A 114967-nucleotide genomic window follows, 5' to 3' on the forward strand; every position below is an offset into this window, starting at 1 on the left:
CTCTTGCTTCGTAAGCTATTTCTTCTTCATAAAGAGCATATCTATCGTGATATTTTCCGGAATTATAAGGCAGTATTGCTCTGCCTTTAAGATTAAAAAGTTTAAAATTAGATTTTGAAATGGGTGAACCTTTTACTATAATTTTAGCGTAATTATTCAAAACAACTTGCTCCTTTGCATGCTATTTATCTATAATTGATTATATCATATATTTTTGTGTATAATAAAGTTTAGTTAAATTCATAAGATGAAAGGAAATAGATTATGAAGAATATAAAAATACTTGCTATAGAAAGCAGTTGTGATGAAACTGCTGCAGCTGTGGTTGTAAATGGAAGAGAAGTATTGTCTAATGTTATAGCTTCGCAAATAGATATTCATACTAAATTTGGAGGTGTAGTACCAGAGGTAGCTTCTAGAAAGCATATAGAAGTTATAAGTGCTGTTGTAAAGGAGGCAATGGATAAGGCTAATATAACTCTTCAGGACATTGATGCGGTAGGGGTTACTTATGGACCAGGACTTGTAGGTGCGCTGCTTGTAGGCATGCAGTATGCAAAGTCTTTAGCCTATGCTTTAGGAAAGCCTCTTATAGGAGTAAATCATATAGAAGGACATATATGTGCAAATTTTATTGAACATAAGGATTTAATGCCTCCCTTTATTTGTCTTGTAGTTTCAGGAGGACACAGTTTTATAGTATATATGAAGGACTTTGGCGATTTTGAAGTAATAGGGCAAACAAGAGATGATGCAGCAGGAGAGGCCTATGATAAGGTTGCAAGAGCTATAGGTCTTGGATATCCAGGTGGACCTAAAATAGATAAATTATCTAAAGAAGGAAATGCTGAAGCAATTAAATTTCCAAGGGCTAATTTTCATGAGGAATCTTTAGATTTTTCCTTTAGCGGTTTAAAGTCGGCAGTGTTAAACTATTTAAACAAAATGGAGATGACAGGGCAGGAGATTAATAGAGCAGATGTAGCAGCTTCCTTTCAGAAGGCGTTAGTGGATGTACTTGTAGATAACGTAATTAAAACTTGTAAAATTAAGGGAGTAGACAAAATAGCCATTGCAGGAGGAGTAGCTTCTAATTCTACTTTAAGAGAAGCTATGATAAAAGAGGGGGAAAAAAGAGGTATCAAGGTATTGTTTCCATCTCCAGTTCTTTGCACTGATAATGCTGCCATGATAGGCAGTGCAGCATATTTTGAATATATAAATGGCAGAACTGCGGATTTAACTTTAAATGCTGTACCTAACCTTAAATTAGGAGAAAGGTAATTTCAAATTTATTAGTACTATTAGAGCAGGATATGCTGGAAGTGTTTAGTTTAAGTTTTGAATAAAAAGTGCTTAATAATACGTTTAATATTGTTTAGGTTGTTAGATAGTAAAAAGGAAGGCATAAGCCTTCCTTTATTATTTTACGCTGAATGTAACAATAATATTCCTAAATCATATAATGGAATTGTGTGATTAATCAACAAGGAGGAAAATTAAATGGCGTATATTCGAAAGCCTGAAAACGAAATATACGATGTAAACTGTATGCCCATGATGAATTGTATACCACAGGAGATGGTTATTAGAAATGTAAGATTAGCTGCTGCATATGTTCCTTATCAAAATATGTGCGAGTTATTTAAACCAATAGAGGCTTTAAGTAAAGGAACTGCTTTTCCTGAGCTTTATAGCCCTTTTGAGCCAAGGGATAAAAAACATAAAGCATACAAATTAGATGAGTGCGATTAAGGAGGTACTGTTATGAAAGATGATATAAATAAAATGGAATTAACAAAGCAAATAGCAGCAGTTCATATGATGCTGGAAGATCTCCAATTATATCTTAATACTCATCCAACTGATAGAGATGCTTTATCAAAACGTAACTCCTATGCTAAACAGTATAAGATGCTTAAAGAGGAATATGAAAAGTATTTCGGTATGATTTCTCAAGATGATGCACTAAGCCCATATCCATGGCAATGGATAAATGAACCATGGCCTTGGGAATATGATGCTAACTATAAGCTTTAAGAAAGGGAGAGTTAATATATGTGGACCTATGAAAAGATTCTTGAATATCCAGTTAAAATAAAAAATCCTAATCCGAAAATGGCAACACTTATAATTTCTCAATATGGTGGACCAGATGGGGAGTTAGGTGCTTCTATAAGATATTTAAGCCAGAGATTTGCTATGATTACTCCTCAAGCTATAGCTACTTTGAATGATATAGGTACTGAAGAATTAGCACATCTTGAAATTATTGGAGCAATGGTTCGTCAATTGATGAAAGGTGCAAGTATAGAAGAAATTGAAAAGTCTGGTGCTGGTGCTTATTATGTGGATCATGATAGAGGAGTTTATCCTGTAAGTGCTGCAGGAGTTCCCTTTACAGCTGCTTATTTACAATCAAAGGGAAATCCAATTGTTGATTTAACTGAGGATTTGGCAGCAGAACAAAAGGCAAGAGCAACCTATGAATACTTGATTAGTATGGCTGATGATCCAGATGTAATTGAGCCGTTAAAGTTTTTAAGAGAAAGAGAAGTAGTTCATTTCCAAAGATTTGGAGAAGCACTTCGAATAGTTCAGGATTATTTGCAAGAACCTCATTTGTTTATAATGCCTAAGCCTGATTTTATGAAGTAAATTGAATAAGGAAAACATTACAGTGAATAAAAAAGAGCCTGAGGATTTAAAGTTCCATAGGCTCTTTTGAAAATTACCTGGGAAATTCGGGAGTTTCATATTGTACTCCTTTAATTACAAGACCTAGTTCGCTCATCAAATCAACTTGTGTATTTTTTTTGGAACCATCGGCAGTTCTAACTATTCTAATCTTTGGTCTTAGAGGGAAGTTTGGATGATTTTCTTCAACTACAGCTAAATCCCCATTAGTGAGTTTTACTAAAGTCCCTTCAGGATAGGGAACTACAGACTTGGAAAAGGCTAATACCATATCATAATCAAATAAAGTACCTCCGCTAGCCATAATAAATTCAAGAGCTTCATTTGGACTTAGTGCTCTTCTTTGTGGTCTATCAGAGGTAAGAGCGTCATAAACATCGGCGATACCAACTATTTTAGCTAGTTTATTTATATCATTGCCTTTTCTACCATCAGGATAACCTTGGCCATTAATTCTTTCATGATGCTGTAGAGCTATAATTCTAGCTGGGGCAGAAATATCAGGACTGCCTTTTAAATAGTCATAGCCTTTTTTTGCATGTTCCATAGCAATACTATATTCTTTTTCTGTAAGCTTGTCATACTTTTGAATAATTTCTTTTGGAATAAGGGCTTTTCCTATATCGTGAATTAACCCGCCTAAACATAAGGAATAAAGTTCATATTTATTTAATTGAAGCTGCAGGCCTAATACTAATGATAGTACTGCAACATTAACGCTATGCTGATAAGTATAATTATCTAAGCTCTTAATATCAACAACGTTTATAAGTACATTTCTTTGAGATAGTATTTCATCCATTATGCTAGATGCTATATCACCTATAGATTGAAAGTATTTTTGTTTTTCTTTTATAAATTCTTTTTCTTTTATAGGACTATTAGCTTTAGAGGAGTATAAGTTATATTTATCAAAGCTTACAAAGGTATCTTTTATAGTTTTTATAGCCTTTTGTCTAAGCTCTGGTTTTATTATATCTTCAATTATATTATCGCTGTATTCATCGTTTATATAAAGAGAGGAGATTTTTATAAGTTTAATTCTTCTAAGTAATATTTTGCTTAGCATAACTCCTTCTCTTAATAATACTCTTCCCTCATTATCATAGATTGTTTTCGCCAGATAACTTCCCTCTCTTACACATTCAATTGGTACAATTCTCATATTCAGCCTCCAAATTTGACTTTAGGAATTTCTATGGTTTAGAGTATAACTATATATCTATTCTATAAAAAACGATAAAATCCTTCTTTATATAAATAACAACTTTATAATTGAATATCTAAGTATTTTACTATATAGTTATAATATGTAAATAACTTATAAACTTAAATAGGGTTGTACAGGAGATGATTTAAATTTATGGATGAGAAACAAATCCTAGCAAAAAAAGAAAAACAGATGAAGAGTTTTATGTGGTTTTTTATTGCTTTAATTGGAATGACAGTCTATCTATCTTTTATTATAGCACAAGATAAAAGAACAGAGTTTTACTTAGGCTTTGTCTTGGTTATACCTTTTGGAATTTTATCATTTTATTTTAGAAGTAAAATGATGAAATATAGAGCACTTTATTATATAAAAGATAGCTGGGGAAAGGTAAATACCAGAAAGAGAAATTTGAATGATATAAAAAAGCTTTATGAGTTTCTAAAGTCTGAGAATAAAGAAGTTTTTTATATAGATAATCAAACTTTTGAAGACTTTACTATGGATAAGGTGTTTGAAAAACTAGATAGAACCCTTTCTGGACCTGGTGAGCAGGTGCTTTATAATATGCTGAGAACTCCGCAGTTTAATGAAGAAGAATTAAGCAGAAGAAAGAAGTTTATTAATCTTTTTCAGAAGGATAAAAATTTAAGAGAAAGAGTTCAAATGGAACTTTATTGGTTAAGCAGACAGAATCATAATTCTATAACGGATTTTTTATGGGGTATACTTCCTAAGAAAAGTAAAAAGAGTATTTTGTTCAATACAATGGCATTACTCCCTGTTATAATCTTAGTTTTAATGCCTTTTTATGGGTTAGGTATAGGTATATACATAATATTTGTTTTTATAATAAACATGTTTATTCATTATAAATTTAAAAAAGAAATAAGCATGCATATAGATTCTATAACATATTTAAGCTCTGTGATAAATACTGCTAGGAGGCTTGGAGAAATTGATAATGAGCTGCTGGCAGACTATAAAACTATTTTAAAAGACAATGTAAAAGATATAAAAGCTGCAAAAGCAGCTGCAGTAATTGGAAGTGTCGAAGGGTCGGATCCTATGGGAGCAGGCGCTATTTTAGACTATATAAATATATTATTTTTAACTAAAGAGAGAAAGTTTTTTTCGGTGCTTGACGAAGTTAGTAAATATAGAGATGCTTTAAGAAAGCTTTATATAGCACTAGGGGAGATTGATTCCTTTATATCTATTGCATCCTATAGAGAAGGGCTTGATTATTATACAGAACCTGAACTGGATAATGAAGGAAAACATATAGAAGTCAAAGACTTGGTACATCCTTTAATTGATGAACCCGTTCCTAATTCTATAAATATTAAAAATAAAGGAATAATCTTAACTGGTTCAAATATGTCAGGTAAATCTACGTTTCTTAGAACTATAGGAGTAAATGCTTTGTTTGCACAAACAATATGTACATGCCTTGCAAAGGAATATAAAAGCAGCTGCTTTAAAATACTATCATCTATAAGTCCAAGTGATAATCTGCTTACTGGAAAGAGTTATTATTTAGGAGAGGCAGAAGCAGTACTTCGAATAATAAAAAGCTGTGAAGAGGCTATACCTTCACTTTGTATTATTGATGAAATATTTAGAGGGACAAATCCTATAGAAAGAATAAGTGCATCAGCTGAAATTTTAGATTTTTTAATAAGCCACAATTCACTGCCTATTGTGGCAACCCATGATTTGGAGCTTACTGAAATAGTAGATAAATCTTATGAGTGTTATTACTTTACTGAAAATGTAGGAGAAGAAGGATTAAATTTTGACTACCTTATAAGAAAGGGAGTATCACCTACAAGAAATGCAATAAAGCTTTTAAAATACTTAGGTTATCCAGAAGAAATAATATATAAAACTTACAAGAGAGTTGATAATTTGTTTGTAAAATAAGTAAGCCAGAGATATGCAGCCATATCTTTGGCTATTTTACTAAAATATTGTTATTCTGCTGAAAGGATAAACTCTAATTATGGCATGACCTTTTATATCTTTAATATTTATAGGACCTAATATACGACTGTCTATGCTGTCCTCTCTGTTATCGCCAAGTACAAATACATGATCTTTTTCTACTTTGTATATAGCATTATTTTTCATAAAAGGTCCAGGTGTTGTAATGGTATTTGAATCCAAATAACTTTCATTAAGTTCACTTCCATTTAAAAATACCTTTCCATCTTTAATTTCTATTTCATCACCTGCAACAGCAATTACTCTTTTAACATAGATATCATCGGCAGAATTATGAGAATTAAAAATTATTATTTGTCCTCGTTTTATGCTGTGGGTAAGCAAGCTTAATTTTTCTACAAAAATAACATCTTTATCATGCAGAGTTGACATCATAGATTCACCATCTACATCAGCTCTTGCAAATACATATGTTCTAAAAGCTAAAGCTATGATAACTGCTAATAAAATTGAGATAACATAATCTCTAGCAGTATTTTTTTTATTTGATTTTGAAGGTGAGTTTTTATTATCCATAGAATCCTCCTCAATTAAGCATTTACTATGTATTAAATTTAAGATAATTCTATTTTATGTAAATTTTTGTTATTTAGACAGGGGGAATTCTTATAAAAACCTTTACAATACATTTTATGAATTTCAGCATAAAAAGATAATAAAAAGCATTTTAATTTGGAGCTTTTTAAAAATTTATTTTCAAAAAAGGTTGCAAATAATATTTAATACTAATTAAAATAAATAGGAAAGATATGCTTATTTTATAGTAAGATTATTAATATTGAGGTATAATAAGTAATGAATTTATATAAAATAACAGGTTTTGTTTAAATATAATTTTATGGAGGGGAGTGCATTAATTTGGGAAAGCCGAGCATTTTCAGCAGAGAATATGAAAGACGAATGAAAAAGCGTAAATTAAAAATGATTTTGTTTGTGAGTTTTTTAGTTATTGTTGGTATATTTTATTTTACAGGAAGCAGTTTTAAAAATATTGTTAAAAGTAAGATTAATTCATATAAAAGTTTCAAGTTTTTTAATTCAAACAATGAAGCTGAAAAAAATATCAATTCAGAAAACGAAACAACAACTAATGACGAAAGCAATAAACCTGCCCCTCAAGAAAAAATTGAAGAAAAATTTTATGATGTAACTTTAAATAATGAAATTAAGATAAAGGCTGTATACGAACATATAGATGGAATGAATAAATTTAAGTATATAAATACTGATAATCAAGCTATTACTTTTAATATAAATCCATCAGGTACAGGAATGGTTCTCTATGACAGCAAATCTCAAAGTATTTGGTTTTTAGATATAAATGGAAAGCTAGAAGATGTTTCAGCTTTAAGTTATACATCTTCTAATAGTAAAACATATAAAAGAGAAACTATACTTGCTAAGAGAGCAGATTATATCTGGTGTACTTCTCCTAAGTTTATAGATGATGAAAATATTGCTTACTTTTCTCAATTGCCATATATAAGAAAAACAAACAAAAAATACCTATGGTTTGTGAATGTAAAAAATAAAGATAGAGACAGAAATATAAATGTAGGTGGAGAGAATATTAAGTTTGGTAACAACACTGATAAAGGTTTAGAAGTAATAATGGATGACGGCAGTATCAGGTTCATAAGTATACAAAATGGTTCAATAGCTGTTTCAAAATAACCTTTGGAATTAATATAATTATAGGAGGATATATGGAAATAGGGTTATCATCTGCTAGCTTTTATCCAGAAGTAAATACTGAAGACAGTATAAAACTTATGGCTAGCTTAGGTTTTACAGGGGGAGAGATTTTTCTAAATACTCCTAGTGAGTATGAGGAAGGTTTTATTGATAAATTAGTTGAAGAAACATTAAAATACAATTTCAATGTTCATTCCATACACTGCTGTTCTTCACAATATGAACCTTTTCTTTTTGACAAGTATAAAAGAAGAAGAGAAGATATGTTTGTATATTACAGAAAGCTTTGCAGGGCTGCCAAAAGATTAGGAGCTGCCTGTTATACCTTTCATGGCATGAGGCTTTCTAATTTTAATGAACTGGATAAAAAATTCATAGCAGATATTTATAATGAGCTTTCTTATATAAGTATGGAAGAAGGTATAAAATTAGCTCAAGAAAATGTATCCTGGTGTATGTCAGCAAATTTGGAATTTTTAAAATTTCTTAATGAAAGCTGTAGTTATCCAATTTACTTTACCCTTGATATAAAGCAGGCTTTTAAAGCTTATATTGACCCGCAGAAGTATATAGAGGTTTTTGGTAAAAATATAGTAAACTTTCATATAAATGATAGAGATGAAAAGCATATTTGTCTTCTTCCTGGAAGAGGAAATGTAAACTATGAACAGATTATTTCTAAACTAAAAGATATGGGATACGATAAAATGGCTATAATAGAAGTGTATAGAGAAAATTATGGAAAATATACCGAATTAAAAGAAACTAAAACACTATTGGAAAAAATAATTTAAATCAAATAATTCTTGTAATTACTGCAATATTTGGTATATAATAATTAATAAAAGAAAATTATATAATAATGTTTGTAATATTTCTAAAATATATGTTATAATGTTATGGTTAAAAACCATTTACTGTAGGAGGAATAGTATAATGAACGTTAAAGTGGAAAAAATAGAAAATAATGTAGTTAAACTTGAAATATCCGTTGACAATGAAAAGTTTAGTGAAGCATTAAAAAAATCTTATGCTAAAAATGCAAAGAAATTTAATATACCTGGCTTTAGAAAAGGAAAAGCTCCAGTTAGCATAATAAAGAAATATTATGGTGAAGGAGTATTTTATGAAGATGCTATTAACTTTTGCTGTGATGATACATATCCTTTAGCTATAAAGGAAAACAATATAAGACCAGTTGACTATCCACAAATAGACATAGTACAGCTTGGAGAAGGCAAAGACTTTATATATACTGCACAAGTTACTGTATATCCAGAAATTGAACTTGGTGAATATAAGAACTTAGAAGTGAAAAAAGTAGAATATAATGTTACAGATGAAGAAATTGACGCTCAATTAAAATCTATGCAGGAAAAAAATAGCAGAGTTGAAACTAAAACTGAAGGAACCTTAGAAAAAGGAAACATAGCAGTTATTGATTTTAAAGGCTTTATTGACGGGGTAGCCTTTGAAGGAGGAGAAGGAAAAGATTATTCCTTAGAAATTGGTTCAGGAACATTTATTGATAATTTTGAAGATCAATTAATAGGAATGGCTGTTGGAGAAACTAAAAATGTAAATGTTACTTTCCCAGAGCAATATGGAAGAGAAGAGTTAAACGGAAAGCCTGCAGTGTTTGAAGTTACTCTTAAGGAGATTAAAGTTAAAGAACTTCCAGCTTTAGATGATGAGTTTGCAAAGGAAGTATCAGAGTTTGATACATTAGAAGAATTAAAAGCTGATATAAGAAAGAAATTACAAGATGCTAACGATTTAAGAGCTAAGAGAGAATATGAAGAAGCTGTTATAGATGCGGCAGTTGCAAATGTTAAAGTAGATATTCCTGAAGTTATGATAAATAAAGAAATTGATAATATGTTAAGAGATCTTGAAATGAGATTAAGGTATCAAGGACTTGATCTTAAGACATATTATGAATATACAAATAATACTGAAGCTAGTGTAAGAGAGTACATGAAGGAAAGTGCTGAGAAGAGAGTTAAGACTGATTTAGTACTTGACAAGATTGCTAAGACAGAAAATATTGAGGCAACTGAAGAAGAACTTCAAAGCAAAGCAGCAGAGCTTGCTAAACAATATGGTGAAAAAGATGTTGAGAAAACTACAAAGCTAATTCTTGATGCTCAAAAGGATTATCTAAAATTAGATGTAGTTAATGAAAAAGTAATAAAATTATTAGTGGATAGCAGCAAAGCTATTGCATAAAATAAAAGGGGAGTTAGTTGCCAGATATTATTCTGGCAGCTAATTTTATAAATAAGGATATAATAGGAGGGAATTTTATGAGTTTAGTACCGGTAGTTGTTGAACAAACTAATAGAGGAGAACGATCTTACGATATTTATTCTAGACTTTTAAAGGACAGAATAATATTACTTAGTGAAGAAGTTAATGATGTTACAGCAAGCTTAGTTGTTGCACAGCTTTTATTTCTTGAAGGTGAGGATCCAGATAAGGATATTTATCTTTACATAAACAGCCCAGGAGGTTCTATAACCGCTGGAATGGCAATATATGATACTATGCAGTATATAAAGCCGGATGTTTCTACTATTTGTGTAGGAATGGCTGCTTCTATGGGGGCTTTTCTTTTAGCAGCAGGTGCTAAAGGCAAAAGATTTGCACTGCCAAATAGTGAAATCATGATTCATCAGCCGCTTGGAGGATATCAAGGGCAGGCTACAGATATAGGAATACATGCAGAGAGAATTCTTAAGATAAAGAAGAATTTAAATAAAATTCTTTCAGAGAGAACTGGTAAACCTATTGAACAAATAGAAAGAGATACTGAAAGAGACAATTTTATGACTGCAGAAGAAGCAATGAAATATGGATTAATTGACGAGGTTATAACTAAAAAGAAATAGCCTGGTGAGGTGAAATGATGGCAAAAAATGATGATAAAAAACAATTAAAATGTTCCTTTTGCGGCAAAAATCAGGATCAAGTAAGAAGACTCATAGCTGGACCTGGAGTATATATATGTGATGAATGTATTGAACTTTGTTCAGAGATAATAACTGATGAGTTTGATGAAAATATTCAAATTGAAACTGGTTCGTTGCCAAAACCACAAGAAATAAAAAACTATCTTGACGGTTATGTAGTAGGTCAGGATGAGGCAAAAAAGGCACTAGCAGTAGCAGTGTATAATCACTATAAGAGAATAAACTCAAAAATAGATTATGATGATATAGAATTACAAAAGAGTAATATACTTTTGCTTGGTCCTACAGGTTCAGGTAAAACTTTACTTGCACAGACATTAGCTAAGTTTTTAAATGTACCATTTGCTATTGCAGATGCGACTACATTAACAGAAGCTGGATATGTAGGAGAAGATGTTGAAAATATATTGTTAAAGCTCATTCAGAATGCAGATTATGACATAGAAAGAGCTGAAAAAGGTATCATATATATAGATGAAATTGACAAGATTGCAAGAAAATCTGAAAATCCTTCTATAACTAGAGATGTATCTGGTGAAGGAGTTCAGCAGGCACTTTTGAAAATATTAGAAGGAACTGTAGCTTCTGTACCTCCTCAAGGAGGAAGAAAACATCCTCATCAAGAGTTTATACAAATTAACACAACTAACATATTATTTATATGTGGCGGTGCGTTTGATGGTGTCGATAAGATAATAGAAAAAAGAACAAGACAAAGTGCCATGGGTTTTGGTGCAGAAGTGAAATCTAAAAAGGAAAAAGATATAGGTAAGCTTTTAAAGGAAATAATGCCAGGAGATTTATTGAAGTTTGGGCTTATACCTGAATTTGTTGGAAGATTACCTATAGTTGTAACCCTAGAATCACTAGATAGAAATGCGCTTATAAGCATTTTAACTGAGCCTAAAAATGCTCTTGTTAAGCAATATAAAAAGTTATTTGAAATGGATAATGTAGAACTTGATTTTTCGAAAGAAGCTCTGTTAGCTATTGCTGATGAAGCAATAAAAAGAAACACCGGAGCAAGAGGGTTAAGAGCTATAATTGAAGATATAATGAGAGATGTTATGTTTGAAGTTCCATCAAATGAAGGAATTGCTAAGGTTATAGTAAATGAAGAAACTATTAGTACAAAAAAGCCGCAGTTAATAATGGCTGAGGGTGATAAAAGAACTCCTTTAAAAATTACTAAAAAGGGCAGAGGTAAAAAAGGTATAGAGTCAGCTTAAGAGCAGTATATCTGCTCTTTTTTGCTGTTATTAAAACCTTCAACATTTGCATAAAGCTTTTTATAAATTGTGGAATATATTACCTTGAAAATGTGCATAATACAAAAAGGTAAATTTACTAGGAAGCTTATAAATGAAGGGAGGTTTCCAGTTGAGTAATACTATATTTTAGTATATGTAACTGGAGAATAATATGACAAATTTTTTAATTTTCATTCAGTTTTTTGCTACTATAGTTATGGGGCTATATTTCTTTAATGCCTTAAAAGGTCAGCAGTCGAGCAAGATTGTTATTGATAAAGAAAATAAAAAGGAAATGGATAAATTAAAGAATATGAGAAGCATAAGCCTAACAGAGCCTTTAACTGAGAAGAGTAGACCCGCAACCTTTGATGATATTATAGGCCAGGAAAGAGGAATAAAAGCACTGCAGGCTGCGCTATGTGGACCCAATCCACAACATGTCATAATATATGGTCCTCCTGGAGTAGGAAAAACAGCAGCTGCCAGATTAGTTTTGGAAGATGCTAAAAAAAGAGCACATTCACCTTTTAAAACTAATGCTAAATTTGTAGAAATAGATGCAACAACTGTTAGATTTGATGATAGAGGAATTGCTGATCCTCTTATAGGGTCAGTACATGACCCTATATATCAGGGAGCAGGACCTTTAGGTATTGCTGGAGTACCACAGCCAAAACCAGGAGCTGTTACTAAAGCACATGGTGGAGTGCTTTTTATAGATGAAATTGGAGAGCTTCATCCTATTGAAATGAATAAGCTTTTAAAAGTGTTAGAAGATAGGAAGGTATTTTTAGATAGTGCTTATTATAATTCTGAAGATGCGAATATGCCATTATATATTAAAGACATATTTGATAATGGACTTCCTGCTGATTTTAGGCTTATAGGTGCAACAACTCGAAGTCCAGAGGAAATAGTACCTGCTTTAAGATCAAGATGTGTTGAAATATTTTTTAGGGCGCTTTTACCAGAAGAAATAGAAAAGATAGCTCAAAATTCTGTAGACAAAATTGGGTTACAAATTGAAGAGAAAGCGCGAATAATGGTGGGAAAATATGCTTCTAATGGAAGAGATGCTTTAAATTTAGTACAGCTAGCTTGTGGAATTGCTATTAATGATAACAGAACTCTTATTACTGTTGATGATATAGAGTGGGTAATTGAAAATGGTCAATACTCCCCAAGACCAGATAATAAAGTTAACGACAAACCTCAAATCGGTTTTGTAAACGGTCTTGCTGTGTATGGAGCAAATATGGGAGCTGTAATGGAAATAGAAGCTACTGCACAAAGAAGCAAGTTTAGAAAAGGTCAGCTGAAAATTACAGGAATAGTTGAGGAAGAAGAAATAAGCAGCTTCAACAGAAAAATTGTAAGAAAAAGTATGGCTAGATGTTCAGTGGAAAATGTGATAACTGTTCTGGAAAATGTATTTAACTTAAGTTGTGATAAATATGATATACATGTTAATTTTCCAGGTGGTTCACCAGTTGACGGGCCGTCAGCAGGTATTAGCATAACAACTGCAATATATAGTGCAATTAAGGGTATACCAGTAGATAATGAAGTAGCCATGACTGGAGAAATATCGTTATACGGTAATGTAAAACCTATTGGGGGCGTAAACGCAAAAATTTCTGCAGCAATTAAAGCAGGAGCTAAAAAAATAATTATTCCAAAAGAAAATTGGCAGGACAGTTTTGCTACTATTAATGAAGGTAAAGTCATAGCTGTAAGCCATATTAATGAAGTATTATATATAGCTCTAATAAAAGAGGAGGGTACTAATAACCCGGTTACAATTGATGGTAATAATGCTGTATTATCAGCTCAATCCCTTCATTCATAAAAAATTAAATACTATTGACTGCATAAAGTATAATACTGATTGAAAAATAATAATTTTATGGGTATAATATATTAAGTCTAGCCAAGTGTTATTTGTTTCCATTTTAATGGAAACTTTTGATGCTTGGCTGTAAAATATAATTTGAAGTGAGGGGATAATAATGGAAAAGGAATTGAGAAATCTTCCTCTAATTCCCTTAAGAGGTATTACAATATTTCCTTATATGGTAATGCATTTTGATGTAGGAAGGGAAAAATCTATTCTTGCATTAGAAGATGCTATGTTAAAAAATCAAGAAATTTTCTTGGTTTCTCAAAAAGACCCAAAGGTTGAGGAGCCAGATGAAAAGGATATATATGAAGTAGGTACAGTTTGTACTATAAAGCAGATTCTTAAACTTCCTGGTGATACAGTACGTGTTCTTATTGAAGGTATTAATAGGGCAAAAATAATCAACTTTACAGAGAAGGAATCATTTTTCAAGGTTGATGTGGAGATTTTAGAAGAATTAGAATGTATTACTGATAAGAAATGCGAGGCGTTGGTAAGAACTGTTAGAAATTCTTTTGATGAATATATAAGATTATCTGGTAATATGCAGACAGAATTTTTAGTATCTCTAGATGATTTAGAGAGCCCAGGAAGGCTTGCAGATGTTATTAGTTCTTATCTGATGTTAAAGGGAGATAAAAAACAGGAACTTTTGGAATCTTTTGATGTCAGCGAAAGACTTGAGAAACTTCTAATATTAATAAACAATGAGGTTGACGTTTTAAAGCTTGAAAGAAAGATAGGAGCTAAAGTTAAAAATAAAATTGATAAAGTTCAGAAAGAATATTATCTCAGAGAGCAATTAAAAGCTATACAGGAAGAATTAGGGGAAGATGATGAAGATAAAAAGGAAATTAGCAGGTATAAGAACAAAATAAATAAAGCTAAACTTCCTAAGTCTGTAAAAGAAAAGGCACTATATGAGCTTGACAGATTGAAAAATAGCGGTTCTTATTCTGCTGAAGGCGGCGTTATAAGAACATATCTTGATTGGATATTAGATTTGCCTTGGAATAATGAAACAGAGGATAATCTAGATATTAAAAGAGCGAGAGAAATACTTGAAAAAGAACATTATGGACTTGAAGATGTGAAGGATAGAATAATAGAGTATCTTGCTGTCAGAAAGATAAGCAATACTTTAAAGGGTCCAATAGTTTGTCTTGTAGGTCCTCCAGGAGTAGGTAAAACTTCTATAGCACGTTCTATTGCTCATGCACTAAATAGAAACTTTGTAAGAATGTCATTAGGTGGAGTGCGAGATGAAGCGGAAATACGAGGGCATAGAAAAACTTATGTAGGGGCGATACCTGGAAGAATTATATATGGCATGAAGCAAGCCAAGTCTAAAAATCCACTGTTTCTTTTAGACGAAATAGATAAAATGAGCAATGATTTTAGAGGAGATCCTGCAGATGCTCTTTTAGAAGTTTTGGATGCTGAACAAAACAGTACCTTTAGAGATCATTATTTAGAATTAGATTTCGATTTATCAAAAGTACTTTTTATTACAACTGCTAACAGTTTAGACCCAATACCAAGGCCATTGTTAGACAGAATGGAAGTAATAGAAGTATCGGGGTACACTTATGAGGAAAAATTTCATATTTCAAAAGAGCATTTAATACCTAAGCAGTTAAAAGAGCATAATATTGAAGAAGGAAAAATTACCTTTGCTGAAAGTGCTATATATAATGTGATTGAAAATTATACTAGAGAGTCTGGAGTAAGAAATTTAGAAAGAAAGCTGGCTACTGTCATTAGAAAAAGTATAGCTGAAATGGTAGAAAAGAATAAACAAAGCATAAATATAACAATAAATCACATTAAAAAGTACCTTGGTCCTGCTATTTTCAGTTATGATAAAGCTGATAAAATAGACAAGATTGGTGTTGTTATGGGTATGGCTTGGACAGGTTACGGCGGCGATACTTTACCTGTAGAAGTAACGGTTATGCCAGGAAATGGAAAATTAGAGCTAACTGGACAATTAGGAGATGTTATGAAAGAATCTGCAAGGGCTGGATACAGTTATGTTAGAGCAAATGCGGAAAAATATGGTATATCACCAGAATTTCATAAGGATAAAGATATACACATACATGTACCAGAAGGAGCTGTTCCTAAGGATGGACCATCAGCTGGTGTAACTATGATTACAGGAATGATATCTGCACTAAGTTCTAAAAAGGTAAAACATAATGTAGCTATGACTGGAGAAATTACTTTAACAGGAAGAGTTCTTCCTATAGGAGGATTAAAAGAAAAGTGCCTTGCTGCTTTTAGAGCAGGAATAAATACAGTAATAATTCCTAAAGATAATGAAAAAGATATGTTAAAGATTCCTAAGAGTATTAAAAATAAGCTTAATTTTATATTAGCAGATAAAATTGATGATGTGCTTTCAAATGCATTAATTAGTGAGGAATAAAATGGAAATAAAAAGATCTGAATTTATAACTTCTGCAGTTAAACCAAATCAATATCCTGTTGATGATAGATTAGAAATAGCTTTTGTTGGACGATCTAATGTTGGGAAATCATCTATTATTAACAGTATTACTAATAGAAGAAGTCTGGCTAAAGTAAGCAGTACTCCTGGAAAAACAAGACTTATAAATTTTTTTCTTATAAACAATACTTTTTATTTAGTAGATTTACCTGGATATGGGTATGCAAAAGTATCTAAAGCCGAAAAAGAAAGCTGGGGAAAGATAATTGAAAATTACCTCTTAAACAGGCCGCAGCTTAAAAAGGTAGTATTATTAGTTGACAGTCGTCATAAACCAACTAATGATGATATACTTATGTATAAATGGATTAAACATTATGGTCATAATACTTTAATCGTAGCTACTAAAAAAGATAAACTCAAAAAAAGTGAAATTTCAAAAAGTGAAAAGCTAATAAGAGAGACATTGGAATTAACTAAAGAAGAAAAAATTATGTTTTTTTCTTCACTTAATAAAGAGGGAAGAGAAGAACTTTTAGAAGTTATGTTTAGGGAACTTATTGAAGAAAACTAAATTTTTTATAGAAATAAGCTGAGTTTAAATTTATTTAAGCTCGGCTTATTTTTTTGTGTCAAAAACGTATTGATAGAATAGTATATAGTAGAAAACAAAAGAAGGAAGAATCTTCTGGAAGGGAGGAAATGGTTCAATGAACAGTGCAGCTAAAGAACTAGCCGTTACCAGACAGATAGATACCGTTGGCGGAGCATGTGGAAGAAGAAACGATAATCTAATATTATGGGTGTTGATAATTATTGTTATCTTCTGCTTCTGTGGTAATGACGGTGGAATCTTTGGTAATTGGGGAAGCGGATATGATTGTCGCAGAAAACATCATCACCATAAACAGCGTAATAGCGGCTTCTTTGGCGAAAATGGATGGTTCATATTAATCATATTCGCAATACTATTCTTATTTAATGACGGCATAGGGGGAGCAAATACTAATATTATTAATGTAGACACAGAGGATGGACAGTTATAGTGTTTTGCAAAAGATGGAAAATAAAAAGCCTGGGCTTATAGAAAGCCCTTAATGAAAAGGAGGATATATTTTATGAGTAGAAAGCATTGCAAGAAAGACTATGATTGCTTCGAAAAGCATACATTATTGGGTGGTTTAGGAAACTGTTGCTGTGATTTTCCAACCTTAATAATATTGATATTGATAATACTTCAATTCAATAGAAAAGGTGGATACTATGCTGGAGCTCAAGTTGCAGTATCAGATGATGGCTGTGGATCAGCACCAGTTGTGGCTCCTAGCTTATTAGGTGGAACTAACCTTATAGACAACAGCATCCTGTTCATAATTGCACTGTATTTTCTTTCCTGCTGCACCCCTTGCAGAAAGTAGACTAAATTTGGAGGGCTCTTTTAGCCCTCCTTAACATATAACTGAAAGTTGATTTTAGATATCCAGTAATAAAATGAAACAGAATAATGATTTTACTAGACGGTCTTAATAAATTTTCAAGCCGGATATCTAGTGTTTTCGGTTTTAATAAAGAAGTTGCAGGAGGTGATTTAATGAGCAGACACAGAAGAACACATAATAATGAGTCAAATGATAGAATGAACAATTTTGATTTAAGTAACTTTGACATGAATCAAATGGGTAACTTGCTGAATAATATAGATATGAATCAACTTTCTTCTATAATTCATGGATTTACAGGCAGCAGCAATAGTTCATCAGCTGGAAAAGCACCTTCAGCAATAAGTGATAGAAGAGTACAATTATTAAATGCTATTAAGCCTTTAGTGGATGCTGAAAAATCTAAGTTAATAGATTCTATTTTGCAAATTTATACTATAACCAGTCTTATGAAAAAATAAGTTTAATAGTACAGAGCAGCATAGAGTTTTTCAGTAGATTATATTCATTAAAAATTATTTTTATGATTAACTTAAAATAAAATATAAAAAATTAATAAATATGCAGCACTAAATTTTAATTTTAAGAATAGTATATAGTATAAACAAAAGAATTGTAAGGCCAGAAGAAACAGCAGACATCCATATATCCCAATGTACATGAGAATTAAAGCTGTTTCATAAACTTAGTAATATTAAAGAGCTAAAGATAAAGAATAGATTACGTTAAACCATTGCCCAAGAAAGGGGGGTTTCATATGAGTAGAAAGCACAGACATGAATGCTGTTATGATGAAAAAGAATATCGTAAAGGTTATGACAAATGCTGCTGCGATTTCCCAACTCTAATTATACTAATTCTTATACTTTTACAGTTCAACAGAGGTGGATACGGATTATTCGGAGCAAAACCTGTTGAAGGAGTTGGAAACTACGGCGGAGCATTAGGACTAGTTGATAACAGTATATTATTCATCATAGCAATATTCTACCTTGCCTGCTGTAATCCATGCAAAAGATAGAATGTTAAAAGAAAGCTAGGAGAGCTTAAGAGGCCCTCCTGGCTATTTTTATTCTGAAACTTCTTCAGATTTTACAGGAATGACCATAGTACATTTGCCATCAAAAGCGCCGCCCTCTTTAATAATCAAGTTTTTTACAGTTATATCTCCTAATATTTTTCCATAGTTTTCTAAAGTGAGGGTATCTTCACAAACAACGTTTCCTTCAACTTTACCATTAATAAAAGCACTTTTGCAGTTTATATTGCTTTTACAATAGGATGAGACACCTATTATAACATCGTCTTGCCAAAATATATCCCCTTCAATCGTTCCATCAATTTTTATCAAACCATCACCTTGAAGTGAACCTACTATATTGCATTTCTCTCCAATAAGAGTTTCTATTTTATTAGTATTTTTTTCTTTATCATTAAACATTTATGCTACCTCCATTTTAATAGTTTTGCAATTATACAATAAATATAAAAATAATAAAAATTAAAAAATTATTTTTATGTGTATAAAACTTCAAGTATTGGTCAATATTAATAATGTAAGTTGGAGAGTAAATCTCCACGGCATAGAATGAAAGCAAATTACTTTCATTTAATGCTAGAACCCCCCATCCCCCTTGGGACCGTTAATAGCGGTCCCTTTTGTTTTTCTTGAGGAAAAATTATTGTGCTAGAGATATAGAATAAATTTTAAATAAATTATTTTCTTCAGGTTTACCTGAAGGTTTTAGTATTAGGTTTAAAGTATAGTTTTTAGTTTTTTCTTTATTTAAATTTGAAACAGCTTTAAAGTTAAGTGTCCACTGCACTTCTGTAATGTTTCCGTTAACATCTGATTTATTATCTTTAAATATACAATTTAGGAAAGTATAAGTATTATTTTCTCCTGATAGTTTTCCTATTACAGCCATATCTTGCCCGTTTAAACCTGGATAAAATATGTTTGCTGGTTTGTTTGACTCATTTTCTGGGAGGCTTTCTATGTATTTTATAAACGCAAAGACGCTGTCTCTTCCCATATAATTATCCTTATAGTTAAAAGTAAATTTTTCAAGATTTTTTTTGTCGGGCATAAATATGTAATTTGAAAGTTCAATTTTATTATTTGTAATATTGCCTGTTAAAAACTTTGGAGTTCTATTATTGCTTAAGTCAGCAAAACCTGCTATATTGTTTGAACCGAAAAATATGTCTTTAAATTTTCCATCGCTCCATAAAAATACATGCTGAATTGGAGTTTCTTTTTCTGAAGCTTGAACAAAAATTTCTGGAATTTTATCTCTTGTAATATCCATAAAAGTAATCTTTAATGGATTATTAACATCAAATAATCCTATAGTAGGGAGTTTTTTATTAGGCTCTAAATAATAGCTTTTTTGACCATCGTTCACTTCCATATAATATTTGTCTTTTTCTGTCTTAATATATAATAGGTCTTTTTTTCCATCGCCAGTTAAATCCGTTTGAAAAATTTTACTATTATCAACTAAGGTGTTGAAGGTAGCAGTAGATTTCTTAGTTGAAAGCAGAATTATTAAAAGTGCTATAATAATTATTCCTAAGACAGAATAGTAAATATATTTTTTCTTTAGAAATATTACCCTGAATTTCATATAAATCACCTCCATTTAATTATATGAAGTTAGTTTATATTTAATTAATTTACATAAAATAAAATTAAGAAATTTTTATATTAGAAAGAGGGGAATGTGTATGAATAATGATGAAATATATTTAACTAAAATGTTAAGAGGGGAAAATATGGGCATTAATTTATATAATAAATATTTAAAAAAAATTCCTGAAGGAAAATATAAAATAGAAATTGAAAAGTTTAAAAATGAACATATAAGACATAGAACTAGACTTCAAAATATAATGCAGTCTAGAGATATAGAAGTAAGCAGTGAAGTAGGTATTCAGGGAAAGATGACAGAACTTATGACTTCAGTAAAACTTATGTTTAAAAATGAACCTAAATTAATTATGAAAGAGTTATATAAAGGAGAAATGACGGGAGTAAAATACAGTGAAAAATATCTTTCAGAATTTAGTGAATCCATAAGGCCGGATATAGAAAAGATAATAAAAGAGGACAAAGAAAGAATTTCAAAACTTGACAAGATTTTAAAAACACTCTAAATTAAAATATATTTCTTGTTCTCTAAGTTGAGAGGAAGGTGTAAAACTTGAGGCAAAAGAAAGTTATTGCCATAGTAATTAGTTTCCTTCTATGTATAAATTTAGTGTCCTGTAAGAAAAAAAGTGCAGAAGAAAATGAAGATAAGAAAAAAACTTTAAATATTTATGTAGATATTAAAGACAAGAATACTTTAAACATAATTAAGTTTTTAACTGAAGAATATAAAAAAGCAAATCCAAAATCTGAACTTAAAATTAATGATGTATTAGGTGGTGGGACTAACATTATTGAAGATATTAGCAAAGGCACGGAGGCGGATTTAGTACTTACCTCTAGAAATACAATGATAGAATTAGCACAAAAAGGTCTTCTAAGTGATATGAGTCAGCAATTTGAAAAAAACAAGATAAGTGAAAAATACTATAATATTGTGGCAGCTTATGGAAGAATAGGAGAAAAATATTATGGCATAGGTGTTATACCTTATACAGTAGAATTTTTTTATAATACAGATGCTATAAATAAATTAGGAATTAATCCTCCAGGTAATATTCAGGATGCGTTAGCTTTGATGAAAAAGTTAAACAGCAGCAATATAAAAGTTCCTATAGTAGTTACTGAGGACTTAGATATTAACTGTGCTTTATCTTCCATAATTGCAAGCAATAAAGTAAAGGCTTCTGCTTTAGATACTGCCTATGACAATAATGAGGTCTATAAAAACATAAAAGAAATGCAGGGAATTTTTGATGATATAAATACAGCTGTTAAGGAAACAGGAATAAATAAAAGTTTCTTTGAATTAGGAAATGAAAATACTTTGGCTTATTTAACAAATGGAAGTATTCCATTTGTTATCAGCACATCTTATTACTATAATAATTTAAAAGAAAGCAATATAAAGCTTATAGAAGAGTTTCAGTTAGGTAATGGCATGAAAGGTAATATGCCAGTTATAATAAATGCTTTACTATGTATGCCTACTAATAGCAAAAATTCAGAGGATGCAGGAAAGTTTATCAAATTTTTATTAAGTGATGAAACACAGGAAAATATAGTGAAAAAAGGATATATATCTGGCAGTAAAAAAGCAAATGCAGAGCTTTTAGGTTTAGGTGAAAGCATTGTTAAACATTTATCTAATGCAAATGATAACAGTATTGTATATATTTATAATCTTCCTAAAAAATTTCAAAAACATATAAGTGGAAAAGTTGATAGTATTTTAGCAGGCAAGTATACTAAAAATGAGTGGCAAGAAATATTAAATGAAGTTTATTAATAAAAAAAAAGGATATGTAAGAGGTATAGAATTATATTATACTTCTTACATATCCTTTTTTTATGTTAATTATCAAATTAATCTTCTTTATTTCTTTTTATTTTTGCAGTCTTTACATAATCCATAGAAATAAACTTGATTTGTTAGAACTTCATAATCAGTATACTGTTTTATTGATGTATTTAAGTCAGTGAAACAGAAACCTTCAATGTCATCTACTCTTCCACAGCTTAAACATTGAATGTGTGGATGATTACATATATTACCATCATATCTGAAGTTACCTTCTCCTACATTTAATTCCTGAACTAAACCAACTTCTACAAGAGTTTTTAATGCCTTATAAACTGTAGCAAGGCTCATTGTAGGATACTCTGGTTGAAGAGCTTTATATATAGTTTCTGCAGATGGATGTTCTTTTGATGATTTTAAATACTTGTATACTGCAATACGCTGAGGAGTAAGCTTGAGTTTCTTTTCTTTAAAAATCTCGGTTAAATTATTCATGGTCACCATCCTAATTAAATAATTAATTATATTATATAATAAAAATTATTTGTTGTCAAAAAGCTTTAAGGCTAAATTTAATAATAAATTAATATTTAGAATAAATTAATACAATCTATACTTTTAATCATATTATAGTAATAATAAACATTTTTCTCAATAGCAAATATTAATGAGCAGTGGGTATAATTAAAGGTTAGGTATCCATAAGCTTGAAAAAAGGAGGATAATAGCTTGAAGAGGACATATGTGTTAGATACTAATGTTATCCTGTACATGCCAAATGCCATATTTTCCTTTGGAGACAATGATGTGGTTATACCAGAGGTAGTGCTTGAGGAACTAGATGCTTTTAAAAAAGATAAAAGTGATTTAGGCTCAAATGCAAGATATGCAGCAAGAATTATAGACAAATTACGAAAACAAGGTAAGCTTAATAAGGGAATACAGCTGCCTGGAGGTGGAAGACTTAGAGTTGAGATGAATCATTATGATGCGGAAATACCGCCTCTTTGGAGCAGGCAAAAACCTGATAATAGAATAATTCAGGTATGCAAAGGCTTAAAAGAGCAAGGAGAGGATGTATGTTTAGTTACTAAAGATATTTTTGAAAGGATAAAAGCTGATACAGTAGACATAGATGCTGAAGATTTTTATGAAAAGATGGTTCCTGAATATGAAAGCCAATATACTGGAAGACTTGATGTGTTTGTATCATCAGAAAAAATTGATGAATTTTATGCTCAGAAATATTTAGAGCCTAAAGAGCTTTTATATTATTCCAATGAATTAAATGAATACTCTATTCCAGAACTTTATGTAAATCAGTTTTTAATTATACATGCTATTGAAAATACGAGAAAAACAGCACTGGGCCGCTTTGATGGAAAGCTTATTGTACCTCTTTTATTTAAGGATATGGTACCTTTAGGTATTACACCTAGAAATGTAGGACAGAAGTTTATGCTTGAAGCTCTTTATATGGATGCAGACAAGATACCTCTTGTTATAATAAAAGGGCCGGCAGGTACTGCTAAAACATTATTTTCTCTTGCAGTAGGTCTTCAAAAGGTAATGGAGGAAAATGCTCAGCAATATAGGAGAATTTTAGTTTGCAGACCAAATGTTACTATGGATGAAGAAATAGGTTTTCTTCCAGGCACAGAGCAAGAAAAAATATCACCTTTTATGCGACCAATTTTTGATAATCTTCAAATATTAGTAGATTCAGATGAAAAAGAAAGATATAAAAATGAAAAGGAATTAGATGATAAAGTAAGAGAATTATTTGATAGAAAGATTATAACTACAGAAGCAGTGGCATATTTAAGAGGACGTTCCATTGTTAAGAACTGGGTTATTATAGACGAAGCTCAGAACTTGTCGCCAAAGCAGATTAAGGCTATAATAACTAGAGTAGGAGAAGGAACAAAACTTATACTAATAGGAGATCCTGAGCAAATAGATCATGCGTTTTTAGATTCCAGGTCTAACGGTTTATGCTATGCAGCAGAAAAAATGAAAGGCAGCGAGCTTTGCTGCCAGGTAACATTGAAGTATGATGAGTGTGAAAGATCACCGCTAGCTTATGAGTCTTCTAGAAGATTATAATTGTTTAAAAAGAGTAAGGCTTTTATGCTTTACTCTTTATATTTAAAAAATAATGCATCAGAAGCAACTTATTGATATAATATAGATAAAATATCATGAAACATTAAAGACATAAGGATTGATAATCCTTATGTGCTACAAAGAAATACAGGAGGGATTTTTTTGAACAACATGTTATTTACTATACTTCTTATTCCAGGAATTTTAGCAGGAATTACTTTTCATGAATATGCTCATGCATTAACAGCTGATAGATTAGGAGATAAAACTCCAAGGCTTCAAGGAAGGCTTACTTTAAATCCGTTAACTCACATTGATCCTATAGGGTTTATTGCACTTCTTGTATTTAAATTTGGCTGGGCTAAGCCTGTTCAAATTAATTCAAGTGCATTTAAAAGCTATTATAAAGACGATTTAAAAGTTTCTATTGCTGGGCCATTAGCTAATCTTGCAGTAGCTTTTGTATCTGCTGTTATACTAGCTTTATTTTCTAAATTTGCAATGAATGATTCAACCTTGGCAGAAATAATATATAATATTTTGTTTTTATCACTGCTTGTAAATTGCAATTTATTTGTTTTAAATTTACTTCCATTGCCTGGCTTTGATGGGTTTAATATTTTGAGAGATTTATTTCCAAAATTATTTTATAATTTTGCAGAATCAATATATAGATATCAGTTTATAATAATTATTATTTTTTTAATGAGTCCTCTTTCGAGTATTTTAGTTGGTGTACCAGCGAGATTTGTAAGAAATATAATAATTAATATTGTAAATTTAATATAACAGGAGGAAACATAGTAATGAGACTAAGGAAAAAATGGTGGGCAAGACCTGAGCTTGAAAGCAGCTCATTTTTTATAACACGCCCTTTAGAATACTGTGGAAAGTGGAAAGAGGAGTTCAGGAATGATAATGAAATACATTTAGAACTTGGCTGTGGCAGAGGAAAATTTATAAGTGAAAAGGCAAAAGCAAATCCTAATATAAATTATGTAGCAATAGATTTGAAGGATGAAGTGCTTGTTTATGCTCTTAGAAAAGTTATAGAAGCAGAAGTTTCTAATGTAAGAATAGTTCCGCTGAACATACAGTTAATTGAAGGGGTTTTTGTTAAAGACGAAATATCAAAAATATATATAAACTTCTGTAATCCTTGGCCTAAGGACAGACATAAGAAAAGAAGGCTAACTCACACAAGATTTTTATCTGAGTATAAAAAATTTCTTAAAATAGGAGGAGAAGTCTGGTTTAAGACTGATGATACAGGCCTTTTCGAAGAGTCTATAGAATATTTTAAGTCTAGTGGGTTTAACATAGAATATATTACTTATGACCTTCATAACTGCGATTTTAAAGAAAATATAACTACAGAGTATGAAAGCAAATTTGCGTCTCAAGGCATGAAAATTATGTTTTTGATTGCAAAGCTAATGCCTTATAAAGAATAATAAAAAAACACAATTATAAGAGTCAGCACCTTATAATTGTGTTTTTTATCATAAGAGAAATAATACACAATTAACTCTTATTTTTTAGTATTAACAGTTATTAAACTACGTTCAGCTCAATTTCTTCATCAGCATCCAGACTAAATTTACTGTGAAGGCTTTGAAGTGCTTCATTAGCTTTTTCTTGGTCTATTATGCAGGAAATTTTAAGCTCAGAGGTACTTATCATCTGAACATTGATTCCTAATTCATAAAGGCACTCAAAAAAGCCAGATACTATATCAGGGTCTCCTAAAATACTTGAACCCACTACAGATAGCTTAACCACAGAACTATCGTATACAACCTTATCTGCACCAATTTCAGTCATAACATTTCCCAATACTTGAATAGCGTGATTTAAATCATCTTTTGCTACAGTAAAGGATATATCATTAACTTCATTGGTATTTACGTTTTGTATAATCATATCAACACCTATATTATTCGATGCCAAATGTGAAAATAGCTTAAATGCTATACCTGGTTTATCTGGAACTTTAAGAACAGAAACCTTTGCAATATTATCATCTAGTGTTATTCCTCTTACAACTGCTTTTTCCATAGCTTCAACCCCCATAATTTTTGTTCCTGGTTTATCATTAAAACTTGATCTTACTACAAGAGGAACCTTATACCTTCTTGCTATTTCAACTGACCTAGGATGAAGCACTTTTGCACCAAGCCTGGCGAGCTCAAGCATTTCATCATAGGCAACCTTATCCATAAGCTTTGCTTTAGGCACTACCCTTGGATCTGTAGTATAAACACCATCTACATCTGTATAAATTTCACATAATTCTGCTTCAACTGCTGCAGCTAGTGCCACTGCAGAGGTATCAGAACCGCCTCTGCCAAGTGTTGTTACATCACCGTTATCACTTATGCCCTGAAAACCAGCCACCACCACAATATTACCTTCTTCTAATTCTTTTTCAATCCTTGTTTTATCAATTTTTTCAATTCTGGCTGATTTGTAATTGCCATTAGTAAATACACCGCATTGAGAGCCTGTAAGAGAAATAGCTTTATGACCTTGAGCTTGAATTGCCATAGCTAAAAGAGATATAGAAACTTGTTCACCAGTAGATAAAAGCATGTCAAGTTCCCTAGGCGAAGGATTTGGTGTAATCTGTTTTGTTTTTTCTATTAAATCGTCAGTTGTATCTCCCATGGCAGAGACAACAGCAATCACTTTCTTTCCATTATTTTTAGCAGCAATAATTCGTTTGGCTACATTATTTATGCGTTCTATGGAGCCTACAGAGGTGCCTCCATATTTTTGAACGATTATACCTTTCATTATTGTTCACCCCCTAAGTTTTTACGTTTTATACAAAGTTACATCATGAAAAATATGTACTTGTATAAAATACACTTGTATTTATATGAAAAACATTATATCATATAAATGAAAAAAACAACATACTTTTATAAATTTTTTATTTTATAATTTCAAAATTAAAAAAGAACAAGTAAAATATAGATATGTGTTTAAAACAATTATGTGGTGAAATTATATAGAGGGGATACTATGAGAGATAAATACTTAGTTATAGATAAGCAAATACTGCCTGATATTTTTCAGAAAGTTATCGATGCTAAGGAGCTTCTTAGGACAGGAAAAGTGAAAGAAGTTACGGAGGCAGTAAAAAGTGTCGGTATAAGCAGAAGTGCTTTTTATAAATACAAAGATTATGTATTTACTTTATCGGAGGAGAGAAAGGGAAAAAAAGTAACTTTATTCTTTTTATTAAATCATGAAGCTGGAGTATTATCTAATATACTAAATTTAATATCTAGTTATAAAGGCAACATACTTACTATAAATCAGGATATTCCTATTAATAATGTTGCAAATGTCAGTATAACCTTTGATATTTCAGATATAGAAATTAGCGTTGAGGATATATTCAGCAGACTGAAAGAAATAAAAGGAGTAGATAAAGTTGAACTTATAGGAATGGAATAATTTAGAATAATTAAAAGTAAAAACTTATGAATGCAGAATTTATAATAATTTGTATTCATAAGTTTTGTATTTAAATATAAACCTATTGTTAAATTTTACAAAACAGCATATTTATGTTCCAGCTTAAAAGGCTGATAAGAAAGCTTCGCCTTTCTTAAGCCTTCTATACCTAAATCCTGCTCGCGATTTATATAAGGAACATCTTTAAAGCAGGTTTCAACAAAAGTTTTATTAATAAAGGTATATAGTCCATTTATATTTGTATCAGCTTTTTCAATGTGAATTATTGCCATATTAGCATTCATCTTTTCACCAATAGTAAAAGCAGAAAGAATATTATTAACATATATGGCAATGCCAACAAAATCAAGTTTTTCTCTGTTGATTAAAAGTTCCTGTATGGATTTTAATTCATGTTTGACATATCCCTTGCAGCCTATTCTATTACACCATTCACAAGCGGCCTTCATACATTCGTTAATATTTTCTTCATTGATAGGTACAACATTATAAATATTATTTTTTACAAAATGATTATAATGATTTTTCTTAGAATGAAGTTTTTTTCCAGATAAGGATATTAGTTTTGAACTTTCATAAATATAATCGAAATTATCTCTATCTTCTTCATAGCTTAAGTTCTCTCCATAAATAGATTTTAATTCTTCTATAAAAGGAGTTTCACAGTCTTTAAAGAGATATTTAAGTCCAAATTCCTTTCTATAGTTTATTAAAATGTCCAAGATTTGTGTCAAAAATTCCCTGTTGTAACCTATAGGCTGCATAAAATGATAATTATCACTAAAATCTTTCTTTTTGATTATTAGGGCGTCTTTATATACAGTATATTGTATGTCTAAGGCTTTTCTCCAAATAAATAAGTTTGTGAAAGAATATTCACTTGTTAAAAATTTATAGGGCTTTAAATATGTATCAAATAATTTTTTATCATCAAGAGTCAATGGTTTAAAATCGAGCACAATAACACTCCTAACTTTATAATTACTATTTAATAATATATTATTTAATAGTAATTATAAAATAAATTGTTAGAGGTTACAAATTTTAAATTTTAAATTTAGCCTAAAATTAGATAATTATTACATAAATATTCTGTACAATTATAAAAAAGCTTATATATAAAGTATGGTTATTGCTTTTTAAAAATGGAAATAACATATTTGCGAAAATTATGTTTTAAATTAAAAAAAGAAAACGTTTGTCTAAATCAAATTAATAATAAAATTCAGATTAGCTTATTTAAATTTAATTAGTTAAAAAAGAAAAATGAAATTACGAACAATAATCATTGATTTTATAAAAAATTCATGGTATTATTTTAAAATATAAAGTATTATTATAAAGTGGATTATGATAAAAGGGGGCTTCTAAAATGAAGAAAAAAGTATTGCTATGCGTTTTAGCAGTAGCTGTTGCAGCGACTACTATGGTTGGCTGTAAGAAGAATGGTACTACTGGTAGTGCTGAGGGAGATGTAATTAAAATTGGTATGTTTGGGCCATTATCAGGTCCTGTAGCTACATACGGACTATCTGTTAAAGAGGCTGTTCAATTAGCTGAAAAAGAAGTAAATGCAAAGGGTGGAATCAATGGTAAGAAGGTTCAGGTTATTTTTGAAGATGACCAAGCTAACCCTAACCAAGCAGTTAATGCTTTTAATAAGTTAGTTGATAGTGAAAAGGTTAGTGCAATTATAGGTGGAGTTACATCTGGGGCCACTGCAGCTGTTGCACAAAAAGCAACTCAAAGAAAAATACCAATGCTTACACCAACTGCTACAGAACCATCAATAACAAAGGTTGGTGGAGAATATGTATTTAGAAGCTGTTATTTAGATTCCTTCCAAGGAATATCAATGGCTAAGTATGCAGCTAATGATCTTGGAAAGAAAACAGCAGCAGTTCTTTATAATGTTGGAGATGACTATTCAAAAGGTATAGCTGAATCCTTTAAAAAGGAATTTGAAGCTCAAGGTGGTAAAGTAGTTGAATATATGAGCTATAACAAGGATGATAAGGACTTTAACGCTCAGCTTACAAAGATAAAAGGTTCAAATCCAGAAGTGTTAATGCTTCCAGATTATTACAATGTTGTTGGTGTTATAGCTAAACAAGCTAAGTCATTAGGAATTACTTCACAACTTATCGGGGTTGACGGCTGGGATTCTTCTGACTTATATAAAATCGGTGGAGACAGTGTAAAAGGTGGACAGTTTATAAACCACTATTTCCAAGGAGATACTGCAGAACAAGTTAAGAGTTTTGTTGATGCATATAGCAAGGAATATAATAAAAAGCCAGATGCTTTAGCAGCTTTAGGTTATGACGCTGCAAAATTGATGTTTAAAGCATTAGAAGATGCTAAAACTACTGACGGAGCAAAGGTAAGAGATGCTCTTGCTAAGCTGACTCTTGATGGAGCAACTGGTAAAATAAGCTTTGACAGTGATAGAAATGCAGTAAAAGGAGCATCAATTCTTAAGGTAGAAGGAGAGAATTACTCCCTAGTTAAGAAGATTAATCCTTAATATATAACTATATCAGGGGAGGATTACTATGGAATTTCTTCAGCAAATAATAAATGGATTATCTTTGGGCAGCATGTATGCTTTAATTGCTCTTGGGTATACAATGGTATATGGAATAATTAAGCTAATCAATTTTGCCCATGGAGATATATATATGATAGGGGCATTTACAGGATTTTATGTTACAGTTTATCTAAATCTGCCATTTTTGCCTACATTGCTTTTATCTATGTTAGGTTCGGTTATAGTAGGTATTATTGTAGAAAAGGTTGCATATAAGCCTCTTAGAAAATCTCCAAGAATAACTTTGCTTATAACAGCAATTGGAGTTTCTCTGCTTCTTGAAAATTTAATGAGATATTTTGTTGGACCTAATCCTAAGACCTTCCCAAGTTTAATAAAGGATAAAACTTATGCATTTGGAGGACTTCAAATCAGCAATATTCAAATGCTTACAATAGTTGTATCAGTTGTGCTTATGATACTGCTTCAATTTATAGTTTTTAAAACAAAAACAGGAAAGGCTATGAGAGCAGCTTCTTATGATATAGAAGCTGCTGCCTTAATGGGTATAAACGTAGATAATACTATTTCTTTTACATTTGCTATAGGCTCTGCACTAGCAGGAGCTGCTGGAGTATTAGTTGCGTTAGCATGGACAACTATTGATCCTTATATGGGTATAATGCCTGGGTTAAAGGCCTTTGTTGCAGCAGTTTTAGGTGGTATTGGTGTTATTCCCGGGGCTCTTCTTGGAGGAGTAGTTATGGGAATGATAGAAACCTTATCAAAGGCGTCTAATGTTACTTCAAGATTGTCGGATGTAATTGCCTTTTCAATACTAATAATAATCCTTCTAATAAAGCCAGCAGGTTTATTAGGAAAAGTCACTAGGGAGAAGGTATAGCCTATGAAAATATCAGTGAAATCTATAATTTATACAATTTTAGTTTTGGCATTATTCTTTTTGCTTAACATCTTAATGGATTCAGGAATAATAGACGGTTATTATAGTGGTATCATAATGATTGTTTGTGTTAATGTAATATTGGCAGTTTCATTAAATCTTATAACTGGTTTTACAGGTCAATTATGTTTAGGACATGCAGGTTTTATGGCTGTAGGTGCATACAGTTCTGCAATAATAACTGCCAAATTTGAGCTGCCTTTTATTGTTGCAATATTTGTATCTGGAGTTGCAGCTTCATTAATTGCTTTAGTTGTAGGAATCCCAACATTAAAACTTAAGGGGGATTATTTTGCAATTACTACTCTTGGAGTAGGAGAAGTTATAAGAGGTGCTTTAGTTAATATTGATTATGTAGGGGGACCTAGAGGGTTTAGAGTTCCTATGAACACAACCTTTACCTGGAGCTTTTTCCTAATGGTAATAACAATTTTAGTTATATATAATATCATACATTCTGTTCAAGGAAGAAATATGATAGCTATTAGAGAAAATGAAATTGCTGCAGAGGCTATGGGAGTAAATACAGCAAAGTATAAAGTAATGGCATTTATAACAGCTGCATTTTTTGCTGGAATTGCTGGTGCACTTTATGCTCATTATAACGGATTTATTGATCCTCCAACTTTTAATTTCCTAAAATCTGTTGAAATACTGACATTTGTTGTATTAGGCGGTATGGGTTCACTTACAGGATCCATAATTGCAGCAGTTATACTTACATTCCTGCCGGAAGTATTTAGAGAGTTCCAAGATTTCAGAATGATAGTTTATTCATTATCATTAATACTTCTTATGCTTTTCAGGCCAAAGGGGTTAATGGGAACAAAGGAATTGAGCTTTAAATTTTTAGATAACATTTTAAAAAAAGATAAAGTTTAGAAAGGAGGAAGATGAATGCTTAAAGTTAATGAGCTTTCTATTCAATTTGGAGGATTAAAAGCCGTAGATAACTTTGATTTATTCATAGGTGAGAAGGAAGTAGTTGGACTTATAGGTCCTAATGGAGCAGGTAAGACTACTGTTTTTAATATGCTTACCGGAGTTTATGCTCCAACGAATGGAAGCATAAATTATAAGGGTGATGATATTCATGGTTTAAAGCCTTATGTAATCACTCAAAAGAAAATAGCAAGAACTTTTCAGAATATAAGATTATTTTCAAACTTGACTATTTTAGATAATATAAAAATATCCTATGGATTTAAAGCACAATATAATATATTTTCAGCCATATTCAGAACACCTAAATTCAGAAAAGAAGAACAGAAAATTGAAAAGGAAGCTATGGAGCTTTTAAAGCTTTTTAATCTTGACTCCAAAGCAGATGAATTGGCGAGCAATCTATCTTATGGTGAGCAAAGAAGGTTAGAAATAGCAAGAGCCTTAGCAACAAAACCAGACTTGCTGCTTCTAGATGAGCCTGCTGCAGGAATGAATCCTCAGGAAACTATGGAGCTTATGAATCATATCAGATGGATAAGAGATAAGTTCAATTTATCTGTACTTCTTATAGAGCATGATATGAAACTTGTAATGGGTGTATGTGAAAGAATTGCAGTACTTGATTACGGCAAGAAGATTGCAGAGGGTACACCAGAACAAATAAAGAAAGACAAGAGGGTTATAGCTGCTTATCTTGGTGGTAGCAACGGAGGTGAACTGCTGAATGCTTAGCATAAAGGATTTGAACTTATATTATGGGAGCATTCATGCGCTTAAGGATATTAATATAGAGGTTAAACAAGGTGAAATAGTTACTTTAATAGGTGCTAATGGTGCAGGTAAGACATCAACACTGAGGGCTATCTCTGGATTGACTCCTTTTAAAAGCGGGGATATCCTTTATAATGGTTCTTCAATCAAAGGTATTCCTATACACAAGCTAGTAGGTGCAGGTATAGGGCATGTACCTGAAGGAAGAAAAATATTTGCTAATTTAACAGTTAAGGAAAACTTAGAAATGGGAGCTTATCTTAGAAAGGATAAGCACGAAATAAAAAAAGACTTTGAATTGATATTTGATAAGTTTCCAAGACTTAAGGAAAGAATAACACAGGTAGCAGGAACATTATCTGGCGGAGAGCAGCAGATGCTGGCCATCGGAAGAGCTATGATGAACAGGCCTAAGCTTTTAATTCTTGATGAGCCTTCTATGGGATTAGCTCCCATAGTAGTAAGAGAGATTTTTAATACTATTGTGGAAATAAATAAAGCTGGAACAACTATACTTCTAGTAGAACAAAACGCTAATTTAGCGCTAGAGATAGCTGACAGAGCTTATGTTCTTGAAACAGGAAAAGTTGTACTGAGCGGTAGTGCACAAGATTTATTAAATGATGAGAGCGTAAAAAATGCATATTTAGGAGAATAAAAAAGTATCCATAATGAGGAGTAGTCATTATGGATACTTTTTCTATTATAACTATTAATAAAATGATAAAAAATTCTTTTACAATGTTGTCACAAGTAATTTTTTGAAAAAATTTCGACTGTTCTGATGAAAAAATGATAAAAAATAATAAATGCTTTATATATTAATGATAAAGTTCTGCAGTTAATGTATAATTACAAAACTAGATACACTAAATACTTTAATTTTTTTGCAGAATTATATTGAAAATATGGGGGGATTAGAATGAACTTTTCATACTTTATAAATAGTAATTTAAAGGACAAATCAGAAAAGATATTTGAAGGTATCGCCAGAGGAAGAAAAAAGGCATTGGATAATTGGTTTAAAGATACGTGGCTTGCTTTAGAACTTATAAGAGATTCTCTTTTAGCTTATTTTGATGAAAATGAGATTAATTATAAGGAATTAATAAAATTACTGGAAGAAAAAAGAGGACAATTCCAAGATTTTTCTGAACTGTTTATTATTAATCAGGACGGAATAGTAAATGTTTCTACTTCTGAATTAAATATTAATAAAAACATGAGTCATTTACCAAATTACGTTAAAGGTATGGAGCTTAAACCTTTAATGTATGGACCATATTGTGATCCAGATACAGAGAGGATTGGAAATTTTAATTCTAAATTTTCAGATGAAGTTACATTAATGTTTTCATTACCCTATTTTAACAAGAAAACTGGGAGAAAAGCTGTTTTATGTGGAAGAATTCCTAACGATGTTATGAGTGATGTTATACAGGATGAAGATACTCATGTATATAAGGATTCTGGAGATAATTATCTTTTTATGATTAAATCCAATAGAGGAATAGCTCCTGGTACAGCTATTTCAAGAAGTCGTTTTGAAGATGATACTTTTACTTTGGGAGATAATTTAAAACAGGGAGTGAAGACTAAAAGTTTCGGAGTTATAAAAATTACAAAGCATACTGAATTTGAAATTGTATTTACTGACCCTGCTACCGGTTATCTTCATATAGGTGTAAATAATACAATAAAAAATGGTGAAAATTTGGATACATGGCCGGGATATCCTGATTATAGGCACATACTTGTAGGCGGAAAAGGCGTTGTAATTCAGCCGCCGTATTGCGAAGAAACCTGGGGTATGATGTGTGAAGGCGACATTGATGAAATATATAATTTCAGAAGTTTAAGTTTAAAAATGACTATGATTTTAGGTTTAACTAATGCAGCTTTAATGTTTTCAAGCTTTTTGTTTTCAAAATTTAGTAATTCTTTTGAGCTTTTAAGATTATTTTTAACGTGGCTTATGATTACTAGTGCGGCTGTATATATAATTAAAAGACTTATAATAAATCCATTAAATAGTACGATTTCAATACTTCAAGAATTAGCAGAAGGAGAAGGAGATCTTACACTTCGTGTAAAAAAGAGTTCTAATGATGAGATTGGAGAGCTGGCAAGATGGTTTAACAAGTTTATAAGTAATCAAATGAACATGATTAAACGTATTGGAAGAGCTTCAGAGGATTCTAAAAGTTCGGCTCACTCTTTATCTGGTCTTGCAGAAAGCGTACAAAGCAGCTCAGGAACAATAGAAAGTTCTATTACAGAATTTGTATCCGCAGCACAAACACAGAATAAAATTTTTCAGCAAACGCAGCAAAAATTAAGTTTTATATCATCTGCAATTAATGATATGGAGAATTTGATTACAAATGTTAGCAACAATATAAAAAATACAAATGAATTTGCTTCTTTTAATTCTGAAGTTTCTAAAGAGGTTTTAAGAAAGATGAGTGAACTAGAAGAAGAAATGAAAAATACATTAGATAGTATAACAGTATTGCAGAAGTATTCAAAGGAGATTAGTTCAGTTACAAATGTAATAAGCAATATAAGTAAGCAGACACATTTGTTATCTTTAAATGCTTCCATTGAATCTGCTCGTGCTGGGGAAGCAGGCAAAGGGTTTGCTGTGGTTGCACAGGAAATAGCAAAGCTTGCGATAGGTTCAACAGAAGCAGCAGTTTCTATAGCAAAGCTAATTTCTTCAGTACAAACTGAAACTGAAAATACAATAGCAAAGGTGCGTAATATAGGAACAAAAATAGATAGTGAAAGTAAAATATTAACAGAATCAATAAATACATTTAACAAAATCCAAAAAGATGTTAATTATGTGGCTGAGGATATTCAATCTATTACAAATTTGATTCAGCTTCAATCTAAGGAAATTGAACAGATTACATCAAGTATAAGAGAAGCAGCAGTAGAAATTGATAAAGATACACTAAAAAATGCTAATAAAAGTGAAACTGTTCTTGAAATGGTGGGTCTTATTTTAAAACAAACTGCTCAGTTTGAACAAGCCTCTAAGATTCTTTCTCATTCTTCAGAGAATCTGAGTGATGTTGTAAGAGCATTCAAGTTAATGTAATTATAATAAGTGAATTTAAGTATTGTGAAAAAATATATAAGGAGAAAAAATATTATTAATACAATACTTAGCAGATTAGTTCATAGTGAATAATCTGCTTTTATTTGTTATAATGGTAAAAAAGTACGTAAGGGGTGAATTGTATGAACTTAAGAGGAAAGGCTGCACTTGTTACCGGATCTTCAGGAGGAATAGGAAAGAGCATAGCTTTGGAGCTTGCTAAAGCTGGTGCAGCAGTAGCTGTAAATTACAATAAAAATGAGCAGGGAGCTTTGGAAACTTTGAGACTTATTAAAGATAACGGAGGATATGGAATTATTATAAAGGGTGATGTAAGCAGGTATAACGAAGCGAGAGATATTATTTGTGAAATTGTAAAAAGATTTGGAAGTATAGATATATTAGTTAATAATGCAGGAATATCAAAAGTAGGGCTATTTATGGATATGAGTGAAGAAGAATGGAGTAGTCTGATAGATACAAATTTAAAGGGAGTTATAAACTGCTCACATTGTGCTGTTAAATATATGATTGCTAAAAAGCACGGCAGTATAATAAATATTTCTTCAATCTGGGGAAATGCTGGGGCTTCCTGCGAAGTAATTTACTCAGCAACAAAAGGAGCCGTTAACAGCTTTACAAAAGCACTGGCAAAGGAACTGGCTGCTTCTAATGTCAGAGTAAATGCTATAGCTCCGGGAGTTATAGATACTGAGATGAATAACCATCTTTCAAATGAAGAGAAGGAAAGTCTGAAATTAGAAATACCTATGATGAAGTTCGGCTCTGGTGAGGATATAGGGAGGCTTGCTGTTTTTTTAGCAAGCGATGCGTCTAAATATATAACGGGGCAGGTTATTACTGTAGACGGCGGGATGATATAATTATACACATAATATATTGACTTAAAGTGCACTTAAAGGTGTAATATTTAATTATCACATAGTTAATACAAGAAAATTTATTTAAATTGAATTTATATACAAAAATATTATACTGACAACTTAATTTTCATAATGTTTACAAGTAGGAGGAATAATTTTGGAAGAATTTATTACAATTAAAGAAGCAGCTAGCATAGTAAATCTGCCTACACATACGGTTCGTTATTATGAACAAGAAGGATTATTGCATCCTATAAAGAGAGATGGAAATGGAAACAGATTATTTACTGCAGATGATATTGAATGGCTGAAGTTTATATGCTGTTTACGGGAAACAGGTATGTCTATATCTGAAATGAAAAAATTTGTCGCTTTTTACTCAAGTGGTGATCCTTCAATGGAGAAACGTATGAAAATATTATGTGATCATAAAGAAGCACTACTGAAAAAAATAAAGGAAATGAATAGTCTTCTTGATAAAATTAACAATAAAATACAATGGTATGATATGCAAAGAAAAAAATATTTAAATAAATAATCATTTTTATTTTTGGGGGTAAGAGAGATGTTATACAGGAAATTTGGAAAAACTAATGAAATGGTTTCAATTTTAGGATTTGGATGTATGAGACTTCCGATTATTGAAGGAGATGTATCTAAAATTGATGAAGAAAAAGCTAAAAATTTAATAAGAAAGGCTATTGATGAAGGAGTTAATTACATAGATACTGCATTCCCTTATCATGGAACAGGAATGGAGCGAGGTGGTGAAAGTGAACCTTTTATTGGACGAGTTCTAAAAGATGGTTATAGAGAAAAGGTTAAGCTTGCTACAAAACTTCCTAGCTGGTTAATTAATACAAGAGAAGATATGGATAAATATTTAAATTTACAACTTGAAAGATTAGATACAGATCATATTGACTTTTATTTAGTTCATGCATTAGAAAAGAAAACTTGGGACAAACTTAAAAAATTAGGTATAGATGATTTTTTAGATTGTGCAATAAAAGATGGAAGAATAAAATATGCAGGATTTTCTTTTCATGACAAATTAGAGGTTTTTAAAGAAATCGTTGATTATTATGATTGGTCATTTTGTCTGATTCAATATAATTATTTAGATGAATATAATCAGGCAGGTATTGAAGGTTTACGATATGCTGCAGGAAAAGGTCTTGGGGTTGTAGTAATGGAACCGCTTAGAGGTGGAAGACTAGTAAATTCAATTCCTGATGAAGCACAAAAAATATTTAAAAAAGCAAATCCTGATAGAACTTTTGTTGAATGGGCATTGAAATGGATCTACAATCATCCGGAAGTTTCTGTAGTTTTAAGTGGTATGAATGATCCTCTTCAAGTAGAAGAAAATATAAAAATAGCTTCAACTTCTGAGCCTAATTCTTTATCAGAAGAAGAACTTGATGTTATGAATAAAGTGAAAGAAATATTTAAATCAAAAATCAAAGTAAATTGTACAGCGTGTGAATATTGTATGCCATGTCCAGTTGGTATAAATATTCCAAGGAATTTTACTTATTATAATGAATATCATATGTTTGTAAATAAAGAAAACGAACAACAGCTTAAGGCAAGATATTTTTCTTTAAAAGAAGAGCAAAGATCAAATAAATGTGTAAAATGCGGCAAATGTGAAACACATTGTCCTCAAGGAATCGCAATCAGGGAAGAATTAGAAAAGGTTACAGCAACTTTTCTATAAAAATTTATTAAATTTTAATAGGAAAAAGTACAAATTAATTATACACAAACATAAAATGATATATAAAACTTAATTATTTTTTGGAGGAGTTTTATGCATATACCAGATAATTATTTAAGTCCATCAACTTGTGCTGTTTTTGGAGCCGTTATGCTTCCAATATGGAAAAGAGCAAGTCTAAAAATAAAAAAAGAAATAACAAGACAAAAAATGCCTCTTCTTGGGGTTATAGCGGCTTTTTCTTTTTTAATAATGATGTTTAATATTCCTCTTCCAGGTGGAACTACAGGACATGCAGTTGGAGGAGCTTTAGCTGCTATTTTGCTTGGACCTTATGCAGCTGTTTTTGCAGTTACAATTGCTCTTTTAATTCAGGCATTGTTTTTTGGAGATGGGGGAATTTTAGCATTAGGAGTTAATTGTTTTAATATGGCTTTTGTAATGCCATTCACTGCATTTTATTTTTTTAAACTTACAAAAAAAATTATAAATAGTGGAAAATCAGATTATATTGGAGCTTTCCTAGGTGGTTATTTTGCTGTTAATATGGCTGCTTTATTTACTGCAATTGAGTTTGGAGTTCAGCCATTGCTTTTTAAAGACGCTTCAGGATTTCCGCTATATAGTCCGTATGACCTGACTGTATCTATTCCAGCTATGATGATACCTCACTTATTAGTAGTAGGATTATTAGAAGGAATAATTACTTTAGGAGCCTATAGTTACATTAAAAAAGCATTGCCAGATGTGATTTATAAAGGAGAGGCAGAAAAGTTAAAAGCTCTATATGTTATTATAGGAATTATTATTGCAGTTACCCCTTTAGGACTTTTAGCAAGCGGCACTGCTTGGGGTGAATGGGGTATTGATGAAATCAAAGAACTTTTGGGATTTGTTCCTAAGGGAATGGAAAATGGAGTTCAGTTTAATTCTCCATTACCTGATTATAGTTTTGGATATTTAAATGAATACTTGGGCTATATTTTATCAGCACTTATTGGAGCAGCATTAATCCTGATTATTTTTAAGTTTTTAGGAAAAATAAATTTAAAGAAATTTATAAAAGGAGATTAGATGATTCCACAATGGCTTTTTGAAAAAGATAATTACATTCCAAAGAAAGAAAAAAATACATATATTGAAAAAAGTATTTTTTCTTTAATTAAAATAATATCCATAATCAGACAAAATAAAAGTTCAGATAAATTAATTTATTTAATAAATCCAACGTTAAAGGTTATAAGTGTTTTAGTTATGATAATTTGTATATCTATTTCAAGAAGTTTTATTTATTTATTAATAATAGATATATATGTGTTGATTAATCTTTTATTGATGGAAAAGAAAATAAGAAAAATTATATTAATAAAAAGTTTTATATTTCCATTAATAACTTTAATAGCTTTAATACCATCTATATTTCATGGGAATATTTATAACAGTCTGCTACTTTTTCAAAAAATATTTATTACTATATTACTTGTGAATTTGTTATCTCATAATACCAAATGGAACGAAATTAATAAATCATTAAAGTTATTATTTGTACCAGATATGTTTATTTGGATTATGGACATAACCATAAGATATATTGTTTTATTAGGTGAATATTCTATAAATCTTTTTCATGCATTAAAACTCAGATCAATCGGAATAACTTCTAATAAATATAATTCTCTCACAGGGATTATGGGAAAGTTATTTATTAAATCTTATATAATGAGTGAAGAGATGTTTTATGCTATGGAATGCAGGTGTTTTTCAGGAGAATATTCTGCAAAGGTAAATTTAAAATTCAAAAAAGCAGATTTTGGATACTTATTTATTAATATATTTTTGTTAAGTTTATTTATATATTTTAATATTTAATAAAGATAATTTTTTTAATTGAATTTATTAGAATATAAAAAAGTGTAAATATAAGCATTAATAGCCATATATTTCTTAAAAAACAGGAGAATTCTTCATGATAAAATTAGAAAATATTACATTTACATACAAGAATAAAATAGCTCTTGATAATATTAATATATATATAGAAGAAGGAGAATCTGTAGCTATTATAGGACCAAATGGAAGTGGAAAATCAACTTTATTAAAATTATTGAATGGAATTATATTTTCTAAAAGTGGAAAATATATTTTTGATAATAACGAAATAACTGAACATAAATTAAGAGATAATAAGTTTTTGAAATTATTTCATAAAAGGTTAGGATTTGTATTTCAAAATTCTGATGCTCAGTTATTTTGTTCTACTGTATTTGAAGAAGTAGCATTTGGACTTATGCAGATGGGATTACCAGAAAATGAAATAAACAAAAGAGTAAGCGATTGTCTTAAACTTCTTAATATTGAGAAGTTAAAGGAGGAACATCCTTATAATTTAAGTGGAGGAGAAAAAAAAAGAGTTGCAATTGCCAGTGTTTTAGCTATGAATCCAGAAGTAATAACTTTAGACGAACCAATGAACGGAATAGATCCAAAAGGAAAGAAATTTTTAAAAAATTTACTGGTAGCACTTAACAAGAGCGGAAAGACTATAATTTGTGCAACCCATGATTTTGAATATATAGAAGGTGTTTTTAATAGAGCTATTGTTTTTTCAGAAGAACACAAAATCATTAAGGATGATAAGTATGAAAATATCATAAATGATTGCGAGTTTTTAAAAAAATATAACATTATATAATTTTTTATTATTTTAAAGTATTAATATAAGAGGGGATAATTCGTGATAACTAATGAAAAATATAATGAATTAATAAATTACTTAAAAAATTTAGGGAAAGTAGTAGTTGCTTTTTCAGGGGGAGTAGACAGTACTTTTTTGCTTAGAGCTGCAAAAGAAGCTCTTGGCGATAATGTAAAAGCAGTAACAATTTTATCCCCATATATTCCTAAATGGGAAGTAGAAGAAGCTGAAAAATTAGTTAAAGAATTGGGAGTGAATCATGAAATTATAAAATCTCCAATTATTGATTCAATTAGATATAATCCTGAAGATAGATGCTATCTTTGTAAGACTGCTGTATTTAAAATGATTTTAGAGACAGCTGAAAAACAAGGATATAATTATGTTGTTGATGGAACAAATTTTGATGACATAGGAGATTATAGACCAGGTCTAAAAGCTTTAAAAGAACTAAAAGTAAAAAGTCCGCTTTTAGAATGCAAATTAACTAAAGCAGAAATAAGAGCTTTTTCAAAACAGTTAGGCTTAAACACTTGGGACAAACCTCCATATGCTTGTCTTTTAACAAGAATACCTTATGGAAATGAACTTAAAGTTGAAGATTTTGAGAAGATAGAAAAGGCAGAAAAATACATGATGAGTGTAGGATTTAGGGCTGTCAGAGTAAGATGTCATGGAGATTTAGCAAGAGTTGAAGTAGACAGACAAGACAGAAAAAGATTATTTGATGAACAGCTTTTAGACAATATTTATCAAAAAATTAAAGAGTTTGGATTTAAATATGTAACACTTGATATGCAAGGTTATAGAGTAGGAAGTTTTAATGAAAGTATAATAAAAAATGGTTGACAAATGTATATAAAGCATAATTTTTAATTATGCTTTATATACATTTATAATTTTTTAAACATAGTGATATAATGAGTTAGAAGGATTCTATTGAAGTTATAGAGATTTTGGATTTGGTGAAAAATAGTGAAAAAAGCCCTTAATATAATATTATAAACTTTAATTTAATATATTTATTCTGGAGGTAAAGAATGCTTACTATTGGTTATATTGGAAACGGAAAGAGTGTTAATAGATACCATCTGCCATTTGTTCTTCAAAGAAAAAATATTAAGGTAAAAACCATTTATCAAAGACATCCTGAAAATGAAAGTTGGGATAGGATTGCAGGTGTAAATTATACTTCTGATTTGGCTGAACTATTAAATGACAGGGAAATTCAATTAATTGCAGTTTGTACAAGACATGACAGTCACTATGAATATGCTAAAATGGTATTAAATCATAATAAGCATTGTTTAGTTGAAAAACCATTTGTGGAGACATCTAAACAGGCAAGGGAATTATTTGAAATTGCAAAAGAAAGAGGATTGATTATTCAACCATATCAAAACAGGCGTTTTGATAGTGATTTTTTAACAGTACAGAAAGTTATTGAAGAAGGAAAACTGGGAGATTTAATAGAAGTAGAAATGCATTATGATTATTATCGTCCAGAAATACCAGAATCAATTACTAAATTTGAACCAGCGATGTCTTTTTTATATGGTCATGGCTGTCACACCCTTGACCAAGTTATCAGTTATTTTGGCAAACCAGATTATATTCATTATGATGTAAGACAATTATTGGGGTCAGGCAGAATGAATGATTATTTTGATTTAGATTTATACTACGGAATTTTAAAGGTATCTGTAAAATCCAGTTACTTTAGATTAAAAGAAAGACCAAGCTTTGCAGTTTACGGTAAAAAAGGATGTTTTATTAAGAAAACTAAGGATCGGCAGGAAGAACATTTAAAATTGTTCTACATGCCAGGAAATGATGGATTTGGAATTGATACTCTTAAACATTATGGTGTATTGACTTATATTGATGATGAAGGCGTAATTCATGAAGAAAAAGTGAAATCAGTTAAAGGTGATTATGGAAGAGTGTATGATGATTTATATGAAGTAATTTTAAAGGGTAAAGATAAGACAATTACTGATGAGCAGATATTATTACAGATGGAAATATTAGAAAAAGGGATAAAAGATTTAAAATAATAAGTAAATTCAAGTAACTAAAACTGCCTATATCTTATTTTTAAAAAAGATATAGGCAGTTTTGAGCAGCAAAATTAAAATTTTTCTTTTTTCACTTCAATAGGTGAAATTATGTGAATTGTTATAGTTGTCATAATTATTTATAATAAAAGTGTAATAAATATTTGAAAATTTATCAGAGCAGTTTGAAAATTATGAGAAGGATTTGTGAACAAGGAGGAACAAACATGAAGTTAGGTATTATTGGTGCAGGAATGATTGTAAAGGATTTTTTAACAATTACTCCATATTTAAAAGATTTACAATTAGCAGGAATTTGCGGAACTGAAAAAAGTAAAGCTTCAATGATTGAATTTAAGAATAAATATCAAATTAAAAATATTTATTATAATTATGATGAATTATTAAATAGTGAAGTAGATACAATTTATATAGCAGTACCTAACAACTTGCATTTTGAATTTGCAAAAAAGGCTTTAGAAGCAAATAAAAATGTTATTATTGAAAAACCAATTACATCAACATATAAAGAAGCTGTTATTTTAAGTGATTTAGCTAAAGAAAAACAATTATTTATATTTGAAGCAATCACAAATCAATATCTGCCTAATTATAAAAAAATTAAAGAATTACTTCCTTCTTTAGGAAATATAAAAATTGTTCAATGTAATTATTCACAATATTCCAGCAGATATGATAGTTTTAAAGCTGGCAATATTTTACCTGCTTTTGATCCTAAATTTTCAGGTGGTGCATTAATGGATTTAAATATTTATAATATCCATTATGTTGTGGGACTCTTTGGTAAACCTAAAAATGTAGAGTATTATCCCAATATTGAAAAAGGAATAGATACTTCAGGGATTTTATTATTAGACTATGGAACATTTAAATCTATTTGTATTGGTGCAAAAGATTGTAAAGCACCTATAGCAAATAATATACAAGGAGATAAGGGGTGCATTTATCAAAATACTCCAACTAATGTATGTTCAAATTTTGAACTAATAATGAATGATGGTACAAGTTTTAATATAAATGAAAATAATTATGAACACCGTATGATTAATGAGTTTATTGAATTTAATGATATGATAAAAAATAATAATTTAAATAAATGTTATGAAATGTTAGAGCATAGTTTAATAGTTAGTGAAGTTCAAACAATTGCAAGATATAAAGGTGGAATTAAATTTCCAGCAGATGTTGACATAGAATTATAATTTTAAATTATGGTTTTTATGTCTAAAATAAAATATATTATAATATTTAAAAAGATAAATCCTACACAAATTTAAAATTATTTATAATGGTAGTATGCTATTTTAGAGGGTACTTTTATATTAATATTTTTTTCTAACAGGGAAATTATGTAGAAAAGTTACATCTTATTCCACTCTTGAATAATATAAATATTAAGGAAAGATATATTTTTATATATAGATATTTATATTATACAAATTAAGAAGAAGGAGTTGTATGAGAGTGGGACATAGACGAAAGCCAGCATTAATAACAGATGTCAAAGTTGAAAATCCAGGGCTTAACCTCACTTATCCTAAAGTAAGCGGCCTAAAGCATAAAAGTGCAGAATCAGGTATAAATAGATACATTAAAAAAGAAGTTCATCGACTGCTTAAGGAAGAAGGATATGGAACAGAAAAAGAGAAAAAATTTAATGGAGGATATACTGTTAAGCTTAATAAAAGAGGCACATTAAGTATAATTATTGAAATTTTTTCCTATGTTAAGGGTGGAGAAAAAGGAACAACTATAAGAAAAACTATTAATGTTAGTTTAAAGGATGCAAGGGTTTATTATCTTCATGATTTATTTAGCAGAAGAATAAGAAAATCTAAATATATAGGTGTACTTAATGAAATTATAAAATCCCAAATAAAATCAAGAGAAATAAAAACTACTGAAGAATTTAATACTATTTCTATAAATCAAGATTATTATCTTACAGAACACTCTCTTGTTATTTATTTTCAAATGTTTGAATTTACTCCTTTTGAGTATGGTTTTCCGGAGTTTGAAATAGATTTTCAAGATATTGCGGATATAATTAATAGTAAAGGTCCTATAGGAAGACTTTTAAAGGATAAAGAAAACAGTAATGAAACAGCAGACGAATAAAGGTCTGCTGTTTCATTTTACAGTTTTGAATCATCTATACTATGAAGATATCTTTTAATATGTTCTATTACAGATTGGATACATTCATCTTCAAAAGGAGAGATAAGATTTGCTAATTTAACAAGGTTTAAAAATGAGAGGCTTCCTCCTGCTTTACAAAGTCTTAAATAATCAGACCAAGCTGCTTCTCTGTTTTCATTTGCTTTTTTCCAAAATTGGAATGCACAAATCTGAGCTAAAGTATAATCTATATAGTAAAAAGGGTTTCCAAAAATATGACTTTGCTGATGCCAAAAGCCGCCATTTTCTAAGTAAGTATTTTCTTCATAATCTCTATGAGGAAGATACTTTTTTTCTATTTTTCTCCAAGCCTTTTTTCTTTCTTCAATAGTTGCTTCAGGGTTTTCATAAACAAAATGCTGAAATTCGTCAACTGTTACTCCGTAAGGAATAAACAATAAAGCTTCGCTTAAATGAGAAAATGTATATTTAGGAGTATCTTCCTTAAAAAATAAATCCATCCAAGGATAAGTGAAAAATTCCATGCTCATAGAATGAATTTCACAAGCTTCATAGGTTGGGAAGTTATACTCAGGAATTTCATAGTTTCGGCTGCTGTATACCTGAAAAGCATGACCTGCTTCGTGAGTAAGCACATCTACATCATCTGAAGTTCCATTAAAGTTAGAGAATATAAATGGGGCCTTGTATTTACTGATAAAGGTGCAGTAGCCTCCTCCAGCCTTTCCTTTTTTGCTTACTAAGTCCATCAGTTCATTTTCTGTCATAAAGTTAAAGAATTCCTTTGTTTCAGGAGACAGCTCATTATACATTTTCTTTCCACAGTTTAATATGAATTGTGGATCTCCCTTAGGTTTAGCATTTCCGCTTTTAAAACTAAATTTTTCATCGTAATATTTTAATCTGTCTAAGCCTAAACGTACTCTTTGTCTTTCTCTAAGTTCAGTAGCTATAGGAACTATATATTGATGAACTTGTTTTCTAAAATTAGAAACCATATCTGCATTGTAGTCTGCCCTAAGCATACGGGCATAACCTAATTCTACAAAGTTTTTATAACCAAGCTTTTTAGCAATCTTAGTTCTAACTTTAACTAAACTATCATAAATTTTATCAAATTCAGCTTCATGCTCACTCATAAAAGCAGTCTTAGCTTCATTTGCCTTTTTCCTCACAGTTCTATCTACAGATTGAGTAAAAGGTGTAAGTTGGGAAAGGGTTCTTTCTTCACCCTCAAACATTATTTTAGCTGAAGCAATAAGTTTTGTATATTCGCTAGACAGCTTGTTTTCAATCTGTAAATCCTCAATTATTTCTTCTTTAAATGTCTTTAAGGTTAATTTTGCAATATTAAATAACTGTTTACCGCATTTTTTTTCAAGTTCTGCTTTGTATTTTGAATTTATAAGTGAAGTATAATACTTTGAAATTAATCCCTGATAAATAGGCATCGTTTCATCAAAAAAATTTTGTTCTTCTTCATAATATTTATCAGTAGTATCAATTGTATGTCTAATTTCTACAATCTGAGCCATTGACTCAAATTCGCTTCTTAACTTATTTATTTCACCCAAAACTTTGTTTTGGTATTCAAAGCTTACAGCAGAGTCAAATTTGTTTAAAAGCTCATTGAATTCTGCTTCAATTTTCTTTATATCAGGCCTTAAATACTTAAACTCACTAAACTTCATTTTTATACCTTCCTTTTTATAATATTAAAAATATATTACAATTATATGTTTATGAGGATAATTTTACAAGGTATGCTTTATAATTAGCATATTTTTATATACTGAATCTTATATTATAAATATATATAGAAAAAATCGAGGAGGGAAAATCTATGCCTGATTTATTTACAGTAGATAATAAAAAAAATATCTTTGCATTTATAATAAATATTATTATTACAGAGGGGTGTGGAGTTTTAAGCTGGTATCTTGGAATGTCTAATCCAGAAACTTATGCTGGTTTAATTAAGCCAAGCCTTATGCCGCATTCTTTGGTGTTTTATATAGTATGGCCGATTCTTTATTTTCTAATTGCTATTGCAGCTTATAGAATCTGGCTTAAAGGAAAAGGAAAGGTAAAAATATGCAAGGCAAAAATACTTTATATAGTTCAGCTTATATTAAATTTTTTATGGACAATAATATTTTTTAGATTCAGGCTTATAGGGCTTGCTTTTATTGAGCTTATGTTGATGCTAATATTTATATTGCTTACTACTTTTGAGTTTTTTAGATTAGATAAAACTTCTGGAATTTTAATGATACCTTATATACTTTGGGTATCCTTTGCGGGAGTATTAAACTTTACCTATTGGATGCTGAATAATATGTAAACTTTAGAAATAATTTTGTAATATTATGGAATTTATAAGTAAAACCCTACGATTTTAACATCATAGGGTTTTAATAATTACTTTAATTCGTTCATCATAGTATTAGCATCATCTTTAACTTTTTGAACATCAGCATCGGCGGCATCTTTAGTTGTATACCAGCCCTTTTGTCTCATAGCATCAAAAACCTTATATTGAGTATCTTGAGCATTTTTAAAGTTTGTAACTAATGTATTTCTTAAATTAGGGCAGGATGTTTCTGTTATACCAACGCTGTAAGCAGATATAACCTGTTTTTCTGTAGCAAGCAAATCATGCATTAAATCTTTTTCAGATAATTTAGTAATCATAATGTATCCCTCCGAAAATTTATTGATGAGAATCTAAATAAGTTTTTAAGCTGTCAAAATTCTGTTTATGAGTCTGGCTAGCTTGAGTGCATAAATTTTTTAAATTCTGATCAGTACACATTCCAGCATATTCATTATACTTTTTAGTAAGTAACGCTTCATAATTTATTTGATCTTGTATAACTTTTAGGTTATTACTTTCTAATTGTGGTTTTTGAGTAGCTTGTGTATTAGCCATGATTGTTTCCCTCCTCGAAATCTTTTACAAGATTATTATTTACAAATATGATTTTAATATAAGTGGTAATTATTAAGTTTAAAGTTTTATATCGTTAGCATTGGAATGTTAAGTATCTATATTGATTATTAACTTTGTTGGAAAATATTTTAATAATAAAAATGAATTTATTGTATTAATTTCAAGAAAATTATTGTATTATTTTATTAATACTACAATAAAAAGTTAATAGTTTTATGAAACTATTTGTTTTTTTAATAAGTGCATACAAAAGTAAGGGTGGTAAGAAGGTAAATGAAAAAATATTTTTTTGTAGTTACTTTAATTATAATTATTGTATTTTCATATATTAAAGTGATACCATTAGTAAGAGATAAATTTTCAGTATACAAAGATGAGGTTTCCTATGTGTCAATGGTAGACAATAAATATTTTTATTTTTACCAGTTTGGTGAGTGGAAAAAGGAATTTATAAAAGGAGTAAATATAGGAGCAGGTAAGCCAGGCTCTTTTCCAGGAGAGCTTTCTATAACTAAAGAGGAATATTTAAGGTGGCTTAAGTACATTGGAAAAATGAATGCCAATACTATAAGGGTTTATACTATCTTAAAACCCGCCTTTTATGAAGCTCTCTATGAATACAACAGAAATAATGCAGAGCCTATTTATGTAATGCATGGAGTGTGGGTAAACGAGGAAGATATTTCAAGCCTTGAGGATGCTTATAATTCGAAAATAACAGAAAGATTTAAGCAAGATATTAAAAGTATTATAGATATTATTCATGGAAATGCTGTAATTTCAGAAGAAAAAGGTCATGCAAGCGGTATTTATACAAAAGATGTATCTCAATACGTATCAGCATGGATATTAGGTATTGAGTGGGATCCTGATTTTGTACTTGAAACAAATAAAAAAAATGCCGATAAAACTAATTTTAATGGTCAATATCTTTTTACAAAAGAGGCTTCTCCTTTTGAAGCCTGGCTTGCTATGATAGGAGATTATGCAATTAGTTACGAAACAGAAAAATATAAAATGCAAAGACCTTTAAGCTTTACCAATTGGGTTACTACAGATATGTTAAGTCATCCAAACGAACCTTTAAAAGATGAGGACAAGGCAGTAGTAAATACAGAACATATTAAAAGGAATGAAAGTTTTAAACCAGGATTATTTGCTTCTTATCATATTTATCCATATTATCCTGATTTTATGAATTATGATAAAAAATATATCAATTTTAAAGACGAAGATGGAAGGATAAATACATACAGAGCCTATCTTAAGGATTTAATAAAGGAACACAGCGTACCTGTATTGGTTGCTGAATTTGGTGTTCCAGCTTCAAGGGGAAAGGCACATGAAAATATTCATATGGGTTTTAACCAAGGAAATATAGATGAGAAGTCTCAAGGTGAAATGAATGTTTTTATGCTGAATAATATTTTTCAAGAAGGCTATGCAGGAGGTTTAGTATTTACCTGGCAGGATGAATGGTTTAAAAGAACATGGAATACTATGGACTTTGATATTGCAGACAGGAGACCATATTGGTCTAATCCTCAGACAAATGAGCAGGAATTTGGTATATTAGCTTTTGATCCTGGTGAAAATGAGAGCATATGCTATGTAGACGGAGATATAGAGGATTGGAAGAAGGATACTCCTTTAGTGGTTGCAGAAAACAGCAGTTTATATGTAAAGTGTGATGAAAAATATGTGTATTTTATGATAAATTTAAAGGGTTATGATTTTAATAAAGACAAAATAATTATACCTATAGATTTATTAAATAATCAAGGAAACATGGAAGCAAAAGATTTAAAATTAAATTTTAATAGAGCAGTAGATTTTTTAATAACTTTAGATGGAAAAGATAATTCCAGAATACTTGTAGACAGTTATTACGATTCTTTTTATTATACATATTCAAGATTAAAAATGCTGCCTGTTAATAGTGATTACGAAAAGAAAAATAGCGGATTTTTTAATTCAATGTATTTGTGTTTAAACAGGGAGCTGTATCTTCCGGAAGATAAAATAACTCTGCCTTTATCAAAATACGAAACAGGTAAGTTAGTATTTGGTGATGGTAATCCTTCACACAAGGAGTATAACTCTTTAACAGATTATAGTGTAAAAGGAGAAAATATTGAGATAAGAATTCCTTGGCAGCTGTTAAATATCATGGATCCTTCAACGAAAATGGCTATGGACGATTTATATAAAGATGGTATAATGCCTATTAAAATTGATGGGATATACTCAGGAGTTATTGTTCAAAGGGATGGAAAAAACATTATTGAAAGTACTATGAATTTTTATTCCTGGAAAGAATGGGAGCAGCCAAAGTACCATGAGAGATTAAAACCTTCATATTATATTTTGAAAGAAGCATTTAAAAAATTGAGGTGAATATGCATGAATGAGGAAAATAAAAAAGTATGTAAAAGAAGCTTAGTGATATATTCAAGACACCTTGAGGATATAAGAGAAGTACTTCAGGAATTAGAGAGAGAAAATATAGATATTACTGTAGAAAGTTGTGAAAGGGGCATAATAGATTTAGATAAATGTATTTTAGATACCTTAATAGAAAATAAACCTAGTATAGTGCTTATTGATAATGACAAAACCAATAACGGTCTTTTACTTTATAGAATGATTAAAGACAAACAAAATCTTAAAAACATACCTGTAATATTTGTGGGATTGGATGATAAAGAGTCAAAACTATATGCTTTAAAGCTTGGAGCTTTAGATTACATTGCAAAACCAATTATAAAGGAAGAGGCAGTTATAAAGATAAAAAACTTTATTGAATTAGGTAACAAATATATAAATCATCATAATAACCGCAGCTGTAAATTTTGTAATACTGAAGATTCTGCAAAAATTAATACAGAAACCTGTATTTTAATAATAAATGAAGATAATATTATATTGGAAATATTGAGTATGAGATATAGAAATAAAGGGTTTAAGGTATTTACGGCTGAAGATGCAGAAACTGCTGAGAAAATTATAAAAGAGAATAGTATAGATTTATTAATAACAGATTATGTAATCTCAGGTGCAACAGGTATAGAATTTATAAAAAAGGTGAAAAGACTTAATGAAAAATTAAAAATAATGGTTTTATCTTCTCAAAAAAATGAACAGATTATTGAACGTGCACTTAATTCTGGAGCAGACGACTATGTTATAAAACCTTTTTCTCCTGTAGAGTTGGATTCTAGAATTAAAAGATTATTAGAATAGCGGTGATATTATGGAGGGTTATGTTTACTATTCAATAGTACTTTTTTCATTTTTTATTTTTTTGCTGTATGTTTATTTATTTTATGAAAAAATATTGGATTTATATTCTTTAAGAAAGAAACACTTTTATGAAAAAGAGGTTATACCATTTATAGATAATTTATTTTTAACTCTTGAAACTAGATATGTAAATAAAAAACAGATGCAAAAGCTCAGAAAAATGGTGAAAAATAAAACTAAGAGAAATATTATAATTGAAAGAATTATACATTATAACGAAATTTATTCTGGAACTATTAGAGAAAGGTTAACAATGCTTTGCGAAAATTCTGGATTGGTATATTACGAAACAAAAAAGCTAAAAAGCAGGGATCACTTTAAAACTGCCTTAGCTTGCAAGAATCTAGGAGAATTCAGGAGCGAAAGAGCAATTCCAAGCTTATTAAAAGTGTTTAAAAGGTCTTCTTTAGATATTAAGTATCATAGTTTGATGGCACTTGCTAAAATAGGGAATTTAGAGGCTTTTACACAAGCATTTAATTTACTGGATAATAAATATTTTTTTAGCGAAAGAAGTCTTACAGAAATTATAGACAGTTATGAAGGAGACAAGCTAAAATTATACAAAGCTATGATTCAGTCTGAAAATATATTTGTTTCTACAGTATTTATAAACTCGGCAGGTAATTATATGGATATAGAATTGAATAATATTATTTTAAAATATATAGATGATAATGATAAAGAGAGAAGAATAGCTGCTATAAAAGCCATAGGTAAAAACGGAGATATTAGGTATATTGATGAAATTATTAAAATGCTTTACGACAAGGAATGGGAAGTTAGAGCTGCTGCTGCAAAGAGTCTGGGCAGATTTGAGGATGAAAGGGCATTATATCCTTTGATTAAAGTTCTTTCAGATTCGGTTTGGTGGGTCAGGTATAATGCTGCTAATTCATTAATAAAAATAAAGAATGGTATTGATGAGCTTGAAATTATTTTGTCTGGAGAAGATAGATTTGCAAAGGATATTATTATTTCGGCTTTAGAAGATAGCGGAGTTATACAGGATATATATCTATACGAACAATCAAAAGATGAAAGCAGAAAAAGGCTTTCTGAGTTAATAAAAAAATATATTGAAAGTAAAGAAACTTATAGGTGATATTATGGATTGGCTTCTGATTAAGAGAATTATACTTTACTTTAACAATTTTGTATTATATTATGTACTTTGTATAAATTTTATTTATTTTCTTCAGCTGATACTATCAGCTTTCAGTTTATCTGATTATATAAGGAAAATACTTTATTCCGATTTCAAGAAATATGTTGCTTCGGATAATATGATACTTATTTCTGTTTTAGTGCCTGCTTTTAATGAAGAGGAGACTATCGTAGAAAATATCAAGTCGTTACTTTCACTTAATTATCCTACTTTTGAAATAGTAGTGGTAAATGATGGTTCTAAGGATGAAACTTTAAATAAGGTTTTGAAATCATTTAATTTAAAGCTTGTAAATCAGCCTATTAGAAGTATTATTAAAACAAAAAAGGTACGAGGTATTTACAAAAGTTTAGATATTCCTAATTTAGTTGTGATTGACAAAGAGAATGGGGGCAAAGCGGATGCTTTAAATGTAGGAATAAATGTATCCAGGTATCCTATATTTGCAGCTATAGATGCAGACTCAATATTAGAAAATGATTCCCTTGTTAGGGTAATTATGCCTTTTATTGAGAATAGGAAAACTATAGCAGTAGGTGGAATAGTAAGAATAGCTAATGGAAGTAGTGTTAAAGGCGGGATGATTAAAAATGTAGGACTTCCTAAAAACAATGTAGCTATGTTTCAAATAGTAGAATATTTAAGAGCATTTTTAACAGGTAGAATGGGATGGGATTCTATGGGTTCATTACTTATAATATCTGGAGCTTTTGGTGCATTTAAAAAATCTAATGTTATAGAAGTTGGAGGATATACTGCTAATACTATAGGGGAGGATATGGAACTGGTAGTAAAGCTACATGAGTATATGAGAAAGAATAAAAGGGAATATAATATAAAGTTTATTCCAGACCCTGTCTGCTGGACTCAGGCTCCAGAAAGGCTTAAGGATTTAAGAAGCCAAAGAAGAAGATGGCAGATTGGTTTAATGGACAGTCTTTTAAGACATAAAAAAATACTGTTTAATCCTAAATATGGTTCTATAGGACTTATAGCTGCACCTTATTTTTGGTTATTTGAAATGTTTGGGCCAGTTATTGAAATACTAGGATATATTTTAATACCATTATCTTATATTGTAGGTATTTTGAATGTAAGATTTTTTATCTTATTTTTAGCTGCTTCAATATTATACGGGGTTATTTTATCTATTGGTGCAATACTTCTTGAAGAATATACTTTTAATAAATATCCAACTTTACGTCAGCTATTTAAGCTTACTTTTTACGGAATAATTGAAAACTTTGGATATAGACAGCTTACTGTATTGTATAGGATAGAGGGAATCATCAGGTTTCAAAGACTTAAGCATAGCTGGGGAAAATTTAAAAGGCAGAACTTTAATAAAAAGATTAGTAAATAGTAAAAATATTTTTAAATATTTGTTGACACTAATATCCTTTTGCTGTATCATAATATTGTAAGCTATAAAAAGCTAATAACCGGTGTTGTATTTTAAAATTGAATTTGAACGTGCTAAACCAAGAGCCCATCTGGAAACAGATGGGCTTTTAGTATTAACTTAATATTTAAAGGCAAAAGTTTAATTTATACCATAAAAATACTGCGTCTAACGTTATTTAGCATTAGACACAGTATTTTTATTATCATTAAAACAAATCTGTAATAGCTTTAGTAGGACATTTAGATACACATACTTTACATTGTGTACACTTGCTAAAGTCTATTACTGGCAAATTATCTACCATGGTTATAGCATTTTCAGGACAGTTTTTAGCACAGATTGTGCAGCCGATACAGCCTGCTGAGCAGCTGTCTTTTACAGTTTTTCCTTTTTCTTTTGAGTTACATGCTATACGAACACTCTTTGAAGCAGGAACGAGTTCTATAACATTTTTTGGACAAATCTGTACGCAAGCATTGCAGCCAGTACAAGTATTTTGGTTAACAACAGCTATTCCATCTTTAATCTGAATACTGTCAAACTTACAAGCAGTAACGCAGCTGCCAAGACCAAGACAGCCAAAATCGCAGGCTTTAGAACCTCCTCCTGGAGCAACAACTGCCTGACGACAGTCCAAAACACCATAGTATTTATACTTTTCTTTTGCATTACTGCAGGTACCTTTACATTTCACAAAAGCAACCATTGGGTCAGCTGCATCTACAGATATACCTAAAACTGAACCAATCTTTTCAGCAGCTGCGGCACCACCAGGTGTACATAAATTAGCTGGAGCAGCACCATCAACTACAGCTTGAGCATAAGAATCGCAGCCTGCATAGCCGCAGCCTCCGCAGTTTGCACCAGGCAAGCATTCTCTTACCTTAGAAACTCTTTCATCTACTTGAACAGCAAATTTCTTTGAAGCATATCCGAGAAGAGCTCCAAAGGTGAGACCTAAGCCACCGAGACTTATAACAGGAAAAAGTATTTCATTTACTGCCATTTGGGCACCCCCTTAACGTATTAGGCCTTGGAAGCCTAGAAATGCTATTGACATAAGTCCAGCTGTAATAAGTGTTATTGGAAGTCCTTGCAGTGCAAGAGGCATTTTATCATTAGCTTCCATTCTTTCTCTAATACCGGCAAGAAGAACGATAGCAAGGAAATAACCTAAAGCTGCACTAATTCCATTTACCATGGATTCTAATAAATTATAGTTGGAAGTCATATTTAAAACTGCAACTGCCAGCACAGCACAGTTTGTTGTAATTAGAGGCAGGTATATACCTAAAGCTTTATAAAGCCCTGGAAAATTCTTTTTTATAACCATTTCAACAAATTGAACTAAAGCAGCAATAACAAGTATGAAGGCTATAGTATACAAATACTCAATATGAAGAGGAACTAATATTAATTTGTATACAATGAATGACATAAAAGAAGCCAGAGCCATAACAAAAGTTACTGCAAATCCCATTCCGGTAGCGGTCTCAACCTTTTTAGAAACTCCAAGGAAAGAGCATATACCGAGGAATCTGGACATTACAAAGTTGTTTATAAGTAAACCGCCCAGGAAAATAGCAAAAATTTTCATAGCTTATCCACCTTTCTTTTATAATATACTATTTGTCCATCTTAAAAGCTTGGCCGCAGGTTGCAGCATGAGCACAGTGGCTGCAGTCATAGTTTGCTAGTCTTGTATTTGCCTGTTTTGTTTTTGATATTTGCACTGCATTCATTATTGCCATTATTATTCCAAGAGCGAAGAAGGCGCCTGGAGCAAGTATCATGATTAATGCCGGCTTATAGGAGGCAGGAAGTACATGAAATCCAAATAGTGTTCCAGCACCAAGAACTTCTCTCACAGTTCCAAGAACCACTAAAGCCAAGGTAAAGCCAAGACCCATGCCTAATCCATCAAAAAGGGAAGCAAATACGTTATTTTTAGAAGCATACGCTTCAGCTCTTCCAAGTATTACGCAGTTAACAACTATAAGAGGGATAAATAGACCTAGTGCCTGATAAAGTGCTGGTACATAGCCTTTCATTAAGAACTCAAGAAGCGTAACAAAGCTTGCTATTACAACTATGAAAGCTGGGATACGGATTTTATCAGGAATAACCTTTCTAAGAGCTGATATAACTACATTAGCTCCAACAAGAACTGCAGTAGTTGCTAGACCCATACCTATGCCATTAGTAGCACTAGTTGTAACAGCTAGAGTAGGGCACATAGCTATAACCTGTACAAATATGGCATTTTCTTTAAATAGACCATTTTTTAATCTTTCTAAAATAACACCCATTATTTTGCAGCTCCTTTCAATTTAGTATTGTAGAAATTAACTGCTTCGTTAACTCCACTTGTAACAGCCTTTGAGGTTATTGTTGCTCCAGTGATAGCTTCTATTTGATTATCAGAAGAAGGGGTTTGTTTAACAACCTGAAGCACTTTATCTATAGGTTTATTTTTAAATTGATTAGAGAATTTTGGCTGTGGAGCATTAGCACCAAGTCCTGGAGTTTCAGAGTGAGAAAGAATTTTTATCCCTTTAATCTTTCCATCAGTTGAAATTCCAACCATCAATTGAATTGCTCCACCATAACCTTTTGGAGCTACTTTTATAGCATAGCCAGCTGTTTTTCCAGAAGCTATTCCTTCGTTAACTTCTTGAACTATTCCTTCTAAAGCTATGTCTTTAACTTTAAATTCTTCAGCTTCTGGAAGGATTTCCTTCATAGCTAAATTTTTTGTCATTTGCTCCTGCTTTGCAATAGGTTCCTTTGTTATTGAGTGAGCAGCACCTAAAAGAAGTCCTGCTATGGCTGTAATAATTAAAAGAATTCCACCTAGTTTTAAGTTTTCTTTCATTACTTAGCACCTCCAAACACGCGAGGAGTTGTAAATTTGTCTATTAGTGGTACAAATAAGTTCATAAATATTATTGAGTATGAAACACCTTCTGGGTAACCTCCATAAATTCTTATAACAGAAGTTAAAATACCGCAGCCTAAAGCAAAAATAATTTGTCCTTTTTTAGTCATTGGTGAAGTTGTATAGTCTGTTGCCATAAAGAAAGCTCCAAGCATAAGACCTCCGACGAAAAGCTCGTAAAAGGCGTTTCCAGACATAAAGCCATTTCTTCCTAATACTAAGGTTAATATGAAAACAGTTCCTATATAAACACCAGGAATATGCCAGCTTATAATTTTTTTATAAAGTAAGTAAGCCCCACCTAGAAGTAAAGCTAGTGCAGAAGTTTCACCTATACATCCTCCTATATTTCCTATAAATACGTTCCATAATGAAGGCAAAGCTCCATTTCCTTCTTTTAAAATACCTAGTGGAGTAGCAGAAGATACTCCGTCAACTGTCCAAGTAGTCATTTGTACTGGCCAAGAGGCAAGTAAGAAAGCTCTTGCCGCAAGAGCAGGGTTCATGATATTTTGTCCAATTCCACCAAAAAATTGTTTAACAATAATTACAGCAAAAACTCCACCAACTACTGGAAGCCACAGCGGGACAGCAACAGGTAAGTTAAATGCTAATAAAAGCCCAGTTACTGCAGCACTTAAATCTGAAATAGTTATTTTTTGATGAGTAAGTTTCTGCCATAGAGCCTCAGCCCCTACACAGGAACCAACAGACAAAATTATTATTAAAAGAGCTCGTACTTTAAAAAAGTATATACCTGCTAGAGTAGCTGGTAATAAAGCAATTAATACATCTCTCATCATAGTTTGTACAGTTGTATTTGAACGAATATGAGGAGAGGAAGACACTGTATACATTGTTTCAGCCATAGTTAAAACCTCCCTTTAATTAGCCTTTTTTCTATTTGCAAGTACAGTTCTTTTACCTTCTCGACAGGATTGTGTTAAATGGCGTTTTGCAGGACAAACTAATGTACAGCAGCCACATTCGATACAATCCATACCATTGTTTTTTTCGAAGGTATCGTATTCTCTTCTCTTGACTAAGGAGTCAAGTATGGATGGAATTAAGTTCATTGGACATGCCTCCACACATCTTCCGCATCTTATACAGCTTGACTCTTGTGGAAGCACAGCTTGTTTCTTTGTTAGAGCCAGTATTCCTGAAGTTCCTTTCATTACAGGCAAATCAAGTGTTTGAACGGTAGTTCCCATAAGAGGACCGCCGGATATAACCTTAACTGGATCTTCTTTAAAACCTCCACAAGCTTCAATTAATTCTTTAAAGGAAGTTCCAAACTTAACTCTTAAGTTTTTAGGCTCCTTTACAGCTTCACCAGTAACTGTAACTATTCTTTCCATGAGAGGTCTTCCTTTTACTACTGCATTATAAATTTCAAATATAGTACCTACATTTTGAACGATGCATCCAGCATCAGCAGGCAGTTTTCCTGAAGGTACCTCGCGGCCTGTTACTGCATATATAAGTTGTTTTTCAGCTCCTTGAGGATACTTTGTCTTTAAAACAACAACTTCAATATTTGAAACACCTTTAACAGCTTCTTTCATTACTTTAACTGCATTCATTTTATTGTTTTCAATTCCTATATAACCTTTTACACCTGGGAACATTTTAAGAACTATTTTTAAGCCTTCAACTATTTCCTTTGTATTTTCAAGCATAAGACGATGGTCGCAGGTTAAATAAGGTTCACACTCTGCTCCATTTACTATAATGGCATCAATTTTTTTATCTGGAGGTGGTGCAAGTTTAACATGGGTTGGGAAACAAGCTCCTCCCATACCAACAATACCCGCTTCTGCAATAATTTTTAAAAGTTCATCTTTAGAAAGTTTGCTGTAGTCTTCTCTTGGCACTAAGCCTTCAATTTCTTCATAAAGTCCATCATTTTCAATTATTACTGACATTACTTTAGAGCCGTTTGCATGAGGCATTAATGCTACATTTTTTACTGTTCCTGAAACACTGCTGTAAATTGGAGAAGAAACAAAGCCTTTAGCAGCACCTATCTTTTGTCCAACTAGTACTCTATCCCCCTTTTTAACTAAAGGTTCACAAGGAGCACCTATGTGTTGAGACATAGGGAAAATCAAATCTCCTTTTGGAAGCAAGTCTTCAATTTTTTTGTCTTCAGTAAAGTGTTTACCGTGTGGCGGATAAGCACCTTTCTTAAATGTCAAAAGTTTCATACTATCCCTCCTGTATTTAAATTCACTATAATGGTCTAAATTCGTAAGGTCACTGTTACATATCGTTATTAGGCTCTGTTTAAGACTCTTGGAAATGATTTCATTGATTTATTTAAATAGTTATAACAAAGTCTAATAATAATAAAATAATACACAAGAAAAATTCTGTTTCACATTAATTATTATACATCACTAACTGTAGATATTCAATTTTGCTTTTTTTTTAACAGGAATGATATATATTTAACAAATAAAGGAATAAATTATAAATTAATATTTGTTAACCTGTTTTATCATTTTTTGAAATTTGTTATGTATATCTGATAATTAGATAAAACAAGTTGATGCGAACAAAAGTTCGGTGTATAATATTTATTGAAAGAAGGTGGGGAATATGGTAAATCATATTTTAAAAGCATCTTATGAAAGAAATTTAATTATTACCATAATGTATCAAAAGGGCAATGACATTACTATGAGGAATATAAGGGTACTAGAGATTAAAGAGGATAGAATAATGGCTTATTGTTATTTAAGAAGAGAAAACAGGGTGTTTAAAAAGGAAAACATTTTATCAGCAGCGTTTTTAAATATAAATAGGCTTAAAGCAAATGTTATGAGGGATGTGTAGTATTAATTATAGGTATAGGCAGCAGTAGTCAGCTATAAAAAATTTACAATTTCGCTGATTGCAGCTTACTTATTAGTTTAAACATAAAACTTCCAAAAAATATTAAAATCCGTAATATATGTTACGGATTTAATCCGACTATTTTGATAATATATAAGTCGAAAGTTATGTAAAACGCAGAGACGTAAAACGAAAGACTTAAATATATTGTATAAAATAGGAGGGTTTATAATGAGTATGTTTTGTTACCAATGTCAAGAAACAGCAGGTGGAAAGGCTTGTACAGTAAGAGGGGTTTGTGGAAAGACTTCAGATCTTGCAAATTTACAGGACCTACTAATGTATGTATTAAAGGGAGTAGCAGTTGCTAATGTAAAAGCTAGAGAGCTTGGAGTTAACAAAGCTGCAACTGATAAATTTATATTCAACGGATTATTTATGACTATTACAAATGCTAACTGGGATAAAGCTAGATTTTTAAACGAAGTTAAAGCAGGGCTTAAGCTAAGAGATGAAATTAAAGCTGCAGTAGCTGAAGTTGGAGGAAATATAGAAAGCAGCTATGAAGGTTTAACTTGGACAGTAGAAACTGATGCTGAACTTGAAGCTAAGACTGAATCAGGAGATGTAAGCATTCTTCAAACTAAGGACGAAGATATAAGATCCTTAAGAGAATTATTGACTTATGGATTAAAGGGTATGGCTGCTTATGCTGAACATGCATTTAACTTAGGTTTTGAAGATCAGAGCATTTATGAATTTATGCAAAAAGGACTTGCAGCAACAACTGATGACAATCTAGGAGTTAATGATTATGTAGGTATAGTATTAGAGTGTGGTAAGTATGGTGTTGATGTTATGGCATTACTAGACAAGGCTAATACTGAGAGATTCGGAAATCCAGAAATAACTAAGGTTAATATCGGTGTTAGAAACAATCCTGGAATACTCATAAGCGGACACGATTTAAGAGATTTGGAGATGTTATTACAACAAACAGAAGGAACTGGAGTAGACGTATATACTCACTCAGAAATGCTTCCAGCTCACTACTATCCAGCATTCAAAAAATACCCGCACTTTGCAGGAAACTATGGAAATGCTTGGTGGTTACAAGATAAGGAATTTGAAAGTTTTAATGGTGTTATTTTAATGACAACTAATTGTATAGTACCACCAAAGGCTTCTTACAAAGATAGAATGTTCACAACAGGTGCAACAGGTGTTGAAGGTGTAAAGCATATAGAATTAAAGGAAGACGGAACAAAGGATTTTTCAGAGTTAATAGCTCTTGCTAAGACTTTACCTGCTCCAACAGAAATTGAAAAGGGAGAAATCGTTGGTGGATTTGCTCATGCTCAGGTATTAGCTCTTGCTGATGCTGTTGTAGATGCAGTTAAGACTGGTGCTATTAAAAGATTCTTTGTAATGGCTGGATGCGACGGAAGAATGAAGAGCAGAAACTATTACACAGAATTTGCTCAAAAGCTTCCTAAGGATACAGTAATCCTTACAGCAGGATGTGCTAAATATAAATACAACAAACTAGATCTTGGAGATATCAATGGAATTCCAAGAGTACTTGATGCAGGACAATGTAATGACTCTTACTCTTTAGCTGTAATAGCTCTTAAACTTAAGGAAGTATTTGGTTTAGACAATATAAATGAACTTCCAATCTCTTACAATATTGCGTGGTATGAGCAAAAAGCTGTTATCGTATTACTTGCTTTACTACACCTAGGAGTGAAGAATATTCACTTAGGACCAACATTACCAGGCTTTTTATCACCAAATGTAGCTAAGGTACTTGTTGAAAACTTCGGAATCGGTGGAATAACAAATGTAGAAGACGATATGAAGATGTTTATGGGTGCATAATTCAATTCTATGCAAAATCGACTTTGATTGGTGGTTCCGGCTCCGGAGCAACCATATAGAGGAAACACGGTTAATGGTCAAGAGGTTCAGGGCTTTAATTTTGCAGTACCTGTAGATACAGTAAAAGAGTTTGTAGCTCAGGCAGGAGCTAAAAATGAAGCTGGGGATATAGACATTATGTATAAAGAAGCACTTGAACTTTACTGGGGAGGTTACTATAAGGATGCCTTGGTAAAATTTGAAGATGTGCAAAGACTATATCCAGCACATTCGGAAATCAAAAAATATATAACTGAAAGTCAGCAAAATATTGTAAAAAGTAAAATATTATGGTCTAAATATAAAAATATGTTTATTGTTTATGATGTTGCTGCCGGAGTTTCAATAATTGTATTATTAGTATTTGCTTTTATTGTAAAGCCTAAAAAGAACAATAATGGTTAAAATGTAAATATTGATTCAAGTAAATCAGAAAATAATTAAAAATAGTATAATATTTATTTAAAAGGTTATATTAATTATTGTGGGACTAAAAGTTGTATATTTAATACTCCTTTTAAAAAGGCATAGGTTTTTGTTTAGGCCTATGCTTTTTTAATTTTAGAAAAATTTTCTATGGATAAAGCTTCACACATTAACTCTATTTTCATAGGATATAGATGTTTTTTTTGAGCAAACTTATAATACAAAGCAACACCAAATAAAAAATTACAGATTAAAAGGAGGAATTTAATATGTCAAGAAATAAAATTTTAGTTCCACAAGCTAAAGCAGGATTAGATAGATTCAAGATGGAATCAGCAAAAGAAGTAGGAGTTAATCTTAAAGAAGGTTATAATGGAGATTTAACTTCAAGAGAAGCTGGCTCAATAGGTGGACAGATGGTTAAGAAAATGGTTGAAGCTTATGAAAGAAATCTATAAATAATATTTAGGCAATATTAAGGCCGGGCATTTGCCTGGCTTTGTTATTTTTAATTGGAAAAAATTTAGTAAAATATAACTAACGCTTCTGTGCATAATAAAAAGGCATTGATAATTTTTATTGGGAGGACGGCTCATGTGTAAAGAAGCAAAAATTTTACTGATAATAAGTGCTTTATTTACGTTTGCAGTAGGTTTATCGGGAATATTTGTAAATGTGTTCTTTTGGAAACAAACTAGCAGTTTTATAACTATAGTACTTTTCAATCTAGTACAATATATAGCAACTCCTTTTACTTTTTTATTAGGAGGAATAATAGCAAAAAGGAAAAATGGAATATGGTCTCTTCGATTAGGTTTAATGATGTATGTTATAGCATATGCATTCATATTATTTTCAGGAAATAGAGGAAGATTGTACATTAATATTGTGGGGCTGCTTTTAGGATTTGCAGCAGGTTTTTATTGGCTGGCTTTTAACACACTTTGCTTTGATTTTACCTGTTTAGATAATAGAGATACATTTTATGGCTTCAATGGAAGCTGTGCAGGTATAGCTGCCGCAGTAGCACCAATTACTTCTGCTTTTTTAATTAGCAAATTTAATGGATCAAGAGGATATCATGTTGTATTTTTTGCTGCCTTATCTTTGTTTGTGGTTTTAATATTAATAAGCTTAATGTTAAAATGTAAAAATTATAGCGGTAAACTAGAGTTTAAAAAAATTTTTTCGAAAAACTGTGAAGAATGGAGTACTATAAGAAAAGCAACATTTCTTTGGGGATTTAGAGATGTAATAATTGGATTTATCGTCAATATACTAATAATCGAGACAACAAAAAGTGAACTTTCTTTAGGAAAGCTTACACTTATAGCTTCTCTATTAACATCTTCATCCTATATACTCGTTCAAAAGATAATAAAGCCAAAAAGGAGAAGAATGGCTATATTTATTGGTACAATGGCATCTTTTGCTGCTGTCTGGGGTATAGCTTATAAAGTAACTTATACTACTCTTTTTATATATGTTGTTTTGGATGCTATCTTCCTTCCATTTTTTCTAATACAGATGTCTTCCTCTACTTTTAATGTAATAAACAGGGCACATGATGAGGACAAGAGAATAGAGTATCTGATTAATAAGGATATAGCAATTAACAGCGGAAGAAGTATAAGTGCAGTTATATTGATAGCATTGTTATCTATTTTTAAAAACATTTCAATATTAAAAGTATATTTAATATTCATAGGTTTGGCACCTGTAATAGCGGGATATTTTTTATCTAGGTTAAAACATGTGCTAGATGGTACTTGTGAGTGTAAGTGCAAAGGAAAATAAGCTTTCTACAAAGCTTATTTTAAGTTTTAGCTGTTTAATTTGTAAAAGGTAAAATATATTATTAAAAATATGCTTTGATTTTCATTGTAAATAATTTTTAAATAAAAATTAAGAAAATTTAGCTTGTCGAATTTAGTAGAATTATGTATTATATAATTAATAAAAAATTAATAAATATTTAATATTTAAATTTTAAATTTTGTATCTAAAAATAAGGAGAGTATGCAAATATGAAAATCAAAAGCATAAGCACAAAAATCTTTCTTTCATTACTTCCGATTGTTATTTTATCTATGATTTTATTAACTGTTTCAAGTTATTATGGAAGCAGAAAAATTATTAATAATGAAATTGATCATAATATGAGTAACTTGCTTAATTACAATGTTAAAGAAATTGAAAAAGCTTTAGAAAAACATTCCAAAGTAGCTGTTGATATATCAAAAAGTGTTCAAGCCTCCTATTTATCTTTAAATAAAGAAGATTATTTTTATTTTCTTAAAGAAATGATTAATAGTAATAAAGATACTTTAGGAGCTGGTATTTGGTTTGAACCAAATAAATATAGAGATAATATAAAATATTTTGGTCCTTATGCTTATAAAAATAATGGAGGTGTTGTTCTTACTGATGAATACAGCACTGAAGAGTATGATTATTTTAAATATGATTGGTATAAAATAGGAGTAAATACACAAAATCCTGTTGAATGGTCAAAGGCGTATCTCGATGAGGTTTCTAAAATTGTAATGGTTACTGCAACTGCTCCTTTTTATGATAAAAATAAAAACTTTCTTGGTGTTTCAACAGCAGATGTAGATTTAACTTCTATTCAGGAAACAGTTGAAAGTATTAGCATAGGTAAAGAAGGAAGAGCTTTTCTTATTGATAGTAGTGGAATGTATCTTGCAGGTTCACATATTGATAAAAGTAAAATATTAAAAAATAAGATATCAGAAGATGAAAATGATTCATTAAAGGCTTTTGGTACTAAAATGCTTTCTATGCAGGAAGGAAAATCTGATTTTAATTTAGCTTCCGGTAAAAATATAGCTTTTTTCTCTGCAATTCCTCAAACTAATTGGAAACTGGCAATTTATATACCTGAAAAAGAATTATATTCTCCTGTAAAAGATTTAGTTGTTAAAATGATTATAATTACAGCTATTACTATATTGATTGTAATTTTATCAATAATTATGTTTGTAAGATACTTAAAAAATAATATAAAGAAGGTAAATAATTTAGCTTTAAGTATAGGAAATGGTAATTTAACCGAAGTTATAGAAATTAAATCTTCAGATGAATTTGGGGAAATGTCTAAAAATTTAAATTCTATGGTTAGCAATGTAAAAGAAGTTATTCAGACGATTTTAGATTATTCAAGTGATTTAAGTGCTTCTAGTGAGGAACTGTCTGCAACAGTTGAAGAAATGAGTTCGCAGTTTGATTTAATTGACAGTTCAGTAAAAGATATTAATGAAGTAATACAGGATAACAGTGCAACATCAGAAGAAATGTCTGCATCTATACAAGAAATAAATGCAAATATAATTACTCTTTCAAATAAAGCTGGTGAAGGAAGCAATAATGCTATTGCTATTAAAGAAAGGGCATCAAAAATTCAAGAAAACAGCCAAAAAGCATTAGCAGATATGGAAAAAATTTATCGAGAAAAACAAGAAAAAATATTATGTTCTATTGAAGAAGGTAAAATTGTAAATGAAATAAAAGCTATGGCTGATATTATTGCCAGAGTATCAGAACAAACCAATCTTCTTGCTTTAAATGCTGCTATAGAAGCAGCCAGAGCAGGTGAACATGGTAAAGGCTTTGCTGTTGTTGCAGAAGAGGTTAGAAAACTTGCTGAACAATCTTCTAGTGCAGTAGAAAATATAAAAAATGTAATAATAAAAGTACAGGAATCTTTTACTAATTTATCAAGTAACAGTAGTGATTTACTTACATTTATGAATGAAAATATAAATTATCAGTTTAAAAATTTTTCAAAAATAGGAAGTCAATATGAAACTGATGCTAATTTTGTAAGTTCAATGTCTGAAGAATTAGCAAAAATGACAGAACAAATTACAGTAACTATTAATGAAATTAGTAAAGTTATAGATAATTTAACGACTATGACTCAAAAATCCTCAGAAAATTCCGATGGAATAAAGCAAAGTGTTAGTGAATCAGCTCAGGCAATAATTCAAGTAGCTGAAACTGCTCAAAGCCAGGCAGAACTTGCACAAAAATTAAATGATATAGTTAATAAATTTAAGATTTAACTTTAAAAGTATTATTTTTAAGCCCCCTAATCACTATAGATAGTTTATCTAAAGTGATTAGGGGGCTTGCCAATACCCAAAAGAAAATATAGATGAATAAAAAGCTTTAATTACTAAAGGATGTGAGAAAGTTAGTGAATATTAGTGTAATTATACAATTTTTACAGGAGTACCAATAGGTACAATATTATAAAGTTCAATTATATTACTGTTATAGGTTCGTATACATCCATTTGATACAGCCTTTCCGATAGAAGAAGGATTATTTGTTCCATGAATGCCATAGCCTTTTTTATTTAATCCAAGCCATCTGGCACCAAAAGGACCTCCAGGGTTAAAAACTTTATTTATTATCCTAAAATTTCCTTTTGGAGTTGGGGTAGAAGGTTTACCTACAGCTATTGGATAAGTTTTGAATAATTTACCATCTTTAAATAAAGTAAGTTTTTTAGCAGCGGTATTAATATTTATACTGTACCTTAGAGTGCGATAAAGGTCTTGTTCGTAGAAATAACGGATAAACATATTACCTCCATAACAGAGTGGTCTTTTTTATAATATGTTTGTTACGTGGATTATGATACAGCGATGCTTAACATTTGACTGAAAAAATCAGTTCCATATCAATAGCCTTAATTTACAAGCAATTGAAAACATAATATTAATTGTTTCAAAAAATTATTCATATTTGTTAAATAGCAATAATTGAGAACGATTAAGCAATTAGTGGCAAGAAAATAATTTTCTAATTTAATACAATTAATTATGTAAGACAAGTTTATTAGATGTCAATAAAGACATCATAGTTAAATTTTATTAATATTGAGAAAGGAAGTGAAGAACTGACTTAAGATTATATTTTTTGTAATCAAGCAAGTCAGTAATAATTGTGATAAACGTATGTAATGAAAGAAAATTGAAGGTTGCAATTATAGGTTGCGGAGGTATTGCAAATGGAAAACACATGCCTGCAATTAAAAAAAATGGGAATATAGAAATCGAAGCCTTCTGTGATTTAATAGAAGAAAGAGCTGTAGAGGCAAAAGCTAAATACGGCAGGGAAGATTCTAGAATTTATACTGATTACAAAGTGCTGTTAGCAAAAGAAAAGAGTATTGAGGCTGTTTATGTTTTAACTCCAAATAAATCCCATAGTTTTATAGCTATTGATGCAATGAAGGCTGGCAAACATGTAATGTGTGAAAAACCAATGGCTAAAACTTATTCAGAAGCTAAAGCTATGGTTGAAGTAGCAAAAGAAACAGGCAAGATATTGACTATAGGTTATCAAAATAGATATAGATCAGATTCTACATATTTAAAGGCTGCCTGTGAAAATGGTGATTTAGGAGAAATTTACTATGCAAAAGGTCATGCTATAAGACGCAGAGCTGTTCCAACCTGGGGCGTATTTTTAAATGAAGAAGAACAAGGGGGAGGGCCATTAATTGATATAGGTACTCATGCTCTTGATTTGACACTGTGGATGATGGATAATTATGAACCAGAATGTGTATTAGGTTCTGTTTATCATAAATTAGGGGATCAAACAAACACAGGTAATACCTGGGGTGATTGGGATAGAGAAAAATTCACAGTAGAAGATTCTGCCTTTGGTTTTATTAAAATGAAAAATGGTGCCACAATAAATTTAGAAGCAAGCTGGGCATTAAACAGTCTTGATGTAGATGAAGCTAAAACTACTTTATGCGGTACTAAGGCTGGTGCCGATATGAAGGATGGTTTAAGAATTAATTATGTTAAGTACAATAAACAATGTATAGAAAAACCTGCCTTAGACGCAGCTGGAGTTGCATTCTATGATGGAGATACAGAAGATGCTGCTGATATTGAGCAGAGAGTATTTTATAATGCAATCGTTAATGGTGGTGAATTAGTAGTAAAGCCAGAACAAGCTTTAGTAGTTACACAAATATTAGAAGCAATATATGAGTCTGCAAAAACGGGTAAAGCTGTTTACTTTAACAGATAAGATTTGCTGTGATGAGAAGAAACAATTAATATGAAAAGAAATATTAAAATTACAGTATGGAATGAGTATAGACAAGAAAAACAAAGTTAGGAGGATGATTATGAAATTAGGTGTTTTTGCAGTTTTATTAGGAAACAAAAGCCTTGATGAAGCTTTAGATTATTTAACAAAATCAGGAATTCAAGCGGTTGAACTTGGTACAGGCGGGTATCCAGGAAAAGCTCATGTTAATCCTGAAGAATTATTAAAAGATGAAGAGAAATTAAATGAATTTATTAAAACCATAGAAAAATATAAAGTTACTGTCAGCTGCTTAAGTGTGCATGGTAATCCAGTACATCCTCAAAAGGAAATTGCAGAAAAATTTCACAAAGATTTTGAAAACACTGTACTTTTGGCTGAAAAGTTAGGCATTAAACTTGTAACTACTTTTTCAGGCTGTCCTGGAGATTTTGAAGGTGCAAAATACCCAAACTGGGTAACTTGCTCATGGCCTGAAGATTTTTCAGAAATACTAAAGTATCAATGGAATGATGTGTTGATACCTTATTGGAAAGAAACAGTTAAATTTGCAAATGAACATGGAGTTGAAAAGATTGCACTTGAGATGCACCCTGGTTTTTGTGTTTATAACCCGGAAACTTTATTAAAACTAAGAGAAGCTGTTGGTCCAACTATTGGTGCTAATTTTGATCCAAGCCATCTTTTCTGGCAGGGAATAGACCCTGTAGCAGCAATAAGAAAACTTGGTTCTGCAATTTATCATTTTCATGCAAAAGATACAAAAATAGATTTTATAAATTGCAGCGTAAATGGAGTTCTTGATACAAAGCACTATGGTGATGAAATAAATCGTTCATGGATATTCCGTTCTGTAGGCTATGGTCATGATTATGCTGTTTGGAAAGATATTGTAAGTGCATTAAGAATGGTAGGCTATGATTATGTTATGAGCATAGAGCATGAGGACAGCTTGATGACTCCAAATGAAGGACTTCAAAAAGCGATTTCTTTCTTAAAGGAAGTTATGGTATTTGAAGAAAAAGGCGAAATGTGGTGGGCATAAAATGAGCGATAAAAAATGCAAAATAGCAATTATTGGTTATGGTGGTATGGGTACCTGGCATGCAAGGCAATTAATGACTATGGATGAAGTGAAGTTATGTGGTATCTATGATATTTCTTCTAAAAGATTAGAAGCTGCTAAAAAAGAGGGTATACATGCATATGAATCCTTTGAGGAACTTTTAGCGGATAAAGATATTGAATTAGTTACTATAGCAACGCCTAATGATTTACATAAGGAACTTGCAATAAAAGCTATGCAGGAAAAAAAGAATGTTATTTGTGAAAAGCCTGTTGCATTAAGCAGCGTGGAACTTTTACAAATGATAGAAGCCTCAAAAGAATATAATGTAATTTTCACAGTACATCAAAATAGACGTTGGGATGAAGATTATCTTGTAATTAAAAAATTGTATGAAGAGGGGACACTTGGTAAGATATTTAACATCGAGTCTCGTGTTCATGGCTCTCGTGGAATTCCTGGTGACTGGAGAAATACTAAGGAACATGGCGGCGGTATGGTACTAGATTGGGGAGTTCATCTATTTGATCAGATTTTAATGTTAATAGAAAAAAAGGTTGTTTCAACTTATGCCAATCTTACAAATGTTACAAATGAGGCAGTAGATGATGGATTTAAAATAATCTTGCATTTTGAAGACGGGTTAACCTGTCATGTGGAAGTTGGAACAAGTAATTTTATTAACCTTCCAAGATGGTATATGCAAGGAGAAAATGGGACAGCAATTATTAATGATTGGAATCTAAATGGTAAAATTATTCAGGTTTCTAATTGGGAGAAACGAGATGCAGTACCTGTTGTAACTGCAGCAGGACTTACAAAAACAATGGCACCGAGAACAAGTGAAACAATAAAAGAATATCCTCTTCCAAGAGTTCAGTCTGATGTTCGAGATTTTTATAGAAATGTGATAAGAGCAATAAATGGACAAGAAGAAATTATTGTAAAGCATAGTGAACTTATGAGAGTGATGAAGCTTATGGAAACTGTTTTTCATTCAGCGGAAATTGGTCAAGTAATACATGATATTATTTAGGTATTCTAAAAAAATAACAAAAGCATCTATTAATTATATAAAATAATAGGTAAAATAAAGCTGTACAGCTAAATAAAAAGGAATACGAGATGAAATCAACTTGTATATCTTTTTATTTAGCTGATTTGTATATTTTAGTGGAGGATGTTATGCAAGGCAGCTTTGAAAAAACCGTATTGGAACCAGATTTTCCTTTTAGACTGTTTTTCAACGATGGATATGCAAATGTACCCCATCACTGGCATGAAGATATTGAAATTATTTATTTGGTAGAAGGTACTCTTAGAGTTGGGACAAATAAAAATATTTGGAAATTAATGCAAGGAGATATACTTATAATTGGTTCAGGAGAAATACATTATTTTTTTCAGGAAAAAGATTTTAGTAATAGAGCAGTTATACAATTTAGAACTTCTATATATGATAGTTTTCTTTCATGTACAAAAGATACAAAAGTAATAAAACCAATGTTATCTCATTCTATATGTTTAACTAAAGGAAATGAAATTCATACTTTGATGGAAAAACATATAAAAGATATTATTAAGGAGCATAGTGAGGCAAAGGAAGGATATAAACTAATATTAAAGGCCAGGCTGTATGATTTAGCAGGTATTTTGCTTAGACATATTCCTAAGCAGGAATATTCATCTCAAGAGTTAAGTCATGAGCAGGAAAGGCTTAAAAAAATAGAGAGTGTTTTTCAATTTGTAGAAGCTAACTATCAAAATTCTATTGATCTAGATGATATTTCAAAGGCTGCTGGTTTCAGCAAGTATTATTTTACAAGGTTTTTTAAGGAAAATACAGGTATGACTTTTTTGGAATACTTAAATAATTTTAGAGTAACAAAAGCTCAGTGGCTTATAATGGAAGAGGAAAGCTCTATAGCAGAAATTGCTTATAAATCTGGGTTTAACAGTATTAAGACATTTAATAGAGTATTTAAAAATATAACAGGTCGTACTCCTATGGAGTATAAAAGGACTAACAAGAGTTAAAAGTAAAAAAACTTTTTTAAAATAGAGGGTATCTCCTAATGTACAAAAGTAATTCATTAAATAACTATAAGGTGTTAGGAAATACCCTAAATTCAGTTAATTATATTGATAAAAATGCATAATAAATATTTCTAATTTAACTTCATCTGATTGAACGTACTGAAGCACGTTCAATCAGATGAACATCAAGAACAATACTTTCTGATGGAAGACTGAGATCATTCATATGTCTGAATAGAATATCACTTGCAAGTTTTGCTTTAAGGTTTATATCTTGTGCAATAGTTGTAAGTTTTGGTGTAACGTAATAACTCAAAGGAAGATTATCAAATCCAATTATGGAATAATCTTTTGGAACTTGTAAACCCATACTTGTTATTTTATCAATTAAATCAATAGCTATCATATCAGAGGTTGCAAATATTGCAGTTATGGGTTCATTGGAATGAAGAATTTTCTCTATTACGTTGATATCTTCGTCTACTGAAAGTATATGTTCAGATTTAAGAGTTAGACCAGCATTTGTAATGGTATCTTTAAACCCTTGCAGACGATGCTGAACAACACCGCTAAAGTTAATGCCAAGGGAAGGTCCCACAAACGCAAAATTACGATGACCCCGTTCTATGAAATGCTTTGCTGCAAGAACCCCACCTTTGTAATCATCAATTCCAACATTTGTAATCTGTCTAACAGGGCTATAGCTATCTGTAAATACTAGTGGAATTTGATTATCCTCTTTAATCTTTAGGATATCATTATCAAAGATTCCAAGGAAAATAGCACCATCAGCGTTCCATGTGTGAAGAAGCCTTGTAATATCATGATAATCATTCACATAATTTACCATGGTATGGTAACCATGAGACTGAACGTGTTGTGTGATACCACTAAACATGGTAGAAAAATAAGCATCTGTAAGATAATTTCCATATCCTCCAAATATAACAGAAACTATACGTGAATTTTTAGATGATAGACTACGTGCAGAAGAATTTGGAACGTAGTTATATTTTTTTATGATCTCCATAATTTTTCTAGCAGTTTCTTCAGATACTTTAGATTTATTTCCATTAATAACTCGAGAAACCGTCATAATGCTTACACCGGCTTCTTTTGCAATATCTTTTAATGTAGTCATGATGTACTCCTTTTTAACGTGAAATAAGAATTAACAAAAAATAGATTTTATTTGATATATTCTACAATAATTATAATAGATATAATTTATACTTGCAACAATAAATAAGGTTATCGATAACATAAAACATCTAAGTTATAAGTTTAATGAATAGTATATGGTAGCGTAAAGTTATAATTATTTAATAATTATCGAATAAAAATATAAAAACATGTTGACGTTTTCTTATAAAAATGATAATATAAATATAGGGTTAGCGTTAACCTGATTATAAACATTAAAATAACAATAGTATCTTCAAAACTTTAATAAAAATGGTAATATAACAAAAGAAAAAGAAACTGTTTATTATGATAATAGGGGGAATTTTTGTGATTAAATCAAGTCAAATGATTGAATCGTGTTTAAAGATAAGTACAAGCAAATCTAATTTTAATAAGATTAAACAAAATATAGGCTTATATTTATTACTAATGCCGGCTGTAGTGTTATTGATCTTATTTACATATAAACCTATGTACGGAGTTATTATTGCATTTAAGGAATATCAACCGGTTAACGGTATCCTAGAAAGTCCGTGGGCTAATCCTTGGTACAAGTACTTTACAAAGTTCTTTAATTCATATCAATTTGGAAATACCATTAAAAATACCTTAGTTATCAATATATATAGTATGATTGTTTCATTTCCATTTCCAATTATACTAGCTTTAGTGATAAATCAAATGAGAGCTAAACGATTTAAAAAAACATTTCAGACTATAACGTACATGCCTCACTTTATTTCAACTGTAGTAATGGTTGGATTAATTATGATAATTTTATCACCTGATTCTGGAATACTAAATCATTTAAGTAAATTGTTTGGTGTACAAGCTCCTAATTTAATGGGGAGTGCAAAGGCTTTTAGTCACATTTATGTTTGGTCAGATGTTTGGCAGCATACTGGTTGGGATAGCATAATATATTTAGCGGCACTTTCCGCTGTTGATCCAAGCCTTTATGAGGCTGCAACTATAGATGGAGCAAATAATTGGCAAAAAATACATCATATAGATATCCCAATGTTAGCATCTACAGCGGGTATTCTATTAATACTAAGAGTAGGTGGATTAATGGGATTAGGATTTGAAAAAGTTTATTTGATGCAGAACACTTTAAATATTGGAAGTAGTGAAGTTATTTCAACTTACGTTTATAAAATAGGGTTGCTTAGTGCACAGTATAGTTATTCTGCTGCTATCAATTTATTCAGTACAATTATTAATTTCATTCTTCTCATTTTAGTAAATCAAATTTCTAAAAGAGTTAGTAATAGCAGTTTATGGTAAAGGAGAAACAAATCACATGAAAAATACAGTGTCAAGAAAAATTAAAATTTCAAAGCAGGATACTATTTTTAACGTTGTTACTTATGGTATATCGGTTTTAGTTTTGTTAATTGTACTTTATCCTTTATATTTTGTGGTAATTGCTTCTTTTAGTGACCCATATGCAGTAACAAATGGTCAAGTATTGTTGTTTCCTAAAAGTTTTACTCTCGATGGTTATAAAGAAATTCTAAAGCACTCTGACATTTGGAGAGGCTACGGTAATACGATTATGTACACCATTGTTGGAACATTAGTGGGACTTGCTGTTAATGTTTTTGCAGCTTATGCCTTATCAAGAAAAGATTTAGTTGGTAGGAAATTTTTTATGTTAATGTTTGTTTTTACCATGTTCTTTAACGGTGGTTTAATTCCTACTTTCCTGACTATTAAGGAGTTTAATCTGTATAATACCTTTACTGTAATGGTGTTACCATTTTCAGTTAATGTTTTTAATATTATTGTTGCCCGTACATTCTTTCAAAGCAGTATTCCAAATGATCTGTGGGAGGCAGCTCAGATAGATGGATGTGGAAACTTGAGATATTTCTTTATGATTGTATTGCCTTTATCAAGAGCCGTTATTGCTGTTTTAGCTTTATGGACAGCTGTAGGAATGTGGAATTCATATTTTAATGCATTAATTTATCTAAAGGATAGTTCATTATATCCACTACAGTTAATATTGCGTAATATTTTAATAGTCAATACTACGCAAGCTGCTATGGGAACAGGCGAAGCGGCACAAGTTCAGCTTAGACTTGCTAATATGATGCGTTATTCAGTAATCATTGTTTCTACAGTTCCAATTATGTGTATTTATCCGTTTATACAAAAACATTTTAATCAAGGTGTAATGATTGGCGCAGTTAAAGGTTAAGCGCTTTATCATATAAAAAATTTAGGGGGAATAAAACAATGAAAAAATCAGTATTGAAAGTAACTTCCATGTTATTGTTAACTGGAATAGTAGCTGGAACTTTGAGTGGCTGCAAAACTAAGCAAGAAGTCAAAACTAGTGGCAATGTAACAGCTGGATTCCACGCTACAGGGCTTCCTATTGTAGATAACCCAGTAACTTTGAAAGTTCTTACTACACGTTGGGGGAATATGGGTGATAGCTTTACAAAGAACCAATGGTTAATAGACTTGGAAGCTAAAACTAATGTTAAGATTGAATGGCAGGTGGAATCTCTTAATGACTGGGGTACAAAAAAGTCAACTTTACTTGCCTCTGGTGATCTTCCAGACATTATTATTGGAAGTCAGACTTTTAATGATGCTGACATTTTAAATAATCTGAGTTTATTTGTTCCTGTTGACGATTTAGTAAAAAAATATATGCCCAATTATAGTGAAGCTTTAAATAAGTTACCTGAACTAAAGAAGGCTGTAACATTTCCGGATGGAAAAATGTATTCATTTGGAAAAAATCTTCCAAAACGTCCTAAAACACGTAACCAACCTATTATTAATAAAACATGGCTAGACAGGCTTGGTTTAAAAGAGCCAACTAATTTAGATGAATTATATAATGTGTTATTAGCATTTAAGACAAAAGACCCAAATGGTAATGGTAAAGCTGATGAAATTCCGATAACTGGTAATGGTAATTTAAATGGTGATCTATTAAATCCATTTGGAATTACGGATATTAATGATTCCAATATGATAGTAAATAATGATGGAACTCTTACTTTTTATCCTACTTCAGAACAATATAAAGATGGTCTTAAATGGCTTAATAAGTTATATATTGCAGGAATCATTGATCCGCAGGCTTTTACACAGGACAATACAATGATGACATCGAAAAATCAAGATCCTAATGCTGCTAGAGTTGGTTTTACATATGCATGGACACCAGATGCTGATTTTGGGAAATGGTCAAGTCAATACATAGCAATTGCACCTATAAAAGGACCAGATGGAAAACAATATGCTGGCGGAGATGTTAATGGAGTATACAGTATAAATAGAAATGAAGCATTAATTACTACTAATTGTAAAAATCCAGAGATAGCTGCTAGATGGATAGATGAATTTTATACTGGTGAAGCGAGTATTCAAAACTTCTGGGGTGCTATAGGAACAGTAATCAATAAAAACAGTGATGGTACTTATACTTTAAATAGTCCACCAGCAGGTACTAGTGCAGATGCATGGTATTGGGATCAAAGTTTGCGTGATTTCGGTCCTAAGTATGTTAGTGCTGATTTCCAGCAGAAGATTAAATTATCTCCACAAAGTGGTGATGGTTTAAAAGTAGAACTTAGTAAACTTGCTGATCCTTATGTTGTAACTTCTTATCCTAACGTAATGTACACAAATGAAGAAAATCAAGAGCTTCCGACTTTAACTACTGATATTAATACTTATGTTGGACAGATGCGTGCACAGTTTGTAATAAAAGGCGGTATTGATGAAGGTTGGGATGCATATGTAAAGAAGCTAAAAGATATGGGACTTGAAAAGTTAATTAAAATTCGTACTGATGCTTACAACAGATATCAAAATGTTAAATAGAATTTAAGTTATAAAAGGGCAAGTATTAACAGTATCTGTATAATTTTGCCCTTTTGTGTTAAGTAAAAAATTAAAGACCAGGATATAGAAAGGAAATAATTATGGACAAAAATATTAGCGAAAAATATAAAATATTATTACAGCCTATTGCTCATGAAGAAGCAATTGTAAAAGGAGATAAGTATAGATTTACTGTTTTGACATCTAGAATGATTCGTGTTGAGTATGATGAGGAGGGTATATTTGAAAATAATGCAACTCAAAGTGTTATAAATAGAAACTTTCCTGTACCAGAATATAGGTTAATTGATGGGGAAGACTGCTTGGAAATTATTACGAGTGATATTCATTTGATTTATTATAAGAAAAGAGGCAAATTCGCAAAAAATAATTTAAGTATTCAAGTAACCAGTATTTCAAGGGGATGGGGAGCGACTTGGCATTTTGGAGAGGAAACTAATGATTTAAAGGGAACAGCAAGAACATTGGATGAAGCTAATGGTGCTATTCCACTTGAAAGAGGTCTTTTATCTAAGTTTGGCTTTTCAATTATTGATGATAGTAAGTCCTTATTGATTACTGAAGACGGCTGGGTAGAACCTCGCAAAGAGAGTATTATAGATATTTATTTTTTAGGATATGGAAGAGACTTTTTAGGATGTTTGAAAGATTTTTATCATTTATGCGGAAGCACTCCATTATTACCGAGGTTTGTTTTTGGTAACTGGTGGAGTCGTTATTATAGATATTCCGAGGTGGAATATAAAGAATTAATGGAAAGATTTGAAAGGGAAAATATACCTTTTTCAGTTGCGGTAATAGATATGGATTGGCATTTGGTTGACATTGATTCAAAGTATGGAAGTGGATGGACTGGTTATACATGGAACCGTGAATTGTTTCCTGATCCTAAAAAGTTTATGGAGTGGCTTCATGATAAAGGATTAAAAGTAACACTAAACGTACATCCTGCTGATGGTGTTAGGGCATATGAAGAGATGTATGTTGAAATGGCTAAGGAACTCGAGGTTGATTATGAAAATGAACAAAAAATTAATTTTGACATTGCAAATCCCAGATTTCTTGATGCCTATTTTAAATATCTGCATCATCCAAATGAAGAAAATGGAGTTGATTTTTGGTGGGTTGATTGGCAACAGGGTGGAGTTTCAAAAATACCAGGACTTGATCCATTATGGATGTTAAATCATTATCATTATTTGGATAGTAAAAGAAATGGAAAACGTGGACTTACTTTTTCAAGATATGCAGGTATTGGAAGTCATCGTTATCCAATAGGATTTTCTGGTGATTCAATTATTTCTTGGGAAACCCTAGATTTTCAGCCTTACTTTACTGCAAATGCTTCCAATGTAGGCTATGGATGGTGGAGCCATGATATTGGTGGACATATGGGAGGATATAAAGATGACGAATTAGCTGTACGCTGGTTGCAGTTTGGTGTATTTTCACCAATCAATCGTCTTCACAGTTCTTGCAGTCCATTTAATGGTAAAGAACCATGGCGTTATAATATAATAGCAGAAAAGGTTATGAAAGATTATTTGCGTCTTCGTCATAAACTAGTTCCTTATTTATATACAATGAATTATTTAAGCCATAAAGAAGGGCTTCCTCTTATGCAGCCTATGTACTATCACTCACCATGGGAAGAAGATGCTTACAATGTAAAAAATCAGTATTATTATGGAACAGAGTTAATTGTATGTCCTATTACAACAAAAATAAATAATAAGATAAATCAAGCTGGTGTAGCAGCATGGCTTCCAAAAGGAATCTGGTTTGACTTCTTTACAGGTAGAGTTTATGAAGGAGATAGAAAGATTAACTTTTATCGTACAATTGATAAGATTCCAGTTCTCGCAAAAGCTGGAGCTATTGTTCCGTTGACTGGAGATTCAGCAGTAGGAAACTTTGTTAACAATCCTGAAGAATTAGAAATTCATGTTTTTGCTGGAGCAGATGGAAGCTTTATTATGTACGAAGATGATGGAATAAGCAGTGAAGAAACAAATAAAGGTTTTGCAAAAACAAAAATGATTATTGATTGGAATAAAGAAAATCAAGTTACTACTTTTTCTATTATAAAACCTGAAGGGAATGTAGAAGTATTACCAGAGGAAAGAAAGTATAAATTGGTTTTTATTGGGTTTAAGATTAAAAATAAACCTGATGTATTCTGTAATGGTGAAAAAATTAAGGCTGATATTTTTATAGAAGAAGAGAAAAATAAAATAGTTATAAAATTACATGATGTAAATATAAATACAGAAGTAAAAGTATTATTTAAAGAAGCAACTATAAGAGGAAATAATTATGAAAAAGAAATATTTGATTTCCTTAATAAAGCCCAAATTTCTTTTGATCTTAAAGGTCAGATTTATTCAGCGGTGAAAAAATACAAAAACACACCAAAATTAATGAGTGAGCTTCAAGTATTGAATTTAGAAACTGAGTTATTAGAAGCTGTTAGTGAAATTATTTGGGCTTATTGTGAATAGCATAGAAAGCAGAAGATTTATAGTATTGTTTGGTAATTTATAAATTATTTTTATAAATGGAAAGTAAATTTTTAAATTTATTTATGACAAAATTAAAACCTTCCTATATAATAGTAAAGTACTAAAAATTTTTGGGAAGAGGTAAAAGTTACCATGAAAAGAATAAATGAAATTTTTAGTGACTATAATGCAGGGGGAAACTTAGCTGCTGCTATGGTGGAAGGGGTAGTATTAAGTAAAAAAACTAAAACCCTTGAACTTAAAATCAGCTCTGATAAATATATTGATATAAGAGAATTTGAAGGTCTTAATAATTTTATAAAAGAAAGATTTGACTTGGAAAATTCTATAGTCAGTGTAAAGTATGCTGATGGAACAAATAAAAAGCCTATAGAGGCAGAGCTAAAAAATATTATACTTTCATTGTCAGAGAAATATCCTGCATTGAAAGCAGTGCTATGCAACAGTGAATATGAAGTAGCTGACAATGCCATAAATTTTAATTTTAAAATGGCAGTATCAGGTTTTTTAAAATCTATGAACTATGATAAAAAAGTTCATGATACTATAAAAAATCTATATGGTACAGCCTATAAAATAAATTTTATTGACAAAGTAAGCACTGAGAAAATGATAAGGATTGAAGAAGAAGCGAAGCCAAAGGAAATGCTGTTTATTCAAAAGGAAGTAAAGGCAGTACCCGTAAGCAGTGTTTCTAAACCTCATAAGGAAGCTTTAGAAGCGAAACAGGAAGTAAAAGCAGAACCTGATGTTAAAAAAGTAGATCCATCTTTAATATTAGGAAGAAACGCTAAATTTAAGGAACCAGTAATAAAAATTACTGATATTACACCAGACGAGGGAAGGATTGCTATAGAGGGCGAAATATCCAATATAGAAACAAAAGAATTAAAGAGTGGAAAAACACTAGTTTCTTTTGATTTGTATGATGGCTCAAGTTCCATGACCTGTAAAGCATTCTTGAAGCCTAGTGAAGATGGTGAGGTATTAGAAAGGCTTAAAAAGGCTAAGGGTGTTAGACTTTTAGGAAATGCATCCTACAGCAAGTTTTCCGGAGAAGTAGAGCTTATCGCAAATATTATAGTGGAAACAGAAGGTTTGAAGAAAACTAAGAGAATGGATAATGCAGAGGTTAAAAGAGTAGAGCTTCATATGCATACTCAGATGAGTCAGATGGATGGTATGACTAGTGCCACTGATTTAATAAAGAGAGCTATGAGCTGGGGTATGAAGTCTATTGCCATAACGGATCATGGGGTAGTGCAGTCCTTTCCTGAAGCTCATAAGCTCCTAGGAAGAAATAATCCCGATATGAAGGTTATTTATGGAATGGAGGCTTATTTAGCACCAGATAAAAAGCCTGCTGTAACAAATTCTAAGGGGCAGAGCATTGATACAACTTACTGCGTATTAGACCTTGAAACTACAGGTTTTTCGCCTGTAACTGAAAAAATAACTGAAATAGGAATTATGAAGGTTAAGGATGGAAAGGTAATTGATAAGTTTTGGTGCTTTGTAAATCCTGAAAAATCTATTCCGGCAAGGGTTGTTGAAGTTACGAACATAACCGATGATATGGTAAAGGATGCAGAAACTATAGATAAGGTGTTTCCTAAAATACTTGACTTTATTAAGGATAGTGTTTTAGTTGCACATAATGCTGCCTTTGATATGAACTTCTTAAAGCATAATGCCAAAGTTTTAGGTTATGACTTTGATTTTACATATGTGGATACTTTAACTTTAGCACAGGAGGTATTCCCTGATTTTAAGACATATAAATTAGGAAGAATTGCTAAAAGTCTTGGAATAAAGGTAGAGGTTGCTCACAGGGCTTTAGACGATGTGGATACAACAGTTAAAGTATTTAATATAATGCTTGAAAAGTTAAAGGAAAAGGGAGTAAGAACACTGGAAGATATAGATATACTAGGTTCTGATGAAGAAGCTAAAAAGGAAGAGTTTAAAAAGCTTAAAACTTATCATGCCATAATACTTGCTAAAGACTATACAGGTTTAAAGAATTTATATAGATTAGTGTCTTATTCTAACTTGGATTATTTTTATAAAAAGCCGCGCATATTAAAGAGCCTTTATAAAAAATATTCCGAAGGGTTAATTCTAGGAAGTGCCTGCAGTGAAGGTGAGCTTTATCAGGCAATACTTCTTGGAAAATCTGACGAAGAAATTGAACAATTAGCAGAGGAGTACGATTATTTGGAAATCCAGCCTCTAGGCAATAATGATTATTTAGTAAGGACAGAGCAGGTACAAAGCAGGGAATATTTAAAGGAAATAAACAAAAAAATTGTAGCTTTGGGAGAAAAGCTAAATAAACCTGTAGTTGCCACTGGAGATGTTCACTTTCTAGATCCTGAGGATGAAGTTTACAGACGTATTCTTGAGGCAGGGCAGGGCTTTAAGGATGCAGATAATCAGGCACCATTGTATCTAAGAACTACAGAGGAGATGCTTAAGGAATTTTCTTATTTAGGAGAGGAAAAGGCTTATGAGGTAGTAGTAACAAATACTAATATTATAGCGGATATGTGCGAGCAGATAAGTCCTATTTCACCTGAAAAAGCAACACCACACATAGAGGGTTGTGAGCAGACCATTAGGGATATTACCTATGGGAAGGCTCATGAGCTTTATGGAGATCCGCTGCCGGAACTTGTTCAGGCAAGACTGGAAAAAGAGCTGGACTCTATTATAAAAAATGGTTTTTCAGTAATGTATATAATTGCTCAAAAACTTGTGTGGAAATCTAACGAAGATGGTTATTTAGTGGGTTCCAGAGGTTCCGTTGGTTCCTCCGTTGTTGCCTATATGACAGGTATAACTGAAGTAAATGCCCTGCCGCCTCATTACAGATGTCCTAAATGCAAGTATTCTGACTTTACAGATTACGGCTATAATATTGGTTTTGATCTGCCAGATAAAAATTGTCCTGTTTGTGGAGAAGCACTTGCTAAGGATGGTATAGATATTCCTTTTGAAACATTCTTAGGTTTCAATGGAGATAAGGAGCCGGATATAGACTTAAACTTCTCAGGAGAATATCAGGCAAAGGCACATAAATATACTGAGGTTATCTTTGGCAAAGGCACAACCTTTAAGGCAGGAACCATAGGTACCATAGCAGAAAAAACAGCCTTTGGATATGTAAAAAAGTATTTCGATGAAAAAGGTGTTTCAGTAAACAAGGCTGAAATCATGAGACTTTCAAAGGGCTGTACAGGTATAAAAAGAACAACTGGTCAGCACCCTGGAGGAATTATAGTTGTACCTAAGGGGCGTGAAATATTTGAATTTTGCCCCGTACAGCATCCTGCTGATGACCCTAATTCAGACATTATAACAACGCATTTTGATTATCACTCTATCGACCAGAACCTATTGAAGCTTGATATACTAGGTCACGATGATCCTACAGTTATAAGAATGCTGCAGGATATTACAGGGGTGGATCCTAAAACTATACCATTAGATGATAAGGCTACTATGTCAATATTTTCATCTACGGAAGCTTTAGGGGTAACACCAGAGCAGATAAATTCAAAAGTTGGAAGTTTTGGTATTCCAGAGTTTGGTACTAAGTTTGTAAGAGGAATGCTTTTAGATACTATGCCAAAAACTTTTATGGATTTAATATGTATATCTGGACTTTCTCATGGTACAGATGTATGGCTTGGAAATGCAAAGGACTTAATCGATTCAGGAATAGTAACCAGCATAAGTGAAGCTGTCTGTACAAGAGATGATATTATGGTTTATCTTATAAAAAAAGGTCTTCCTCCAAACACTGCATTTAAGATAATGGAGACAGTTCGTAAAGGAAAGGCACTGAAGGATCCTAAATTTCCAGAGTATGAAGCATTAATGAGGGAACATGAAGTTCCCGAATGGTATATACAATCCTGTAAAAAGATAAAATATATGTTTCCTAAGGCTCATGCTGCAGCTTACGTAATGATGGCGTTTAGAATAGCTTGGTTTAAGGTTCACATACCAAAGGCTTATTACGCAGCATATTTTTCAATAAGAGCAAAGGCTTTTGACGCAGAGTGTATGATTTTCGGAAAAGAAAAGGTTAGAGAGAAGATGAGGGAAATTGAATTGATGGGTAGCGGAGCTGCTCCTAAGGATAAGGATATGTATGATGATCTTGAATTGGTTTTAGAGATGTACGAGAGAGGAATTAAGTTTCTTCCTATTGATTTATATAAGTCTCATGCTACAAAATTCCTTGTAGAAGAAGATGGTTTAAGACCACCATTAAATAGTATTGCTGGCATGGGAAATGTGGCAGCAGAAAGTATATACAATGCAATACAGGAAGCAGAGCAAGGTGGAATACCAATAAGTTCTATAGAAGATTTAAGAAAACGTGCCAAAATTGGAAATTCTGCTGTAGATTTACTTAAAAAGTTTGATTGTTTAAAAGGACTTCCAGAAAGTGATCAATTAAGTTTATTTGATTTAATTTAATGAAACTCTAATAAAATCTTAAAATACCGTATTATTCAGAAATGGATATTACGGTATTTTTACGTTTATAATTTTCAAGTTAAAGGTTTTAAATAAGTAAAACTAATTTTATAGTTTTAGCACAATGAATTACAAATTCATATAATATATCAAACAATGCTTAAGAAGGGGGATAAAATGGACTTAAAGCAAAAACTTGATACTTTGCTAAGAGAGCTTGATTGCAGCATAGCATATTTTGCAGCTAAGCATAAAAAGACAAAGTTAAGAGCTAATATTATAAAAATTACATCTGTAACTTTTAGTGCCTTAATTACAGTAGTATTAGGGTTAAACAGCGGATATTTGGTTGATGTCTTCAGAAATATGGCAATTATATTAGGAGCTGTAGTTACAATAATAAATGCTGTTGATGCATATTATAATTTTGGGGCCTTGTGGGTTAAAAATACTATTACTTTATCGAAACTTAGAGAGCTAAAACGAGAGTTGTATTTTTATGCTTCAGGACGAAATTCAGAGGATATTACAGAAAGTATTTTAAATGAGTATTTGGATAAGATGCAGAAAATATTAAGAGATGATATCAGGCAGTGGATTAGGATAAGAGAGAGAATTAATTCTTCAGATCAAAATAAAGAAGAGTCAAAAGCAAGTACAAGTATAGATGCAAATATCCATACAAAAACAGACGAGCTGATTATAGACCCAGATAAATTTAGAGTGAAAAAAAATACAGATGAACATTCAGAAGCAGAATAATAAAAGTAAAAGAAGGTCTTTACTTAAAAATCACAAGTAAAGACCTTTTTTCAAAATTATAAAGAAGCTTTATATTCTAAGTATTCGTCATAACGCATTCTTTTGTCAACAATACCATTTTCTGTTATGTCAATAATTCTGTTTGCAACAGTCTGTATAAACTGATGGTCATGGGAAGCAAACAGTATTACGCTTTTGTAGTCAATAAGACCATTGTTAAGTGCGGTTATGGATTCAAGGTCTAAGTGGTTTGTAGGCTGATCCAAAATTAATACATTTGCATTGCTGAGCATCATTCTTGAAAGCATACATCTAACTCTTTCGCCGCCAGATAATACCTTTGCCTGCTTTAAAGCTTCATCTCCAGAGAAAAGCATTCTGCCAAGAAAGCCTCTTAAATAGCTTTCTGACTTTTCATCAGAGAATTGACGCAGCCAGTCTACAAGACTTAGTTCAACATCATTAAAGAATTCAGAGTTATCTTTTGGGAAATAAGCTTTTGTTATAGTAATACCCCACTTAAACTCTCCGCTGTCAGGCTCCATTTCACCAGTTAGGATTTTGAAAAGAGTAGTATTAGCAATTTCATTTTCTGAAGTAAAAGCTATTTTGTCGCCTTTAGCTACAGTAAAGCTGACGTTGTTTAAAACTTTCACTCCATCTATTGTTTTACATATTCTGTCAACGGTTAAAATATCATTTCCTACTTCTCTTTCAGGTTTAAATCCTACAAAAGGGTAGCGTCTGCTGGAAGGCTGAATATCTTCGATAGTTATTTTCTCCAGCAGCTTCTTACGAGAAGTAGCCTGCTTGGATTTAGAGGCATTAGCACTAAATCTTGCAATAAATTCTTGAAGCTCTTTAATTTTTTCTTCCTTTTTTTTGTTTTGATCCTTCATCATAGCAAGTGCTAGTTGACTTGACTCGTACCAGAAATCGTAGTTTCCAACATAAAGTTTAATCTTTCCAAAGTCAACATCAGCCATATGAGTACATACTTTATTTAAAAAGTGTCTGTCGTGGGAAACAACTATAACTGTACCTTCAAATTCTATTAGAAATTCTTCAAGCCAGTTTATAGACTTAATATCTAGGTGGTTAGTAGGCTCGTCCAAAATAAGAACACCAGGATTTCCAAATAAAGCTTGTGCAAGAAGTACTTTAACTTTATCAGCACCAGATAAATCAGCCATTTTTTTATAATGAAGTTCTGTTCCGATTCCAAGACCCTGAAGCAGTGTTGCAGCTTCAGCTTCAGCTTCCCATCCATTAAGTTCTGCAAATTCAAATTCAAGTTCAGAAGCTTTTATACCATCTTCATCAGTAAAGTCTGGTTTAGCATAAAGGGCGTCTTTTTCTTTCATTATTTCATATAATCTGGCATTACCCATTATAACTGTCTCAAGAACTTCATATTCATCATATTGATAGTGATCCTGCTTTAAAACGGACATTCTAACACCGGGAGCTATGCTTACATCCCCTGTATTTGGTTCAATTTCTCCTGAAAGTATCTTTAAAAAAGTACTCTTTCCTGCACCATTAGCTCCAATAACACCATAGCAGTTACCAGGAGTAAATTTTATGTTTACATCTTCAAAAAGTTTTCTTTCTCCGTATCTTAAACCTACATTAGTTACTGTAATCAAATTAATATCCTCCATTTTTTATATTATAGCAGTTATTAGCTGCTTAATAGATTGTTAAAAAATATTATCAATAAAGCAACATGAAAAATTATAACATAAATCTACAAGTTTTTCATTAGTAATCTAAGTAATATTTAAGATACGAAATAAAATATTCTTCTGAAATCACAGAGGAAGTTATCAAGAAATGTTTAGCTGAACGCCTGGCTAAGTAATTTTAATAAGTCTGCCAATTCAATTTGCTGACTTAAATTTTTTTCTAAAACATGAAAATGAATAACAAAACTGTATTGGTACAGTTGGCAATATTGGGCGTTGTCTTGTGTTAATAATAGGTATAATATATTTTTTGTAAAGATAAATTAATCGTTTAAAAGGAGAGTGTGGGATATGAAAAAGGATAAGCTAAAAATAGTTACTATTGGAGGGGGATCCAGCTATACCCCAGAACTTATTGAAGGTTATATAAAAAGAAAGGACGAGCTACCTATAGGTGAGATTTGGCTTGTAGATATAGAAGAAGGAAAAGAAAAACTAGAAATTGTTGGAGCTATGGCTCAAAGAATGGTAAAGGCTGCAGGACTTGATTGGGAAGTTCATCTGACTTTAGATAGAAGAGCTGCATTAAAGGATGCAGACTTTGTTTCCACTCAGTTCCGTGTTGGTTTGCTTGATGCCCGTATAAAAGATGAAAGAATTCCATTAAGCCACGGAATTATTGGACAGGAAACTAATGGTGCAGGGGGAATGTTTAAAGCATTCAGAACTGTTCCAGTTATACTTGAAATAGTTGAAGATATGAAGGAGTTATGTCCAGATGCATGGCTTATTAATTTCACAAATCCATCTGGTATGATTACAGAAGCAGTTATTAGATATGGAAAGTGGGACAAAGTTGTTGGTTTATGTAATGTTCCTATATCTGCTAGAAAGCTTGCTGCATCAGCATTGGAAAGAAAGGAAGAGGAGCTATATTTCAAGTTTGCAGGGTTAAATCATTTTCATTGGCATAGAGTTTGGGATAATAATGGTAATGAGCTGACAAAGGAATGCATTGAAAAGCTTTATGGCGAAGAAAAGGATTTCATGAAAATGTATAAACCAGAACACTTGAAGGAAAAGGAAGAAAAAGAGAAAAAATTAGGTGTTGCCAACATTAAAAATGTTGCTTTTATGTCACAGCAGATAAGAGACTTAGGAATTTTACCTTGCTCATATCATCGCTATTACTATATTACAGATGATATGCTCCAGGAAGAATTAGAAGACTTTAAGAATAATGGAACAAGAGCTGAAGTTGTTAAACGTACCGAAGCTGAATTGTTTGAATTATATAAGGATCCAAAACTTGATTATAAGCCAGAGCAGTTAATGAAACGTGGCGGTGCATATTACAGTGATGCTGCCTGTGAAGTAATCAATTCAATTTACAACGATAAAAGAGCAGATATGGTTGTAAGTACAAGAAATAATGGTGCTATAAAGGACTTGCCAGATGATGTTGTTGTAGAAGTATCATCAATTATCACCGCAGCTGGACCACAGCCAATTGCCTGGGGTGAGTTTAAACCAGCAGCAAGAGGTATGCTTCAAATTATGAAGGCTATGGAGCTTACTACTATTGAAGCTGCTGTTACCGGTAACTATGGTACTGCACTACATGCATTTACAATTAATCCATTAGTACCAAGCGGAAAGATAGCAAGACAGCTATTAAATGAAATGCTTGTTGCTCATAAAAAGCACCTGCCGCAATTTAAAGATTCAATAGAAGCAATAGAAAAAGGTGAATTAAAATAATAGAAATAGGGAAAGTCTTTTGACTTTCCCTATTTCTATTATTTTTCACTTAGAAAAAAGTTCATCATATAACAAATTTCACTGTCAGTTATGTCTACACAATATTTGCTGCACAATAAATCACAGGTTTCCTTAATCTTATTATAAATATTAGTGTATTTCATAATAAATTCAGACTTTTTAGGATAATCAACAGAATTATCTCCGTTTTTAAGTTTACTAACCAATAATGCAATATGCATAACCAGTCCAATTAGTTTTTCATCTTTAAGTTTAACTTCAAGTTTGCTTTCAAATCTTTTTATAGTATTCATGACATCAATACAAAGCTCTTCTCCATCTAGGTTCATTATGTTTTCTTTTAATATCTGGGGCATTTTTATTAAAGTTGTTTTTAAATCCACAGTTTCCTGTAATTCATCTATTATTTTTAAATTTATTACATCATACATATTATACTGGGGTATGTCTATGTCAACAAAGAAGGAAGTAACTATGAATAAAATTTCTTTTTTCTCTTGTATGTTCATAAGCCTCTGCTTAAAGTAATTTTTATCAAGGCAGTTAAGTGTAATTATCTCAAACAAGTCCTTATCATACTTAAGGTTATTATTTAAGAAACTTTTAAGAGCTACTGATCCGCCTTCACCAGTAAGACAAGCTGTTATTATAGATACCTTTTTACTGTTGTTTTTAGTTTCCATATGTATACGATTCATCTCAAAATATGAATTTACTTGCAGAACTTCTTTGTAAATGTTATCAAGAGAAAAGCCAAGCAGGGCTTTTCTCGCAGCTTCCAGTACGTGCAGAGTTGATACAAGAGGAATAACCTTTACTGGTATATTAAATTCCGATTCTATTGTATTTCCAAATGTAGTAAGTGAACCCATATCTACAAGCAGTAAGTAACCTGCTGAATTAGTATCCTCAGCTACTAACTTTCTAAACTTGTCCAAAATCTCTAAAGGGCTGACATCAATTGGTGCATTAATTCCAATTACATAGTTTTCTCCAAGAAGTTTGTTCGCTACATCTGCCATTGATGTTGCAGTAGCTTCTCCATGTGCTATCAGTACAACCTTTACTTTTTCTTTATTTTTATTATTAATTTCCTCTTCAGGAAGCAGAAAAATAGTTAAAAATCCTGCTTCATCATCAGCAATAGAATGTCTTATATGTTTTTCTATAATTTCTTTAGCACCAAAAGCTGCAGCAAATTCTTTAGGATATAGTTCCATAATTTTAGTTAACTTAGGGTTAGTAATAGGTTTATTGCAAAGAACTCTTTTTATAAGAGTATTAATATGAAGAGCTAAAGCAGTATACATATTGTTATTAAAGTTTCTTTTTAAAGTTGAAGAAAGGTAGTAAATAACCTTGTCAATACAATCAAGAATATCTTTGTCTATAATGCTCATAAGGCTTTTCTTATTTAAGTCTTCAGAAATTCCACTTATATTATTATCAAAATACCTGAAGATGTCATTTTCAAGTATATTTTCTATAGCAATGTCTGCTATTCCCTGGGATCTTAAACTTTTAAGCTTTTGATCTATAATTGTATAAATACTGTTACCATTGTTATTTATAATATCTTCTGAGGATTCAGGGGAACTAGTGAACTTAAAATATTCTATTTCTTCACCAACAAGTTTATTCCAAAGCACCCTGTGTTCTTTTTCTTTATAAAGCCCTTCTTTAATATAATGAGGAAGACCAGCACTATTTATTCTAACATCAGATTTCATATTAGTAAGAAATTCTGAGTAGGCTTTGGCACATATAAGCTGAACATCGCTTTTTAATTGACCGACGTTATTTGGGCAGTCATAAGAAAGAAATGCTCTCATAGTGTTTAAAGATACATATATTTCTCTATTTAATTTTACACTTTCCTGCTTGAAAAAGTTCTTTATAAGATAAAGCCTTTCTTCCAAAGATCTTTCTTTCAAGGATGGTATTTTAATAATCATAGGAATTCTTCTTGTAAATGTTTTCAGTAATGAGGAACCAGGATCTTCAGTAGTAGCACAGATTATTAGAACATCAGATTTTCTGACTTCATAATCTCCAATTCTTCTGAAAGTACCAGTATCCAGAAAAGTAAAAAGTATCTCCTGACCTTCAGGAGGGAGTCTATGGATTTCATCAAGGAAAAGTATGCCGCCATTTGCTTTTTCAATTAATCCAATTCTATCTGATTCGGCTCCGGTGTATGCACCTTTTTTAACTCCGAAAAGCTGAGAAGTAAGCAGTTGAGGATTATTGCTGTAATCTGCACAGTTAAAGACTATATAAGGTGAATTTTCTGCCCTTACTCCCATATCTACTGAATATTCATACATTAATGAAGCAAACATTGATTTTCCTACTCCAGTATCCCCAAGAAGCAGTGATGGGATTCCTTTTGGAGGATATAAAATAGCAGCTTTCATCTGTTCAATAGCTTTGGTTAAGCAAATATTTTTTTTCTTTAACTGATCAAGTTTACTTTCTTTATATGAATTATTTTTTCTCTTAGGGATAAAAAACAGTACAGGACGGCCAGATGATTTGCAAACTTTTCCTTCTTTATAAAGAGCATTTAACTCATAACTCACATTAGATCTTGTCATTCCAATCATAGAAGCTAGAGTTTGAGCATCGATACCATTACTATCGTTAAGTTCTATAAGTTTTTTGTATATTAAATCCTTGTTAGTCATAATGACCTCCAATTAAAACGTTTAATATATCTGTAGATATTATAACTTATAAAATATGGAATTTCAATATAGTGTCTAAATCTGTTAGACACAAAAGTGTAATAATAAGTTTTTATACTGAAATTTCAGACACTAGGATAGGAATGGTCAGACACTAGATAAAAATCCAGACACTAAATATTCAATAAATTTATTATAATTTAGGAATTAATTATGTTTGTAGCGGCAGGACTCTTAATAATACAAGCAATATTACAGAAAGATAATTAAAAATTGGGAGTATATGTTAGAGTTTGGCATTATATTTGCTATATATAAAAGTGACTTGCAGTAAAAAATATTTAAGGAGGGAAAAGCATGAAAATATTGTTAGTGTGTGCTGCTGGTATGAGCACAAGTCTTCTAGTTCAAAAAATGGAAAAGGAGGTTAAGCCTGAAGATGGTGAGGTTATCATCAAAGCAGTTCCAATGGAGGAATTTGAAGAAAATATTGGGAAATTTGATGTAGTTCTTTTAGCGCCACAAATCAGCTTTAAAAAGAAACCGTTTACCAAAATAGCAGAAGAGCACAATGTTCCTATTGGGTGTATATCCTCTATTCAATATGGGAGGCTGATGGCTAAAGAGATATTAAAAAGTGCTTATGATTTAGTAAAAAAATAGTTTCAATAAAAACAATACCTGCTTGGAACAGATATTGATAATTTTATTGAAACTAAGAACTGGTTCAATTAGTAATTTTATCAAAAAGTATACTCAGTTACAAGATTAGAATTTATATATTTTTATCATGAAATAGTATATAATAGGGGGAAGGAAAATGAGTATTACTCAAAAATTTATGGATTTTATTGAAGAGAAGATGGTGCCTGTTGCTGCTGCATTTGCAAATCAAAGGCATCTTAAAGCAATGCGTGACGGTCTCATTCAAACTATTCCAATTACAATACTTGGTGGTATAATATTAATGATTGCAAATCCGCCAATAGCAGCAAATGTTAAAGCTACAAACTGGTTTTTATCTATTATGGTAGCCTGGAGAGATTGGGCTGCTCATTGGAAACCGCTTTTACTTGTACCATATCAGATGTCTTTTGCATTATTAGGTTTATTTGCTTGTATTAATATAGCTTATTCTTTAGCAGCTTCATATAAAATGAATACATTGTCGGCGGTTATGACAGCAATTATATCTTTTCTTGTAACTTGTGTTACTGTAAATAAGGATGGTTCTTTTGTTGTAACATATTTAGATGCTAAAGGAATGTTTACAGGTATATTAATTGCAATGCTTACTGTAGAAGTTACTAGATTTTTAATTAAAAAGAATATTACTATAAAAATGCCTGATGGGGTTCCGCCTTCAGTTACAAAATCCTTTGAAGCTCTTATACCAGTTGCGGTCAATGTACTTTTAATATATGAAATAAGTTTAACAGTTAAGAATTTATCTGGTCTTAATGTACCTGCAGCAATAATGAAACTTCTTGCACCAGCTTTTACAGCTGTTGACAGTGCAGGCGGAGTTTTCTTTAGCGGACTTTTAGCACAGATTTTATGGTTTGCGGGAATACATGGTGCTTCAACAGTAAAAACTGGAGTTCTTCAGCCGTTTTTAAATCAATACATTACTGCAAATGCTGATGCAGCATTGAATGGACAGGCATTACCTCATGTATTTACAGATCCATTCTGGAGTGCTTTTATGACAGTAGGAGGCTCAGGAGCAACTTTAGCTTTAGTTATTCTAATGCTCATAAGATCAAGATCGGTTCAGATGAAATCTATAGGTAAGATAGCAATATTACCAGGATTATTTAATATTAATGAACCAGTTATATTTGGTACACCTATGGTGTTAAATCCCTTATTTATAGTACCATTTTTATTAATTGAACCAATAAACGGAATAATTGCATTTTTTGCAACAAAAGCAGGATTAATATCACCAGCTTATATAGTTGTACCATGGACAACACCGGGATTTATATCAGCTTTTCTTGCAAGCTTTGACTGGAGAAATACAATAATGGTATTATTTTTAATAGTATTAGACATGGCATTATATTATCCTTTCTTTGCTATTTATGATAAGAGGCTTGCAAAGGAAGAAAAAGATGCACAAGCTGAGGTGGATGCTGGGACACAAACAGTTGGAGCTAAATAAAATATTTTACTTATAATTAAAATAAATTTTAAAGGAGCATCATGAGTATGGACATGGAAGCAATTGTATTTGAAATAATAGGATGTGCCGGTACTGCCAAAAGTCTAGTGTTTGAAGCTATCGGCGAAGCTAAAGAGGGGAACTTTGATGAAGCAGAAAAACTTTTGGGGGATGCAAAAGCAGAGCTTCTCAAAGCACATGATGTACAAAATGATCTAATATTTCAGGAATCAAGCGGAAATGATATTCCTATGAAGCTTTTGCTTGTACATGCAGAAGATCACCTTATGGCTGCAATATTAGCCAAGGATTTAGGTGAAGAAATGATAAATCTATATAAACTAAACAGAGTTAAGTAAGTTTTAGGAAAACTTACCCAAAAGCAAAGCTTTTTAAAACCTATAATTAAATTAATATTATAACTTAGCGGCTTAGGATATCTAAGCCGCTAAAAAGCAGGTCTAAACTTAAAAATAGTATACTGAATGGGAGGTTATAATGAGCAATATTTATGAAGTTATAATTAAAGCTATAGAAGAGGATATAAACAGAGGATTATACAAGCCAGGCAAAAGGCTGCCTTCCGTTAGGGAATTAAGTATAAAATATAATTGTTCAAAAAATACTGTTGTTAAAGCTTATGAGACTTTGAGAAGCAATCATATAATTTATTCAATTCCACAGAGTGGTTATTATATTGTTGAAAAGCTGATCAGTAATACTCCAAAGCAATCCGAAGTTATTAATTTTTATTCTGGAAATCCAATCGTTGGAAATATGAACACTCCAGATCTCAAGCATTGTCTTGATAGAGCTGTTGATATATATAAGGATAATTCATTAAGCAGTAGTGCTTATGGTGTTGAGTCTTTAAGGGAGATATTACCTAAATATCTTTCTGATTTTCAAATTTTTACCTCTGCAAACAATATATTTGTAAATTTAGGAATTCAACAAGCATTAAGTATATTAACACAGATACCTTTTCCTAATGGTAAAGATGTAATACTAATAGAACAGCCTACTTACAGTTATTTTATAAATTTTTTGAAATACTGCGGGACGAAAGTAATAGGAATTGAAAGAGATGAACAGGGGATAGATTTAAATAAATTGGAGCATATATTTAAAAACGAAAAAATTAAGTTTTTTTATACTGTTCCACGGAATCACAGTCCTCTTGGGACATCTTACAGTAAAAAACAAAGGCAGGCTATTGCAAGACTTGCAGATAAATATGACGTGTATATCGTTGAAGATGATTACTTTGCAGATATATCCTTTGACAGAAAGTATGATCCGATATATAGCTACTCAGAGCATTCTCGTAACTTTTATTTAAAGAGTTTTTCAAAAATACTTCCCTGGATGAGAATAGGACTGATTGTAGCACCTACCCATATGATTAATGTTTTGGAGCAATACAGAACAGTATCGTACTATTACTCTTATTTTTCAGCTTCTTTAATTTCTCAGGCAACTCTGGAGATTTATATAAGAAGCAATATTCTTAAGAAACATGTAGATCATATGGTAAAGGAACTTCAGGAAAAACAAAAAAAACTTAACAGTAATTTTCAAAGGCTTGAAGAATTAGGAGTAAGGTGTATTGGCGGTAATTCGGGTTTTTATTCATATTTGCTGCTGCAAGACTATATTGATGAGAATAAATTTGCAGAAGATTTAAAAAATGATGGCGTGCTTGTATCTAAAGGAAAAAGGTTTTTTTTAGATAAATCCTTTTATAAAAAAGGAATAAGGCTTAGTATAGCAAGTGTAAGCTGTGAAGACATTGATAAAGGCTTAAATATAATAACTAATAAACTTGAAAAATATTTAAAATAATATAATGGTTTGGAGAAGGATATATGATAATAGTACTAACAAAAGCATTAGCTTTTATTCTTATAATTATTTTAGGTTATTTGTTGAAAAAAATAGGATTTTTCGAGAAAAAAGACTATAAAATTATTTCAAAGATAATGATTAATATTACTTTGCCTGCAGCTATAATTACTGCATATGATAACTTCAAAATAAATAATTCCCTTTTATTTGTAGTGCTTCTAGGTTTTTTATTTAATGTAATTATGCTATCACTAGGGTATTTCGTAAGCAAAAATAAGGAGAAAAGTACTAGGGCTTATTACATGCTTAATTTTCCAGGTTATAACATAGGTTCTTTTACATTGCCTTATGTACAAAGTTTTCTTGGATCATTTGGTGTTATAATAACATGTATGTTTGATACAGGAAATGCTATAATGTGTACAGGTGGTTCTTATGCAATTACTTCAAGTGTTACAGGTACTGAAAAAGGCGGGGGTATTAAGGAAATAGCAAAAAAGCTATTATCTTCAACGCCTTTTGTTGTTTATATGTCCTTGCTATTAACAACTATGCTTGGAATTCGTATTCCTAAAGTAATTATTAGTATTACTTCAGTTGTAGGTGCTGCCAATGCATTTCTTGCAATGCTGGCTATTGGTATGATGTTTGAGTTGAATTTTGAGATGAAATATTTTAAACATATTGCTGTAACACTGCTTGTTAGATACATAATGGCAGCGGTTTTTTCTGCATTAATTTATTTTTACATGCCATTTTCCAAGGAAATCAGGCAGGTATTAGCTATTGTTTTGTTTGCTCCAATACCTTCTTTATCTCCAGTATTTACAGAGAGGTGCTGTGGTGATGGTTCTGTAGCAAGTGTTACAAATTCTATATCAATTGTTTTAAGTATAGCTATTATAACAACTGTATTAATGTTTATGAATATTTAAAATTTTATATTAAAACTGTATTAATTTTTAAAAGCTGTTTTTAAATAGTGAGACAGCCATCAAGATAACTTTTGGCAGTGAGCATAGTGCAGTTTAGGAAAAAGCTTCATTAACCAGCGTATATATTTAGAGAAAGGAGACAAACTAATAATAACACGGAGGTGTTATTTATGAGCAGAAGAAATCCTTTAGTTCCAGAAGCTAAAAAAGCACTTGATAAAATGAAAACAGAATTTGCGGAAGAAACCGGCTTAAAAACTGATAATGCCTACAAAGGAAATGTACCTTCAAAATTAAATGGTTACATAGGCGGTCCAGTTGGTGGGATGATGGTTAAGAAGATGGTGGAGGATTTTGAAAAGAGGCTGATTGATAAATAGCTGTTTATAAGTGATATTAAAAAGGTGCACTAGTATTAGTTCTAGTACACCTTTTAAGTTTATGTGCTTTATAATAAACTTAAAAATGCTGTAAAGCTGGTTTTAATTTAGTTATATTAAATATATATAGAAATATTTAATTATGATAATATATATTTAAATTGGAAATAAAAAAGGTGGTACTATATATGAAAAAGATATTTAAAAAAATAGGTACTCATGATGGAAAATTTCATGCAGATGAGGTAGTAGCAACAGCAATACTTAAAGAACTTTTTAACGTTGAAATTATAAGAATAAGAGATGAAAAACTGCTTAAAGATTTAGATATAGTTTATGATGTTGGCGGGGGGGAACTAGATCATCATGGTATTAATAAAACCTACAGAGAAAGCGGAACTCCCTATGCTGCTTGTGGATTAATATGGAAAAAGTTTGGATTAGAGGTACTTCGTTTTATGAATCCAAGCTTAAACAGTGATGAAGTGGAAGGTGTATTTAATTACATTGATAAAAACTTTATTGAAGGTATAGATGCCTTGGACAATGGAATATGGATTGATAGAACAGAAATCCCTTTAATGCATATAAGTTCAATTATAGAGAATTTTAATCCTGCCTGGAACTCTGATAAAGATGAAAATAAAGCTTTCAATGAGGCAGTAGAAATTGCAGCAATTGTTTTAAGAAACATGATAGAGAATAGATTTGCTGTATTAGATGCTAAAAGTCATGTAGAAAAAGCATACAAAAATAGAAGTGTGCCAGAAATACTTGTTTTAAATATTCATTGTCCTTATGCAGATACCCTTAGAGAGTTAGATGAAAGGGGGGAAGTTTTATACGTAGTGTACCCAAGAAAAGACAGCTATGCAATGCAGTCTGTAAGAGATGAAAATGGAGATGATAAAAAAAAGCTTCCTAAAGCTTGGGCGGGACTAAGAGATAAAGAACTTGCAGAAGTAACAGGAGTTTCTGATGCAGTATTCTGTCATACAGGAAGGTTTATCGCAGTAGCAGGTTCATATGAAGGAATAATGAAGCTTGCAAGGCTTGCTGTTTTAGAGTCTTAGAAATTTATAAAGGCGTAGAAAACTTTCTACGCCATAGATAAGCTATAATAGTTTCAGCTTTTATTTAAATAATGTCTAGTTATCAGCTTTTAGTGGTTTTTGTGCTGTGTTTGTTATTTTCAGCTGCTTTTAAAGCATCAAGTGTAGCGCTTTTTTCACTATGTTTAATTGCTTTATTCTGTTTAACTGCATCATGTCTTTTGTTTGTGTTCATATTTATTCTCCTATTCTGTAAAAATTTATTACTTTTATATTATTTACATATTAAAGATAAGTATGTACTATTACAGAATAAAAAATTTTCTTAACACTGCTGCAGTTTTTACACAAACATTAATGTATGTTAATATCTATTATGCTTTCATATTGATCTGCTTTTTCCGATTAATAAATAGTGTCAAATAAGTTGTACGAGCATAAACTGATATATTAAGAGGTGGTTTGTATGAGTAAATTAAGAGTAATGTTTTTTAAGAAAGGCTATTCAGAGCCATTATATACTGCAAAGGAGATAGCAGAGAGAAGTGTAAAGGAACAAAAGGAATTACCGCCAATTGAATGCGGTTTCGAGGATTTGGACACTCTTACAGATGCAACAATTATAGAAATGTATATGAACTCAGATAAATTGGAGTTAAAAGATGGACTTTACAAAATAAACAGCAGAAGATTTAAAGCAACAGAACCTAGAGCTTTATGGATAGAAGTAGAGCTTCTTGAAGCATGGGAAAGAAGGGCTGTCAGGCAGAAAAAATAGGATTATATAAAATAATGAAAAGTTTAAAACATATAGGAAATTCCTATATGTTTTAAACTTTACTTGTTAGAAAATAAATATATCTGATATTGCTTATTCTTTTACTTTTCTCTTAATGCGATTTTTCTGAGGACGTAGTGTTATGTCATTTACAACAAGATTATTTGAATTGCTTAATACATATTCTACTGCATCGGCTATTTGCTCCTGAAGTAAAAAAGCATCCTCATCTTCTTCATATGTAAAATCTAGAGCATCGTAAAAACTGCTTTTTGTTATGTCAGGATGAATTGTTGTGACTTTAACGCCATGCTTTCTTACTTCTTCAAACAGGCTTGTAAAAAAATGAGTAAGTCCAGCCTTTGATGCAGAATAAGCACATCCATAAGTGCTGACTTTTTTGGCTGTTACTGAAGAGATAGAAATAATCATTCCTTTACTCTTTTTTAAATCTCTTAAAAGAAGCTGGCATAGGATTAATGGAGCTTCTAAATTGGTACGGAGCATATTTTGAATATCTTTTATTTTTAATTGCTCGTGGGGGCCGAAATATCCTACCCCTGCATTGTTTACTAAAAGATTAATTTCCCTTTCTTTTTCTTTAATTGTGTCTAACACTTTTATGAGCTCACTAGTGTTTTGCACATCGCACTCAATTTTAATAAAATTATTGTCTTCATAAGAAGTGCCTTGAAATGAACGGGATATGCCGTATACCTTATAGTTTAAGGAAATAAGCCTTTTGGTAATTTCAAGGCCTATACCTTTTGAAGCACCTGTTAAAATTGCTGTCTTCATAATGAAAAAATTTTCTCCTTTTCTATATATTGAGTTAAAATTTCATAGTGTTTTGATTTTATCTTTTCCTGAAGCTCTTTCTCATAAGAAACCACGTTATCAATTATAGAATAGTCTTCAGAGAAGAGTTTAGAACCTATATGCTGCTTTTCAATTCTTTTAAAAAAGTCTTTAGACATACGAAAAAATCCATAGCCTATATCAACTATCTTGTTTGGATCAATCTGGGTAAAAATATACTTATAAAACGGCTCGTATAAGGCATCTACTTCAGTATTTATGAATATAGGATCCAGACAAATTCTGACTTTAAAACCTTGCTTTATAGCTGTTTGAACTGTTTTAATACGGGCTTTCAGGCTTGGAGTATATTTTTCATATTTTTCAACAACTTCTTCTGGCGAAAGAGTAAAGGCAACTATAAGGTTATTAAGTAGAATATGATTTTTATAAAAAGCTTCATTGGCACTTTTCGTACGAATTTCAACAAAAATATTAGACTGCCTTGTAAAAAAATCATAAAAATAATCTAAGTATGGAAGAATATTATGAAACGCAATTAAATCAGTATCATAGGATGCTGCTAAAAAAACAGGTTCCTTTGAAATAACATTTAGCATTTCATTTTTAAAGTCTTCAATATTTACAAAAGCTACAATATTTGCTGAAGGGTACATGCCTTGAAGATAGCAGTATTCACAATCATAAATACAATTCAGTAAAAAGGAAGTATAGTAAAAATTAGAATATCCGAAATTTTGGCATACTTCAGGTCCTTTATATAAAAATGGTGCATCCTTAACTGCCAAGATTAAAGCCTGATGCTGCTTTTGTATTAGGAAATGCTGATTTGTTCTATTAAAAACATCTTTATAATGACGTATGGTTATAACAGTACAATCAGCGTATTTTTGTAATAGTTCTTTTGTAAGAGGATATTTAAAAGCTGCTTCTTCTACATAAATTATGTTAAACAAGCCTTTTTTTGAATTTTTCATTGATTTGTTCAAAAATATTCTTCCCTTCTAATTTTGAGTTTACATTTATTTTCATAAATGGTTCTAGAACTTTTAAAGGCTCCAGTCCTCTAATCTTAGCCTTTTTTATTTCTTTAAAAAGCAATTGTTTCATAGCTGTTGTAAATCGTAGATTTTTTGAAATATAGTTAAGAAGCTTTTCTTCTTCTTCAAGAGAAAATTCATCAAAGTTATTATTTAATTGTATTAATTCTTCTATAACCTGTTTTATATATGTTAGGTTCTTTTTTATATAGCCTTGAAGAATGTCTTTATTTAAGTTTTCTGGCTTTAAAAAATCTGAAATAATTTTTAAAATAATTACTTGATGAGCGTAAGTAAACTTTTGAGAAACTTCCATAATTCCAGCTGATTCCATGTCGCAGAAAATATCTTTATCTGTATCTAAGGCTTCTTTTTTTAAAAGTTTAGAATAACAGCAGAGAGCCACCTTAGGAATATTGCTGCCTGCAAAAATATCTGGATAATAGTCTTTACCAGTATCCATATCAGTAATTTTATGAGCAGCAAGCAGACTTCCAAGTTCAAACTTATTACTGCTTGAACCGCAAAAACCTATATTTAATAGGATATCTTTCACTGTAAATTTATAATTTGAAAGCAGATATACCGCTGCCATGGCGCTTTTTACTTTTCCAACACCACTTATAATAAGTGTAATCTCAGAATTTTTGTAAACAGGATAGGCATGTATTGTCATATCTTTTTTTAATTTATAGTGCTCAATTATAGGAGCGGCTTCTATCATAAGTGCAGTTACAATAAAAATCATGAAGAAGAAATCCCCCTATTCGTATTATATATCTCCTAAATTTTATCAAATAGCTTAACTTGTGTAAACGCTGAAGTTGAATTTAGTAAATGGAAAAGAGCATCATTAGATTTTTGCTAATGCTGTTATATAACTAGAAAAATTAGTAAATAATATATAAGTGTTTAATATCAAAAGCGAATTGATACAAAAAACAGCACTTTGATAGAATATTTTGAAATATTTTCAAAAAACCAGGCATGGATTCAAGAGATAATTCACCCTTCGGGGCTATCCCTTTTCAATAAGATTCAACGATATTTATTATATCTCATCTTATTTACTCTTATCAAACCCACACCTATCAGGAAATATTAATTTAGTATAATTATGCTAAATTATGTTTAGATATTTAAGGTATTTTGTTTTTTCCACTCATTAACATATTCCTCAAGTATTTGATGAAGCATTCTGCCTATTTTTGAGTAAGATTCGTCGCTTAGATTGGCCAGCGAAATTCTAATAGACCACTCTGGGCCTTGAAAGCCGCTGCCGCTTAATAGTATTATTGAAAATTCTTTTGCTAAACGGTACAATACGTGAACTGGTTTATGATTAGCTTTAAGATAGCTTGCAAATTCGCTGCCGTAGTAGTGGCTGGCCCATTCAAGTAAATCAAATTCTGTATAGTAAGCAGCATCATAAATATCTTTTCTTAAGTCTAGGCCAAGACCTTCAAATAAAAGTTTTTGACGACGGCGGCATATGTTCATAGTAAGTTTTTTATAATTATTTTCTTTGTCAAGCAGAGCAAAGGCTGAAAAAAAGCACATCTGAACCTGTTGTGGTGTAGATAAGCCTGCAGTATGATTAAGAGCCACCTGCCTGCTGTCGGCTACAATTCTATCTATAAATGGAACTTTCTCAGGATTTGTAGATAGTCCAGCATAGCGCTGTCTAAGTTCTGCCTTTAAATTCTCAGGCAGTTTTTTTAAAAGCTTATCAAATACATTTTTTTCATGAAGAGCAATTGTGCCAAGCCTCCAGCCAGTTACTCCAAAGTATTTTGAATAAGAATACACTCCAATTGTGTTGTAAGGCAAGTCAGCCATTAAAGAGCGAAAACCGTCAACAAAGGTACCATATACGTCATCAGATATAATCATTAAATTAGGGTTATGATTTTCAACAATATCTATTAAATAATCCACACTTTCACGTTTTAATGCAACAGAAGGAGGGTTGCTGGGGTTTACAACGAAAAGTGCCTTTATGCTGGTGTCTTTTAGTTTATCAAGCTCACTGTCAGGGTATTGCCAGGTGTGGGTACCGTCAGGAGTTAATTCAGAAGCATGTATATAAACAACTTCAAAATTATAGCGAGGCAAATGAGGTATTTCAAGATAAGGAGTAAAAATTGGAGTCATAAGCGCAATTTTATCTCCTCTTGATAGTAGCTCATTAGCAATTAAGGTATCAAAAATATAGCACATAGCTGCAGTAGCTCCTTCTACTGCAAAGATGTTGAATTTTCCTACTGGCGGTTTGTTGTAGCACATTTCTTGAACAAGATATTCGTGAACTACTTTTTCTATATGCACAAGCATTCTGTCTGGAACAGGATAGTTATCTCCGATAATAGCATCAGTTAACTCAAACACCCAGCAATCAGGATTGAAGTTTAATTTTTTTATGCCATAGTCGATAATTTTTTTTAAAAGATTTGCCCCTTTTGCATTAGAATGTTTGTTAAGATAATCTTCTAATCTTTCAGCTATACCTTCTTTTGTAGGCATTCCAGCCAAGTCGCCATCATTCCAGACTCTACGAGTTTCTTCTACTGCAAATAAGCCAAAGGTAAAAAAAGCTTCACGAGCAGTGGCACAGGTCCAGTTAGGATTACCTCTGCCAGCATCTAACAGGGCATGAGCACTTCTTTCTTTCTGCCCTTCTTCTGCAAGATGTATCAATTTATTTTTGAATTCAAAAGGACTTACCTTTCCGTATATTTTTTCAATTTCTTCACGCTGAAAATTTTTCATATCCATATATTAGCTTTCCTTTCAATAGAATATATAATTTATATTGCTCAATATTTTAAAGTGATATTCCACATTAAATTTACTCAAAATTCATATAATCTGTGTAGCATTAAAACAGTAATAAAATTATAATAGGGATATAATAAACTAAGAAAAGCGAGGTGATTATATGTTTTTTATAGGTGGAGTATCTTCTAAACAAAAGAAGTTAGACTTTAATCAGACTATTATTTGTGTAAACTGCGGAAGGTATGGTAGATATGAAATTTTTATGGAATATATGTATTTAAGTTTATTTTTTATTCCAACTTTAAAGTGGAATAAAAAATATTATGCTGTAAGCAGCTGCTGTAGTAGTGTTTATTCTATTAGCAATGAGCTTGGTGATCGTATTGCAAGAGGAGAGCAGGTAACCTTATCTGAGCAGGATCTCCATTTTATTCATAATGGGCGGACATATTTTGCAAAACAATGCCCCAATTGTGGATTTGAAACTCAGGAGGATTTTCAGTATTGTCCAAGGTGTGCTTCGCCGCTTAAATAATTAAAAAAGGTTTAATATAATGATATCTTCTTATCTTTTAGGTAAGAAGATTTTTATTTTGTAAATTATAAATAGAGAATTAATTGTTGAATTGCATAATATGTAATGTTATACTGTTAACAGGTGTATATACACTTGTTAACAGTATAATGAAAGGGGTGTAATAGTGAAGATGGATTTAATTAATGAAATATTAAAGTTAAAACAGGAGAAAAATGCTATAATCTTAGCTCACTATTATCAAAGACCTGAGATTCAAGATATTGCTGACGCAGTTGGTGATTCCTATAATCTTAGCAGGGTTGCACAGGAGTGTAAGGAAAAGGTAGTTGTTTTTTGCGGGGTAAAATTCATGGCTGAAAGTGCAAAAATTTTATCACCTGAGAAAATTGTACTGCTGCCTGTTATGGATGCAGGCTGTCCAATGGCAGAAATGGCTGAAGCTCAAGAAGTTCTTAAAATGAAACAGGAGCATCCAAATGCATTAGTTGTAACTTATATAAATTCAACTACAGAGGTAAAGGCTTTAACTGATGTTTGTGTAACTTCTTCCAGTGCTATGAAAATCATTTCAAATATACCTAATGATGAAATTATATTCCTGCCAGATAAGAATCTTGGTGAGTATATAGCAGAACAATTTCCAAACAAAAAATTTTATCTCTGGGATGGTTTTTGTATAACACATAGAAAGGTTAAAAAGGAAAATATTTTATATATAAAGGATATAAAAAGAGATGTGAAGGTTCTGGTACATCCTGAATGCGAAGCTGAAATCAGAGCTATGGCAGATTTTATAGGAAGTACTGGAGATATAATAAAATATGCTGATGAGTGTATAAAAACTGAATATATTGTTGTTACAGAACAAGGTGTTATTCATCAAATGAAAAAAAGAAATCCTCATAAGAATTTTTATGTTCCAGGTACTTCAATGACTTGTTTTAATATGAAGAAAACTACTCTTCAGGATGTGTATGAATGTCTTGTAGATATGAAAAATGAAATTATTATTGATGAAGATATAAGAATAAAAGCTTATACGGCTCTAATGAACATGCACAAGTTGGCAAGGTGATTATATGGAGATTAATGCAGATGTATTAATTGTAGGATCAGGAGTAGCTGGTTTATATTGTGCATTGAATCTTAGAGAAGATTTAAATATTGTGATTGTTTCTAAGACTAAGATAACTGAAACAAATACGTACCTTGCTCAGGGAGGTATTTCTACAGCCAGAGATGAAAAAGACATTATACCATTTATAGAAGATACTTTAAGGGCTGGCAGATATAAAAATAAAAAAGAATCTGTTAGCGTAATGGCGGAGGAGTCTATTGATAATATTTTAAGTATTATAGAACTTGGGGTGAATTTGGATAAGGTTAATGGTAATCTTCTCTTTACACGTGAAGGAGCTCACAGCATAAACAGAATTGTTCACAGTAAGGATATGACAGGTAAAGTTTTAGCTGATACTTTTATTAAACAGGTTAAAAAGAGAAAAAATATAACTTTTTATGAGGATACTTATTTAATTGATATATTAAAATGCAAAGGGAAATGTGCTGGAGGTATTCTGATTAAGGACAACAAGCAGTTAAATCTTCATTCAAAGGTTGTTGTTTTAGCTACTGGAGGCATTGGAGGCATATTTAATAATTCAACTAATCAAAGACATTTAACTGGAGACGGTATTGCAATTGCATTAAAAAACAATATTAAACTAAAAGATCTTCAATATATTCAATTTCACCCTACAGCGTTGTATGATTCTAATATAGAAAATAGAAGGTTTTTAATATCTGAAGCTGTAAGAGGTGAAGGGGGGAAGCTTCTTAACTTAAAGGGTGAGAGATTTGTAAATGAACTCCTTCCAAGAGATGTAGTAGCTGAAGCTATTTATAAAGAGATTAGTAAGTCTGGATTACCATATGTTTTTTTGGATATTTCTTTTCTTAATGCAGACTATATAAAAAATAGGTTCCCATCAATTTTTAAAGAATGTCTGTCAAGAGGAATAGATATAACAAGAGAGCCAATACCTGTATCACCTGCTCAGCATTATTTTATGGGTGGTATAGAAGTTGATTTGAAATCAAGAACTTCAATGGAAGATTTATACGCAGTAGGAGAAACAAGCTGCACTGGAGTACATGGTGCTAATAGATTGGCTAGCAATTCGCTGCTTGAAGGTCTGGTATTTTCAAAACGTGCTGCACAATCAATAAATAAAAAAATTGATAAGACAGAGTTTGTAAAAGTATTTACTAAAAGGATTTACCATGATGTTGATATTCTAAAGAAACAAACAAGAAAGCTTGTTATTGAGGAATTTAAAAGGAGGTCAAGCAAATTAAATGATGAATTATTTAATTATAGATAAGTATTTAATAGATGCTTTAAAAGAAGATATACCAAATGAAGATATAACTACAAATTCAGTTATAGATGAAAGCTCCAATTCTATAGTAGACCTGATTGCAAAGGAGGAAGGAATAATTGCAGGGCTTAAGGTGTTTGAGAGGGTTTTTTGTTTGCTTGGAAAGGTTGATGTTGAATTTTATAAAAAAGATGGAGATGAAGTAAAACCAGGTGATTTAGTAGCTTCAATTAAGGGTAATACAAGGAATATACTTATGGGTGAAAGAACAGCATTGAATTTTCTGCAAAGAATGAGCGGCATAGCTACAATAACAAGAAAGTTTACGTGTAAACTCAATGGTACAAGCACAAAACTTTTAGATACTAGAAAAACAACACCAAATATGAGAATTTTTGAAAAGTATTCTGTTAAGGTTGGTGGAGGTTGTAATCATAGATTCAATCTATCAGATGGAGTTTTGTTAAAGGATAATCATATAAGTGCTGCAGGAGGAGTAAAAAAAGCAATACAGGCAGTAAGAGATAATGCATCCTTTGTAAGAAGAATTGAAGTAGAAGTTGAAAATCTTGATATGGTCAAAGAGGCTATTGAGGCAGGGGCAGATATAATTATGCTTGACAATATGGATTTTGAATCTATCAAAAAGGCTGTAGAGATTGTTGGTAAAAGAGCCGTTATTGAGGTTTCTGGAAATGTAAATTTACAAACTATTGAAAGCATTGCTAAGATAGGAGTTGATTATATTTCTACAGGTGCTATTACTCATTCAGCAGGAATTTTAGATTTAAGCATGAAAAATTTAAGAAATCTTTAATTTTAAAATCCATTTATAATATTTATTTTATATAAACTATTACTTAGCTTTTTAATTGTGTTGTTACAATATTTGAAAGTAGATGCCAGCAACCATTTTTGTTCTGAAAGGTACAGTAAAGTGAACTTATAGCTTAAATATTGCTCTTATTTATGTGTGAATATTCAAAATATATACTATACAATATGAATAATATATTATATAGTATATATTATAGCGTTTTTATTGGTTTAAAACTAATATAATAACGTTATTGTAATATAAAAATAGGGGGGCTAACATGAAAAATTTCAAAAGAGTTCTTGTGGCTAACAGAGGTGAAATTGCTATAAGAGTTTTCAGAGCATGCCAGGAACTTGGTATCAGAACAGTGGCTATTTATTCTAATGAGGATAAGTATTCCTTATTCAGAACAAAGGCAGATGAGGCTTACTTGATTGGGGAAAACAGGGGGCCTGTTGAAGCTTATTTAAACATTGACGAGATTATACAGCTGGCGAAAAAAAAGGGTGTGGATGCAATTCATCCAGGATATGGTTTTCTTTCTGAAAATCCTGAATTTGTAAAAAAATGTATACAAGCTGGCATTGAATTTATTGGACCTACAGCACAGATGATGGATAAGCTCGGGGATAAAATTAAGTCTAAAATTGTTGCAAAAAGTGTAGGCGTACCCATAATTCCAGGCTTTGAAAAAGGTGTTGAAACTATAGAGGAGGCAAAGGTACTGGCGTCTCAGTGCGGATATCCAATAATGCTTAAAGCAGCAGCTGGCGGTGGCGGAAGAGGGATGAGAATTGTAAGAAATGAAGAGGAGCTTAATTCTGCTTTCAGAAGTGCTAAAAATGAGGCTAAGAAAGCTTTTGGTATAGACCTTATTTTTATTGAAAAGTATATTGAAAAACCAAAACATATAGAGGTTCAGGTGTTAGGAGATAAGTATGGAAATATTGTTCATCTATATGAAAGAGACTGTTCTATACAAAGAAGACACCAGAAGGTTGTAGAATTTACTCCAGCTTTCTCACTTTCAGAGGCAAAGAGAAATGAAATATGCAGCGATGCATTAAAAATTGCAAAGTCCGTTAATTATTTAAGTGCTGGAACTTTAGAGTTTTTAGTTGACATGTACGGTAATCATTATTTTATAGAAATGAATCCAAGAATACAGGTGGAACATACGGTAACTGAAATGACAACTGGTATAGATATTGTGAGAAGCCAGATTCTCATTGCACAGGGGTATCCTTTAAATTCTCCTGAGGTGGGTATATATTCTCAGGAGGATATAAAGCCAAGAGGTTATTCTATCCAATGCAGAATAACAACGGAAGATCCATCAAATAATTTTGCTCCGGATACAGGTAAGATAGAAACCTATAGAACTGGTTCAGGCTTCGGGGTGAGACTAGATGGTGGTAATGGTTATGCAGGAGCAATAATAAGCCCGTACTATGACAGCCTTTTAGTTAAAAATATAGCCTGGAGCAGAACCTTTGAAGATTGTATAAAAAAATCCATCCGTTCTATTAAAGAAACAACAGTTACGGGTGTTAAAACTAACATAGATTTTTTAGTAAATGTATTAAATCACCCAACCTTTGCAAAGGGTGAATGTCATACAGGCTTTATAGAGGAAAATCCAGAACTTTTAAATATTCAGCATCAAACTGATGAGGAGAGCAGAATATTAAGATTTATAGGAGAAAAGGTAGTAAATGAAACTAACGGTGTAAAGAAGCTTTATGATGTTCCGGTAGTGCCAAAGGTTGAAGTGCCTGAAAATTTAGAGGGTACGAAAAATATTCTTGATAAATATGGTGCTGAGGGTCTGGTAAAATGGATAAAGGAGCAGAATAAGCTGCTATTAACAGACACAACTATGAGAGATGCACATCAGTCCTTAATGGCAACAAGGGTAAGGACAAGGGATATGCTTAAGATAGCTGAGGCAACCTCGGTTTATGGTAAAGATTTATTTTCACTTGAAATGTGGGGCGGAGCTACCTTTGATGTAGCCTATAGATTTCTTAAAGAGTCCCCATGGACAAGGCTTGAACTGCTTAGAAAAAAAATACCTAATGTACTATTCCAGATGCTTATTCGTGGTGCTAATGCGGTAGGTTATAAAAATTACCCAGATAATGTAATACGAAGCTTTATTAAAGAATCTGCACAGAGAGGCATTGATGTGTTTAGAATCTTTGACTCGCTGAACTGGCTGAAGGGAATGGAAATTTCTATAGAAGAAGTTTTAAATAGTGGGAAGATTGCAGAGGCTTGCATTTGTTATACTGGTGATATTTTGGATAATAAAAAGGATAAGTATAATCTAGACTATTATGTAAAATTAGCAAAAGAGATAGAAAAAACAGGAGCACATATTCTTGGCATTAAGGATATGTCTGCCTTGCTTAAGCCTCATGCTGCCTTTAAATTAATAAAAGCTTTAAAAGAGGAAATAGGCATACCAATACATCTTCACACCCACGATACTACAGGAAATGGTGTTGCTACTGTATTAATGGCTGCTGAAGCTGGAGTTGACATAGTAGATACAGCCTTCAACAGCATGTCAGGTCTTACAAGTCAGCCTGCATTAAATTCAGTAGTAGCTGCCTTAAGAAATACTGATAGAGATACAGGTATACATTTATCAGGTATACAAAAGATTTCAGATTATTGGGATGCGGTAAGACCAGTTTATGATAAATATGAATCAGGGTTAAAATCTGGTTCTGCAGAAATATACAGATATGAAATACCAGGTGGACAATATTCAAATTTAAAGCCTCAGGTGGCAAGCTTTGGTCTGGCTCATAAGTTTGATGAAATAAAGGAAGCTTATAAGGTTGTAAATGAAATGGTGGGAGATATAGTAAAGGTAACACCATCTTCCAAAATGGTAGGAGATTTTGCAATCTTTATGGTGCAAAATGAACTTACCCCTGAAAACATATATGAAAAGGCTGCTAACATGTCCTTCCCTGATTCAGTAGTTTCTTACTTTAAAGGTATGATGGGACAGCCTATGGGTGGATTTCCTAAAAAGCTTCAGGATTTAGTTTTAAAGGGAGAGAAGCCGATTACCTGCAGACCTGGAGAACTGCTGCCCGATGAAGATTTTGGAAAGATTGAAAAGTATTTAAGTGAGACCTATGGTTTTACACCTGATAATAGAGATGTACTAAGTTACGCATTGTATCCAGATGTGTTTGAAAGTTACTTAAAACACCTTAAAGAGTACGGAGATTTGAGCAGAATAGGCAGTGATGTATTTTTCCACGGTCTTTATGAGGGAGAAACCTGTGAGGCAGAGATAGCAGATGGTAAAGTTTTCATGATAAAGCTTTTAAAAATTGGTAAGCTTGATAATGAAGGCAACAAGCTGCTAGAATTTGAGGTCAACGGCAACCGTACGGAAATTAAGATTAAAGATAAAAATAGCACTGCTAGTAACAATATTGTTACAACTTTAATGGCAGACCCTGAAAATCCTTTGGAGATAGGAGCAAGCATTCCAGGAACAGTACTGAAGGTGCTTGTTTCAAATGGAGAAAAGGTTGCTGAAGGTCAGCCGCTTATGGTTATAGAGGCTATGAAGATGGAAACACAAATAACTGCACCTTCTTCAGCAGTTATAGAGTCTATAAAAGTAAAGGAAGGACAGAGAGTTAAAACAGGTGAACTTCTATTAGTTCTAAAATAATTTTATTAAAAAGTAATATAAATATAGAAAATCCTCCGAATTTTCGGAGGATTTTCTATATTGCTCCAGTTGTGCATCAATGTTAAAATAATATTAGCAGTATTCCAGAAAATCCAAAGAAACTATATAATGAATATAACATTATAAGAAGTGGAAGCTTTATGTTAGAAATATTATACAAGTATTGTAATAAAGCTGCAGGACTAGAAAAGCTGCCTAAGCATCTAAGAGTAATAGTAGAAGAAATAATAGCAGTAAAAGATGCAGAAAATGATATAGAAAGGAAGATTTATATGCCATACATAAATTCAAGATTAACCTTAAAATTATCTGAAGAAGATAAGGAAACTTTAAAAACTCAGATGGGAAAGATTGTATCTGAAATACCAGGTAAATCTGAAGAATGGCTTATGATAAGCTTTGATGATGATAAGACTATATATTTTAGAGGCAAGGAGATGGAAAAGGCAGCTTTTATAGAGGTAAAGATAGCTGGAACCACTGAAAGAGAATACAAAAATAAGGTTACAAATTTATTATGCAGCCTTTATGAAACTAAACTTAATATTCCAAAACACAACATTTTTATAACCTTCAGTGAAGTTTTAGACTGGGGCTGGAACGGAGAGCTTTTTTAAAATATTTAAGAGCCTACAAATTTACAGGCTCTTTTTTAATGTATTTATGGTTGTAATAAAATATAATTGTAAGAATTAAGCAGAGGTGGTACAATAAATTATGCAAATATATAAAGCTAGTTATATTTTCATTTGCTTTGTTTGCAGATAATAAGAAAGGATGTAAAATAATATGGAAAGTATATCTTTAGTACTAAAATCAATTATACTAGGAATTATTGAAGGAATAACAGAATTCCTGCCTGTATCTTCCACAGGTCATTTAGTTATTTTTCAAAATTTAATGGGTTTTAAGAGCAGTACACAAAATTATGTTGAGATGTATACATATGTAATACAGCTTGGTGCTATATTGGCAGTGCTTATTCTTTACTTCAATAAGATTAAAGAAACTATTGCAAACTTCTTTCCTCAAAAGGTTGGTTATGAAAGATCTGGTTTTAGATTTTGGTTTATGATTTTTATTGCTTGTATACCTGGTGGAATTTTAGGTGTTCTTTTTGATGATTTAGCAGAACAATATTTATTTACACCTGTATCTGTAGCTATAACTTTGTTTTTAGGCGGTATATGGATGGTATATGCTGAAAAAAAATTTAGAAATAATAAGTATTATGGAAATGATTTAAAGGTTACTGCAAGACAAGCACTCGTAATTGGATTGTTTCAATGCCTTGCTATAATTCCAGGAATGTCACGTTCAGCATCAACAATTATTGGTGGATGGGTAGCTGGTCTTTCTACTGTTGCTTCTGCAGAATTTTCCTTCTTTCTTGCAATACCTGTTATGGTAGGAATGAGTTTTTTAAAGTTATTAAAAATAGGAGGATTAGCTGCTTTGACATCTACAGAGCTAATTTCCCTTGCAGTAGGTTTTTTAGTTTCTTTTGGAGTAGCTTTAATAGTAATCAATAGTTTTATATCATATTTAAAGAGAAAACCAATGAAAATATTTGCAGTATATAGAATGATATTTGCAGTTGTTGTGCTTTTAGCAGGATTTTTAGGAGTGTTTTATTAAAATAAAGGAAAGTTATGTAAGATAAAGCGGCAGGCTTTTATGCCACCGCTTTTTATTATTTATCTTATACCTAATTCATCTAAAACACGACCTAAATTATCTGCACTTTGCTTCAATTGACCAACTTCTTCCTGAGATAAAGGAACTTCCAATCTTTTTTTAATACCTTCATTTGATATGATGCAAGGTATGCTAAGTGCAACCTTTGATATTCCGTATTCGCCTTCAAGAGTAGTGGATACAGGAACAATGCTTAATTCGTTAAGCAGGATTGCTTTTACTAATCTGCTGACGCTCATGGCAATTCCTGAGCTTGTATAGCCTTTCAGCCTTACTATTTCAAGTCCTGCATCTTTTGCTTCATGGAGAACTGATTCTTTATCTAAAGGTTCAGTGCTTCCAAGAAGTTTATCAAATTTTTCAGCTGGAATACCTGCTATATTAACCAAGCTCCAGGCTGCAAAAGCTGAGCCGCCATGCTCGCCTAATATGTATCCATGAACATTCTTAGTATCTACCATGTATTTAAGAGCAAGTATTCTTCTTAAACGAGCGGTGTCAAGAAGTGTACCTGTGCCGATAATCTTTTCCTTAGGATAATCAAAATGATTTTGGGCTAAATAGGTAACTATGTCTACTGGATTTGTTACAATAATTATAATTGCATCTTTTGTGTACTTTGTAATTTCTTTCATTACATCTTTCATAACTTTGACATTTATGTCTGCCAGTCTTAAGCGGTCTAAAGTTTCACCAGGCTTAATACTAGGGCCTGCAGTCATAATGATTAACTGTGCATCTGCACAATCCTCATAATTCCCGGTTCTTACACCCACATTAGGACTATAGGCAAAGGAGGTAGTATGAAAAGCATCAAGCGCTTCTCCTTTTGCACGATTCATATTCATATCAATTACAGCAATTTCTGCAATTAAATCTAAAGTTAATAGGGAATTTAAAACTGCACTTCCTACCATTCCTGCACCAATGACAACTACTTTGTTTCTTATAGGTTTTATTTCAATCGCCTCCTAACTGTTATGCTTCGTCTTATTATTATAAGTAAAAATTATAAATAGTAAACAGATATTTTCAGTTTTGTAAACTTAATTACTGTCACTAATTTTACACTTTTAATTATTTGAAAATGTATTAAAGTGATACCCCAGGGTTTTTTTATGAATTTTTCCCTGGGGTATGATTAAGCACCTATGCTTCCTTTATTATAATTATACTTTTTAAAGTAATTTTTAGTTTCCGATATTATTACTGCTCGTAAACCTATTAGGGCAATCAAATTTGGGATTGCCATAAGTGCGTTTACAATATCTGCCAATATCCATACTAAATCAAGTTTTAAATAAGCTCCTATAGCTACTAATGCTATAAATATATATTTATATACTTTTATTCCTTTAACTCCAAATAAGTATTCAGTACAGCGTTCTCCGTAATAATTCCAGCCTATTATAGTAGTAAAAGCAAAGAAAATAAGACCAACTGTTACAATAAATTTGCCTAAGGAAGCTACAGGCAATCCTGTTGAGAAGGCATAATTTGTTAAAGCAGCACCTTCATAGTTTAAGTTCCAGGATCCTGTGGATATTAATACTAAGCCGGTCATAGTACAAACAATAATAGTATCAATAAAGGTACCTGTCATAGATATTAAACCTTGACGCACACAGGATTTTGTTTTAGCTGCAGCTGCAGCTATTGGAGCACTTCCTAGGCCTGATTCATTTGAGAAAACACCTCTAGCTACACCATTTTGTATAGCTTGTTTTACAGTAGCACCTAAAAATCCACCAGCTGCTGCGGCAGGGGTAAATGCACTTTTTATAACTAAGGCTATTGCATGCGGAAGTGCCGAAGCATTAAGGACTAAAATTATTACTGATCCTAATATATAAAAGACAGCCATGAAAGGAACTATAAGCTCTGCTACCTTTGAAATGCTTTTTATACCTTTTAAAGTTACAAGTGCCACAAGAATCGTTATTATAGTTGAGGTAACGGCTATAGGTACATTATAAGCTGTTTGGGTAGCTTGTGTTATAGAATTAATCTGTGCAAAAGTTCCAATTCCAAGGCAGGCTACACATATTCCGAAGAAAGCAAATAACTTAGCAAGCCATTTAATGCCTAAACCTCTTTCGATATAATACATAGGTCCGCCGGACATTTGTCCATTTTTATCTATCACTCTATATTTTACTGCCAGCAAACCTTCAGCATATTTAGTTGCCATACCAAAGAAAGCAGCCATCCACATCCAGAAAAGAGCTCCAGGACCACCGGTTTTAATTGCAGTAGCAACTCCGACGATGTTTCCTGTACCTATAGTAGCTGCCAATGCAGTACATAATGCAGCAAAACTTGTTACGTCGCCTTCTCCGCTGTCGTCATTTTCATCCTTAGAAAAAAGAAATTTTAAGGCAAGAGGTAATTTAAATAATTGAAGTAATTGCAGGCGTATGGTGAGGTAAATTCCTGTTCCGATAAGTAGTATTAAAAGCGGAGCCCCCCATACTAAAGAGTCGATTTGATTGAGTATTTTTGTTAGTTGATCCATTTTATCCCTCCATCTGATTTGAAGTACACATTTTATTGTGCCACTTCTTTAATAAATATTAAGTAATATTGGGACATAAATGGGAAAAGATATGACTTGAGAGTCAAATACGAAAAATGTATGACTTACCTAAGACATGTTATCTATCCCCTGTCCTTTTACCTGAGAGTTTCGCCTTGCGGCTTTCTCCTTCGGTGCTCAATAAGAGTCTCTCCAGAGGCTCATCCAATAGCGGTCATCTCTAATTTAATAGGTACCTGAAAGATTGACTTCTTCGGTGGATGACAATAGTCATCACTCTCCCACTATCTTCATCTGAACTATGAATTTTTATAAGCTATATTTTAATATATAATTCAGCATATTGCAATATGTAAAAAAATATATTGCATTTTTAAATTTTTGTATTTTTATTAAGACAATTTAAGATAATAATATGGAATAAGAAATTTTTAGCTGTACAAAATAAATAATGTTGACAATAATAACGTAATAAATTGTTTAGTATGTAGGAGAAAAGTATTTTATTTATAAATTTCTGACATATACTACTCCAGGTGTATCAACATCAGAGATTTTGAATAATACTGAGAAAAATGTGTTTAAATAATATATAATTCGATTAAACGAGCATTAAATATAAATTGTATTTTGTAGTACGTGATATTATATTATTCGTCGCTGACATAAAACGACAAAAACTTATGAAATTACTTTGTTTAATAACTTGCTTTAAGGTTAAAAATTACCAGTAAAAATGTTGTTGACAAAGTAATTTAAAGCTGATAAACTATAAAAGCTGTCAGATGACAGCAAAAATAATTGGTCTTTGAAAATTA

The 114967-nt window shown here is 31.4% G+C and carries 104 protein-coding genes and 2 riboswitches (1 of these 106 running past the window's edge); of the genes, 76 read left to right on the forward strand and 28 right to left on the reverse strand.

The genetic code is table 11. The features are described 5' to 3' along the window. Positions 1-160, reverse strand: the 5' portion of a protein-coding gene (locus M2651_RS01865) for a RusA family crossover junction endodeoxyribonuclease (protein WP_252130630.1). It extends 461 nt beyond the left edge of the window; 160 of the gene's 621 nt are visible here — the first part of the coding sequence; it begins with the start codon at positions 158-160; its stop codon lies off the left edge, out of view. Between the two features lie 104 nt (positions 161-264). Here M2651_RS01865 and tsaD point away from each other — a divergent pair, with 104 nt between their 5' ends. The 4 genes from tsaD (at position 265) to M2651_RS01885 (ending at position 2658) form a co-directional block, all read left to right on the forward strand. Continuing rightward, complete coding sequence (gene tsaD / locus M2651_RS01870; protein ID WP_252130631.1) at positions 265-1284, forward strand: tRNA (adenosine(37)-N6)-threonylcarbamoyltransferase complex transferase subunit TsaD; 1020 nt, start codon at positions 265-267, stop codon at positions 1282-1284. A gap of 219 nt (positions 1285-1503) precedes the next feature. Continuing rightward, positions 1504-1755, forward strand: coding sequence for a spore coat associated protein CotJA (locus M2651_RS01875; protein WP_252130632.1), 252 nt, complete (start codon positions 1504-1506; stop codon positions 1753-1755). A 12-nt stretch (positions 1756-1767) separates the two neighbouring features. Next, positions 1768-2040 carry a spore coat protein CotJB gene (locus M2651_RS01880; RefSeq protein WP_252130633.1) on the forward strand — a complete coding sequence of 91 codons (273 nt, stop codon included), beginning with the start codon at positions 1768-1770 and terminating at the stop codon, positions 2038-2040. An 18-nt stretch (positions 2041-2058) separates the two neighbouring features. Further along, positions 2059-2658: a manganese catalase family protein gene (locus M2651_RS01885; protein WP_252130634.1), complete on the forward strand. Its 600-nt coding sequence runs from the start codon at positions 2059-2061 to the stop codon at positions 2656-2658. A gap of 73 nt (positions 2659-2731) precedes the next feature. On the opposite strand, the gene M2651_RS01890 is transcribed toward M2651_RS01885, so the two are convergent. Continuing rightward, positions 2732-3862, reverse strand: coding sequence for an HD-GYP domain-containing protein (locus M2651_RS01890; protein WP_252130635.1), 1131 nt, complete (start codon positions 3860-3862; stop codon positions 2732-2734). A gap of 198 nt (positions 3863-4060) precedes the next feature. Here M2651_RS01890 and M2651_RS01895 point away from each other — a divergent pair, with 198 nt between their 5' ends. Continuing rightward, on the forward strand, positions 4061-5833 hold the full coding sequence (locus tag M2651_RS01895; RefSeq protein ID WP_252130636.1) for a MutS-related protein: 1773 nt from the start codon (positions 4061-4063) through the stop codon (positions 5831-5833). Between the two features lie 39 nt (positions 5834-5872). Here the strand turns inward: M2651_RS01895 and lepB are convergent, their stop codons facing one another. Continuing rightward, complete coding sequence (lepB, locus tag M2651_RS01900) at positions 5873-6430, reverse strand: signal peptidase I (RefSeq protein ID WP_252130637.1); 558 nt, start codon at positions 6428-6430, stop codon at positions 5873-5875. A 342-nt stretch (positions 6431-6772) separates the two neighbouring features. Between lepB and M2651_RS01905 the strand changes: the two genes are divergently transcribed. The 12 genes from M2651_RS01905 (at position 6773) to M2651_RS01960 (ending at position 18646) form a co-directional block, all read left to right on the forward strand. Then, a complete protein-coding gene (locus tag M2651_RS01905; RefSeq protein WP_252130638.1) occupies positions 6773-7588 on the forward strand; it encodes a tRNA (guanine-N1)-methyltransferase in 816 nt (271 codons plus the stop codon). 32 nt (positions 7589-7620) lie between these two features. Then, positions 7621-8403 (forward strand): sugar phosphate isomerase/epimerase family protein, encoded by a 783-nt coding sequence (locus tag M2651_RS01910; RefSeq protein WP_252130639.1) that lies wholly within the window; start codon positions 7621-7623, stop codon positions 8401-8403. Between the two features lie 142 nt (positions 8404-8545). Then, entirely contained in the window at positions 8546-9838 is a 1293-nt protein-coding gene (gene tig, locus M2651_RS01915; RefSeq protein WP_252130640.1) for a trigger factor, read from the forward strand. A gap of 77 nt (positions 9839-9915) precedes the next feature. Next, on the forward strand, positions 9916-10500 hold the full coding sequence (gene clpP, locus M2651_RS01920) for an ATP-dependent Clp endopeptidase proteolytic subunit ClpP (RefSeq protein WP_252130641.1): 585 nt from the start codon (positions 9916-9918) through the stop codon (positions 10498-10500). A 17-nt stretch (positions 10501-10517) separates the two neighbouring features. Continuing rightward, positions 10518-11810 (forward strand): ATP-dependent Clp protease ATP-binding subunit ClpX, encoded by a 1293-nt coding sequence (gene clpX / locus M2651_RS01925; protein WP_252130731.1) that lies wholly within the window; start codon positions 10518-10520, stop codon positions 11808-11810. A gap of 193 nt (positions 11811-12003) precedes the next feature. Further along, positions 12004-13683: an ATP-dependent protease LonB gene (lonB, locus tag M2651_RS01930; RefSeq protein WP_252130642.1), complete on the forward strand. Its 1680-nt coding sequence runs from the start codon at positions 12004-12006 to the stop codon at positions 13681-13683. A gap of 160 nt (positions 13684-13843) precedes the next feature. After that, the gene (gene lon, locus M2651_RS01935) at positions 13844-16165 is read left to right on the forward strand and encodes an endopeptidase La (protein WP_252130643.1); all 2322 of its coding nucleotides are present in this window, start codon (positions 13844-13846) and stop codon (positions 16163-16165) included. 1 nt (position 16166) lies between these two features. Beyond that, positions 16167-16760, forward strand: a complete 594-nt coding sequence (gene yihA / locus M2651_RS01940) for a ribosome biogenesis GTP-binding protein YihA/YsxC (RefSeq protein WP_252130644.1) — start codon at positions 16167-16169, stop codon at positions 16758-16760. 136 nt (positions 16761-16896) lie between these two features. Beyond that, on the forward strand, positions 16897-17232 hold the full coding sequence (locus tag M2651_RS01945) for a hypothetical protein (RefSeq protein ID WP_252130645.1): 336 nt from the start codon (positions 16897-16899) through the stop codon (positions 17230-17232). A gap of 72 nt (positions 17233-17304) precedes the next feature. Further along, positions 17305-17604, forward strand: coding sequence for a hypothetical protein (locus M2651_RS01950; RefSeq protein WP_252130646.1), 300 nt, complete (start codon positions 17305-17307; stop codon positions 17602-17604). A gap of 173 nt (positions 17605-17777) precedes the next feature. Then, complete coding sequence (locus M2651_RS01955) at positions 17778-18086, forward strand: hypothetical protein (RefSeq protein ID WP_252130647.1); 309 nt, start codon at positions 17778-17780, stop codon at positions 18084-18086. Positions 18087-18382: 296 nt separating this feature from the next. Beyond that, the gene (locus tag M2651_RS01960; protein WP_252130648.1) at positions 18383-18646 is read left to right on the forward strand and encodes a hypothetical protein; all 264 of its coding nucleotides are present in this window, start codon (positions 18383-18385) and stop codon (positions 18644-18646) included. A 48-nt stretch (positions 18647-18694) separates the two neighbouring features. Here M2651_RS01960 and M2651_RS01965 read toward each other — a convergent pair whose 3' ends face one another. Together M2651_RS01965 and M2651_RS01970 are read right to left on the reverse strand one after the other, a co-directional pair. Continuing rightward, positions 18695-19066, reverse strand: a complete 372-nt coding sequence (locus tag M2651_RS01965) for a bactofilin family protein (protein ID WP_252130649.1) — start codon at positions 19064-19066, stop codon at positions 18695-18697. Positions 19067-19304: 238 nt separating this feature from the next. Then, the gene (locus M2651_RS01970) at positions 19305-20255 is read right to left on the reverse strand and encodes a VCBS repeat-containing protein (protein ID WP_252130650.1); all 951 of its coding nucleotides are present in this window, start codon (positions 20253-20255) and stop codon (positions 19305-19307) included. Positions 20256-20355: 100 nt separating this feature from the next. Between M2651_RS01970 and M2651_RS01975 the strand changes: the two genes are divergently transcribed. Together M2651_RS01975 and M2651_RS01980 are read left to right on the forward strand one after the other, a co-directional pair. Next, positions 20356-20784, forward strand: coding sequence for a ferritin-like domain-containing protein (locus tag M2651_RS01975; RefSeq protein WP_252130651.1), 429 nt, complete (start codon positions 20356-20358; stop codon positions 20782-20784). A gap of 47 nt (positions 20785-20831) precedes the next feature. Then, positions 20832-22067: an ABC transporter substrate-binding protein gene (locus M2651_RS01980; RefSeq protein ID WP_252130652.1), complete on the forward strand. Its 1236-nt coding sequence runs from the start codon at positions 20832-20834 to the stop codon at positions 22065-22067. Between the two features lie 87 nt (positions 22068-22154). Here the strand turns inward: M2651_RS01980 and perR are convergent, their stop codons facing one another. Next, complete coding sequence (gene perR, locus M2651_RS01985) at positions 22155-22574, reverse strand: transcriptional regulator PerR (RefSeq protein WP_252130653.1); 420 nt, start codon at positions 22572-22574, stop codon at positions 22155-22157. A 234-nt stretch (positions 22575-22808) separates the two neighbouring features. Between perR and M2651_RS01990 the strand changes: the two genes are divergently transcribed. From M2651_RS01990 to trmB, 3 genes are all read left to right on the forward strand, one after another. Continuing rightward, complete coding sequence (locus M2651_RS01990) at positions 22809-24185, forward strand: PhoH family protein (protein WP_252130654.1); 1377 nt, start codon at positions 22809-22811, stop codon at positions 24183-24185. A 171-nt stretch (positions 24186-24356) separates the two neighbouring features. Continuing rightward, the gene (locus M2651_RS01995; protein ID WP_350338275.1) at positions 24357-24974 is read left to right on the forward strand and encodes a site-2 protease family protein; all 618 of its coding nucleotides are present in this window, start codon (positions 24357-24359) and stop codon (positions 24972-24974) included. Between the two features lie 17 nt (positions 24975-24991). After that, complete coding sequence (gene trmB / locus M2651_RS02000; RefSeq protein WP_252130656.1) at positions 24992-25639, forward strand: tRNA (guanosine(46)-N7)-methyltransferase TrmB; 648 nt, start codon at positions 24992-24994, stop codon at positions 25637-25639. 100 nt (positions 25640-25739) lie between these two features. Here the strand turns inward: trmB and M2651_RS02005 are convergent, their stop codons facing one another. Then, positions 25740-26981, reverse strand: coding sequence for an aspartate kinase (locus tag M2651_RS02005; protein WP_252130657.1), 1242 nt, complete (start codon positions 26979-26981; stop codon positions 25740-25742). Positions 26982-27212: 231 nt separating this feature from the next. Here M2651_RS02005 and M2651_RS02010 point away from each other — a divergent pair, with 231 nt between their 5' ends. Next, entirely contained in the window at positions 27213-27650 is a 438-nt protein-coding gene (locus M2651_RS02010; protein ID WP_252130658.1) for an ACT domain-containing protein, read from the forward strand. 95 nt (positions 27651-27745) lie between these two features. Here the strand turns inward: M2651_RS02010 and M2651_RS02015 are convergent, their stop codons facing one another. After that, positions 27746-28630, reverse strand: coding sequence for a DUF2156 domain-containing protein (locus M2651_RS02015; RefSeq protein ID WP_252130659.1), 885 nt, complete (start codon positions 28628-28630; stop codon positions 27746-27748). A 413-nt stretch (positions 28631-29043) separates the two neighbouring features. On the opposite strand from M2651_RS02015, the gene M2651_RS02020 reads away from it, so the two are divergent. From M2651_RS02020 to M2651_RS02095, 16 genes are all read left to right on the forward strand, one after another. After that, positions 29044-30198, forward strand: a complete 1155-nt coding sequence (locus M2651_RS02020; protein ID WP_252130660.1) for an ABC transporter substrate-binding protein — start codon at positions 29044-29046, stop codon at positions 30196-30198. Between the two features lie 28 nt (positions 30199-30226). Then, positions 30227-31105: a branched-chain amino acid ABC transporter permease gene (locus tag M2651_RS02025; RefSeq protein ID WP_252130661.1), complete on the forward strand. Its 879-nt coding sequence runs from the start codon at positions 30227-30229 to the stop codon at positions 31103-31105. 3 nt (positions 31106-31108) lie between these two features. Beyond that, positions 31109-32047, forward strand: coding sequence for a branched-chain amino acid ABC transporter permease (locus M2651_RS02030; RefSeq protein WP_252130662.1), 939 nt, complete (start codon positions 31109-31111; stop codon positions 32045-32047). A 15-nt stretch (positions 32048-32062) separates the two neighbouring features. After that, positions 32063-32842 carry an ABC transporter ATP-binding protein gene (locus tag M2651_RS02035; protein ID WP_252130663.1) on the forward strand — a complete coding sequence of 260 codons (780 nt, stop codon included), beginning with the start codon at positions 32063-32065 and terminating at the stop codon, positions 32840-32842. Continuing rightward, positions 32835-33539: an ABC transporter ATP-binding protein gene (locus tag M2651_RS02040; RefSeq protein ID WP_252130664.1), complete on the forward strand. Its 705-nt coding sequence runs from the start codon at positions 32835-32837 to the stop codon at positions 33537-33539. The genes M2651_RS02035 and M2651_RS02040 overlap by 8 nt, the downstream gene beginning before the upstream one ends. A gap of 264 nt (positions 33540-33803) precedes the next feature. Beyond that, a complete protein-coding gene (locus M2651_RS02045) occupies positions 33804-35987 on the forward strand; it encodes a methyl-accepting chemotaxis protein (RefSeq protein WP_252130665.1) in 2184 nt (727 codons plus the stop codon). Positions 35988-36130: 143 nt separating this feature from the next. Continuing rightward, entirely contained in the window at positions 36131-36871 is a 741-nt protein-coding gene (ymfI, locus tag M2651_RS02050) for an elongation factor P 5-aminopentanone reductase (protein WP_252130666.1), read from the forward strand. 157 nt (positions 36872-37028) lie between these two features. Continuing rightward, positions 37029-37409 (forward strand): MerR family transcriptional regulator, encoded by a 381-nt coding sequence (locus M2651_RS02055; protein ID WP_252130667.1) that lies wholly within the window; start codon positions 37029-37031, stop codon positions 37407-37409. Positions 37410-37436: 27 nt separating this feature from the next. Beyond that, a complete protein-coding gene (locus M2651_RS02060; protein ID WP_252130668.1) occupies positions 37437-38594 on the forward strand; it encodes an aldo/keto reductase in 1158 nt (385 codons plus the stop codon). 93 nt (positions 38595-38687) lie between these two features. Further along, on the forward strand, positions 38688-39668 hold the full coding sequence (gene cbiM, locus M2651_RS02065; protein WP_252130669.1) for a cobalt transporter CbiM: 981 nt from the start codon (positions 38688-38690) through the stop codon (positions 39666-39668). Beyond that, entirely contained in the window at positions 39669-40463 is a 795-nt protein-coding gene (locus M2651_RS02070; protein WP_252130670.1) for an energy-coupling factor transporter transmembrane component T family protein, read from the forward strand. 97 nt (positions 40464-40560) lie between these two features. After that, positions 40561-41286 carry an energy-coupling factor ABC transporter ATP-binding protein gene (locus tag M2651_RS02075; protein ID WP_252130671.1) on the forward strand — a complete coding sequence of 242 codons (726 nt, stop codon included), beginning with the start codon at positions 40561-40563 and terminating at the stop codon, positions 41284-41286. A 42-nt stretch (positions 41287-41328) separates the two neighbouring features. Beyond that, positions 41329-42138 carry an ATP-dependent sacrificial sulfur transferase LarE gene (gene larE / locus M2651_RS02080; protein WP_252130672.1) on the forward strand — a complete coding sequence of 270 codons (810 nt, stop codon included), beginning with the start codon at positions 41329-41331 and terminating at the stop codon, positions 42136-42138. 191 nt (positions 42139-42329) lie between these two features. Further along, positions 42330-43346, forward strand: a complete 1017-nt coding sequence (locus M2651_RS02085) for an oxidoreductase (protein WP_252130673.1) — start codon at positions 42330-42332, stop codon at positions 43344-43346. Between the two features lie 227 nt (positions 43347-43573). Then, positions 43574-44569, forward strand: coding sequence for a Gfo/Idh/MocA family protein (locus tag M2651_RS02090; RefSeq protein WP_252130674.1), 996 nt, complete (start codon positions 43574-43576; stop codon positions 44567-44569). Between the two features lie 262 nt (positions 44570-44831). Then, complete coding sequence (locus M2651_RS02095; protein ID WP_252130675.1) at positions 44832-45485, forward strand: DUF3298 and DUF4163 domain-containing protein; 654 nt, start codon at positions 44832-44834, stop codon at positions 45483-45485. Positions 45486-45502: 17 nt separating this feature from the next. Here M2651_RS02095 and M2651_RS02100 read toward each other — a convergent pair whose 3' ends face one another. Continuing rightward, the gene (locus M2651_RS02100) at positions 45503-47197 is read right to left on the reverse strand and encodes a M3 family oligoendopeptidase (RefSeq protein ID WP_252130676.1); all 1695 of its coding nucleotides are present in this window, start codon (positions 47195-47197) and stop codon (positions 45503-45505) included. Between the two features lie 152 nt (positions 47198-47349). Here M2651_RS02100 and M2651_RS02105 point away from each other — a divergent pair, with 152 nt between their 5' ends. Further along, complete coding sequence (locus tag M2651_RS02105; RefSeq protein ID WP_252130677.1) at positions 47350-47850, forward strand: TspO/MBR family protein; 501 nt, start codon at positions 47350-47352, stop codon at positions 47848-47850. A 77-nt stretch (positions 47851-47927) separates the two neighbouring features. Here M2651_RS02105 and M2651_RS02110 read toward each other — a convergent pair whose 3' ends face one another. Together M2651_RS02110 and M2651_RS02115 are read right to left on the reverse strand one after the other, a co-directional pair. Continuing rightward, entirely contained in the window at positions 47928-48200 is a 273-nt protein-coding gene (locus M2651_RS02110) for a spore coat protein (protein WP_252130678.1), read from the reverse strand. A gap of 19 nt (positions 48201-48219) precedes the next feature. Next, entirely contained in the window at positions 48220-48438 is a 219-nt protein-coding gene (locus M2651_RS02115) for a hypothetical protein (RefSeq protein ID WP_252130679.1), read from the reverse strand. 294 nt (positions 48439-48732) lie between these two features. On the opposite strand from M2651_RS02115, the gene M2651_RS02120 reads away from it, so the two are divergent. From M2651_RS02120 to M2651_RS02135, 4 genes are read left to right on the forward strand one after another with little or no spacing between them, the layout of a single operon-like run. After that, positions 48733-50856: a family 2 glycosyl transferase gene (locus M2651_RS02120; RefSeq protein ID WP_252130680.1), complete on the forward strand. Its 2124-nt coding sequence runs from the start codon at positions 48733-48735 to the stop codon at positions 50854-50856. A 6-nt stretch (positions 50857-50862) separates the two neighbouring features. Continuing rightward, positions 50863-51702: a response regulator gene (locus M2651_RS02125; RefSeq protein WP_252130681.1), complete on the forward strand. Its 840-nt coding sequence runs from the start codon at positions 50863-50865 to the stop codon at positions 51700-51702. A 10-nt stretch (positions 51703-51712) separates the two neighbouring features. Continuing rightward, positions 51713-52867: a HEAT repeat domain-containing protein gene (locus M2651_RS02130; RefSeq protein WP_252130682.1), complete on the forward strand. Its 1155-nt coding sequence runs from the start codon at positions 51713-51715 to the stop codon at positions 52865-52867. 4 nt (positions 52868-52871) lie between these two features. After that, positions 52872-54293 carry a glycosyltransferase family 2 protein gene (locus M2651_RS02135; protein ID WP_252130683.1) on the forward strand — a complete coding sequence of 474 codons (1422 nt, stop codon included), beginning with the start codon at positions 52872-52874 and terminating at the stop codon, positions 54291-54293. A 247-nt stretch (positions 54294-54540) separates the two neighbouring features. Here M2651_RS02135 and rnfB read toward each other — a convergent pair whose 3' ends face one another. From rnfB to rsxC, 6 genes are read right to left on the reverse strand one after another with little or no spacing between them, the layout of a single operon-like run. Then, positions 54541-55341 (reverse strand): RnfABCDGE type electron transport complex subunit B, encoded by an 801-nt coding sequence (gene rnfB / locus M2651_RS02140; protein ID WP_252130684.1) that lies wholly within the window; start codon positions 55339-55341, stop codon positions 54541-54543. Between the two features lie 12 nt (positions 55342-55353). Beyond that, positions 55354-55932, reverse strand: coding sequence for an electron transport complex subunit RsxA (gene rsxA, locus M2651_RS02145; RefSeq protein ID WP_252130685.1), 579 nt, complete (start codon positions 55930-55932; stop codon positions 55354-55356). A gap of 28 nt (positions 55933-55960) precedes the next feature. Beyond that, a complete protein-coding gene (gene rsxE, locus M2651_RS02150; RefSeq protein ID WP_252130686.1) occupies positions 55961-56644 on the reverse strand; it encodes an electron transport complex subunit RsxE in 684 nt (227 codons plus the stop codon). After that, on the reverse strand, positions 56644-57210 hold the full coding sequence (locus M2651_RS02155) for an RnfABCDGE type electron transport complex subunit G (RefSeq protein WP_252130687.1): 567 nt from the start codon (positions 57208-57210) through the stop codon (positions 56644-56646). Before M2651_RS02155 ends, rsxE begins: the two co-directional genes overlap by 1 nt. Continuing rightward, positions 57210-58142, reverse strand: coding sequence for an RnfABCDGE type electron transport complex subunit D (locus tag M2651_RS02160; protein ID WP_252130688.1), 933 nt, complete (start codon positions 58140-58142; stop codon positions 57210-57212). The genes M2651_RS02155 and M2651_RS02160 overlap by 1 nt, the downstream gene beginning before the upstream one ends. 15 nt (positions 58143-58157) lie before the next feature. Next, positions 58158-59483: an electron transport complex subunit RsxC gene (rsxC, locus tag M2651_RS02165; RefSeq protein ID WP_252130689.1), complete on the reverse strand. Its 1326-nt coding sequence runs from the start codon at positions 59481-59483 to the stop codon at positions 58158-58160. A 394-nt stretch (positions 59484-59877) separates the two neighbouring features. On the opposite strand from rsxC, the gene M2651_RS02170 reads away from it, so the two are divergent. The 6 genes from M2651_RS02170 (at position 59878) to M2651_RS02195 (ending at position 66545) form a co-directional block, all read left to right on the forward strand. Beyond that, positions 59878-60114, forward strand: a complete 237-nt coding sequence (locus tag M2651_RS02170; RefSeq protein ID WP_252130690.1) for a hypothetical protein — start codon at positions 59878-59880, stop codon at positions 60112-60114. Between the two features lie 231 nt (positions 60115-60345). Beyond that, positions 60346-61995 (forward strand): hydroxylamine reductase, encoded by a 1650-nt coding sequence (gene hcp / locus M2651_RS02175; protein ID WP_252130691.1) that lies wholly within the window; start codon positions 60346-60348, stop codon positions 61993-61995. A 27-nt stretch (positions 61996-62022) separates the two neighbouring features. Further along, positions 62023-62439 carry a hypothetical protein gene (locus tag M2651_RS02180; RefSeq protein ID WP_252130692.1) on the forward strand — a complete coding sequence of 139 codons (417 nt, stop codon included), beginning with the start codon at positions 62023-62025 and terminating at the stop codon, positions 62437-62439. 290 nt (positions 62440-62729) lie between these two features. Next, positions 62730-62918 carry an alpha/beta-type small acid-soluble spore protein gene (locus M2651_RS02185; protein WP_252130693.1) on the forward strand — a complete coding sequence of 63 codons (189 nt, stop codon included), beginning with the start codon at positions 62730-62732 and terminating at the stop codon, positions 62916-62918. A 136-nt stretch (positions 62919-63054) separates the two neighbouring features. Beyond that, positions 63055-64257 (forward strand): MFS transporter, encoded by a 1203-nt coding sequence (locus tag M2651_RS02190; RefSeq protein WP_252130694.1) that lies wholly within the window; start codon positions 63055-63057, stop codon positions 64255-64257. Positions 64258-64487: 230 nt separating this feature from the next. Further along, the gene (locus M2651_RS02195) at positions 64488-66545 is read left to right on the forward strand and encodes a methyl-accepting chemotaxis protein (RefSeq protein WP_252130695.1); all 2058 of its coding nucleotides are present in this window, start codon (positions 64488-64490) and stop codon (positions 66543-66545) included. Positions 66546-66695: 150 nt separating this feature from the next. Here M2651_RS02195 and M2651_RS02200 read toward each other — a convergent pair whose 3' ends face one another. After that, positions 66696-67070, reverse strand: coding sequence for a L,D-transpeptidase (locus M2651_RS02200; RefSeq protein WP_252130696.1), 375 nt, complete (start codon positions 67068-67070; stop codon positions 66696-66698). A gap of 364 nt (positions 67071-67434) precedes the next feature. Between M2651_RS02200 and M2651_RS02205 the strand changes: the two genes are divergently transcribed. From M2651_RS02205 to M2651_RS02220, 4 genes are all read left to right on the forward strand, one after another. Next, entirely contained in the window at positions 67435-68538 is a 1104-nt protein-coding gene (locus M2651_RS02205) for a Gfo/Idh/MocA family protein (protein ID WP_252130697.1), read from the forward strand. A gap of 100 nt (positions 68539-68638) precedes the next feature. Next, on the forward strand, positions 68639-69604 hold the full coding sequence (locus M2651_RS02210) for a sugar phosphate isomerase/epimerase family protein (protein WP_252130698.1): 966 nt from the start codon (positions 68639-68641) through the stop codon (positions 69602-69604). A gap of 1 nt (position 69605) precedes the next feature. Further along, on the forward strand, positions 69606-70661 hold the full coding sequence (locus M2651_RS02215) for a Gfo/Idh/MocA family protein (RefSeq protein ID WP_252130699.1): 1056 nt from the start codon (positions 69606-69608) through the stop codon (positions 70659-70661). A 149-nt stretch (positions 70662-70810) separates the two neighbouring features. Continuing rightward, on the forward strand, positions 70811-71662 hold the full coding sequence (locus tag M2651_RS02220; protein ID WP_252130700.1) for an AraC family transcriptional regulator: 852 nt from the start codon (positions 70811-70813) through the stop codon (positions 71660-71662). Between the two features lie 142 nt (positions 71663-71804). Here the strand turns inward: M2651_RS02220 and M2651_RS02225 are convergent, their stop codons facing one another. Beyond that, the gene (locus M2651_RS02225) at positions 71805-72803 is read right to left on the reverse strand and encodes a LacI family DNA-binding transcriptional regulator (RefSeq protein WP_286207907.1); all 999 of its coding nucleotides are present in this window, start codon (positions 72801-72803) and stop codon (positions 71805-71807) included. Between the two features lie 371 nt (positions 72804-73174). Between M2651_RS02225 and M2651_RS02230 the strand changes: the two genes are divergently transcribed. The 6 genes from M2651_RS02230 to M2651_RS02255 all read left to right on the forward strand — a co-directional run bounded on the left by M2651_RS02230 (position 73175) and on the right by M2651_RS02255 (position 84495). Continuing rightward, positions 73175-74134 (forward strand): ABC transporter permease, encoded by a 960-nt coding sequence (locus tag M2651_RS02230; protein WP_350338272.1) that lies wholly within the window; start codon positions 73175-73177, stop codon positions 74132-74134. Between the two features lie 16 nt (positions 74135-74150). Next, complete coding sequence (locus M2651_RS02235) at positions 74151-75053, forward strand: carbohydrate ABC transporter permease (RefSeq protein WP_252130702.1); 903 nt, start codon at positions 74151-74153, stop codon at positions 75051-75053. Positions 75054-75091: 38 nt separating this feature from the next. Continuing rightward, a complete protein-coding gene (locus tag M2651_RS02240; protein ID WP_252130703.1) occupies positions 75092-76699 on the forward strand; it encodes a type 2 periplasmic-binding domain-containing protein in 1608 nt (535 codons plus the stop codon). Positions 76700-76800: 101 nt separating this feature from the next. Next, positions 76801-79221, forward strand: coding sequence for a glycoside hydrolase family 31 protein (locus M2651_RS02245; protein ID WP_252130704.1), 2421 nt, complete (start codon positions 76801-76803; stop codon positions 79219-79221). Positions 79222-79374: 153 nt separating this feature from the next. Next, positions 79375-83733: a DNA polymerase III subunit alpha gene (gene polC, locus M2651_RS02250; RefSeq protein WP_252130705.1), complete on the forward strand. Its 4359-nt coding sequence runs from the start codon at positions 79375-79377 to the stop codon at positions 83731-83733. Positions 83734-83910: 177 nt separating this feature from the next. After that, a complete protein-coding gene (locus M2651_RS02255; protein WP_252130706.1) occupies positions 83911-84495 on the forward strand; it encodes a DUF4231 domain-containing protein in 585 nt (194 codons plus the stop codon). 56 nt (positions 84496-84551) lie between these two features. Here M2651_RS02255 and M2651_RS02260 read toward each other — a convergent pair whose 3' ends face one another. Beyond that, the gene (locus tag M2651_RS02260; protein WP_252130707.1) at positions 84552-86144 is read right to left on the reverse strand and encodes an ABC-F family ATP-binding cassette domain-containing protein; all 1593 of its coding nucleotides are present in this window, start codon (positions 86142-86144) and stop codon (positions 84552-84554) included. Positions 86145-86534: 390 nt separating this feature from the next. Between M2651_RS02260 and M2651_RS02265 the strand changes: the two genes are divergently transcribed. Further along, positions 86535-87944 carry a 6-phospho-beta-glucosidase gene (locus M2651_RS02265; protein WP_252130708.1) on the forward strand — a complete coding sequence of 470 codons (1410 nt, stop codon included), beginning with the start codon at positions 86535-86537 and terminating at the stop codon, positions 87942-87944. A gap of 38 nt (positions 87945-87982) precedes the next feature. On the opposite strand, the gene M2651_RS02270 is transcribed toward M2651_RS02265, so the two are convergent. After that, positions 87983-90652 (reverse strand): sigma-54-dependent transcriptional regulator, encoded by a 2670-nt coding sequence (locus M2651_RS02270; RefSeq protein WP_252130709.1) that lies wholly within the window; start codon positions 90650-90652, stop codon positions 87983-87985. 357 nt (positions 90653-91009) lie between these two features. On the opposite strand from M2651_RS02270, the gene M2651_RS02275 reads away from it, so the two are divergent. The 7 genes from M2651_RS02275 (at position 91010) to M2651_RS02305 (ending at position 97055) form a co-directional block, all read left to right on the forward strand. Further along, the gene (locus M2651_RS02275) at positions 91010-91315 is read left to right on the forward strand and encodes a PTS sugar transporter subunit IIB (protein ID WP_252130710.1); all 306 of its coding nucleotides are present in this window, start codon (positions 91010-91012) and stop codon (positions 91313-91315) included. A gap of 157 nt (positions 91316-91472) precedes the next feature. Then, entirely contained in the window at positions 91473-92819 is a 1347-nt protein-coding gene (locus tag M2651_RS02280; RefSeq protein ID WP_252130711.1) for a PTS sugar transporter subunit IIC, read from the forward strand. Between the two features lie 47 nt (positions 92820-92866). Beyond that, a complete protein-coding gene (locus M2651_RS02285) occupies positions 92867-93178 on the forward strand; it encodes a PTS sugar transporter subunit IIA (protein WP_252130712.1) in 312 nt (103 codons plus the stop codon). A gap of 139 nt (positions 93179-93317) precedes the next feature. Continuing rightward, complete coding sequence (locus M2651_RS02290) at positions 93318-94664, forward strand: aminotransferase-like domain-containing protein (RefSeq protein WP_252130713.1); 1347 nt, start codon at positions 93318-93320, stop codon at positions 94662-94664. A 23-nt stretch (positions 94665-94687) separates the two neighbouring features. Continuing rightward, positions 94688-95602, forward strand: a complete 915-nt coding sequence (locus M2651_RS02295; RefSeq protein WP_252130714.1) for an AEC family transporter — start codon at positions 94688-94690, stop codon at positions 95600-95602. A 170-nt stretch (positions 95603-95772) separates the two neighbouring features. Beyond that, positions 95773-95982 (forward strand): alpha/beta-type small acid-soluble spore protein, encoded by a 210-nt coding sequence (locus M2651_RS02300; RefSeq protein ID WP_252130715.1) that lies wholly within the window; start codon positions 95773-95775, stop codon positions 95980-95982. 188 nt (positions 95983-96170) lie between these two features. Next, entirely contained in the window at positions 96171-97055 is an 885-nt protein-coding gene (locus M2651_RS02305; RefSeq protein WP_252130716.1) for an MYG1 family protein, read from the forward strand. A gap of 82 nt (positions 97056-97137) precedes the next feature. Here M2651_RS02305 and M2651_RS14290 read toward each other — a convergent pair whose 3' ends face one another. Beyond that, the gene (locus tag M2651_RS14290; RefSeq protein WP_286207908.1) at positions 97138-97269 is read right to left on the reverse strand and encodes a hypothetical protein; all 132 of its coding nucleotides are present in this window, start codon (positions 97267-97269) and stop codon (positions 97138-97140) included. 231 nt (positions 97270-97500) lie between these two features. On the opposite strand from M2651_RS14290, the gene M2651_RS02310 reads away from it, so the two are divergent. Further along, on the forward strand, positions 97501-97812 hold the full coding sequence (locus tag M2651_RS02310; RefSeq protein WP_252130717.1) for a hypothetical protein: 312 nt from the start codon (positions 97501-97503) through the stop codon (positions 97810-97812). Positions 97813-97905: 93 nt separating this feature from the next. Here the strand turns inward: M2651_RS02310 and M2651_RS02315 are convergent, their stop codons facing one another. The 4 genes from M2651_RS02315 to aspD form a co-directional block, all read right to left on the reverse strand. Continuing rightward, entirely contained in the window at positions 97906-98610 is a 705-nt protein-coding gene (locus M2651_RS02315) for an SDR family oxidoreductase (protein ID WP_252130718.1), read from the reverse strand. Then, on the reverse strand, positions 98607-99620 hold the full coding sequence (locus tag M2651_RS02320) for an SPL family radical SAM protein (protein ID WP_252130719.1): 1014 nt from the start codon (positions 99618-99620) through the stop codon (positions 98607-98609). Before M2651_RS02320 ends, M2651_RS02315 begins: the two co-directional genes overlap by 4 nt. Continuing rightward, a complete protein-coding gene (locus M2651_RS02325; protein WP_252130720.1) occupies positions 99580-100419 on the reverse strand; it encodes a 5'-methylthioadenosine/S-adenosylhomocysteine nucleosidase family protein in 840 nt (279 codons plus the stop codon). The genes M2651_RS02320 and M2651_RS02325 overlap by 41 nt, the downstream gene beginning before the upstream one ends. Positions 100420-100605: 186 nt before the next feature. Beyond that, positions 100606-100770, reverse strand: a riboswitch (Lysine riboswitch). Between the two features lie 32 nt (positions 100771-100802). After that, positions 100803-102446, reverse strand: a complete 1644-nt coding sequence (aspD, locus tag M2651_RS02330; RefSeq protein WP_252130721.1) for an aspartate 4-decarboxylase — start codon at positions 102444-102446, stop codon at positions 100803-100805. A gap of 163 nt (positions 102447-102609) precedes the next feature. On the opposite strand from aspD, the gene M2651_RS02335 reads away from it, so the two are divergent. The 7 genes from M2651_RS02335 to M2651_RS02370 all read left to right on the forward strand — a co-directional run bounded on the left by M2651_RS02335 (position 102610) and on the right by M2651_RS02370 (position 111553). After that, on the forward strand, positions 102610-102984 hold the full coding sequence (locus M2651_RS02335) for a zinc ribbon domain-containing protein (RefSeq protein WP_252130722.1): 375 nt from the start codon (positions 102610-102612) through the stop codon (positions 102982-102984). Between the two features lie 172 nt (positions 102985-103156). Next, on the forward strand, positions 103157-104062 hold the full coding sequence (nadA, locus tag M2651_RS02340) for a quinolinate synthase NadA (protein ID WP_252130733.1): 906 nt from the start codon (positions 103157-103159) through the stop codon (positions 104060-104062). Positions 104063-104066: 4 nt separating this feature from the next. Then, positions 104067-105371 carry an L-aspartate oxidase gene (locus M2651_RS02345; protein WP_252130723.1) on the forward strand — a complete coding sequence of 435 codons (1305 nt, stop codon included), beginning with the start codon at positions 104067-104069 and terminating at the stop codon, positions 105369-105371. Then, positions 105349-106185, forward strand: coding sequence for a carboxylating nicotinate-nucleotide diphosphorylase (gene nadC, locus M2651_RS02350; RefSeq protein ID WP_252130734.1), 837 nt, complete (start codon positions 105349-105351; stop codon positions 106183-106185). Before M2651_RS02345 ends, nadC begins: the two co-directional genes overlap by 23 nt. A gap of 280 nt (positions 106186-106465) precedes the next feature. Next, complete coding sequence (locus M2651_RS02355; RefSeq protein ID WP_252130724.1) at positions 106466-109894, forward strand: pyruvate carboxylase; 3429 nt, start codon at positions 106466-106468, stop codon at positions 109892-109894. A gap of 101 nt (positions 109895-109995) precedes the next feature. Further along, positions 109996-110532, forward strand: coding sequence for a phenylpyruvate tautomerase MIF-related protein (locus M2651_RS14395; RefSeq protein ID WP_350338276.1), 537 nt, complete (start codon positions 109996-109998; stop codon positions 110530-110532). Positions 110533-110704: 172 nt separating this feature from the next. Continuing rightward, positions 110705-111553, forward strand: coding sequence for an undecaprenyl-diphosphate phosphatase (locus tag M2651_RS02370; RefSeq protein ID WP_252130725.1), 849 nt, complete (start codon positions 110705-110707; stop codon positions 111551-111553). A gap of 59 nt (positions 111554-111612) precedes the next feature. Here M2651_RS02370 and M2651_RS02375 read toward each other — a convergent pair whose 3' ends face one another. Together M2651_RS02375 and M2651_RS02380 are read right to left on the reverse strand one after the other, a co-directional pair. Continuing rightward, positions 111613-112578: an L-lactate dehydrogenase gene (locus tag M2651_RS02375; RefSeq protein WP_350338277.1), complete on the reverse strand. Its 966-nt coding sequence runs from the start codon at positions 112576-112578 to the stop codon at positions 111613-111615. Between the two features lie 176 nt (positions 112579-112754). Continuing rightward, complete coding sequence (locus M2651_RS02380; RefSeq protein ID WP_252130727.1) at positions 112755-114128, reverse strand: alanine/glycine:cation symporter family protein; 1374 nt, start codon at positions 114126-114128, stop codon at positions 112755-112757. A gap of 140 nt (positions 114129-114268) precedes the next feature. Continuing rightward, positions 114269-114355: riboswitch (glycine riboswitch) on the reverse strand. Positions 114356-114967 lie beyond the last annotated feature (612 nt).

Source organism: Clostridium caldaquaticum (assembly GCF_023806125.1).
Lineage (GTDB): Bacteria > Bacillota > Clostridia > Clostridiales > Clostridiaceae > Clostridium_AT > Clostridium_AT caldaquaticum.

Bases quoted from the DNA above. Each gene is read 5' to 3' on its own strand.
- tsaD (WP_252130631.1), top strand. From the start codon at position 265: ATGAAGAATATAAAAATACTTGCTATAGAAAGCAGTTGTGATGAAACT.
- M2651_RS01875 (WP_252130632.1), top strand. From the start codon at position 1,504: ATGGCGTATATTCGAAAGCCTGAAAACGAAATATACGATGTAAACTGT.
- M2651_RS01880 (WP_252130633.1), top strand. From the start codon at position 1,768: ATGAAAGATGATATAAATAAAATGGAATTAACAAAGCAAATAGCAGCA.
- M2651_RS01885 (WP_252130634.1), top strand. From the start codon at position 2,059: ATGTGGACCTATGAAAAGATTCTTGAATATCCAGTTAAAATAAAAAAT.
- M2651_RS01890 (WP_252130635.1), bottom strand. From the start codon at position 3,862: ATGAGAATTGTACCAATTGAATGTGTAAGAGAGGGAAGTTATCTGGCG.
- M2651_RS01895 (WP_252130636.1), top strand. From the start codon at position 4,061: ATGGATGAGAAACAAATCCTAGCAAAAAAAGAAAAACAGATGAAGAGT.
- lepB (WP_252130637.1), bottom strand. From the start codon at position 6,430: ATGGATAATAAAAACTCACCTTCAAAATCAAATAAAAAAAATACTGCT.
- M2651_RS01910 (WP_252130639.1), top strand. From the start codon at position 7,621: ATGGAAATAGGGTTATCATCTGCTAGCTTTTATCCAGAAGTAAATACT.
- tig (WP_252130640.1), top strand. From the start codon at position 8,546: ATGAACGTTAAAGTGGAAAAAATAGAAAATAATGTAGTTAAACTTGAA.
- clpP (WP_252130641.1), top strand. From the start codon at position 9,916: ATGAGTTTAGTACCGGTAGTTGTTGAACAAACTAATAGAGGAGAACGA.
- clpX (WP_252130731.1), top strand. From the start codon at position 10,518: ATGGCAAAAAATGATGATAAAAAACAATTAAAATGTTCCTTTTGCGGC.
- lonB (WP_252130642.1), top strand. From the start codon at position 12,004: ATGACAAATTTTTTAATTTTCATTCAGTTTTTTGCTACTATAGTTATG.
- lon (WP_252130643.1), top strand. From the start codon at position 13,844: ATGGAAAAGGAATTGAGAAATCTTCCTCTAATTCCCTTAAGAGGTATT.
- yihA (WP_252130644.1), top strand. From the start codon at position 16,167: ATGGAAATAAAAAGATCTGAATTTATAACTTCTGCAGTTAAACCAAAT.
- M2651_RS01945 (WP_252130645.1), top strand. From the start codon at position 16,897: ATGAACAGTGCAGCTAAAGAACTAGCCGTTACCAGACAGATAGATACC.
- M2651_RS01950 (WP_252130646.1), top strand. From the start codon at position 17,305: ATGAGTAGAAAGCATTGCAAGAAAGACTATGATTGCTTCGAAAAGCAT.
- M2651_RS01955 (WP_252130647.1), top strand. From the start codon at position 17,778: ATGAGCAGACACAGAAGAACACATAATAATGAGTCAAATGATAGAATG.
- M2651_RS01960 (WP_252130648.1), top strand. From the start codon at position 18,383: ATGAGTAGAAAGCACAGACATGAATGCTGTTATGATGAAAAAGAATAT.
- M2651_RS01965 (WP_252130649.1), bottom strand. From the start codon at position 19,066: ATGTTTAATGATAAAGAAAAAAATACTAATAAAATAGAAACTCTTATT.
- M2651_RS01970 (WP_252130650.1), bottom strand. From the start codon at position 20,255: ATGAAATTCAGGGTAATATTTCTAAAGAAAAAATATATTTACTATTCT.
- M2651_RS01975 (WP_252130651.1), top strand. From the start codon at position 20,356: ATGAATAATGATGAAATATATTTAACTAAAATGTTAAGAGGGGAAAAT.
- perR (WP_252130653.1), bottom strand. From the start codon at position 22,574: ATGAATAATTTAACCGAGATTTTTAAAGAAAAGAAACTCAAGCTTACT.
- M2651_RS01995 (WP_350338275.1), top strand. From the start codon at position 24,357: ATGTTATTTACTATACTTCTTATTCCAGGAATTTTAGCAGGAATTACT.
- trmB (WP_252130656.1), top strand. From the start codon at position 24,992: ATGAGACTAAGGAAAAAATGGTGGGCAAGACCTGAGCTTGAAAGCAGC.
- M2651_RS02005 (WP_252130657.1), bottom strand. From the start codon at position 26,981: ATGAAAGGTATAATCGTTCAAAAATATGGAGGCACCTCTGTAGGCTCC.
- M2651_RS02010 (WP_252130658.1), top strand. From the start codon at position 27,213: ATGAGAGATAAATACTTAGTTATAGATAAGCAAATACTGCCTGATATT.
- M2651_RS02020 (WP_252130660.1), top strand. From the start codon at position 29,044: ATGAAGAAAAAAGTATTGCTATGCGTTTTAGCAGTAGCTGTTGCAGCG.
- M2651_RS02025 (WP_252130661.1), top strand. From the start codon at position 30,227: ATGGAATTTCTTCAGCAAATAATAAATGGATTATCTTTGGGCAGCATG.
- M2651_RS02030 (WP_252130662.1), top strand. From the start codon at position 31,109: ATGAAAATATCAGTGAAATCTATAATTTATACAATTTTAGTTTTGGCA.
- M2651_RS02035 (WP_252130663.1), top strand. From the start codon at position 32,063: ATGCTTAAAGTTAATGAGCTTTCTATTCAATTTGGAGGATTAAAAGCC.
- M2651_RS02040 (WP_252130664.1), top strand. From the start codon at position 32,835: ATGCTTAGCATAAAGGATTTGAACTTATATTATGGGAGCATTCATGCG.
- M2651_RS02045 (WP_252130665.1), top strand. From the start codon at position 33,804: ATGAACTTTTCATACTTTATAAATAGTAATTTAAAGGACAAATCAGAA.
- ymfI (WP_252130666.1), top strand. From the start codon at position 36,131: ATGAACTTAAGAGGAAAGGCTGCACTTGTTACCGGATCTTCAGGAGGA.
- M2651_RS02060 (WP_252130668.1), top strand. From the start codon at position 37,437: ATGTTATACAGGAAATTTGGAAAAACTAATGAAATGGTTTCAATTTTA.
- cbiM (WP_252130669.1), top strand. From the start codon at position 38,688: ATGCATATACCAGATAATTATTTAAGTCCATCAACTTGTGCTGTTTTT.
- M2651_RS02070 (WP_252130670.1), top strand. From the start codon at position 39,669: ATGATTCCACAATGGCTTTTTGAAAAAGATAATTACATTCCAAAGAAA.
- M2651_RS02075 (WP_252130671.1), top strand. From the start codon at position 40,561: ATGATAAAATTAGAAAATATTACATTTACATACAAGAATAAAATAGCT.
- M2651_RS02085 (WP_252130673.1), top strand. From the start codon at position 42,330: ATGCTTACTATTGGTTATATTGGAAACGGAAAGAGTGTTAATAGATAC.
- M2651_RS02090 (WP_252130674.1), top strand. From the start codon at position 43,574: ATGAAGTTAGGTATTATTGGTGCAGGAATGATTGTAAAGGATTTTTTA.
- M2651_RS02100 (WP_252130676.1), bottom strand. From the start codon at position 47,197: ATGAAGTTTAGTGAGTTTAAGTATTTAAGGCCTGATATAAAGAAAATT.
- M2651_RS02105 (WP_252130677.1), top strand. From the start codon at position 47,350: ATGCCTGATTTATTTACAGTAGATAATAAAAAAAATATCTTTGCATTT.
- M2651_RS02110 (WP_252130678.1), bottom strand. From the start codon at position 48,200: ATGATTACTAAATTATCTGAAAAAGATTTAATGCATGATTTGCTTGCT.
- M2651_RS02115 (WP_252130679.1), bottom strand. From the start codon at position 48,438: ATGGCTAATACACAAGCTACTCAAAAACCACAATTAGAAAGTAATAAC.
- M2651_RS02120 (WP_252130680.1), top strand. From the start codon at position 48,733: ATGAAAAAATATTTTTTTGTAGTTACTTTAATTATAATTATTGTATTT.
- M2651_RS02125 (WP_252130681.1), top strand. From the start codon at position 50,863: ATGAATGAGGAAAATAAAAAAGTATGTAAAAGAAGCTTAGTGATATAT.
- M2651_RS02130 (WP_252130682.1), top strand. From the start codon at position 51,713: ATGGAGGGTTATGTTTACTATTCAATAGTACTTTTTTCATTTTTTATT.
- M2651_RS02135 (WP_252130683.1), top strand. From the start codon at position 52,872: ATGGATTGGCTTCTGATTAAGAGAATTATACTTTACTTTAACAATTTT.
- rnfB (WP_252130684.1), bottom strand. From the start codon at position 55,341: ATGGCAGTAAATGAAATACTTTTTCCTGTTATAAGTCTCGGTGGCTTA.
- rsxA (WP_252130685.1), bottom strand. From the start codon at position 55,932: ATGAAAATTTTTGCTATTTTCCTGGGCGGTTTACTTATAAACAACTTT.
- rsxE (WP_252130686.1), bottom strand. From the start codon at position 56,644: ATGGGTGTTATTTTAGAAAGATTAAAAAATGGTCTATTTAAAGAAAAT.
- M2651_RS02155 (WP_252130687.1), bottom strand. From the start codon at position 57,210: ATGAAAGAAAACTTAAAACTAGGTGGAATTCTTTTAATTATTACAGCC.
- M2651_RS02160 (WP_252130688.1), bottom strand. From the start codon at position 58,142: ATGGCTGAAACAATGTATACAGTGTCTTCCTCTCCTCATATTCGTTCA.
- rsxC (WP_252130689.1), bottom strand. From the start codon at position 59,483: ATGAAACTTTTGACATTTAAGAAAGGTGCTTATCCGCCACACGGTAAA.
- M2651_RS02170 (WP_252130690.1), top strand. From the start codon at position 59,878: ATGGTAAATCATATTTTAAAAGCATCTTATGAAAGAAATTTAATTATT.
- hcp (WP_252130691.1), top strand. From the start codon at position 60,346: ATGAGTATGTTTTGTTACCAATGTCAAGAAACAGCAGGTGGAAAGGCT.
- M2651_RS02185 (WP_252130693.1), top strand. From the start codon at position 62,730: ATGTCAAGAAATAAAATTTTAGTTCCACAAGCTAAAGCAGGATTAGAT.
- M2651_RS02190 (WP_252130694.1), top strand. From the start codon at position 63,055: ATGTGTAAAGAAGCAAAAATTTTACTGATAATAAGTGCTTTATTTACG.
- M2651_RS02195 (WP_252130695.1), top strand. From the start codon at position 64,488: ATGAAAATCAAAAGCATAAGCACAAAAATCTTTCTTTCATTACTTCCG.
- M2651_RS02200 (WP_252130696.1), bottom strand. From the start codon at position 67,070: ATGTTTATCCGTTATTTCTACGAACAAGACCTTTATCGCACTCTAAGG.
- M2651_RS02210 (WP_252130698.1), top strand. From the start codon at position 68,639: ATGAAATTAGGTGTTTTTGCAGTTTTATTAGGAAACAAAAGCCTTGAT.
- M2651_RS02215 (WP_252130699.1), top strand. From the start codon at position 69,606: ATGAGCGATAAAAAATGCAAAATAGCAATTATTGGTTATGGTGGTATG.
- M2651_RS02220 (WP_252130700.1), top strand. From the start codon at position 70,811: ATGCAAGGCAGCTTTGAAAAAACCGTATTGGAACCAGATTTTCCTTTT.
- M2651_RS02225 (WP_286207907.1), bottom strand. From the start codon at position 72,803: ATGACTACATTAAAAGATATTGCAAAAGAAGCCGGTGTAAGCATTATG.
- M2651_RS02235 (WP_252130702.1), top strand. From the start codon at position 74,151: ATGAAAAATACAGTGTCAAGAAAAATTAAAATTTCAAAGCAGGATACT.
- M2651_RS02240 (WP_252130703.1), top strand. From the start codon at position 75,092: ATGAAAAAATCAGTATTGAAAGTAACTTCCATGTTATTGTTAACTGGA.
- M2651_RS02245 (WP_252130704.1), top strand. From the start codon at position 76,801: ATGGACAAAAATATTAGCGAAAAATATAAAATATTATTACAGCCTATT.
- polC (WP_252130705.1), top strand. From the start codon at position 79,375: ATGAAAAGAATAAATGAAATTTTTAGTGACTATAATGCAGGGGGAAAC.
- M2651_RS02255 (WP_252130706.1), top strand. From the start codon at position 83,911: ATGGACTTAAAGCAAAAACTTGATACTTTGCTAAGAGAGCTTGATTGC.
- M2651_RS02265 (WP_252130708.1), top strand. From the start codon at position 86,535: ATGAAAAAGGATAAGCTAAAAATAGTTACTATTGGAGGGGGATCCAGC.
- M2651_RS02270 (WP_252130709.1), bottom strand. From the start codon at position 90,652: ATGACTAACAAGGATTTAATATACAAAAAACTTATAGAACTTAACGAT.
- M2651_RS02275 (WP_252130710.1), top strand. From the start codon at position 91,010: ATGAAAATATTGTTAGTGTGTGCTGCTGGTATGAGCACAAGTCTTCTA.
- M2651_RS02280 (WP_252130711.1), top strand. From the start codon at position 91,473: ATGAGTATTACTCAAAAATTTATGGATTTTATTGAAGAGAAGATGGTG.
- M2651_RS02285 (WP_252130712.1), top strand. From the start codon at position 92,867: ATGGACATGGAAGCAATTGTATTTGAAATAATAGGATGTGCCGGTACT.
- M2651_RS02290 (WP_252130713.1), top strand. From the start codon at position 93,318: ATGAGCAATATTTATGAAGTTATAATTAAAGCTATAGAAGAGGATATA.
- M2651_RS02295 (WP_252130714.1), top strand. From the start codon at position 94,688: ATGATAATAGTACTAACAAAAGCATTAGCTTTTATTCTTATAATTATT.
- M2651_RS02300 (WP_252130715.1), top strand. From the start codon at position 95,773: ATGAGCAGAAGAAATCCTTTAGTTCCAGAAGCTAAAAAAGCACTTGAT.
- M2651_RS02305 (WP_252130716.1), top strand. From the start codon at position 96,171: ATGAAAAAGATATTTAAAAAAATAGGTACTCATGATGGAAAATTTCAT.
- M2651_RS14290 (WP_286207908.1), bottom strand. From the start codon at position 97,269: ATGAACACAAACAAAAGACATGATGCAGTTAAACAGAATAAAGCAATT.
- M2651_RS02310 (WP_252130717.1), top strand. From the start codon at position 97,501: ATGAGTAAATTAAGAGTAATGTTTTTTAAGAAAGGCTATTCAGAGCCA.
- M2651_RS02315 (WP_252130718.1), bottom strand. From the start codon at position 98,610: ATGAAGACAGCAATTTTAACAGGTGCTTCAAAAGGTATAGGCCTTGAA.
- M2651_RS02325 (WP_252130720.1), bottom strand. From the start codon at position 100,419: ATGATTTTTATTGTAACTGCACTTATGATAGAAGCCGCTCCTATAATT.
- aspD (WP_252130721.1), bottom strand. From the start codon at position 102,446: ATGGATATGAAAAATTTTCAGCGTGAAGAAATTGAAAAAATATACGGA.
- M2651_RS02335 (WP_252130722.1), top strand. From the start codon at position 102,610: ATGTTTTTTATAGGTGGAGTATCTTCTAAACAAAAGAAGTTAGACTTT.
- nadA (WP_252130733.1), top strand. From the start codon at position 103,157: ATGGATTTAATTAATGAAATATTAAAGTTAAAACAGGAGAAAAATGCT.
- M2651_RS02345 (WP_252130723.1), top strand. From the start codon at position 104,067: ATGGAGATTAATGCAGATGTATTAATTGTAGGATCAGGAGTAGCTGGT.
- nadC (WP_252130734.1), top strand. From the start codon at position 105,349: ATGAATTATTTAATTATAGATAAGTATTTAATAGATGCTTTAAAAGAA.
- M2651_RS02355 (WP_252130724.1), top strand. From the start codon at position 106,466: ATGAAAAATTTCAAAAGAGTTCTTGTGGCTAACAGAGGTGAAATTGCT.
- M2651_RS02370 (WP_252130725.1), top strand. From the start codon at position 110,705: ATGGAAAGTATATCTTTAGTACTAAAATCAATTATACTAGGAATTATT.
- M2651_RS02380 (WP_252130727.1), bottom strand. From the start codon at position 114,128: ATGGATCAACTAACAAAAATACTCAATCAAATCGACTCTTTAGTATGG.